Below are 111836 nucleotides of genomic sequence, written 5' to 3'. Positions count from 1 at the left end.
CGCCGTCGATAGCGTCATCGCATCTTCCGAGGATGGATGCCGATGCCCCGATCGACCCGACGCTCCACGGCACCTGCGGCACGGCCGACCCGGCCGGGCGCGTTCCGCCGCTTCGCACGCGACCGCGGCCGCATCGCCGTCACCGGAGCGCTCGCGCTCGCCGGCCTCCTCGTCGGCCTCCTGCCGGCGGGCTTCGGCTGGGTCCTGCACGGCTCCGACGCCGAACGCGGGCCGTACGACCTCATCGTCACGGCGGGCGCGGAGGCGTTCCCCGACGGCCTCGTCCCACCGGGCTTCGTCACCGAGGAGCGGATGAGCCTTGACGAACTCGACATCGTCCGCGGTATCGAGGGGGTGGGGGTCGCAGCGCCGTTCGGGCTGGTCGCCGCAGCGAACTGGCCGAACATCGACCCGCGGTATTCGGTCGAGCTCACCGACTCGACGACGCCGGATCCGCAGGCCTTCCGCACCAACCTCACCGTCACCACAGATGACGGAACAGGTGAACGGCTCGTCAGCGAGCAGGAGATCATCATCTCCGTCGACCGCTCGGACGCACCGCCGACGCCGGTCGAGCCGGTCCTGCAGGACGGCCAGTGGACCTGCGTGCGCCCGGACGGCGGCTGGACCATCACCTCGGAGAAGCCGGCACCCGGCGCCTGCGCCGAACCGCAGTACCACGTGGCGATCCAGCCCACGGCGAGCAACGCGTCGACATATGTGAACGGGATGGAGGAGGGCGAAGCCCTCTTCACGCTCACGATGACGCCGCAGACCGGGCAATGGGTCGCCCTCCTCGACCCGATCGCCGAGGCCGAACTCGCCGGGCCGGGCACGGCCCTCGACGAGCTGGCCGCCTACGAGCGTGCCTCCGCGGCCGGCGAACTGGCTTCGTGGCCGGAGGACCACGACGGCGACGCGGCCGAGGCGATCCGCTGGTACGTGGAGCACACCGAGGAGCCGCTCTCGAGGATCCGCCCGGCGATCGTGCTCGACACGCCGCGGGCCGTGCTCCGGCACACGCTCGACATCGCCGCGCTCGGACCGACCGCGATGCTGGGCGACGGCACGCCCCGCTACACCCTCCTCGACGAGCGCCCCAGCGAGCCGGTGGGGTCGATCGACCTCGATCTCGGCGACCGCACCGCGCCCTTCGCGACCCAGGACGTGCCGCGCGTGCGCTGGCCGGCGGGCCCGGTGCTCGACGGGGAGCCCGTGCCGTTCCGATCCTGGAGCTTCGCCGACGACGTGCTGCCGGCTCGACCGATGGCGTACGAGGGCGAGCGGATCGTGCCGCAGAAGCCGGCGGCGATGCGCTCGGCCTGGCTCGACGTCGACGCGCGGACGACCGCATACCAGGGGCTCGACCTCGGCGGAGGCACCGCCGGTTCGGTGCAACCGTCGACGGGCTTCGTGCCCGTCGCGGATGCCGACGCATCCGCCGTCGCGATCGACGGCGCCCTCGGCTCGGGCCCGCGCCGGCTCGTCGCCGATGCCGAGGGCACGCCCGTCGACGCCGTCGAGCTCCTCCCGAGTCTCAGCGGCCTCGGCATCGGCAGCGGCGCCCCCGGCGTCGTGACCTCCTTCGCCGCTTTCGGTGAGACCCTGCCGCCGAACCCGATCCACGCGATCCGCGTGCGCATCGACGGCGACCCGGCGACTCCCGCAGGTTTGCGGGCGCTGCAGGACACGGCCGAGCGCATCCGGGCGGCGGGCTTCGGCGTCTCGGTCGCCGCCGGCGCCCACGAGGTCGAGCGGGAGTTCGTCGTCGACGGATACGCGTACGGCACGGACGCCGCCGGGCTCGCGGGCGGCTCGGGCGCCGGCACGGGCGCTGCAGCGAGCAGCATCCGCTCAGTCGGGGTGGCCGCCGCCGGCGACGACCGGATCGGCGTGCTCGGCACGATCCGCGAGACGTGGACGAAGCTGCCCGCGGCAGACGCCGCCGCAGCGCGCCCGGATGCGCCGGCGAGCGCCGCCGCGCTCCTCGCGCTGACCGCCGCGCTCGGCCTGCTCGTGCTCGCCGAAGCACGACGCATCCGCCGCAACCGGGACGAGGCGCTCGTACTGCGGAGCCTCGGCCGCCCGACCGCGAACGTGTTCTGGTGGTTCGCCGGCCCCGCGACGATCACCTTCGGCATCGTGCTCGTCGTGACGCAGGCCGCGCTCGCCGTCGGCGGGGGTGCGTGGCACGCCGAAACGCTCCAGGCGTTCGCTGGCGCGGTGCTGCTCGTCGAGGCTGCCGCGGTGACGGCCGTGCTGCGGCTCGCGCGACCGGGCACGGCGCCGCACTGGCTGCCGCGCCGGATGCCTCGGTGGGCGCCGCACCTGGTCGTGGCTGCCGGCTGGACGCTGATCGCGGCATCCATCGCCGTCGTCGCCCTGCTCACGGTCGAGGAGGTCCGCGCGACCGGCGCGGCGTTCTTCGCCGAAGCCGCGGGCGACGCCTACTATCTCGTGCCGCTCGCCCTCGCCGTTCTCGCGGGCGCGGCCGGCCTGCTGCTGGCCGTGCGCGGCCGGAGACGGGCATGAGCCGAGCGGGCACGGTCGGACGACCCGGCGAGCCGGCACGGCCGGCCCCGCCGGGCGCGTTCCGTCGCTTCGCACGCGACCGCGGCCACATCGCCGTCACCGGAGCGCTCGCGCTCGCCGGCCTCCTCGTCGGCCTCCTGCCGGCGGGCTTCGGCTGGGCCCTGCACGGCGCCGACGCCGAACGCGGGCCGTACGACCTCATCGTCACGGCGGGCGCCGAGGAGGTGGAGGCCTCTGCTTCGGAGGACGCGCCCACCGGGGGTGCGGACGCGACGGACCCGTTTCCCGGCGGCCTCATTCCGCCCGGCTTCGTCACCGGGCATCGTCTGAGTCTCGAAGCGCTCGAGCAGATCCGCGGCGTCAAGGGGGTCGAGGTGGCCGCGCCGATCGGCACGCTGCTGGCGCCCGTGTCGAACTGGGTGCAGCCGCAGTTCGTGGCCGCCGCCGATGTCGGCAATACCGAGCCGAACCCGCAGGCGTTCCGCGCCGTCATCGAAACCTACGCCGATGACGGGACGGGCGAACGGATGGTCGACCGCGCGGTGGCGACGCTGTCTCTCGACCGCTCGGAGGTTCCGGGGCGGGTCCTGCCGCCGGAGGAAGCCGGTGAGGGCACCTGCACGGTGGACGGCGTGGTCGTCGACATTCAGAGCGCTGCCGCCGAGCCGTGCCGGACGATGCCGTACGACCACCTCATCATGAGCATCGAGAACTCCAGCGCGACCGCGACGTACACCACCAACGCCACCAGCGACGCCGGTACCCTGCAGTTCTCCCTTTCGATGCTCCCCGGGCGGGCGACATGGGCGGCGGTCATCGACCCGGTCGCCGAGGCGGCGCTGCTCGGCGAGCCGGGTCCGCTGCAGAGCCTCATCGACTTCGAGGCCGCGCGGGACGCCGGTGATCTCAGACCGTGGGTGCTCGCGATGGGCGGCGAACAGCGTGACGGCCTCATCGCCTATCTCGATGAGGCCGAAGAAGCCGGTGCAGCTTCCTGGCCGGGTTGGCTCGACAGTATGCTGCCCGTCCTCACCCTCGAGAGCGCCGCCCCGGGCACGCTGCGGCAGCGCATCGGCATCGAACCGCTCGGCCCTGCACCCGTCGATGCCGGCGGCAACATGCGCGTTTGGGACATGGGCGATGCACCGGCGACCGGCCCGATGCAGTGGACGGACATCCCGCTCGACGACCGCGTCAGCACCTTCAAGGCGACCGATCCCGTCGTCCGACCCTGGCCGGATGCCCCCGCGGAGCCCCCGGCGGACCGCGACGTGCCGGTGTGGATGACCGGCATCGACGGGCGACCGATGCCCGCGGCCCCGCCCGTGATCGACGACGCCGGGCATCGTGCGCCTGCGCAGTACTTCAGGTTGCCGGCGACCATAGCGAACTCGTCCGACCCCACCGAGACCGCCGACGCCGCCGATGACGCGGCGATCGCCGGATACCTCACGACCGATCCCCGGGCTTCCCGCCTCTCGTCCGGAAGCGAAATGCGCCTCCCCGTCGACGCCGGCAGCGTCGACCCCGAGACGCTCGCGATCGACGGGGCCCTCGCGGGCGGCCGCACGCTCGTCGCGGACGCCGACGGCGAACCGATCGATCCGGTGCGGTTGCGTTCGAGCCTCACGGGCGTCGGGGCGGGCGACGGCGAGCCGGGGCTCATCGTCTCGTTCGATGCGCTCGGGTCGATGCTGCCGCGCGATCCGATCCACGCGGTGCGGGTGCGGGTGGCGGGTGCGGATGCCGGCCGCCCCGCAGCCGTGCGGGCGATCGAGCAGACCGCGACCCGCCTCGAGCGCGCGGGCTTCGTCGTCACCCCGGCGGCCGGGATGCGTGAGATCGAACGCGAGTACGTGCTCGACGGGTACCGCGACGCCGACGGCATCCGCACCCTCGGCACGGTGCAGGAGAGGTGGACGGAACTGGCCGCGACCGATGCCGCCCCTGGCCCGCTCGTGCAGGGCACCGCGTGGCTCGCGGCCGCTGCGGCGCTCGTGGGGCTCGCGGCATTCGAGTTCGCCGGGCTCCGCCGCCGCCGCGACGAGGCGCTCGTGCTGCGAAGCCTCGGCCACCCGGCCGCGAACGTGTTCTGGTGGTTCGCCGGCCCCGCGGCGATCACCTTCGGCGCCGCCCTGCTGGTCTCGCAGGCGGCGCTGGCGATCGCGCGCGCAGCATGGGCGTCGACGATCGCCGAGACCCTCGCGGCAGGTGCGCTCGTCATCGGCGGTGCGTCGGCCGCGGCGAGCGTCGTCGGCCCCGAGTGGATGCCGGGTCGCACCGCGACCCGCGTGCTCGGCGCCCTCCGGCATCCACTCGCCGCCGTCGTCGCCGGCACCGTGCTGCTGCTGGCCGCCCTCGCCGCCGCGACCGCCCTCACCGTCGCCGAGGTGCGCGCCGCCGGTGCCGCGTTCTTCGCCGACGCCCCCGCCGACCCCTACTATCTGGTGCCGCTCGCCCTCGCGCTGCTCGCGGCCGCGGTCGGCGCGGCGCTCGCCCTCCGCGGCCGCGCGGCCGGGCGGCGGGAAGCACGCCGCCGGGCGGATCCTCGAGAACCCGGCCGGGCGGGAGACGTCACGGAGGCGGCCGGATCGTGAACACACCCATCGCATACGAGGACGTGACGGTCGTCTGCGCCGACGGCTACCCGCTCGCGGCCCGGGTGTTCCGGCCGGAGCCGGCGAACGACCGGAAGCGCACCGTCGTGATCACGGCGGCGACCGGGGCGAAGGCGTCGTATTACTGGCGGTATGCGGGCTTCCTCGCCGAGCAGGGATTCCGGGCGCTCGTGGCCGACTACCGGGGCGTCGGCCGGTCGGCGCCGGGCCGCGGCGCCGTGGATCTCCGCCGCCTGACGGCACGCTGGCACGAGTGGGGCACGCTCGACGCCGACGCCCTGATCGGCTTCGCTCTCGCGGAGGGCGCGGGCCGGGAGATCGTCGCGGTCGGGCACAGCTTCGGCGGTTTGGCGCTCTGCCTCGCCCCGCAGGCCGGAACGATCACGCGGCTGCTCACGGTCGGCGCGCAGCACGCGCACTGGCCCGACTACGCGCGCGGCGAGCGTGCCCTGATGGTGTGGCGGTGGCACCTGGTGATGCCAGCCGTTTCGGCCCTGTGCGGGTATTTTCCGGGGCGTCGGCTCGGGTGGATGGAGGACGTGCCCCGCGGCGTCGCCCTCGACTGGGCCCGCGGGCGGAAAGACTTCGCCCGCACTATCGGCCAGGGCGGAGAGGAGATCATGGCCCGGGTCGCCGAGCTCGAACCCGACGTGCTCGCCGTCGCCGCCGGCGACGACCCGTTCGCCACCGACGCGGCGACGGCTCGCCTGCTCGGCTACCTCCCGCGGGCGCGGGCCGAGCAGCGCCGCGTGGATCCGGCCGCGGTCGGCGTGACGAAGATCGGCCACCTCGGCCTGTTCCACGACCGCTTCCGCGAGACCCTGTGGCCGGCCTCGGCGGCGTGGCTCGGCGGCGGGGGAACGGCCGCCTGCCGCCCGACGGTCGAGTAGGCGCGCAGCGCCGTATCGAGACCCTGCGGAAAGGTCTCGATACGCTCGCTGACGCTCGCTACTCGACCGGCGGTCGGGTCGGGTCGGGTAGGCGCGCAGCGCCGTATCGAGACCCGGTGGAATGGTCTCGATACGCTCGCTGACGCTCGCTACTCGACCGGCGAACGGGTCGTCGGTCGAGTAGGCGCGCAGCGCCGTATCGAGACCCGGTGGGAAGGTCTCGATACGCTCGCTGACGCTCGCTACTCGACCGGCGGACGGGCCGACGGTCGAGTAGGCGCGCAGCGCCGTACCGAGACCCTGCGGAAAGGTCTCGATACGCTCGCTGACGCTCGCTACTCGACCGGCGGGTGGGCCTCGATACGCTGCTTCGTCGCTCCTCGACCGGCGGTCGGATGTCGATTTCGGGTTCCCCCGTTCGTCGTCAGTGCGTAGCGTGACCGAGAGAGAGGATTCCGACATGGAATACGCGCTGTTCTACACGCAGGGTGCCGACCCGCAGCCCTACGACCCCGCCCTCGACGACATCGCCGAATGGGATGCCGACGGCATCGCCCGCGGCGTCCTCGAGTACGGGGAGCGGTTGCGGCCCGAGCACGACGCGACGACCGTGCGGGTGCGCGGCGGCGAACTGCTCATCGCCGACGGGCCGTTCTCGGAGGCGAAGGAGGCGATCGGCGGTTTCGACGTGATCGACGTGCCGAGCCTCGACGAGGCCATCGAGATCGCCTCCCGGCATCCCGTCGCCCGCTTCGGGGAGGTCGAGATCCGGCCGTTCTGGCGCGGCGAAGGCGGGGTGGTCGCCGACGGCGACCGGCTCGTGCCGGACGGCTTCGACGCCGAACCGAAGCCCGGCCGCAGCCGGTACCTGCTGCTCGTCGTCGCCGACCCGAACGGGGAGGACGTCGACGAATCCCCCGAAGCCTGGGTGGCCGAAACCGGCGCGAACGGCGAGCGCCTGTTCGGCAACCGGCTCCAGGCGCCCGACGCGACGACGCGCGTGATGCTGCGGGGCGGCGAGCTCGTCGTCAGCGACGGGCCGCTGACCGAGGCCAAGGAATGGATCGCCGGACTCGACCTGCTCGACACCGCAGGCCTGGCCGACGCCGTCTCGATCGCGGCCCGGCACCCCATGGCACGCGCGGGCACGATCGAGCTGCGGCCGCTCTGGCCGCTCGACGTGCACGCCGACCACGCCGAGCGCACGCGCCGCGAAGCCGCCGAGTCCGCGCAGCGCACCGAACCGCGCCTGACAACGGGCCCGGGCGCATCCGCCCCGCGCGCGGAGGTCTGGCGCTGAGCCGGCAGGCGTCGACCCCGGACGCGTCGGCCCCGGATGCCGGGGCCGACGCCGGGGTCGACGCCGCGCTGCGGGCGGCGTTCACCGAGGAGTGGGCGCACGTCGTCGCCACGCTCATCCGCACCACCGGCGACTGGGACGTCGCCGAGGAAGCGAGCGCGGCCGCATTCGAACGCGCCGCCCGGACCTGGCCGCGCGACGGCATCCCGAGCCGGCCCGGCGCCTGGCTCACGACGACGGCCCGCCACCTCGCCCTCGACCGGCTGCGCCGCCGCAGCGTCGAGGTCGAGAAACTGCGCGAGTGGCGCGACGTCGAAGAACCCGGCGGCCCGCCCGACCCGGCCGACGCCGTCGCAGCCGACGCCGACGCCGAGTGGGTCGACGACCGGCTGCGACTGATCTTCACCTGCGCGCATCCGGCGCTCGCGATGGATGCCCGGGTCGCCCTCACCCTCCGCACGGTCGGCGGGCTCGCGACCGGCGAGATCGCCCGCGCATTCCTCGTGCCCGAAGCGACGATGGCGCAGCGCCTCGTGCGTGCCAAGCGCCGCATCCGCACCGCCGGCATCCCGTACCGGGTACCGCCGCCCGAGGCCCTGCCCGAACGCCTCGACTCGGTCCTCGCCGTGCTGTACCTCGTGCACAACGAGGGGTACCTCGCATCGAGCGGCGAACGGCTCATGCGGGTCGACCTGTCGACCGAGGCGATCCGGCTGACCCGGCTCGTCGCCGGGCTGCTGCCGCACGAGACCGAGGCCGAGGCCCTGCTCGCCCTCATGCTGCTGCAGCGGGCGCGGACGGCCGCGCGGGCGGCCCCCGACGGCGGGCTCATCCCCCTCGAACTCCAGGACCGCAGCCGCTGGGACCGCACCGACCTGACCGAAGGCCTCGCGATCCTCACCCGGCTCGGCTCCGGGCCGGTCGGCGCATACCGGCTGCAGGCCGAGATCCAGGGCGCCCACGCATCCGCCGCGACCGCCTCCGACACCGACTGGCACCGCATCCTCGCCTGCTACGACGGCCTCGCGGCCCGCTCCGATTCGCCGTTCATCGCCCTGAACCGGGCGATCGCCGTCGGCATGGCCGACGGCCCGGAGCGCGGCCTTGCAGAACTCGCCGCCCTCGAAGCCGGCGGCGGCCTGGGCGCCTACCACCTGCTGCCGGCCGCGCAGGCCGACTTCCACCGCCGCGCCGGCGACGCCACTGCCGCACGGCGCTGCTATCGCCGCGCGATCGGGCTCGCCCCGACCGCCGTCGAACGCCGCTACCTCGAAGGCCGCCTCGCGGCTCTCGGAGCCTAGAGCGACACGCCCACGAGCACCGGCTCGGGGTGCAGCACGACACCGAACTCGGCATGCACACGGTTCTGCACGAAGCGGGCGAGCTCGGCGATCTCGGCGGCCGTCGCCCCGCCGCGGTTCGTGATCGAGAGGGTGTGCTTCGAAGAGACGCCCGCGCGCGAGGCCGGCAGGGCGAAGCCGCGGTGGATGCCCGACTGCTCGATGAGCCAGGCCGCCGACAGTTTCACGAGCGTCTCGGCCGGCTCCTCACCAGCGGGCGGCGCGGCCGACTCCTCGGCGTCGCGTTGGAAGGCGAGGAACTCGTCGAGCGGGGATGCGTCGGCGGCATCGGCGGCATCGAGCGGCACGATCTCGTCCGGGGTCTCCTCGGCGAGCACCCAGCGGGGCGCATCGGCCGGCAGGGTGCGGGCGAAGCGCTCGGTGACGATCGGGTTCGTGAAGAACGAGCCGGCGCTGGCCGTGTCGGGGTCGGCCGCGTCCAGCACCATGCCCTTCGAACGACGCAGCCCCAGCACCGATTCGCGCACGCGCGCGAGCGGCACGCGGTCGCCGAGTTGCACGCCGAGGGCGTTGGCGAGCTGGGCGTAGGCGATGGGCTGCCCGAGGGCGTCACCGAGCACCTCGCGTTCGGCGGCCGTGTCGTGCAGCTCGAGTTCGATCGAGACGACGATGCCGGCCAGGCCCTGCTTCAGCACGGAGGTGCGGTAGCCGAGTTCGAGCTCGGCGGCGCTCATCCGCACGGGGGCGTCGGCCCCCTCGGCGAGGAAATCGATCGCGACGAGCGATTCCGACAGCTCCTGCCCGTAGGCGCCGATGTTCTGCACGGGCGCCCCGCCCGCCAGGCCCGGGATGCCCGAGAGCGCCTCGATGCCCGAGAGCCCCTGCTCCACCGCCCAGGCGACGAGCCCGTCCCACGACTCCCCCGCCTGCACCCGCACCCGCACCCGGCCCTCGGCGGCTCCGGTCGCCCGCTCGATGCCGCGGGTCGCGATCCGCAGCACGGTGCCGTCGAACCCGTCGTCGCCGACGAGCAGATTCGAGCCGCCGCCGACGACGAGCAACGGTTCGCCGTCGGCCCAGGCACGGCCGGCGAGGCGGGCGAGCTCGGCCGGGTCGGTTGCGGTCTCGAGGCGGGCGGCGGGGCCGCCGACCCGCAGGGTGGTCAGTTCGGAGAGGTTCGTCACGGCATCCACACCCGATCAGTCGAGCCGCACGCGGACCTGCGCCTTGCCGAGCACGGTCTCCTCGCCGACCTTCACGGTCAGGTCGATGCGGGCCTCGCCGGCCTCCTCGTCGAGCACGGCCACCTTCGCGAGCACCGACACGACGACGCCGATCTCGGGGTCGACGACGACCGGGCGGGTGAAGCGCACCCGGTAGTCGAGGATGCGGGCCGGGTCGCCGAGCCAGTCGACGACGGGCTGGACGGCCAGGCCCATCGTGAGCATGCCGTGGGCGATGACGCCGGGCAGGCCGACGGTCTTCGCGACGTCGTCGCGGTAGTGGATCGGGTTGAAGTCGCCGGATGCGCCGGCGTAGCGGACGAGGGCGTCGCGGGTGAGCGGCACCGAGTCCTCGGCGATGATGTCGCCGACCGAAAGGTCGGATCCGGGCGCGCGCATCAGGCCTCCCCCCGCACGACGAGCGTCGAGATCGCGGTCACGACGTGCTCCCCGTCCTGATCGGTGATCGTGGATTCGGCGGTGACCATCGCGTTGCCGCCGAGGGTCTTCACGCCCGTGACGGCGAGCCGGGCGATCAGTTCGTCGCCGGCGACGATGGGTCGCGTGTAGGCGAACTGCTGGTCGCCGTGCACGACGCGCGAGAAGTCGATGCCGCCGTCGGGTTCGGCGAGCAGCTGCGCGAGGGTCGCCTCCTGGATGACGACGGGGAACGTCGGCGGGGCGACGAGGTCGGCGTGCCCGGCTTCGCGGGCGGCGTCGACGTCGAAGTTGACGGGGCTGGTCGCGAAGACCGCGCGGGCGAACTCGCGCACCTTCTCACGACCCACGAGATACGGTTCGGTCGGCGGGAACTCACGGCCGACGAGCGCTGGGTTCACTGACACCCCGTCAGTCTACGGGCCCGGCCCGGGCACGTTCGGGGCGAGTGGATGCCGGGCGAGTGGATGCCGGGCGAGTGGATGCCGGGAGCGCCGCCCACCGGCATCCACTCGCCGCGATCACGACACGGGGACGAGCGTGTACTTCGTGTCGAGGTACTCGTGGATGCCCTCGAGGCCGCCCTCGCGACCGATGCCGGACTGCTTGATGCCGCCGAACGGGGCCGCCGCGTTCGAGACGAGGCCCGTGTTCAGGCCCATCATGCCGGTGGCGAGGCGGTCGATCATGCGGTGGCCGCGGCCGAGCGATTCGGTGAACACGTACGAGACGAGGCCGTACTCGGTGGAGTTGGCCAGCGCGACCGCCTCGTCCTCGGTCTCGAAGGTCGCGATGCCGAGCACCGGTCCGAAGATCTCCTCGCTGAGGATGCGACTGCCGGGCGCGACGCCCGAGAGCACCGTCGGCAGGTAGAAGGATCCCGCGCCGTCGGGCGCCTGCCCGCCGATGCGCACGGTCGCACCGCGCTCGACGGCGTCGGCGACGAGTTCGGCGGTGGTGTGCACGGCGTCGTCGTCGATGAGCGGGCCGATCGAGACGCCATCCTCGGTGCCGCGGCCGACCTTCATGGCCTCGACGCGCTCGGTGACGCGCGTGGCGAACTCCTCGGCGACCGCGGCGTGCACGATGAAGCGGTTCGCGGCGGTGCAGGCCTGGCCGATGTTTCGGAACTTCGCGAGCATCGCGCCTTCGACGGCCTTGTCGAGGTCGGCGTCGTCGAAGACGACGAACGGGGCGTTGCCGCCGAGCTCCATGCTGGTGCGGAGGATGCCCTGCGCGGACTGCTCCATGAGCTTGCGGCCGACCTCGGTCGAGCCGGTGAAGCTCAGCTTCCGCAGGCGCGGGTCGGCGATGATCGGTCCCGAGAGGGCGCCGGAGCTCTTGGAGGTGACGACGTTCACGACGCCCTTGGGCAAGCCGACCTCTTCGAGGAGGCGGACGAACGCGATCGTCGTGAGCGGGGTGAGCGAGGCCGGCTTGATGACGACGGTGCAGCCGGCGGCGAGCGCGGGGGCGATCTTGCGGGTCGCCATCGCGAGCGGGAAGTTCCACGGCGTGATGAAGAAGGAGGGGCCGACGGGCCGCTGCGAGACGATCATCCGCCCCGTGCCCTCGGGGTTCAGGCCGTAGCGGCCGGAGATGCGCGGCGCCTCCTCGCTGAACCAGCGGAGGAACTCGCCGCCGTAGGCGACCTCGCCGCGCGCCTCGGCGAGCGGCTTGCCCATCTCGAGCGTCATGAGGAGCGCGAACTCCTCCTTGCGCGCCATGAGCGCGTCGAAGGCGCGGCGCAGCAGTTCGCCGCGCTCGCGCGGGGCGGTCGCGGCCCACTCGTCCTGCACGGCGACGGCGGCGTCGAGGGCGCGGATGCCGTCGGCGGGGCTTGCGGACGCGATCGTCGCGATGACCTCGCCGGTGGCGGGGTCGGCGACCTCCATGGTGGCGCCGCCTTCGGCATCCACCCATTCGCCGCCGATGAAGAGACGGTTCGGGACGTTGGCGAGCACGTTCTGCTCGGTTTCGCTGAGGGCCATGCGGCCATGCTACGCGCGCGGGGTGGATGCCGCCTCGCCACGGTGTACAGTAGCTCGATCCTGATTCGACACTCTGTATAACCATGTTCCCCACGCTCCGCACCCTGCTCGCACGCCCCGAGCTCGCCCTCGCGCTCCTCACCCCCGAAGCCGAGCTGCCCGAGGGCGCCGTCGACGCCGCCGTCGGCTGGGCGCACCCCTCCGAACTCGGCGACCCCACCCCGTTCCTCGACGCCGGGCATCTGCTGCTGACCACCGGCACCGCGTTCCGCGAAGGCGGCGGCCCCGACCTCGACGCCGAGTTCGCCGACGACTACGTGCGGCGGTTGCGCGCCGCCGGCGTCGCCGCGCTCGGCTTCGGCTCGGGGGTCGTGCGACCCGTGCCGCCCGAGCTGGTGGATGCGTGCCTGCGGCACGGGCTGCCGCTCGTCGAAGTGCCCTACCGGGTGCCGTTCATCGCGATCGCGCGCACCGTCGCCGACCTCATCGACGACGCCCGGCACGAACGGCAGCGCTGGTCGCTGGCCGCCCAGCGCGCCATCTCGCGCGCCGCCCTGCGCCGCGACGGGCTCTCGGCCACGATCGACGAGCTCGCCCGACAGCTCGGCTCATGGGTCGGCCTCGTCGGCGTCGGCGGCGGCATCGACCGCGAAGCACCCGCCGGGCGCCTCTCGGCCGCACAGCTGACCGCCGTCACCGACGCCGCACGCGAGCTGCTCGCCCGCCGCCGCCGCGGCAGCCGCGTCATCGACGCCGACGGCGTCCGCGTCGAACTGCAGACCCTCGGCGCCGGCGACGCCCTCCGCGGCGTCCTCGCCGTCGGCGAGAGCCCCGAACTGGATGCCGCCGGCCGCGACCTCGTGGATGCCGTGATCGCCCTCGCCGGCTTCGCCCTCGAACAGCATCGCGACCTCGGCCGCGTCGAAACCCGGCTGCGCACCCGGCTGCTGCCCGGCATCCTCGCCGGCGACGCCGCAGCCGACGCCGTCGCCGCCGAACTCTGGGGCGCCCTGCCGCCCGGGCCGCTGCGGGTCGCCGTCGCCGCCGACCCCGGCGAATCGGAGCCGGCGCTCGAGCGGCTCGGCTCGGGCGAGGGCCGCTTCCATGCTCGGGATGCCGGGCGCATCGTCCTCGTCTGCGCCCCCGGCGACGATGCGCCCGCCCGCCTCGCCGCCGCACTCGACACCGCCGTCGGCGTCTCGGGCGCCGAACCCCGCGAACGGCTCGCGCTCGCCCGCGACGAGGCCGAGCGCGCCCTCGCGGCCGCCGGCGCCCCCGGCGTGCACGAGGCCGGCGGGGGGCTGCGCGCCCTGGCATCCACCCCCGAAGCCCGACGGCTCGCACGCGCCGAACTCGCCCCCCTCGCCCTGGCCGACCCCGACGGGGTGTTGCTGCGGACGCTCCGCACCTGGCTCGAGCACGGCGCGCAGTACGACGCCGCCGCGCGCGAGCTCGGGGTGCACCGCCACACCGTGCGCAACCGGGTCGCAGCCGCCGAGCGCGCCCTCGGGCGCGAGCTCTCGAGCTTCCCCGCCCGCGCCGAGCTCTGGGCGGCGCTCGTCGCCGCGGGCCCGCCGCCCCTGCCGCCGGTCGAGTAGCGACGAAGGAGCGTATCGAGACCCCCCAGGCACCGGGTCTCGATACGGCCGCAGGCGGCCTACTCGACCGCCGGGTGTCGCCGGTCGAGGAGCGACGAAGGAGCGTATCGAGACCCCTGGAACCAGGTCTCGATACGGCCGCAGGCGGCCTACTCGACCGCCGGGTGTCGCCGGTCGAGGAGCGAGGCACGAGGCACGAGGCACGAGCGTATCGAGACCCCCGGGGCACCGGGTCACGATACGGCCGCAGGCGGCCTACTCGACCGGCGGGGGCGGCGGCGCCCAGGCGAGCTCGCCCGAGACGAGGCGGTCGATGAGGCGGGCGACCCAGGCACGCTCGGCGCGGAGGCGGGCGCCCTCGAAGTCGGCTTCGACGAGGAGGATCTCGGGCAGCTCGGCCGCCTCCGCGAGGTCGGTCTTCAGTTGCGCGAGCGCGAGGTCGAGGGATGCGAGGCGGGCCCGCAGCGCGGTCACGGCGTCGCCCCGACCGAGCACGCCCATGTAGGAGAGCGCGGCGTACGTCAACGTCGCGTCGGGGTCCGGGGTGGCCAGCAGCAGCGCGACTCGCCGGCGGAGTTCTGCGCGGCCGGCGTCGGTGAGGGCGTAGACGGTGCGTTCGGGGCGGCTGCCGTGCTGCTCGGTGCCGGCGGGGGCGATGAGCCCGGCGTCGGCGAGTTTGCCGACCGCGTGGTAGAGGCTGCGCGGAAGCCCCGTGACGAAGTCCTTGCGGGTGTCGACGAGGAAACGGTGCAGGTCGTACGGATGCCGGGGGCCGGTCGTGAGCAGCGCGAGCACGCTGAGGGCGACGAGGTCGCGTTCGGTTCGGCTGAGCTGCTGCCGCGGCATGGCGTCAGTGTATCGTCGGTGCTAAAATTATGGCAGATTGCACTAATGCAGTACGCATGGAGGAGATCATGGACGACATGCAGACCGGCGCGAACAGCGCGCAGCAGTCCGGGGGTGCGGATGCCCTGGCGCGCCCCACGGCATCCACCGACGGCGTGCTCGCCGCCCTCGACGAGATCCGCGCAGCCTGGGACGCGGGCGACGCATCCGCCTACGCCGGGCGCTTCACCGAGGACGCGAGCTACGTCATCTTCGCGGGCCTCCACGACCTCGGGCGCGAGAGCATCCGCCGCACGCATGTGCCCGTGTTCGGCAAGTGGCAGAAGGAGTCACGGATGACGATGCGGGTGCTCGACCTGCGTTTCCTCTCGGCCGACGTCGCCGTCGTCCTCACCGAGGGGCACGTCGGCACGGGCCCCCGCCCGCCGCGTCGCTTCGACAAGGTGCAGACCTTCGTCATGGTGCGCCGGGGCGGCGAGTGGATGTGCGCGGCCTTCCAGAACACGAAACGCAACCGGCTCTTCGCCTGGGTCAACCGCCTCGCCGACCGGCGCTGACGCATCCGCCGGTCGAGGAGCGACGAAGGAGCGTATCGAGACCCCCGGGGCACCGGGTCTCGATACGGCGCTGGCGCGCCTACTCGACCGCCGGGTGTCGCCGGTCGAGGAGCGACGAAGGAGCGTATCGAGACCCCCCAGGCACCGGGTCTCGATACGGCCGCGAGCGGCCTACTCGACCGACGGGTGTCGCCGGTCGAGTAGCGAGGCACGAGCGTATCGAGACCCCCGGGGCACCAGGTCTCGATACGGCCGCGAGCGGCCTACTCGACCGACGGGTTCGCATCCGCCGGTCGAGGAGCGACGGAGGAGCGTATCGAGACCCCCCAGGCACCGGGTCTCGATACGGCGCTGCGCGCCTACTCGACCGACGGGCTAGCGTGGAGGGATGTTCGACTCGTACGTCGCCATCGGCGACAGTTTCACCGAGGGCGTCGGCGACGAGCTGCCCGACGGCAGTGTGCGCGGCTGGGCGGATCTCGTCGCGCTCGGCCTCGCGCAGGCCGCCGCCCCCGAGCCGGTGCGGTACGCGAACCTCGCGATCCGCGGCAAGAAGCTCGGCCCCATCATCGACGAACAGCTCGACGCGGCGATCGCCCTGAAGCCCGCGGTACTGAGCTTCAACGGCGGCGGCAACGACATCCTGCGCCCGCGCATGTCGGTCGAGACGGTCGCCGGGCGCTTCCGCGACGCGATCGAGCGCATCCGCGCCGCCGACATCCACGTGCTCATGCTCTCGGGAGCGAACCCGTCGGCGAACCTGCCGCTCGGCGGCGTCTTCGACGGGCGAGGAAACGAGCTCACCGCCGCGCTCCGCGACGTCGGGGAGCAGCCCGGCGTCACCTTCGTCGACAACTTCTCGGACCGCGGCCTCCGCGACATCCGCTACTGGTCGGCCGACAAGCTGCACCTGAACGCCGCCGGCCACGCCCGCGTCGCCTCGAACGTGCTCACCGCCCTCGGCGTGCCCGTGCCGCCCGAGTGGGGCGTCGCCGAGGTCGCCGCCGAACCGCCGGGGCCGAAAGCGCGCAACACCGCCGCCTACTACCGCGAATACGTTCTGCCGTGGATCGGCCGCCGCCTCACCGGCCGCTCCTCAGGCGACGGCCGCGCCGCCAAGCGCGCCGAGCTCGATCCGGTGGAGCTCGAAGCGGCCGGCTGAGCGCCCGCGCGCTCCCGCTCCACTTCTCCACCGCCCCTGGAAGCGGCACCAGCGGGGGCGGATGACCTCGTGTGACGCTGCGTTGAGCGGTGTGACGGGAGTGCTTCCGGTGCTTCCGGTGCGCGCGTAGCGTCGCCGCATGGGCAGCATCGGGATCGCGAGCGGGCAGGGACTCGGGGCGGAGGAGCGCCGCTGGATGCCCGCGTCGCCCGGCGGACCCGCGCGGAGCGCGCCGCCCGGCGGCGCCCCGGCGGGCCGGCCCGCAGTGCCGATCACGCCGCTCGCGGTGCTCGCCGATTCGGGGCTCGAGGTTCCGGTGCTCGGCGGCGGGGCGGCGCAGCACACGAACCTCGACCTCGCGGCATCCGCCCCCGCCCTGGCCGGCGTCGCCCGGCACGTCGCGAGCGTGCTGCCCTGGTACTCCAGCGTGCACCGGGGGTCGGGGTTCGCCTCGGAGACGGCAACGGCGCTCGTGGAGGGCGCACGGGCATCCATCGGCGAACGGCTCGGCGCCCGCCCCGACGACCTCGTCGTCTTCACCCGGAACACCACCGACGCCCTCGCCCTGCTCGCCGGCGCCGTGCCCGGCGAGACCGTGGTGCTCGACATCGAGCACCACGCGAACCTGCTGCCGTGGGAACGCTACGGTCGTCGCGTCGTGCGCGCCGCGCCGACGATCGCAGAGACCCTCGCCGCGGTGGATGCCGAACTCGCCCGCCGCCCCGCGGCGCTCGTGTCGGTGACCGGCGCCTCGAACGTCACCGGCGAGCTGCTGCCGCTCGAGCGCTTCGCCGCCGTCGCCCACGCGCACGGTGCACGCCTCGCGGTGGATGCCGCCCAGCTCGTCCCGCACCGTGCCGTCGACCTCGCCGCGGCCGGCATCGACTACCTCGCCGCCTCCGGCCACAAGGCGTACGCGCCCTACGGCGCCGGCGTGCTCGTCGGGCGCGCGGACTGGCTCGACGCCGCCCTGCCCTACCTCGCCGGCGGCGGCGCCGTCGAACGCGTCGACCTCGACCGCACGAGATGGAAGACCGGGCCGGAACGCCACGAGGCCGGCACCCCGAACGTGCTCGGCATCACCGCGTTCGCGCGCGCCCTCGACGAGCTCGCCGCCCTCGGCGACGCCCGCCTCGCGCACGAGGAAGCCCTCACGGCGCGGCTCCGCGACGGACTCGCCGCACTGCCCGGGGTGCGGCTGCTCCGCGGATTCGACGACGCCGAAGACGCCGTCGGCATCGCCGCCGTCGAACTGGAGCGCGGCCGCGTCGGCCTCATCGCCGGCGCCCTCGCCGCCGAGCACGGCGTCTCGGTGCGGGCCGGGCGCTTCTGCGCGCACCCCTTCTTCGACCGCATCGCCGCCCGCTCGAACGGGCTGCGGGCGAGCATCGGGGTCGGCACCTCTTCTGCCGACGTCGACCGCTTCCTCACCGCCCTCGGCGGGCTCCTCGCCGACGGCCCCCGGCACGCCTACGAACGCGGCCCGGACGGCTGGCGCCCCGCGCACGACGACCGCCCCCGCCCGGATTTCGCCGCCTGAACGCGCGTGCGGATGCCGCCGCGCACCCCGGGCGGGGGGCGCGCACCGCGTCCATCGCCCGGCGGGCGCGGGCGGGCGCCCGGCATCCACTCGGGGCCCTCGGTTACGATGACGGGGTGTCTCGCGCCCGTCGTTCCGCCCGCACACGTTCCGCCCTCGCCGCAGTCGCGGCGACCCTGCTGCTCGCCGGCTGCGCCGTCAACGAGCAGGGCGATCAGTGGAGCGAACTCGAAGGCACGCTCGACGGGGCCGGCTCCTCGGCGCAGGGCGCCGCGCAGGACGCGTGGATCGCCGGCTTCCAGCGGCAGAACGCCCGCGTCACCGTGAACTACGACCCCGCGGGTTCCGGCGCCGGCCGCGAGCAGTTCCTCGTCGGCGCCGTCGGCTACGCCGGCAGCGACTCCGCGCTCTCCGCGAAGGAGCAGGAGGGCGAGCTCGCCCGCTGCCGCGGCGGGGCGGGCGCCGTGAACCTGCCGCTGTACCTCTCCCCCATAGCGCTCGCGTACCACGTGCCCGGCGTCGACGAGCTGCGCCTCGACGCGGCCGCCGTCGCCGGCATCTTCACCGGCGACATCGAATACTGGAACGACCCGGCCCTGGCCGCCCTGAACCCCGACGCCGACCTGCCCGAGCTCCGCATCTCGGCCGTGCACCGCTCCGACGACTCCGGCACCACCCGCAACTTCACCGAATACCTCGCCGACGCCGCACCCGAGGCGTGGCCGCACGAGCCCGCCGACGCCTTCCCCGTCTCCAACGGCGAAGCCGCGCAGGGCAACTCCGGCATCGCCGCCGTCATCCGCGACGGGGTCGGCGTCATCGGCTACGTCGACGCATCCCGCGCCGTCGGCCTCGACGTCGCCTCGCTCGCCGTCGGCGACGGATTCGTCGCCCCGACCGCGGACTCGGCCGCCGCGATCATCGACGCCTCCCCCATGGAGGCGGGCCGCGCCGACGACGACCTCGTCGTCGACGTGCAGCGCGACGCCAGCGAGGGCGAGGTCTACCCGCTCGTGCTCGTCAGCTACGTCATCGCCTGCCGCGAGTACGCCGACCCCGACGAGGGCGAACTCGTGCGCGCCTACCTCGAGTGGGCTGCGTCCGCAGAGGGGCAGCAGCAGGCCGCGGCGGATGCCGGATCGGCACCCCTCTCGGAGGGCATGGCCGAGCGCGTGCGCGCCGTCGTCGACGCGATCCGCTGATCGGGAGCGCTGCGGAATCCACACCCGGGAAGCCGCTCGGCGTCGCTCGATAGACTCCCGCCGAGGGGGATCGGGTGGAGGAATCTGAACACCGGCGACGCATCCGCACCGTCGAACCGCTCGCCGTCGTGCGCCGCACCGTGCAGTCCGCGTCCCGCGTCGAAGCCGGGGCGCTCATCGCCGGCGCCGTCGCGGCCGCGCTCGGCTTCCTCGGCGGCCTCGCCGTCGCCTGGGGCCGGCGCCTGCCGCTCAGCGGCATCGATTCGCTCGGCGAGTACGTCGCGATCGGCGGCGCGCTGCTGTCGGCGGCCGGATTCGTCGCCGGCTATCTCGTGCAGGGCCGCTCGGGCGGCAGCCGATACGCGCAGCGCACGGGCCGGCCGGCGCGCATCCTCGACGTCACCGCGCTGACGCTCACGCACGCCGCCCTCGTCGTCATGCTCGCGACGGGTGTGTTCTTCGTGCTGCAGGAGGCGTTCATCGGAGCGACCCTGTACACGCTGCCGTCGGCCCTCATCGCCGGCGGCGTCGGCGCCGTGACCGCCTACTACGGGTACCTCTCAGCATCCGCCATCGACGCGGCGAGCGTGGCGAACCTGCTCGCCGTCTTCCTCGTCGGCGGCGTGCTCACGAGCATGCTGAACGCCGACGACCCGCACTGGTGGGAGGCGAACATCTCCGCGCTCGGCATCGCCCGCGGCTTCTCCGGGTACTCGTTCACGGTCACCGTGGTGCTCGGCGGCATCATCCTGACGACCCTCGCGCGCTTCATCGGCGGCGAACTCGACGAGTGGGGCCGCGGCCGCGGGCCCGCGACGGCACGCGGCATCCGCCTGACGACGTGGGCGCTGATCGCGATCGGCGTGTGCCTGATCGGGGTCGGCCTCGTGCCGGTGGATCTGTCGGAGCCGGTGCACAACACCTTCGCGACCGGCATGGTGCTCGTCTACGTCGCCCTCGTCGTCGGGCTCAGGTGGCTGCTGCCGGGCTTCCCGAACGCGTTCCTCATCGCCGGGTACGGGTTCCTCGTGATCATCGCGGTGTCGGCGCTGCTGTTCATCCCGTTCGGCTATTACAACCTGACCGCGGTGGAGCTCATCGCTTCGGCGCTGATCTTCACCTGGCTCATCGTGTTCATCCGCAACATCACGGCCTCGGCGAAGGATCGCGAGCACGCCGGGCCGTAGGCTCGCGCCATGACCGAGGAACCCGAAGTGCTCGTCGTCGCCGACCGTGCGGCGTGGCGGGCCTGGCTCGACGCGAACGAAGACGCCTCCGACGGGGTGTGGCTGCTGCTCGTGAAGAAGGGCAAGGAGGCGGCGACGAGCCTGGCGTACGTCGAAGCGGTCGAGGAGGCCCTCTGCAGCGGATGGATCGACGGGCAGATGAAGTCGATCGACGACGCGGTCGTGCGGCAGCGCTTCACGCCGAGGCGCCGCCGCAGCATCTGGTCCCTGCGGAACGTCGACCGCGTCGAACGCCTCATCGCGGAGGGGCGGATGCGCGAGCGCGGCCACGCCGAGATCGCCCTCGCCAAGGCCGACGGCCGCTGGGACCGCGCCTACGGCGCCTCGACGCTCTCAGAGGTGCCGCCCGACCTCGCCGCCGCCCTGGCCGCCTCCCCGGCGGCGACGGAGACCTTCGGGCGCCTGAGCGGCCAGAACCGCTACGCCGTGCTGCACCGCGTCACGACCGCCGCCACCGAGCCGACCCGCGCCCGCCGCATCGAGCGGCTCGTCGGCATGCTCGCCCGCGGCGAGACGCCGTACCCGCAGTAAGGCGCCGTCCGCCCGGGCGCCCGCCCGCCCCGCGCTCGCCCGCCCGGGCGCTCGCCCGCCCCGGTGAGTGGACAGGTATGCAGGGTGCGGGGGCATCCGCACCCTGCATACTTGTCCACTCACGGCTCTGCAGGGGCGGGCGCGGGCCGGGTCAGTCGGCGGCCGGGGCGACGGGCTCGCCGAGGGAGAGCATGAGGCGGTTGGCCCAGTTGAAGAAGGCCGACGAGTGGATGACGTCGGCGACCGCCTGCTCGTCGAAGCCCGCCGCGGTGAGCGCGGCGAGGTGGCCGGCGTTCAGGCGCGGCGGGGTCGCCGCGAGCGCGGCCGCGGCGTCGATCACGGCGCGCCAGCGGGCGTCCTGTTCGCCGCCGACGCCCGTGTCGAGCAGACGCTGCACATCGTCGGGCCGCTTCGAGCGGTGGCTTGCGAAGCGCGCGTGCACCGAGGCGCAGAAGATGCAGCCGTTGACGCGGCTGGTCGCCGCGGCCGCGAGTTCGCGCTCGGCGCGGGGCAGTCCGTCGCCGGCGTTGTAGAAGACGTCCTTGTCGGTGAGCGTGCGCGCCCGCAGGATCGCCGGGTCGCGCACGAGCAGCCGGAAATAGTCGCTCTTCGCGCGGGATCGGTCGACGAGGCCTTCCCACTGCTCCTCGGTGAGCGCGTCCTCATCGGCCGGTTCGAGCCACGGCCGCCAGCCGAGCTCGTCCTGCGTGAAGGCGCGCGGCACGTCGTCAGTGTCGTAACGGAGGACGCGGGCGGCGGCGTCCGGCGCGGACGGGTGGGCGGTGCCCGTGGTGATGGCGGTGTCGGTCATGCGGCCTCCTCGGCGGCGAGCAGTCGGAGCCCGGCGACGACGCGCAGCTGGAACGCGAGGAACGACACGAGCTGGGAGAGGGTGACGATGCCGTCGGTGCTCCATCCGGCGGCGGCGAGCGCGGCGAGCGCCTCGGGCGAGGACTCGCGGGGGCGGAACACGAGCAGATGCGCGTGTTCGAGGGCTGCGGCCAGGCGCGGCCCGAGGGCTTCGACGGCCGTCGCGTCGAGGGCGAAGCGGATGCCGGGTTCGCTCTCGGCGGCGAGCGGCCCGGCGGGGTGGTCGCCGTACGGCCCCGTGGTGCGCGCCTCGGCGGCGAGCGCCGCGATGCGGGCGGCGAGCGCGGCATCCAGCGGCTCCGCATAGTGCCGGGCGGCGGTCTCGTCGGTGTGCAGGGAGGCGACGAACGCGGCGACGGCGAACCGCTCGTCGCGGGTGACGGTGCCGTGTGCGCCCGGGCCGAACAGCGCCTCGTACGAGGCCTCGGCCTGTTCGCGGGTGACGGGGCGGTGCCGCCGGAGTGCGTCGAGCCGGTCGCCCGGGCGGATGCCGGCGAGGCGGTCGATGACGTCGGTCATAGCGAGGTCCTTTCGAGGGTTCGGGTGGATGCCGGGTCGGCGCCCGCGACCGCCCACCCGAGCGCCGGCGCGACCTCGCTCGCGATGAGCTCGATCGAGCGCAGCACGAGTTCGTGCGGCGGGTCGACCGAGTGCACCTGGAATGCGACCTCGGTTGCGGAGCTGGCGACGGTGTCGCGCGAGAGGGACTCGATGACGTCCTCGGGGGTGCCGACGTGGGTGTCGAAGGCGGCGATGAGGTCATCGAGCGAGTCGCCGGCGGGCAGCTGGCCCATGCGGGCGAAGGATGCGGCGGCGCGGCGCAGCCCGCGTTCGGCGAAGCGGCGCGCCTCGTCGCGGTCGTCGGCGACGAAGAGGGTGCGCGAGGCGAGCACCCGCGGCGGCACACCGCCGGGCAGGGCTTCGAGATAGGCGTCGACCACGGGTTGCTGCACCTCGGAGAGGGGCCGGCCCACGGCATCCGCACCCCGCGGCTGCGTGCGGGAGAGCATGAGACCGTGGCCGGCCTGCCCGGCGCGCGTGCCGCCGAACGGCGAGAACGTGGCCTGCCAGATGCGGCCGAGCAGGCCGCGGCCCGGCGGGTGCAGGCGGTTCGCGTCGTCGCCGAGGGTTCCGCCGGCGAGCGCGGCGACGAGTTCGTCGGTCTTCCGCCCGAAGACGGGGCCGCGGTCGGCGTGCTCCTGCCCGAAGGCGCGGAACGAGGCGGGGGTGGATCCGGACCCGAGCCCGAGCTCGACGCGTCCGCCCGAGAGGAGGTCGAGCACGACGGCGTCCTCGGCGACCCGCACCGGGTCTTCGAGGGGCAGCGTCACGACGCCGGTGCCGAGGCGGATCGCCGTGGTGCGGGCGGCGGCCGCGGCCAGCAGCACGAACGGCGACGGCAGCCCGCCCTCGGCCTCGTGGAAGTGGTGCTGCGCCACCCAGGCCGAGGCGAACCCGTGCCGTTCGGCGTGCACGATCTGCTCGAGGGCGATGCGGTAGCGCTCGGCGGGCGGGGCGTCGTCGAGCAGGCGGGTGAAGAATCCGATGCGGGTCATGCGGTGGCCTTCCTCCCGGGCACGGCGTCGAGCAGTTCCCGGGTGTAGTCGTGGTGCGGATCGGAGAAGACCTGCTCGGTCGTCCCCGATTCCACGATCGCACCGCGTCGCATGACCGACACCGTGTGGCTCAGGCGTCTGACGACGGCGAGATCGTGGGAGATGAAGAGGTAGCTGAGGCCGAGCTCGTCTTGCAGGCCCTCGAGGAGTTCGAGGATGCGGGCCTGCACGGTCACGTCGAGGGCCGAGACGGCTTCGTCGAGGACGACGATCTCGGGGTCGATCGCGAGCGCGCGGGCGATGGCGACGCGCTGACGCTGCCCGCCGGAGAGTTCCCGCGGATGCCGGCCGAGCAGCGCGGCCGGCAGGGCGACCCTGTCGACGAGGCGGGCCGCGGCATCCCGCCGCGAGGCCCGGTCTCCGACGGCGAAGTTCACGAGGGGTTCGGCGACGATCTGCGCGACCGTCTGCCGGGGGTCGAGCGAGGCGAACGGGTTCTGGTAAACGAGCTGCACGCGGCGGCGGAAGGCCCGCCTGGCGGCCCCGGCGAGGGCGGTCACGTCGTCGCCGGCGAGGAGGACGCGGCCGGCATCCGCCGCCTGGAAGCGGGTGATGATGCGCGCCGTCGTCGTCTTGCCCGACCCCGACTCGCCCACGAGGGCGTGCGTGGTGCCGCGGCGCAGCTCGAAGGAGACGTCGTCGACCGCGCGGAACGGCTCGCCGCGCCCGCGCCCGCCGAAGACCTTCACGAGCCCCTCGACGGCGAGCGCCGGCGGTTCCGGGGCCGCCGACGCATCCCGCAGGTACAGCGGCGCAGGCACCGGGCGGAACGGCACGTCGGCCAGGCCCGGAGCATCCGCGAGCAGCTGCCCGGTATACGGGTCGGCCGGCCCGTCGAGCACGAGACCCGCCGGCCCCTCCTCGACGATGCGGCCGGCGCGCATGACGGCGATGCGATCGGCGCGTTCGGCGGCGACCCCGAGGTCGTGGGTGACGAAGAGGACGGCGGTGCCGTGCTCGGCGCGCAGTTCGTCGACGAGGTCGAGGATGCGGCGCTGCACGGTCACATCGAGGGCGCTCGTCGGTTCGTCGGCGATGATGAGCTCGGGGGCGAGCGCGACCGCCCCGGCGATGAGGACCCGCTGCCGCATGCCCCCGGACAGCTCGTGCGGGTACTGGCGGGCGCGCAGGGCCGGGTCGTCGATGCCGACGCGCTCCAGCAGTTCGAGGACCCGACGTCGGGCGGCGGGCCGGTCGGCGGCGCGGTGGATGCGCAGCACGTCGGCCAGTTGCGCGCCGATCGGGCGCACGGGGTTCAGCGACGACACCGGATCCTGCGGGATGTAGCCGATGCGTCGGCCGCGCACGGCCCGCAGGCGCCGCTCCGACCAGCCGGCGAGGTCGGTGCCGTTCAGGCGGATCTGCCCGGCATCCACCCGCCCGCCCTCCGGCAGGAGGCCGATGACGGCCGAGGCCGTCGTCGTCTTGCCCGACCCCGATTCGCCGACGAGGGCGACGACCTCCCCGGCATCCACCGCGACCGACACCCCGTGCACGACGGGCAGCCGCCCGCCGCCCCGTGCCGCGTACGAGACGGCGAGGCCGTCGAGTTCCAGCAGCGCGCTCATCGCCATCCCCTCCCGATCGACTGGCTGATGCGGTTCGCCGCGAGCACGACCGCGACGACGACGAGCCCGGGCAAGAGCGTCAGCCACCAGCTCGTGGCGATGTAGTTGCGCCCCTCCGAGATGAGCAGGCCCCACTCGGGCGTCGGCGGCGGTGCCCCGTAGCCGAGGAAGCCGAGGGTCGAGATCGCGAGGATCGCGCTGCCGAACTGCAGGGCGGCGAGCCCGATGACGGCGGTCAGCGAGTTCGGCAGCACATGCCGGGCGAGCACGGTGAGCACCCGCCCGCCCGAGCCGAACGCGGCCTCGACGTAGTCGCTCCGCCGCACCCGCACGACCTCGGAGCGGGTGAGCCGGGCGAAGGAGGCGATGGATCCGATGCCGACGGCGATCGCCGCGTTCACGGTGCCGAAGCCGAGCAGGATGATGATCGACAGCGCCAGCAGCAGGCCGGGGATCGCCAGCAGCACGTCGACGAGGCGCATGAGCACGTCGTCCGCCCAGCCGCCGACGGCGCCGGCGACGACGCCGATGACGACCCCGCCGGCCAGGCCCACGGTGACGGCGACGAACGCGCCCGACAGGGAGTGCACGGCGCCGTGCACGACGCGCGCCCACAGGTCGCGGCCGAGCGCATCGGTGCCGAAGGGGTGGAACGTACCGAACGGGTGGTGGATGCCGGGGGCCTGCAGCTTCTCGGCCGGCACGCCCGCGATGGGGTTCTCTCCCGTGAAGAGACCGGGCGCCAGCGCCCACAGCAGGGCGAGGGCGATGACGAGCCAGGCCAGCAGCAGGCCGGGGCGGATGCCGCGGGCGGCGGCGCGAGCGCGGGCGCCGCGCCGGTCACCGCCCGGCCCGCCGGTTCGCCCGTGCGACGGGGCCGGCTCCCCCGATGCCTCGCCCGGCCGGGTCTCGACGCTCGTCGCGCCGTCGGTCAGGGTCGTCATGCCGCAACCGCCTTCCTCGTGAGCCTGGGGTCGATGAGCGGCGCGACGAGATCCACCGCGAGGCTCACGACGACGAACACGACCGCCGCGAGCACGACGACCGCCTGCAGCACCGGCACGTCCTGGTTCGACACCGCCTGTTCGGTGAGGCGGCCGATGCCGGCCCGGCCGAAGACGGTCTCGGTGACGACGGCGCCGCCGATGAGCTCGCCGACGAGCACGCCCGAGATCGTGAGCGCGGGCAGTGCCGCATTGCGGGCGACGTCTCGGACGAGCACCCGTGCGGGCCCGGCGCCCTTGGCGCGGGCGACGGCGACGAACGGCGACAGCGAGGCCTCGTCGATCGCCCGCACGAGCACCTGGGCGATGGGCGCCGCGATCGGCACGGCCAGCGTCAGCACGGGCAGCACGAGCGCCTCCGGCCCGCTCGCGCCGATGAGGGGCACGAGCTTCAGCTGGAACGAGAACACCTGGATGAGCACGATCCCGAGCCAGAACACCGGCACCGACACGAACAGCCCCGGCAGCGCCCGGATCGCCTGCCCGAGCCACGCGAACGGCGCGAGCGTCGACAGGAACGCGATGGCGACCGCGAGCACGACGGCGGCCGCGAAGCCGAGGCCTGCGAGCAGCGCGGTGCCGGGCAGGGCCTCGCCGATGAGCTCGTGCACGGCCGTGCCGTACTGGATCGAGTACCCGAAGTCGCCGGCGAGGAAGCCTGCGAGGGTGTGCAGGAACTGTTCGATCGGCGTGCTGTCGGCCCCGTATGCGGCGCGGATCTCGGCGATCTGCGCGGCCGACAGCCCGAGCTCGGGGTTCTCGAACTTGATGAGGATCGCATCCCCCGGCAGGGCCTGCATGAGCACGAACGCGCCGGTGAACGCGGCCGCGAGCACGACGACGGCCTGCAGGGCGCGCCTCACCAGGAACGGCACGGGCTCACTCCTTCCAGGTGTCGTAGAAGAGCGGGCGGGCGACGGCTTCGGTGCGGAAGCCGTGCACGGTCGGCGATGCACCGTAGACCTGCGGCTCCTCGAACAGCGGGATGACGTAGGCCTGGGCGACGAGATAGTCCTGCACGGCGGCGGATGCGGCGTCGCGGGCGGCGGGGTCGGCTTCGCTCGCGACGGCCTCGAGCAGCCCGTCGAGCTTCGCGTCCTCGGAGAGCAGCGTGTCGCGGTTCTCGGTGTGGTACTGGCTCTTGATGACGTCGTGGTCGGCGCGACCCACCATCGAGTGGTAGAGCGGCGTCTTCAGCGGGTCGAGGATGTCGGCGGCGTAGCTGCCGGCGTCGGCGGGCTTGACCTTCAGTTCGACGCCGACCTTCGCGAGCTGCTGGCTGACGAGTTCGAGGGTCTGCTTCGACAGCGGCTGCGGGGCGGCCTCGTAGACGGTGAGGGAGAGGCGCTGCCCGTCCTTCTCGCGCACCCCGTCGGCTCCGGGCGTCCAGCCGGCCTCGTCGAGGAGGGATTCGGCGTGCTCGGGGTCGAAGGCGAGCGCGTCGGACTCGTCGACGTAGCCGGCGGCGGTGGATGCCAGCGGCGAGGTCGCGACCGGGTAGTTCTCGGTGAAGATCGTGTCGACGACCTCCTGCGCGTCGACGGCGGCGACGAGCGCCTGTCGCACCTTCACATCCGCGAGCAGCGGGTTCGCAGCGCGCAGGCCGATGGAGTTGTTCACCCCTCGGGTGGGTTCGGCGATGACCTGGAACCCGGCATCCGCCACCTGCTGCTCGTCGAAGGCCTGCACGTAGCGGGCGACGTCGGCCTGCCCGGCCAGCAGGGATCCGATGCGCACGCTGTCCTCGGGGGTGACGACGAGGTCGATGCCGTCGAGGTAGGCCCGGCCCTGGTGCTCGAACGAGGGCGGCGCCCAGTCGTAGTCCTCGCGGGCTTCGAGGTGCAGGCGCTGCCCGATCTCCTCCTCGGTGATCGTGAACGGGCCCGAGCCGACGATCTCGGTCGCGTTGCCGGCGCCCCAGTCCTCGAGCTTGCGGTCCAGGGTCTCGGGCGAGACGAGGCCGGAGTTGATCGTCGCGGTCGCCTGCAGGAAGCCGGGCGCCGGCGCGTCGAAGCGGAACACGACCGTGTCGTCGTCGACGACCTCGCTGCCGGCGTAGTTGTTGATCGCCTCGGAGACGGTGAGGCCGAGCTCGGGGTTGCCGAGGCCGTAGGTGTCGAAGTTCTTCGCGACGGCGGCGGCGTCGAGCGGGGTGCCGTCGGCGAAGACGACGTCGTCGCGGAGGTCGAAGGTGTACTCGGTGGCGTCCTCGTTCACGGTCCATTCGGTGGCGACCCACGGCTGGATCTCGAGCGATTCCGGGTCCTGCCAGGTGAGGCGGGCGGTGATGTTGTTCACGATGCCGCCGTTCGGGTAGAAGCCGGCCTGCGGCGGGTAGAGCGTCGTGTGCGCCTGGTGCTCGAGGTAGACGAGGGTGCCGCCGGCGACGGGTTCGCCGTCGCTCGACGTTCCTGCGGCGTCGGCCGCGGCGCAGGAGGCGAGCAGGGCGGCGGCGGCCAGGGCTGCGGCCGCGGCGGCCGGGATTCGGATGGCGGTCATTTCACGTCGCTTTCGCTCAGGTGGGCGGGTTCGGGGGTGGATGCCGGGGCGCGCCCGGCCTCCGCGGCGCCGTGCGCGTGCACGTTCGCCGGCCGCGCGAGGCCGAGGTGGCCGCGCAGCGTGTCGGTCTCGTACGCGCGCGGGAACACCCCGCGGCGCTGCAGTTCGGGCACGACGCCGAGGGCGAAGGCCTCGAACTGCGCGGGCTGCACGGCCGAGAGCACGTTGAAGCCGTCGACGGCACCGGCATCCGCCCACGCCTCGAACTCGTCGGCGATGTCGGTCGCGGTGCCGACGATCATCGACGCGGGCACGGCCTGCTGCACGACGAGGTGGCGGATGCGCGGCGGGTTCGGCCCGCCGGGGCGGCGGCCGGTGCGTGCGGCGACGAGTTCGATGAGCGCCTGCCCGGCGGCGCCGAAGTCGGCGGCGAGGCGCGGGGAGATCTCGCGATCGGGGCCGAGGCCGTCGAGTTCGAGTTCGACGAGTTGCGAGAGGGTACGGATGCTTCGGGCCTCGGGGAAGCCGCGCGGCGGCCCGCCGGCCCAGTCCTCGGCGACCGGCAGCAGTTCGGCGAGCCGGTCGGCGATGCCCTGCGCCTCGGCGAGGGTGTCGCCGATGATGGGCAGCACGGGGGCGATGACCTTCAGCTCCCGGTCGTCGCGGCCCGATTCGAAGGCGAGCGAGCGCAGTTCTTCGCGCACGGCGAGGGCGTGGTCGAGTCCGCCGACGGCGACGAGCGCGAGGTCGGCCGACTGCGCGGCGAACAGCCGGGATCGCGGCGAGGTGCCGGCGTGCACGATCGGCAGGTGCCCCTGCGGCGGGCGGGCGACGTTCAGCGGCCCCGTCACCGAGACGTGCGCGCCGTGGAAGTCGGTCGTGTGCAGTTTCGCCTCGTCGAGGAACACGCCCGTTTCGGCGTCGGCGACGATCGCGTCGTCGTCGAAGGAGTCCCAGAGGCGCCGGAGGGCGATCTCGAACTCGACCGCCCGGTCGTAGCGGGACTCGTTGGCGGCATGGAAGTCGAGGCCGTGGTTGCCGGCCGCGCGCGGCTCCGCGCCGGTGACGAGGTTCAGGCCGGCCCGGCCGCCGGAGAGGATGTCGACGGATGCCGTGGCCCGCGCGAGCGTGTACGGGTCGGCGTAGGTGGTGTTCGCCGTCGCGATGAGGCCGATCCGCTCGGTGACCCCGGCGAGGAAGGTGATCGCGCTCAGCGGGTCGATCCGCGCCACGAGATACGGGTCGCGGTACTCGAGGTCCTTGCCCGTGGCGAGCCAGTCGCCGAAGAACAGGTAGTCGAGCCGGGCGGCCTCGGCGAGCGCTGCCGTCCGCTTCAGCAGCGCGGCATCCCCGAGCGGATGCCGGTGCGCGCCCGGGAACCGCCAGCCCGACGGGTAGGCGCCGACGGCGCGGACCATGGCGCCGAGGATGAGGCGGCTCATGCGAGGCTCCCGGCGGGGATGCCGCTGAGGCCGGCCCGCACGAGCGGGATGCCGCGTGCCACGGCCTGCGACACGCGCTCCTCCAGGGCCGGGTCGACGATGCGGCCGCCGTCGAAGTCGGTGTCGCGGGCGTACACCCCGAGCGGCAGCGTCACCGCCTGGAAGAAGGAGAACAGCGGGCGGAACTGGTGCTCGAGGCTCAGCGCGTGCCGTTCGCTGCCGCCGGTCGCGGCCAGCAGCACGGGCGTGTCGATGAGGGCGTACTGGCCGACGAAGTCGAAGAAGTGCTTGAACAGGCCCGTGAAGCTCGCCCGGTAGACGGGGCTCGCGGCGACGACCAGGTCGGCGCGTTCGACGCGTTGCAGCGCCTGCTCGACCTCGGGGGCCAGGCCCTCGCGGGTGAGCGCGCCGGCGAAGCCGCCGCCGATGCCCGACAGTTCGATGAGCTCGGTCTCGACGGCGAGGTCGGCCGTCTCGAGGGCGAGGGCGAATCGATCCAGGATGCCGGCGGCGAGCGCGCTCGTGCGGGACGGCGTATGCAGGCTGCCTGAGACGGCGACGATCGTGACGGGATTCGACATGTTCCGAAGCTGGCACGGCCTGCACCGGCGCGCCACGAGCCCGGACACAGAGGGCAACCGGCCGTAAGAGCGCGTAACGGCGCGTCACGCACGGGCGGTCGGCTAGGCTCGGGCCGGGGTCGGCCGGGTGCGCGGGGCCGCGGCATCCACCCGGATGCGCGGGCGTCCCGGCATCCACTCGCGGAAGGAGCCGAGATGCCGCTCGTGGACAACGGCGTGTACGTCGACGGCCGTCGCGTCGCCACCCCGACGAGCCTCGACGACACCTACGAGACCCTGCACGAGCACGAGGGCGGGCTCGCCTGGATCGGCCTGTACCGGCCGAGCGATGCCGAGATCGCCTCGGTCGCCGACGAGTTCGGGCTGCACGGCCTCGCCGTCGAGGACGCCCTGACCGGCCACCAGCGGGCGAAGCTCGAACGCTACGGCGACACCCTGTTCGCGGTGCTGCGCCCCGCCCGCTACCTCGACGAACCCGAGGAGGTCGAGTTCGGCGAACTGCATGTGTTCGTCGGCCCCGACTTCGTCGTCACCGTCCGGCATGCGGAGTCGCCGGACCTCTCGAAGGTGCGCCGCCGCATGGAGGGCAACCCCGAGCTCCTCGGCAAGGGCCCCGAGGCGGTGCTGTACGCCCTGCTCGACGAGGTCGTCGACGAGTACGCGCCCGTCGTCGCCGGCCTCGAGAACGACATCGACGAGATCGAGGATCAGCTCTTCGGCGACGCCGACGACGAGGCCCTCGCCCGCCGCATCTACGACCTCTCCCGCGAGGTCATCGAGTTCCAGCGGGCCGTGCACCCGCTGCGGGCGATGCTGGAGGCCCTGCAGCGGGGCTCGGCGAAGTACCGGGTCGACGTCGAGCTGCAGCGGGCCCTGCGCGACGTCCACGACCACGCGATCCGCATCGACGAGCGCGCCGACGCGTTCCGCACCCTGCTCGACAACGCCCTCACCGTGCACTCGGCGATCGTGACGCGACGGCAGACCGAGACGCAGCTGGTGCAGAACGAAGAGGTCAAGAAGATCTCCTCGTGGGCGGCGATCATCTTCGCGCCGGGCCTCGTCACGGGCATCTACGGCATGAATTTCGACCACATGCCCGAGCTGCACTGGCTGTGGGGCTACCCCTTCGCGCTCGTGCTCATGTTCGGCTTCGCCGGCGCCCTGTACCTCGTCTTCAAGTCCCGCAAATGGCTATGAGCGGGGTGGATGCCGGGGGCACACTGGAAGGGTGAGCGCCTGGGTGCTCGCCGTCGCCTCCGAGGCGGTCATGTCGACGCTGAAGGCGAGCCCGGGCGCCGTCGTGCAGGTGCTCGGCTGGGACGAGGCGTTCATCGGCGTCGACGCCGACGACCCGGAGGGCTGCGCCCGCCGCCTGCAACGGGCCGTGCTCGAGCGCACCGGGCTGCACGCGAGCGTCGGCATCGGCGACACCCTCGTGCGCGCGAAGGTCGCCACCGGCTTCGGCAAACCGCGCGGCGTGTTCCGGCTGACCGAGGCGAACTGGGCCGAGGAGATGGGGCCGCGGCCGGTGATCGAGCTGTGGGGTGTCGGCTCCCGCGTCTCGAAACGGCTCGCGGGCCTCGGCATCGCCTCCGTCGCGGAGCTCGCCGACGCGGACTCCGACGCGCTCGTCGCCGAACGCATCGAGCCGGGCCGGCCGATCCGCCTCCTCGGCCTCCGCGCCGAGATGCCCATGCCGGACGACGCCCGCGAGTCCCGCACCCCCACCCGCGGAGGGTGGTGAGCCCGGGCGTGCCGCAGCACTCCGGGCGCGGCGCGCCATAGCCGGGGCGGGTACATTGGTATGCCTCCCCGACCCGATTGGAACCCGCATGATGTCCCCCCACCATCAGCCGCCCGAATCCAGCCGATCCGAATCCGTGCGGGGGTGATGCGGTGGATACCGACGCGCTGAAGCGCACGTGGGCGGCCGCCGAACAGCTCGGCGACGAGGTCCCCCTCTTCTTCTACTCGCACCTGTTCTACACGCACCCCGAAGTGCGCTCGATGTTCCCCGTGTCGATGGCGACGCAGCGCGACCGTCTCGTCGGCGCCCTCGGCCGCATCGTCTCCAACGTCGACGACCTCGACAACGTGACCGAGTTCATCGCACAGCTCGGCCGCGACCACCGCCGCTTCAAAGTCGTCGCCGGCCACTACGACGCGGTGGGCATGTCGCTGCTGGCGACGCTCAAACACTTCCTCGGCGACGCTTGGACCGACGACCTCGCCGGCGACTGGGCGGCCGCCTACGGCGTCATCGCGACCGCGATGGTGCAGGCGGCCGAGGCATCCGAGATGGAGAGCCCGGCCTACTGGGACGGGCACGTGCTCTCGGTCGAACGCCGCAGCATGGACGTCGCCGTCGTGCAGCTGCGCCCCGAACCCGAACTGCCCTTCGAACCCGGCCAGTCCTTCGCCGTCGAGACCCCGCAGGTGCCGCGCCTGTGGCGCTACTTCAGCGCCGCCAACGCACCCCGGCCCGACGGCACCATCGAGCTGCACGTGCAGCTCGTGCCCGGCGGCCAGGTCTCCAGCGCCATCGTGCGGCTGCTGAAGGCCGGCGACGTGCTGCACCTCGGTGCCGCGGTCGGCCAGGAGCTGACCCTGAACGAAGAGGAACGCCGCCGCGACCTGCTCATGGTCTCGGGCGGCACCGGCCTCGCCCCGCTCCGCTCGCACCTCGAGCGCATCGACCAGCTCTGGCAGACGACGGGCGACGCCCCCCGCGTGCAGCTCTTCCACGGCGCCCGCGTGCCGTGGAACCTGTACGAGCGGCGCCTGCTGCAGAGCCTCGCCGGCCGGCCCTGGTTCACGTACACGCCCGTGATCTCGGACGACCGCACCTACCCCGGCCGCAAGGGATACGTCGGCGACGTCGCGGCGGCCGAGGGCATCCGCCCCGGCGTGCTCGCGATGGTCAGCGGCGGCCCCACCATGGTCGGCCACACCCTGACCCGGCTCCGCGAGGCCGGCATCGAAGACGCCGACCTCAAGTTCGAGCAGTTCGCCACGTTCGACGCCGGCGACCGCCCCGCCCCCGCCAACGACCCGCAGCCAGTCGCTGCAGAGCAGATGGGAAGTGCCCGATGACCCCGGACGATCTGCCCCCGTTCCCCGATTCGACCCAGGAGAAGAGCCTCGCCGGCGCAGTCTCGCGGCTGCCGCAGACCGGCACCTCGTTCAGCCTCCGCCATATGGGCGGCGGATACGACCGAAACGAGGTCGACGCCTTCCTCGCCGAGCTCACCCGCACGGTCGCCGACGTGCGCGCCGCCCTCGAGGAGGACCGCCGCGAACTGACCGCGCTGCGCGCCGAGAACACCCGCCTGCAGGCCGCCGCCGACGCCGGCGCCGACCTCGAGCAGGAGGTGACCCTCGGCGCCGTCGGCCTGCTCTCGCAGGCGCAGTCGATCGCCGACAAGGCCGTCGCCGACGCCGAGCAGTACGCCCGCGACCTCGTCATCGCCGCCCGCACCCAGTACCGCGAGGCGCAGGAGCAGGCCGCCGAGGAGGCGGCCGCGGCCGGTGTCGCAGCGCCCGCCCCCGTGACGCAGACCCCGCCTCCGGCGATGCCCGAGATCGACTACGTGCGCACCTACGCGCAGGTCGCGCAGATCCAGCTGCGTTCGGTGCTCGACGCCCTCACGGAGCAGGTCGACCGCCTCGGCACGCTGCCGCAGGCCGGCGATGCCGCCGGGGCGCCCGCCGACGACGGCGCCGCACCCGAGCCCTCCCCCGAGGACGCGTTCCCCGACGAGGAGCCGAACTGGCTGCCGGCCATCCCGCCGCAGCCGACCATCCAGCGTCAGAGCTACATCAGCCCCACGCGGTGAATCGCGACGGGGGGCGCCGGCCGCGGCCGGCGCCCCCCGTCGTTACTTCGTCTGGTTCGGGTGATGGGTATGCACCTGTTCGAGGTAGACGACGTTCCCATCGACGTAGAACCAGATCCGTGCATCACCGCGCAAGGTCGGCTTGTGCTGCCAGCGATCGAACTCCTTGCCGCCCCGCGACACCCGCTGCAGTGCACCCTTCAGCGGGTAGTTCGTCGGCGTACGTTCCAGCGGCGTTCGTGTCAGAAAGTCCCATGCATCGGCCAGCGGGCCGAGCACTGTTGCACGAAGATCCATCCAGCCTCGTTGCGCCGACACCGAGGCGAAACGGATCTCGTACTCGCTTTTCTTCGTCGGCCGATCGACCCGTGCCGCTTTCGCCATGGCTTACGGGCGCTCCACTCGCTCTGCGTCGTCGAGCCAATCAACCGGCGTGAATCCGAGGCCTGCCGCAACGGCGCTCGCCGTCTCCTGCCAGGCGATCAGCTCGGATGCCGCCAGGTGCGCTTGCCCCGTCGCGAACGACGCCCGTGCCGCATCGACGAGTTCGCGAGCGCAGTTCGCGCGATCCGCCGGGCTGAGCGCGAGCATCCACGGGAAGCGGTCGGCCATGCGGTCGGCGAGGCTGCCTCGGTCATCGGTCGTGACCGCGATGAGCTGGGCGGCGAGCTGGAGCAGTTGCTCTCGGGCATCGGCCTCCCGCTTGGACATCAATACGAGATCTTCTCCGTCGCGACGGGTCACAGCGACGGGGTGATCCTCGGCGGCCTCGAACACCCGTGGGGCATTGCGGCTGAGATCGGAAGAGTTGAACGATCTCGATGAGAGAGTTGCGGCGGACATGCCGCCAGTCTAATTCAGAACTACATCTGAAGTACAGGCTGCTGCGCGGCAGCGGCTCAGGCGCGGAGGCGCCCGGGCATCCACACCCGTACGACGAGCCAGACGCCGGCGATGATCGTGACGACCCCGAGGGGCACGTGCAGCGCGGTGATGCCGCGGAAGCCGGCGAACGGACCATTCACACCCGGCCGGAAGGGGCACGTGAGCGCCGCCTGCCGCCCGGCGCCGGTGGTCGCCGCGGCGCGGAGACGTCCGTGCGCGAAAAAGCCCGGATCCGATCCGGATCCGGGCTTCGTGTCTGTAGCGAGGGCGGGACTCGAACCCGCGACACCACGATTATGAGCCGTGTGCTCTAACCACCTGAGCTACCCCGCCGCGTGATTTCCGGTCGAACGCGAACGTTCGAACCGGGAATCAGAGCCCCGAGTCAGGATTGAACTGACGACCCCTTCCTTACCATGGAAGTGCTCTACCACTGAGCTATCGGGGCGTGCCGCCGTCTCCGGCAACCGTACGAGAATACCATCCCGCGAGGCTGCCGCCGAACCGAGGCCGGTATGCCTCGCGCGGCCCGCGCATCGGCACCGAACCCTCACGCCCCGCCGAACCGGATCCGCCCGCTCGCGACCGCGACCACCCACTCGAGCGGCCCGCGGCCGACATGGCGGCGCCACAGCCACGCGCCGATCAGCGTGCCGACCGTCAACCACCAGAACGTCGCCCACGAGTCGTCGGTGGGGATGCCGTCGGCCCCCACCCGCGTCGTCGCGCGGAGCACGACGAGCTGCACCGTGTACACCGTCAGCGGCATCGACCCGGCGGCGGCGAGCGGCGAGAGCATCCCGCCGGCGACACGCGCGACCGGCGCGGGCGTGCGCGCGGTGAGTGCGATGAGCGCGGCACTCGTCGCGAGCCCCACGCCGACGTTGCCGGCGGTGAAGCAGGCCGCACCCACGGCATCCGCACCCGGGGCACGTGTCGGCGCGAGCAGATCACCGCCGAGCGCGACCGACACGCCCAGCCCCGCGATCGCGACCGCGAGCCCGGCACTCCCGACCCAGGCGAGGACGCGCGGGCGGTCGATGCCGAGCCGCACGATGCCCACGCCGACCATCATGACGGGAACCCACACGAGCACCGGGTATGCGCCCGTCGCGAACCAGTCCGCGAGCAGGTGGTCAGGGCCGATGCCGAGCGCCGCCCGCAGCGGCCCCCACGCGGTGAGCCCGGCCATCAGCACGACGAGCGGTGCGCCCACCGCGAGCAGCACCCGTGCCGGCAGGAAGACGAGCGCGATCATGATCGCGAAGGCGATGCCGTACTCGTCGAGGATGACGTACACGAGCGGCCCCATCGCGGTCAGCAGGAGGCCGAGGGCGAGTAGCAGCAGCGCCCGCACGGCGATCTGCCTCCGCAGTCCGCGCCGCTCCCCCGGCGGGGCCGGGCGGGTGCCGCCGGTCAGCAGCCCCAGGCCGAAGCCGGCGGTGATCGCGAACAGCAGCCGCGAACGTTCCGTGGCGATCGCGAACAGCGCGTCGCCGGCCGCCCCGTCGCCGTCCGGCACGACGTGCGCGACGAACATCCCGAGCAGGGCGAGCCCGCGCGCGGCATCGATGCCGGTGATGCGCGCCCGCGGCGCCGCCTGCTGCATGGGCCCATGCTGCCTGCCGCGAGTGGATGCCGTGGCGCGACGCGCTGGCCGCGCCGCGCGCCACGCCCGCCCGCATCCGCACGGGTCGCGAACGCAGGCCGAATCGACCCCGCGCGCCGAAAGCAGGCCGAATCCGCAAGTTGGCGGCACTCGTGGCCTGCGTTCGCTACGGCTGCCCGCGTCAGGGGGTGCGGATGCCGGGCAGCGCCCACATCGCGAACGCGGGCCCGCCGGCGGTCAGCCGCAGCGCCCCGTCGGCGCGCGTGAGCGCGACCTCGCCGATCGCGGCAATCAGGTCGGGCGCCGTCGCGGCATCCGCACCCGGGCCGATGCCCGCGGCATCCACACCCCGCACGAGCGGGGACGTCGCGGCGCGCGAGGCGAACACGAGCACGCTCGCCTCGGCGGACTCGCGCACGAACACCACCGCATCGGCGCCGACGTGCAGCCACCGCATGCCGCCGCGCGCGAGCACGGGGTGGGCACGGCGGGCCGCGATGAGTTCGGGGTATGCGCCGAGCACGGGCAGCCCCCACGGCATCGGCGTGCGCGAGGCCTCGCCGTCGGCACCGGTGAGGCCGAACTCGTCGCCGGCGAAGACGACGGGCACGCCGGGCAGTGCGAGCGAGAGGCCGAGCGCGACGGGCACCGCGCCGGGCCGCGCGTGCGTCGCGAAGCGGGCGGTGTCGTGCGTGTCGAGGGCGTTCATGTTCCCGATGCGGATGCGCCACGGGTACGCGGCCGTGAAGCGCAGGTGCTGTTCGACGAAGTCGCGGCCGTCGAGGCTCGGGATGCCGCCGGGCATGCCGAAGAACCAGGGTTCGGGGGCGGCCGGGCCCGCCTCCTCCGACAGCCACCCCCACAGCGGCCGCGTGAACGACGGGTACGTCATCGCCCCGTGCCAGGCATCGCCCTGGAAGTCGGCGGCGGCGTCGTTCGTCGACTCGGCGAGCAGCACCGTGTCGGGGTTCGCCTCGAGCATCGTGCGGCGGATGCCCCGGCGCACCTCGGCGTTCAGGTCGACCGCGCCGTGGCGCCCCGTCATGTTCGCGACGTCGATGCGCCAGCCGTCGAGGGCGAACGGCGGGCCGAGCCATCGCCCGACGACGGAGTCGGGGCCCTCGATGAAGCGGCGCCGCAGCTCCGGCGAGCGCCAGTCGAGCTTCGGCAGGCTCGGCACGCCGAGCCAGGAGACGTAGTCGTCGGCGTCGTCGTCGAAGAGGTAGAAGGCGGCTTCGGCGGCTTCGGGATGCCCGTGGCCGGCGCGGAACCATTCGTGGCGGTCGCCGGTGTGGTTCGTCGTGAGGTCGCCGATCACGCGGATGCCGCGTTCGTGGGCGGCGGTGACGAGGCGGGCGAGCGCCTCGTCGCCGCCGAGCAGCGGATCGACGCGGTCGAAGCTCGTCGCGTCGTAGCGGTGGTTCGACGCCGCCGGGAACACCGGCGTCAGGTAGAGCAGGTCGACGCCGAGCGCGACGAGGTGGTCGAGGTGTTCGCGGATGCCGTCGAGGTCGCCGCCGTAGAACTGCTGCGAGCGGCCGGGCATGACGGCGTCGACGGGATCGCCCCAGGCGGCCGGGATCGCCCACTCGGGCGTCTCCTGGGCATCCGCCGCCGCAGATCTCGCGAAGCGGTCCGGGAACACCTGGTACATGACGGACTCGGCGAGCCAGGCCGGCGCCGCCGGGGTCGCGAGCAGCGCGTAGTCTTCGGCGTCGAGCGGTTCGAGGGTGCTGAGCCCGCCCTGGTTCAGCCACGCGCGGCCGCCGTGCCCGGCGGCGCCGGCCGCCCCGAGCAACAGCCACCGGTATCCGGTTCGCGGGTTCTCTGCGGTGAGCGTTGCCTCCCACCAGTCCCAGCCGTCGGCCTCGCCGAGGCGGCGCGCCTGGGCCCAGCGGGGTTCCCGGTCGGGTGTGGATCGCAGCCACACCGCATCCACCCCCGTGCCCGCGCCGCGCGCCCCGGCATCCGCCGCGCCGGCATCCATAGCCCCGCCGGGCGCCCAGCCGCGGGGCACGCGGACCCGCACCGTGACCGTCTCGCCGAGTCCGGGTCGCTCGTTCGAGACGTACAGGGCGGAGCCGTCGTGGTGCGGCCCGCCGACCGCGCCGGCCACCCTCGCGTGTGCGCCGTCGGGTGCTGCCCCGCCGCCGCGCTCCCCGGCATCCGTCCCCGCCGCGTTCATTTCACCGCACCGGCCGTGAGCCCGCCGACGATGTAGCGCTGCAGGAAGAGGAACAGCAGCATGACGGGTAGCGCCGCGATGACCGCTCCGGCGGCGAACACCCCCCAGTTCTGCGACTGGAAGCCGGAGATGAGCGAGTACAGCCCGACCGCGAGGGTCTGCGATTCGGGGTCGGTGAGCATGATGCTCGCGATGACGAATTCGCTGGTCGTGCCGATGAACGAGAGGAGCCCGACGACGGCGAGGATCGGGATGACGAGGGGCAGCACGATCGTGAAGAAGGTGCGCGCGTGGCCGGCGCCGTCGATCTTGGCGGCCTCGTCGATCGAGGTGGGGATCGTGTTGAAGAAGCCGTACATGAGGAAGGTGTTCACGCCGAGCGCGCCGCCGAGGTAGATCATGATGAGCCCGATGTGCGTGCCGAGGCCGATCGCGGGGAACACGTCGGAGATGCCGACCATGAGCAGGAAGATCGCGACGACCGCGAGGAACTGCGGGAACATCTGCACCAGCAGCAAGGTCATGAGCCCGAGCCGCCGGCCCGTGAATCGCATGCGCGAGAAGGCATATGCGGCGAGTGCACCGAGGAAGACGGTCGCGACGCTCGTGACGACGCCGATGACGAGGGTGTTCGCGAACCAGGCGAGGAACGGCTGGTTCGGGTTCGACAGCAGTTTCTCGTAGTTGGCGAGGTCGAAGGCGCGGAACAGCTGGTTCGAGCCGGTGAGCGTGCCGGTCGGGTTCACCGACACCGACACGATGTACAGCAGCGGGAAGAGCGCGAAGGCGACGGCGAGCACGCCGAGCAGGTGCCGCCAGCCGGTGTCGGCGAACCAGCGCGCGGGTGTGGTGCTGCTCATCAGTTCAGGTCCTCCAGGGCTCGGGTGCGGCGGAAGCTGATCACCGAGACGATCGCGACGATCACGAAGATAAGGATCGCGAAGGCGCTGGCGAGGCCGTAGTCGCGACCGCCGCCGCTGCCGAAGGCGATCTTGTAGACGAGGGTGATGAGGAGGTCCGTGGCGCCGATGTCGAGGGTCGTGTCGGTGAAGCGCGGCCAGCCGCGGGTGAGCATGTAGATGACGTTGAAGTTGTTGAAGTTGAACGCGAACGAGGCGATGAGCAGCGGTGCGACGCTCACGAACAGCAGCGGCAGTTTCACGGAGCGGAAGATGCGCCAGGCGCTGGCCCCGTCGACCTTCGCGGCCTCGATGATGTCCTCGGGCAGCGCCTGCAGCGCCCCCGTGCAGACGAGGAACATGTAGGGGTAGCCGAGCCAGAGGTTCACCAGCAGCACGCTGAAGCGTGCGAGCCAGGGGTCGGCGAGCCAGGGGATGTCGGCGCCCCCGAAGAAGACCTCGTTGATGAAGCCGAACTCCTGGTTCAGCATGCCGGCCCACACGAGCCCGGTGAGGAAGGCGGGGAACGCGTACGGCAGGATGATGAGCGCCCGGTAGAGCTTGCGCCCCCGCATCCGCGGATGGTTGAACATGAGCGCGAAGAACAGCCCGAGCGCGAAGGTCGTGAGCACCGAGAGGAACGCGAACGCGAAGGTCCAGGCGATGACCCGCAGCAGCGGATCCCGCAGCTGTTCGTTGGTGAAGGCATCCACGAAGTTGTCGACGCCGACCCACACCCGCCAACCGGGTGTGAGGGCTTCGCCGCTTTCGGATCTGAAGGTGCCGTCGCCGTCGTCGGCGTAGACGACGCCGGTGTCGGTGTTCGTGAAGGTGCCGGCCCGCTCGTCGTAGACGAGGGAGGAGGCGAAGGCGTACGCCTTGGTGCCGTCGGTGGTGCGGAGGGTGCCGTCGTTCGGGTCGTCGGAGATGGGCACCTGCACGGCGAGGATCTCGTTCTGGTGCTGCACGATCTCGGCGAGCTGCAGCTCGTCCCAGCCGTCGGGGGCGGCCTGCACGGTCTCGAGGGGCTGTTCGCTCGTACCGAAGCCGAGGCCGCCGCCGGGTTCGGCGACGAGGAGGCCGTACTCGTCGCCCTGCCGCAGCACCTGCACGGTGTACTGGGGCGAGTCGGGCACGCGGGCCTGCGAGGTGCGGATGATCTGCTCGACGGCGTCCTGCTTGTCGCTGTTGTGCTCGTCGCCGTAGTTCGTGAACGCGATGTAGCCGGTGTAGAGCACGACGAAGATCTGGAAGACGGCGAGGAAGGCGAGGCCGGGCGTCAGGTATTTCGCCGGAAGCATCCCGCGCTTCAGGTAGATGACGTTGACGAGGATGACGACGGCGGCCACGACCGCGGCCATGAACCAGTCGTCGGCGGCGATGAGGGCGAACACGGCGTAGACGGCTGCGGCGTCGATGATGCCGAGCAGCACGACTTTGACGGCGAGCGCGACGAGCCCGCCCGAGGTGAGCCGGCGGCCGCGGGCGTCGAATTCGGGAGCGGGCGTGCGCGGGGCGGTCCGGCGTGCCCGGGGTGCGGATGCCGGCGGCGCGGTCTTCGTCATGGGTCCTCTTCGCGAGTGCGGTGGATGCGCGCGGCCCGGCGCGCGTGCGTGCGCGTGCGGGTCCGGGTGCGGATGCCGGGGGCGGGCGGAACCGCGGCTCCGCCCGCCCGCGCTCATCCGGCGATCTTCGCCTCGATGTTCTTCGCGGCGGTCGTCCACACCTCGGCGGGGTCGCCCTCGCCCTTGATGAGCTGGAGCTCGGCGTTGCCCCAGTCCGACCACACGGCGCCCATCTCGGGGATCGCGGGCATGGGCGCACCGGTCTGCCCGATCGCGCCGAACGCCTCGACGTCGGGGTCTTCGGCGGCGGCCGTCTCGTAGGCGGCGGTGAGGGCCGGGGGCCGACCGCCGACCTCGTAGAGGGAGAGCTGCGCGTCTTCGGTGGAGAGGTAGTTGACGATGAAGTTCGTCGCGGCCAGGGCGTTGCCCGACTTGCTGGAGAGGAAGAAGCCGTTGACGCCGATGAACGGCTTGGCCTCCTGCCCGCCGGCGCTCGGCACGGGGTCGATGGCGTAGTCGATGCCGGCCTCGGCGATCGCGGGGATGTTCCAGGGGCCGGTGAGGTAGTACGGCGACTTGCCGTCGATGAAGAACTCGCGGGCCTTGTCGCCGTCGATGTTGGCGTTCAGCACGCCGTCGGCGCCCCACTGCTTGAGGGCGGTGGCGAAGGCGATGCCGGCCTCGTCGCCGATGACGAGCTTGGACGGGTCGTAGGATCCGTCGTCGTTCTGGGCGAAGACCTGCGACCCGAAGGAGGTCTGCAGCGGGTAGAGGTGGTAGGGGTCGCCCTGTTCCGGCGAGAGGCCGAGCAGGAAGGGGTACTCGGTTCCGGCGGCCTTGCCCGCGGCGATGAGCTCGTCGAAGGTGCCGGAGGGCTCGGGGGCGAGGGCGGTGTTGCGCACGAGGGCGACGTTCTCGATCGAGTACGGCACGCCGTAGACGGCGCCTTCGTAGGTCATGGCCTGGACGGCGGATTCGGCGAACCCGTCGGCGACGTCGCCGAGTTCGAGGGGTGCGACGACGCCGGCGGCGACGTAGGCGCCGAGCTTGTCGTGGGGGCTGACGATGATGTCGGGGCCCTTGCCGGTCGGCACCTGGCTGATGAAGTCCTGGTCGACGGTCGCGAAGTCCTTCGTGACGAGCTTGACGTCGATGCCGGTGTCTTCGGTGAAGCCGGCGGCGACGTCTTCGAGCGCGGGCTTGCGCTCGATGTCGACCCAGACGGTGATGGGGGTGCTCTCGCCCTTCGACTCGCCGGCGTCGTCGGAGGCGGCGCAGCTCGTGAACGCGAGCGCGCCCACGGTGGCGATCGCCGCTCCGGCGGCGATTCGGCGCGGGATCTGCTTCATCGGTTTCCCTCTCTGTACGGCTCCGGGCGGGCTGCCGATTCGGTCGGGAGCCCGTTCTCCGGTGCGGCCTGCGATTGCAAGCGGTTACAGATATACCCGTTCGACCGGATGACTGCCAAGTTGCGACCCGCCGTCGTAACGCATTCGTGACCCTCGGCCCATTCTGCAAGCGCTTGCTTTCTGGCGTAGGGTGGCGCTCATGACGACCGAATGGTGGCGGACCGCCGCGATCTACCAGATCTACCCGCGCTCGTTCGCCGACGGGAACGGCGACGGCATGGGCGACCTGCCCGGCATCGCCTCGCGCCTCGGCTCCCTGCAGGCGTTGGGGGTGGATGCCGTGTGGCTCTCCCCGTTCTTCACCTCGCCGCAGAAGGACGCCGGCTACGACGTCGCCGACTACTGCGACGTCGATCCGCGATTCGGCACCCTCGCCGACTTCGACGCCATGCTCGCCGAAGCGCACCGCCTCGGCCTCCGCGTCATCGTCGACCTCGTGCCGAACCACTCCTCCGACCGGCACGCCTGGTTCCAGGCCGCCCTCGCATCCGCACCCGGAAGCCCCGAGCGCGCCCGCTACCTCTTCCGCGACGGCCGCGGCCCGGCCGGCGACCAGCCCCCGAACAACTGGGAGTCCGTGTTCGGCGGCCCCGCATGGTCGCGCATCGCCGAGCCCGACGGCACGCCCGGCCAGTGGTACCTGCACCTCTTCGACGCTTCCCAGCCCGACTTCGACTGGACGAACGAGGAGGTGCGGGAGGAGTTCCGCCGCATCCTGCGCTTCTGGCTCGACCGCGGCGTCGACGGCTTCCGCGTGGATGTCGCGCACGGGCTCGCGAAGGCCGAGGGCCTGCCCGACTTCCGTCCCCCCGCCGACGCCGGCAGCATGGGCGGGGCCGGCGTCGACCTCGCCCTCGAACCCGAGATCAGCGACGAACCGGCCGATCACGCCCCCTACTGGGCGCAGCCGGGCGTGCATGAGATCTACCGCGACTGGCGGCGGGTCCTCGACGAGTACCCGGGCGAGCGGATCCTCACCGCCGAAGCCTGGGTCGACCCGATGAGCCGGCTCGCCGAATGGGTGCGACCCGACGAGATGCACCAGGCGTTCAACTTCGCCTACCTCGAGACGCCGTGGGATGCGACGCTTCTCCGCCGCGTCATCGACGCCTCGATCGCCGCGTTCGGCTCCGTCGGCGCACCCTCGACCTGGGTGCTGTCGAACCACGACGTCGTCCGGCACGCGACCCGCCTCGGCCTCACCGAGGACAACCCGCAGGGGCACGGCCTCGGCCCGGCCTCGACGGGCCTGCCCGATCCGGCCGCCGGCCTCCGCCGCGCCCGCGCCGCGACGCTGCTCATGCTCGCCCTGCCCGGCTCGGCCTACCTCTACCAGGGCGAAGAGCTCGGCCTGCCCGAGGTCGTCGACCTCCCCGACGCGGCCCGGCAGGATCCGACGTGGTTCCGCACGCACGGGCAGCGCTACGGCCGCGATGGATGCCGGGTGCCGATCCCCTGGTCCGGCGACGCCCCCTCGTACGGCTTCGGCCCGGGCGCGGCGTCATGGCTGCCGCAGCCGGCATCCTGGGCGGCGCTCGCCCGCGACCGGCAGGAGGGCGACCCGGCATCCACGCTCGAGATGTACCGGGCGGCGCTCCGCCTCCGCCGCGAGCACGGGCTCGCCGCAGGCGCCCTCGAGTGGGCCGACGCCCCCGAGGGAGTGCTCGACTTCCGCAACGGATCGGTGCGCGTCGTCACGAACGCCGGCACCGCGCCCGTCGAGCTGCCCGCCGGCGAGCTGCTCCTCGCAAGCGCCCCGCTCGACGGCACCCTGCCCCCCGACACCACGGTCTGGCTGCGCGCCTGACGCCCCTCGCGGGCGCCCGGTAGGTCGCCCGCTCGCTTCGGGCGCGCCCCGGTCCCCCGCCCACCCTCACACCGTTCCGGGGGTCATATCCCGCCACATTCCAGCGCGATACCGCGCAAACCTGGCAGGAAACGACCCCCGGAAGGGATGTGCAAGGGTACTTGGGGTGTGACACTTTCTGTTGACGGTTGTTACCAGGAAGTAGTTTCACGAGATGTCGTCGAGTCGTAGGAAGTTCACGGATGAGTTCAAGGCCGACGCGGTCCAGCTCGTCGTGCAGGGCAAGCGTGCGGTGGCGCAGGTCGCCAGGGAGTTGGGTATCAACGAGTCCTCGCTGGGGTACTGGGTCAAGGCATACCGGCAGCAGCATCCTGATCCGCAGACCGCGCCGATGCCGGTCGATGCAGCACGGATCGCTCGTCTGGAGGCTGAGAATCGCCGGTTGATCGAGGAGAACGCGTTCTTGAAAAAAGCCGCGGCCTTCTTCGCCCGGGAACAGCGGTGAGCGTGAAGTTCACGCTGATCCACGCGGAGAAGGCCAACCACACGGTCGAGTTCATGGCCTCGATGCTCGGCGTTACTCGCGCCGGCTACTACGCGTGGGCGCGGCGGCAGGGCACGGCCTCGCCGGCGGCGACGCGACGAGCGGCCCTGTCAGAACTGATCATGCAGATCCATCACGACTCGGCCCAGACCAGCGGGTTCCGGCGAGTAGTGGCCGAACTGGGCCGCCGCGGCATCCACGCGTCGGAAGGCCTGGTCCGGAAACTCATGCGTGAGGCGGGACTATTCGGCGTTCAGCCGCGTACGAGGAAGCGAACCACGATCCCCGCCGCTGACGCCGCCGAACGCCCCGATCTGCTCTGCCGCGACTTCACCGCCGATCACCCCGGGACCCGGTTGGTGGGCGATATCACCTACCTGCGTACCGGGCAGGGATGGCTGTACCTGGCCACCGTCATCGACTTGTTCAACCGTGAGGTCGTGGGTTGGTCGATGGCCGATCACATGCGCACCGAACTCGTCGCCGACGCCCTTCGCATGGCCCACGCGCACGGGCGTGTCGAGCACGGGGCGATCTTCCACAGCGACCGCGGCAGCGTCTACACCTCGCAGGCTTACGCCGACATCGCCGACAGTCTCGGAGTGCGCCTATCGGTCGGACGCACCGGGGTTTGCTGGGACAACGCCGTGGCCGAATCGTTCTTCAGCATGCTGAAGAACGAGATGTACCACCGGTACCACTTCACGACCCGAGCGCAGGCACGGTTCCACGTCATGCAGTACATCGAAGTGTTCTACAACCGTCGCAGATTGCACTCGAGCCTCGGATACCGCACCCCGGCCGAAGTCCGAGCCCAGCACGACCCTCAGACCGCGATCGCGGCCTGAACACCAAACAGACCGTCCACCGAACTTGACACAGCCCAACTACCGCGCACCGGCGCCAGTGCGCGCCCACATGCCCATCGCTGCGGGCGCGCGACCGGGCGCTCCCACCGCCCGCGGGGGCCCGTCGGACACCCCATCGTTTGCGGGGGCCATATCCCGCCACATTCCAGCGTGATTCCGCGAAAACATGGCAGGAAATGACCCCCGGAACGGTGTGAGGCCCAAGCACGGTACACCGTGCGCGTGTGCGCGTGCGCCGCGGTGCGCGGTGCGCGACTGCTGCCGCACACCGGCGCGAGTGCACCCCTACATGCGGGGCGCACCCACCGCCCGCGGGCGCGCTGTCGCCGACCCCACCGCCCGCAGGTGCGTGCGATCGAACATCCCACCCTCATCGTTTGCGGGGGCCATATCCCGCCACATTCCAGCGCGATCCCGCGAAAACATGGCAGGAAATGACCCCCGGAACGGGTATGCGAGGGTGTTCTCGGGCGCGGTGCGCGGGAGCGGGAGCGCGGGGCGCGGGAGCGGGGCGCGGGGCGCGGGAGCGCGGGGCGCGCACGCGCCTGCGCGTGGCGGGCGCGTGCGCGCCCGCGGGCGCCGGCTCAGTTCGTGTAGAGGTACAGCCAGTCGAGGGGGTCGACCTTGGTGCCCTCGACGCCGCCGACGCGGATCTCGAAGTGCAGGTGGGGGCCGGTCGACATGCCGGTCGAGCCGGTCAGGCCGAGGACGTCGCCGACGGAGACGTGGTCGCCGGCCTCGAAGCGCATCGAGTCGTACTGCATGTGCGCGTAGACGCTCGTGACGACCTCGCCGTCGATGACGTGGTCGATCATCATATGCACGCCGAGCGAGCCGCCGCCGTTCTCGGCGACGCTGACGACGCCGTCGGCGATCGCCTGGATCTCGGCGCCGTAGCCGGGGTTGAAGTCCTGCCCGCCGTGGTCGACCGAGCAGCCGGCGCAGTCGCGGTATCCGAAGCGGTCGCCGATGTGCACGCCGACGGCGAAGGGCCACTGGATGGTGCCGAGCGGGTTGTTCGTGAAGGTCGCCTCGGGGCGGATGCCGGCGGCCTCGGCGTATTCCATGATCGTCATCGACTCGTAGCCCTCGTGGCCGGTGCTGGCGATCTGGGTTCCGCCGTCGATCGTGACCGACTGCTGCGGGCCCTGGGTTTCGCGCAGCCCCGACATCGCCATCGCCTGCACGTCCTGCGTCGACATGAGCGACAGCGACGGGATCGTCGTGGCAACCGTCATGAGGGCGACGAACGACATCGCGGCCAGGCTCGCGACCTTCGCGGCCGTGCGGCGGGGCGTGCCGCGACCGGCGGGGCGCTGCTTGACGCGCACCCGTACGGGCTTGCGCCCGCCGGCGGCATCGCTGACGGGTGCGGGGCGGCCCTTGCGGCCCTTCTTGCCGGTGTCGCTCGGGGCCGCGGGACGCCGCGGCTGTTCGCCGGTCGATCGTGCGGGACCGGGTGCGGCGCGCGGCGCTGCGGGGGCGGGTGCCGGCTCGTCCGTGAACTCGCCGAGCAGCCAGTCGAAGGAGGTCGCGCCGGTGTCGGAGGAGGAAGAGGAGGCGGCGCCGGGAGCCCGGGTCTCGTCGACCTGGACGAAGGCGTCGCCGAACACCGCGGTGAACGGGTCGACCGCGCCGGGAACGGCGGCGGCCGAGGCGGTCGCCTCGCGGGAGGCGGTCGACTCGGCCGGGGTGGATGCGCGGGGGTGTTCGGGAAGGCCGGTGTTCGCAGGGCGGCGAGTGGATGCCGGTGCACCCTGCGCTCCGGTGGCGGGCCGCCCCTGCGGCAGGCCTTGGCGGGCCGTTGCGCCGGGCCGCGATGCGGGCGCGGCGGGCTGCGGTGGGTTCGAGGGCGACGGCGTCCGGCGCGGCGCCGCGGCGCCGTCCTGGCCGGGTTGCCGCGAGGGTGCGGCGACCGATCGTGCGTTCGCGGGGCGCTGGGGCGAGGCGGCTGGGGGTGCCGGCCGCCGCGGGGCAGCCCCGGAAGCCGGAGCCGGGCGCTGTGCCGGGCGGGATGCCGAGGGCCCGGGCAGGCGACCCTGGGGCGAGCCGTCGCCGTTCGCCTGCCACGTCGACGGCGCTGCGGCATCCGCTCGCCACGAAGGCCCGCCGGGCTGCTGGGCCGGCCCCCCGGCCGCCGGCCCGCTCGTGGGCTGGGCCGATGCGGCCTGCGCCGCCTCACGGGCGCGCTGGCGTTCGCGAAGCTCGCGACGGGTCAGCGGTCGATCCGCCGATGAGGCGGAATCGCTGCCCGGCAATCTGCCGTCGGGCACGAGAGGATACTCGGGCACGTGTGAGGCTCTCAGCTTCGGTTTCGGGTGTTTCGGGTCGCGCCACGCGGCCGAAGCCGGTAACGGATTGGTAAAGACTAACCCGTCGAGGCCCGTTCGTCCATGTGAAGCACTATTCGATGCCGGCGGCCCGCTCGGCGTCGGCGATCGCCGTTTGCAGGGTCTCGAAGAGCCCGGGGCCGGCGGCGACGAACATGCGATCGCTCTCGGGCATCCCGGGCAGCCCGCCGACGAAGCCGCCGGCCTCGCCGACGATGAGCCCGCCGGCGGCGTGATCCCACGGGTTCAGCCCGCGTTCGAAGAAGGCGTCGAGCCGCCCCGAGGCGACTGCGCAGAGGTCGAGCGCGGCCGAGCCGATGCGGCGGATGTCGCGCAGCTTCGGCAGCAGGTCGACGAGCGTCTTCGCCTGTTCGAGCCGGCGTTCGGCGGAGTACCCGAAGCCCGTCGCGACGAGCGCGCGGTCCAGCGCGATGCCGGCGTTCACGTGCAGTTCGCGGCCGTTCCCGCGGGCCCCGCCGCCGGCCGAGGCCTCGAACACCTCGCCCGTGACGGGGTTCACGACGACCCCGGCGAGGGCCGTCCATTCCCCCGGCACGGGCGGCCCGTCGACGACGGCGACGCTGATCGACCACGACGGGATGCCGTAGAGGAAGTTGACGGTGCCGTCGATGGGGTCGACGACCCAGTTCAGCCCGCTCGTGCCGTCGATGGTGTCGCCCTCTTCGCCGAGCACGCCGTCGCCCGGCCGGGCGTCGGCGATGAGCGAGCGGATGAGGGCCTCGGTGTCGCGGTCGACGGCGGTCACGATGTCGGTCGCCGTCGATTTCGTGGCCGCGACCTCGACGCCGCCGCGCCTGGCCTCGAGCGCGGACTCCCCGGCGTGGATGGCGATGTCGCGGGCGAGTTCGAGCAGCGTGTGACCCATACCGCCACGCTACCCGCGGGCGCGCCCGCGTGCCGCAGGCGAAGGCCGGCCGGGCCCGGTGCCGCGAGTGGATGCCGCGGGCCACGGCATCCCGAGCCGAAACCGCATTCGGCAGACCGTTCAGAGGATGCCGGTGAGGGTTCCGCCGTCTGCGCGAAGGGCGGCGCCGTTCGTCGCGGAGGAGAGCGGGCTCGCGAGGAAGCCCACGAGGCGGGCGATCTCGGCGGGCTCGATGAAGCGTTGGAGGAGCGAGGTCCGGTTCGAAACCCGCGGCTGGGTGCAGCGGATGCCGGACCCCTCCGACGGCCGATCCACCCTTGCGGTCCTCACCGCAACGGGCCGGGAGAAAGTCGACGACGCCACCCCCGGCCACGTCGAGACCGTCCACCGCCTCGTGCTCGATCGCCTGACGAAGGCGCAGACCAGGCAGCTGCGCGAGATCACCAAGCGCATCGCCGAAGCCATCGACGACGGCGATGCCTGGAAGCCGAGCACGCCCGGCGTCAGCGCATCGTGAGGGCGTCGACGGCCGCGTCGAACTCCCAGTACTCGCCGACGTTCGTCCAGCGCCTGGCGCGGGCGTCGATGACGCGCGCGAGGAAGCGCTCGCCGTCGCTCGCCGCGAACCGCTGGATGCAGCCGACGGGCGAGCCGCCCATCCGCACCCGCCAGAACCCGTCGTGCACGACGATCACTTCCACCACGGCATGCCACCCTACGCGGCAGCGTCCGACAATCCGCCCGGGCCGCTACTCCTCGACCGGGGCGATGAGCTGCGGGCCGTCGGCGCCGCGCTTGATGGGGGCGACCTGTCGCACCTCGAGGGCCTCGGCGACGGGCAGGGACGCCTCGACGGCGCGGTCGGCCATGTCCTGGTCGCCGGTGACGGTCGGGTCCATCCACCAGTCCCAGAGCTCGCGCGGCAGCGGCACGGGGTTGCGGTCGTGGATGCCGATGAGCGCGTCGACGGCGTCCGAGGTGAGGATCGCGACGCTCAGCAGCCAGCGCGAGGAGTCGTCGCGGTCCTTCGTCGGATCCGCCCACCACGAGTACAGCCCCGCCATGCCGATGAGCTCGTCACCGGGCAGGTGGATGTAGAAGGGGGTCTTCCTGCCGTCCTCGTCGGTGTGCCACTCGTAGTAGCCCGAGGCGGGCACGATCGCCCGCTTCGAGGCGAGCGGCCCCTTCCAGCTCGCCTTGGCGGCGAGATCCTCGGATCGCGCGTTGAAGGTGGGGAACTTCAGCTTCGGCTCCTTCGCCCAGCTCGGCACGAGCGACCACCGCGCGGGCTCCAGCCGCCGCACGGGCTCGCCGCGACGTACCCCGTCCTCGTCCTTCGGCACATCCTTCGGCACCGTCGACACGAGCACCGGAACCGTGTCGGTCGGGGCGATGTTCCACGACGGCTCCCAGTCGCGGAAGTCGCCGCCTTGCGCCACGAAATCCGTGATCAGCTCATTGATCTCGTTGCTGAGGGCGAACCGTCCGCACATGCCTTCAGCCTACGCGGCACCCCCGACACGGGTGCGGGCCGAGAAACGGTGGCGAGTGAGGGATTCGAACCCCCGAAGTCGTAGACAGCTGATTTACAGTCAGATCCCTTTGGCCGCTTGGGTAACTCGCCATTGCACCCAACCGCGTTCTTCACACGACCGGGGGCTGAACAAGGATACCCGGCGAAGCGGCGGCGCGGAAATCGGTGCGGGCCCCGGGCGCAGTGGATGCCGCGCTCGCTCAGACCGTGGGCGGGGTGCTCGGCGGCGGCTGCTCGTCGTCGCCGCCGTCGGCGGACGCGTCGCCGGCGTCCGGGGCACCGGAATCCGTACCGGCGGAGTCGCCCGAAGCATCGCCGGCATCGCTCCCACCGCTCGCGAACGGCCCGGTCGCCGACAGGTCGGGGGCGCCGCCGGCGGTGCCGGCCGCGGCGGAGCCCGCGGCATCCGCACCCGAAGCATCGGACGCGCCTGCGGAACGCCGGCGCACCGCCACGATCACCAGCACGATGACGGCGGCCGCGACGAGCACGAGCGCCGTGATGAGCCACGGCAGCACGTTCGCGCCGGTCTCTGCGAGCTGCACGGCCGAACGGGTTCCCGCGAAGTGGTCCATGGGCGCGATGCTAGTGCAGGGCGGGCGGCATCCACCGCCACGACGCGCGCGGCCACCGCCACGACGCGCGCGGCCCCCGCCCCGACGCCGCCGGCGCGCCCGCGCTCAGCCCTGCCGGAAGGGCCAGCCGTTCAGCTCGATCGGCTCGGTCGTCGGTGTGCGTTCGTCGACCGCGGTCGCCGGCCAGCGCGGCCTGCGCGGCGCCCGGCCGGCATCCAGTCCGGCTCCCGCGGCCGGCCCCGTCCACGGCGCCTGCGGGTCCCCGGGCGGCCTGGGCACCGAGCCGCGCAGCCCCGAACGCTGGATGACGCGCTGGATCGTCAGCCCCCGCTCGTCGGGGTCGCCGACGTAGCGGATCTCCTTCAGGCCCTGATCCTGCGCGGCCGATTCGAACACGAAATGCCCGTACCCGAAGATCCGCCCGCCGAGCGGTTTGCGCACCGAGATGTCGAGGATCCGCGAGATCGGCATGGTCGCGATGCGGCGGGTCAGGATGCCGTTCACGCGGAACACGCGGAGGTTCGTGATGACGAAGCGATCGAGGCGCACGTCCAGCAGCCGCCAGACGCCGTGCACGACGAGGAGCCCGGCGGCGATCCACGGCAGCCACGACAGCCACGGCCACGGAGTGGACCACACCCAGATCGACGCGATCAGCAGCGCGACGGCGAGCACGAGTTCGAGGATGGGGCGCACGCCGGCCATCCAATGCTTGACGACCTCGTCGACGATCACCTCGCCCTCGTCGGCGATCAGGTGGCGTTCGACGCGGGAGGCGAAGATGCTCATTCCACCGAGGCGAGCGAGCTGAAGAAGCGGCCGACGGAGTCGCCGACGCCGACGATGCCGCCGACGAGGCCCTGGATCGCGGAGGCCGCGTCCTCGGGGCGGGTGATGAGGAAGAAGAGGCCGAAGACGACGGCGAGCGTGACGGCGATGCGCAGGATCCACTTCACGGGGCGTGTTTCCCTTCGAGACGACGGACGGGGGTGGAGAGCCGCCCCCACAGCCCGGTCCTCATTCTGACGGCAACGGGCGGCCGTCGCGGGCAGCGGTACGGCGCGCCCCGGCATCCGCTCGCCGAATCGGGCGCGGCGATAGGATGCCGTGAACCCGGCCGTTCCGGGCGGAACGAGACCCGGGCGAGGGAGCATGGCCGGCATCGAAGAGGTCGCGAGGCTCGCGGGGGTCTCCACCGCGACCGTCTCGCGCGCCCTCAGCGGCCGCGGGCACGTCTCCCCAGCGGCGAAGGCGAAGGTCGAGGAGGCGGCCGCCCGGCTCGGCTACGTCGTCTCCTCGAACGCGTCGAGCCTCGCCACCGGCCGCACCCGCAACATCGGCGTCGTCGTGCCGTTCCTGAACCGCTGGTTCTTCACCTCGGTGCTCGAGGGCGCCCAGCAGGCCCTGCTCCGCCGCGGCTACGACCTCACCCTCTACAACCTCGCCGGCGACGGGGCCGAGCGGCGCAGCGTCTTCGAGCAGTTCCTCCTCCGCAAGCGAGTGGATGCCGTGATCGCCGTCTCCCTCGAACTCACCGAGGCCGAGGTGCGCCGCCTGCACGAACTCGACAAGCCGCTCGTCGGCGTCGGCGGGCCGATCCCCGGGGTCCGCACCCTCACCATCGACGACGTCGCCGTCGCCCGGCTCGCCACCGAGCACCTCATCGGCCTCGGGCATCGCCGCATCGCGCACATCGGCGGCGACCGCGAATCCGACGTCGACTTCCACCTGCCGACGAACCGCCGGCAGGGCTACGAGCAGGCCCTTGCGGATGCCGGCGTCGCCCCCGACCCGCGACTGTTCGCCGCCTCGGACTTCACCGTGCAGGGCGCCTACGATGCCGCAAAGCAGCTGCTCGGCGCCCCGCACGACCGCCCCACGGCGATCTTCGCCGCCTCGGACGAGATGGCGATCGGCGCGATCCTCGCCGCCCGCGACCTCGGCATCCGCGTGCCCGACGAGGTCTCGGTGATCGGCATCGACGACCACGACCTCGCGCCGTTCTTCGGACTGTCGACCGTGGCGCAGTTCCCGCGCGTGCAGGGCGAGACGGCGGTCTCCGTGCTCATGGAGCAGCTGGAGCCCGGGGCGGTGCGGGCGCCGGCCGTGACGCAGCTGCCGTACGAGCTGCGGGTGCGCTCCTCGACGGCGCGGGCGCAGGAGGCCTGAGCGGGGCGGGCGGGCGCGCGACCCGCTCGGCGCCCGGGTCGGGCGGGCGACCCGCTCGGCGCCCCGGCCGGTCGGGCGCGGTCCGGCATCCACTGCTGCGCGATGTATGGTGCACGAATGCGCGTGACCCGGCTCTTCGTCTACCCCGTCAAAGCGTTCGCCGGGGTGCCGGTCGATCGTGCCGAAGTGCTGCCCTGGGGGCTCGCCGGCGACCGCCGCTGGGGGGTGATCGACGCCGACGCGCGGCCCGTGCGCGCCGACCGCGTGAACGGCCTCATCGGCCTCGGCGCCCGCCTCACCGACGACGGGCTCGTGCTCTCCGACCGCGACGGCGCCGAGCTCGCCGTCCGCACGCCGGTGGATGCCTCCCCCATGCCCGTCGGCCACTCGCGCCAGGGCACGGCGCTGCCCGCCGGCTCCGAGGCCGACGCCTGGCTCACCGCCCGATTCGACCGGCCGTTGCGCCTCGTCTGGCAGCCCGACCCGCGGGCGCGGAGCATCGACCCGGACGACGGGGGCCTGCCCGGCGACACCCTCACCTTCGCCGACGCGGCACCCCTGCTGCTGACCAGCGAAGCCTCCCTCGCGCAGCTCGACGAATGGACCCCGGGCGACGTCGAGCCGCTGGACATGCGCCGCTTCCGCCCGAACGTCGTCATCGACGGCGAGGAGCCCTTCGCCGAGGAGGGCTGGTCGCATGTGCGCCTCGGCGGCCTCCGCTACCGGGTCACGATGGTCTGCGACCGCTGCGTCGTCACGACGATCGACCCCGACACCCTCGAACGCGGCAAGGACCCGATCCGCGTCCTCGCCCAGCACCGCCGCCGCGACGGCAAGACCTGGTTCGGCATCCGGCTCGTGCCCGAGCTGCCGGTCGGGACTGCGGGCCTCGCAGGCGGTGCGGATGCCTCGGGCGCGGATGCCGCCCCGCACCCCGCCCCGAGCGCCGAACTCGCCGTCGGCGACCCGGTGTCGGCCGAGGCCGGCGGCCACGCCGCCGCGTAGACTGGCGCGCATGGCAGATTCGACGTTCGACATCGTCAGCAAGGTCGACAAGATGGAGGCCGACAACGCGGTCAACCAGGCCCGCAAGGAGATCGAGCAACGCTACGACTTCAAGGGCGTGGGCGCATCGGTCGAGTGGTCGGGCGAGAAGATCCTGTTGAAGGCGTCTTCGGAGGAGCGGGTCACGGCCGTCCTCGACGTCGTGCAGTCGAAGTTCATCAAGCGCGGCATCTCGCTGAAGTCCCTCGATTCGGGCGAACCGTACGCCTCGGGCAAGGAGTTCCGCATCGAGGTCGGCCTGAAGAACGGCATCGATCAGGAGCACGCGAAGAAGATCGGCAAGATCATCCGCGACGAGGCGCCGAAGTCGGTCAAGTCGCAGATCCAGGGCGACGAACTGCGGGTCTCCTCGAAGAGCCGCGACGACCTGCAGGCCACGATCTCCCTGCTGAAGGGCGCCGACCTCGACGTCGACCTGCAGTTCGTCAACTTCCGCTGACGCCGCGTTCGCGCGTGCCCGCGCGGCTTCCCCGAGTGGATGCCGTGGCGCGCTGCCATCAGCCGAACCGGATGCCGAGCACCTCGAGGCCGAGGGCGACCCACGCATCCCGGGCGATGAGGAAACCGGCGATGCCGACGATCCACGCCGTGTTCTCGGCCGCATTGCGCTGCAACCAGTCCGCGAGGCGGCGCAGTGCGGGTTCGACGAGCGGGCGGGCGACGATGCGCAGCGCGAGCAGCACGAGCGCCGGCGCGATCATCACCGCGCAGTAGCCGGCGAGCACGAGCGCCGCCGTGGCCGCATCCGCACCCGACGCGGTGATGATGCCGACCGCCCCGAGGTAGGGCAGCATCGTCGCCGCTTCGATGAGGCCGGCGGCGAGCGCGAGCACGACCACGGTGGATGCCGGGCCGTCGCCCATCGCGCGGTCGCGCCAGCGCGCGAGCCGGCCGCCGCCGTTCGCGGGGGCGCCGCCGTTCGCGGGGTGCGGATGCCGGTGCACGCTCGCCCCGCGGCGCTCGCCGGCGCGCCCGGCTTCGCCGTGCGCCGCCGAGTCGGGGCGCGGCCCGGCATCCACTCGCGGCATCCACTCCGCGTCGACGCGCGGGCCCCACGGGCCGGCCTGCGCGCGCTCCACGGGCTCGGGCACGGCCGTCGGCGGGGCGCTCGCGGCATCCGCTCGCGGAAGCGTTTCCTGCTTCTTGCCGCCGATGAAGAAGCTCCACACGAGCAGCCCGGCGCCGATGACGAGCTGCGCCACACGCACCCCCGGCAGCTCGAACACCGCCGCCGCGTCCGTGAGCAGCACGCCGGCGCCGCCCGCGAGCGCCAGGCCCAGCAGGAAGTAGAAGACGGCGATCGTGCCGAGGTAGCCGAGCATGCGCACCGCCCGCACCCGCCCGGGCGCGATGAGGAAGAACACCGGGATGAGCAGCGTGCCGATGCTCAGGCTGTCGACGAGCGCGAGCACGCCGAGGGTCGCGAGCAGTTCAGGGGCCATGGAACGATCCTCCGCGGCGGGCCCGCACGGGGCATCCGGCGAACGACGGCACCGGTGTACATCCTTCGAAGGAGCCGCCGGGGGCACCCGTGTGCTGGGATGGAAGCATGGACGTCCGAGCCCACCCGGTCGCCCGGCGACTCCACGCGATCTACGCACGGCACCCCGTGATCGTCTCGGCAGCCGGAACGATCGCCGTCGGCGCGGCCCTCCTCGCGCTCGGCATCACCGGCCTCTGGCAGAACTACGCGATCTTCGGCCCCGACACCGCGCTCGCCTGGCATGTCCTCATCCTCGCCGCCGCGTTCCCCGTACTGCTCCTCCGACGGCGGCACCCGATCGTCGCCCTCGGCGCCGGCACGATCCTCTTCACCGCCGACATCCTCCTCGGCGGCACCCTCGGCATGCTCATCGTGCTCTTCGACCTCATCTACGCCGCCGCCTACTGGGCGGGCCCCCGGGCCAGGCGCATGCTGCTCGGCATCATCGCCGGCCTCGTCGCGATCAGTTTCGCCCTGCCCGTCGTGCTCGGCGAGCCCGTGCAGATCGTCGTGCTGTTCGGCCTGCAGAACTTCGCGATCCTCGCGACCCCGTACTGGTGGGCGGCGGCCGTGCGGCAGGGCCGCGAACTCGCCGCGAGCGAGGCGGCCCGCGCCGACGACGCCCAGCGGATCGCCGCCCTCGACCGGCAGCAGGCGATCCGCGACGAACGCTCCCGCATGGCGCAGGACCTGCACGACGCGATCGCCGGGGACCTGTCGGCCATCGCGATCCACTCCGAGGCGGCCCTGTCGCGCTCGCCCGACCCCGCGCGCGACCGTGCGGCCCTCGTCGCCGTGCGCGCCGCGAGCGTCGAGGGGCTCGAGCAGATGCGCTCGATGATCGCCCTGCTCCGCACCGGCGACGACTCACCGGGCGCACCGCTGCGGCTCGCCGACCTTCCCGCGATCGTCGCCGCCTCCGAGGCCCCCGTGTCGCTCGTCGGCGAGACGCCCGAGCTGCCCACCGCCGCCGACCAGGCGCTCGCACGCATCATCGCCGAGAGCCTGCGGAACGCGGCCCGGCATGCGCCCGGCTCGCAGGTCGTCATCTCCTTCGCAGTGGATGCCGAGGCGCACCGCGTGCAGGTGCGTTCGACGGGCGGGCGCCCCGCCGACCCGGCCGCGGCCGGAACCGGACACGGCATCCACCTGATGCGGGAACGCGCCGAACGCGTCGGCGGGCGCCTGGAAGCCGGCCCCGACGGCGACGGCTGGCTCGTGACCGTGCGGATGCCGGGGGGCGCCGGAGCCGCGCCGGCCGGGCGGACGCCGGAGTCGCGCGGCGAGCGGCCGGAGCCGCACGGCGGGCGGCCGGAGCCGCACGGCGGGCGGCCGGAGCCGCACGGCGGGCGGCCGGAGCCGCACGGCGACGCCGGGCAGACGCCGCGGTCGCACGGCGACGCCGGGATGCCGGAGGGCGCCGCATGAGCATCCGCATCCTCATCGCCGACGACCACGCCGCGATCCGGGCGGGCCTCCGCGCCATGCTCGACGGCGACGGCATCGAGGTCGTCGGCGAAGCGGCCGACGGCGCAGCGGCCGTACGGAACGCGCGGGCCCTGCGCCCCGACGTCGTCCTCATGGACGTGCGGATGCCCGGGCAAGACGGCATCGAGGCGACCCGCCTCATCGCCGCGGAATCCATCGCGCACGTCCTCGTGCTCACGACCTTCGACGTCGACGACTACGTGTTCGGGGCCGTGCGCGCCGGTGCCGCCGGATTCCTGCTGAAGTCGGCCACCGCCGATACGCTGCGCGACGCAGTGCGGGCCGTCGCCCGGGGCGAGGGCGCGCTCGCCACCGAGGTCACCCGGCGGGTGCTCGCGCGCCTGGCGAGTGCCCCCGAACCCACGCCCCCGGCCGGTTTCGACGAGCTCACTGGGCGCGAACGCGAGGTGCTCGCCGCCCTCGGCCGCGGGCTCTCGAACGCCGAACTGGCCGCCGAGCTCTCGATCTCGGAGACCACCGCGAAGACCCACGTCTCGCGCATCCTCGCCAAGCTCGGCGCCGCCAGCCGCATGCAGCTCGCCGTCATCGCTCGCGAGGCCGGCCTGCGCTGACCGCCGCCCGCCGCCAGCCGCCGGCCGCCGCCCGCGATGGCCGCACTCGGGCATCCGCACCCCGCCCCGCGCGCCGCCGCCCGCCCGCCGCCGGCCGCGATATGGCCGCACTCGGGCATCCGCACCCACCCCGCGCGCCGCCGCCCCACTGCCCTGCGCCACCCACCCCGCGCGCCGCCGCCCCGCGCTCCCGCGCCACCCACCCCACGCGCCGCTGCCCCGCGCTCCCGCGCCACCTCGGCCGCCCTCCGCCGCCGCAGAAGTGCCGATCTCCCGCTGGAGTGCTGACTTCCCGGCACTCCCACGGGAGATCGGCACTTCTACGACGCATTGTTTGGGAGATCGGCACTCCTACGACACCGCATCCTGGAGACCGGCACTCCTAGCGCTTCCGCGTCGCCACTCCCCGAACGGCCGGTGCCTTCGGATCCGGAACGAGCCGCACCCCTGAACGCCCCCGGATCCGCGGCACCCCCATCCGCACCAGCCTCGCCTCGAGCGGTCCGAGCGCGAGCGAGTCGCTCCAGTCCCACCGGTCGAAATCGTTCAAGCGGCGTCGGATCGCGTTCTCGCGATCCTTCTCGTCGATCACCGCGGCGGCGACGCTGTCGGCATCCACACCGGTCATGAAGTACTTGCCGCGCCCGTCCGCTTCGCCACCGACGTTCACCGAGCGCCAGTAGAAGTCCAGGAACGCGCTCATTCCGAACTCCGGGAGATACAGCTCGTGCTGCAGCTCTGGTTCCTCGAACCCGAGTTCCTCGAACGCCAGCCGGTCGACGGATTCCAGCACGCTGCCGGAGTGCTCCCGGGCACGCTGGAGCACCGCCTCGACACGGCGGCTGCCCGCATACGGCAGAAGCGCGGCGTGCATGTCGCGCAGCCGTGACAAGGTCGTCCGCGGGGGAACGCCACCGTGGCGATCGATATGCACGGCGGCGTCGACCGCGACCACGCCGGCTGCGAGGGTGCTGCGGCGGCACAGCTGGATCAGCGTGAACTCGATCGACGTGGTGCGGCATCCGTCGACGACATCGCCGCCGGGATCGACGACCTTCGGCAGGCCGATCCGAACGAGGTCTCCCCGGCGATGCCCCTGGGCGTCGTTCGCCAGGAGGTGGATCTCGCGCGGCCACGCCCCGAAGATCGGCAGCCCTTCGAGCGCCGCTGCCGAGAACCCGGTGAACACGGCATCCGGCATGACCAGCGACGCGGCCAGCACGCGGCAGCGGTACCGTTCCGCAGCGACGTGCCAACCGGGGCCGCTGATTCGCCGCACGTACACGCCGTGCCGCACACGCTCGATCGTGCCCCGCTCGAGTTCCGTGTACAGCTGATGGCGCTCCCCGAGGGCATCCACGTCGCGGAACCGGATGAGGTCGGAGGCGGTCTTCGCCGCGTAGTCGGTCATGACGGAAAGGCTGCCAGGCCGACGTCCGGGGCGGCGACGTCAACCCAGATCTGTGGATGCCCTCATTCACCGCCGCGCCTGTGGAGGACCGGTGTGTGCAGCGTGCGGATCTCCCGCGCGGGCCTCCGTAGGAGGGCCGACCTCCCGAATCCGGCGCCTTAGGAGGGCCGACCTCCCGCAGGAGTGCTGACTTCCCGGCACTCCGGCGGGAGATCGGCACTCCTGGGTGGTCACCGGGGCGGGGCCACGGCGCGATGGTCGCCGGGGCCGAGGCACGGCGCGATGGTCGCCGTAGAAGCGGTGCAGGCAGCCACGGCAGCGGTGCAGGCAGCCACGGCAGCGGTGCAGGCAGCCACGGCAGCGGTGCAGGCAGCCACGGCAGCGTTGCCAGCACGTGGCGGGTGGCGGGGCAGCCGGTGCGGCGGGTGGTGGGGCGGCCGGTGCGGCAGGCGCCGCGGCGGGCCGTGGTGCGGCAGCCGGGGCGGCGGGTGGCGGGGCGGCCGGTGCAGCAGGTGGCGGGGCACCCGGTGCAGCGGGTGGCGGGGCGGCCGGTGCGGCAGGCGCCGGCGCGGGCCGTGGTGCCGGGGCGGCGGCCGGAGGGTGGCGGGGCGGCCGGTGTAGCGGGCGCCCCGACATCGGTGCCACCCCGACATCGGTGCCACCCGACATCCGTGCCACCCGACATCGGTGCCGGCCCGACATCGGTGCCGGCACGTCTCGGGCGCGCTCGGGCATCCGCACCCGGCCGCTCGATACGCTGGCCGGGAGGAGGCCCACGATGGGGGAAGACTGGCGGCCGGACGTGCTCGGCGGCGGTTTCGAGCAGAAGACGCTGCCGCTCGGCGAGGACGCCGAGGGGCCGATCGTCGCGACCCTCGTGCGGTACCGGCCGGGCCCGCGCCTGCGGCTGCGTGCGGGCGCCGCGCAGGGCGCCGACGTGCTGTATGTGCACGGCTGGAACGACTACTTCTTCAATCCCGAGCTCGCGCGGTTCTGGGCGGATGCCGGGGCGCGCTTCCACGCCCTCGACCTCCGCAAGTACGGGCGCAGCCTGCGGCCCGGGCAGACGCCCGGGTTCATCGCCGACCTCAGCGACTACGACGCCGATATCGAGGCGGCGCTCGAGGAGATCGGCCACGGGCAGGGGGCGGCGCCGGCGCGGCCGCTGATCCTCCTCGGGCATTCGACGGGCGGGCTGACGCTGAGCCTCTGGGCGGCGCGGCATCACGGGCGGGCGGCCGCGCTCGTGCTGAACAGCCCGTGGCTGGAGTTCCAGACGAGCCGTATCGGCCGCGAGGCGCTGGCGCCGATGATCTCGCTCGGGGCGCGGGTGAACCCGCTCGGGCCGCTGCCGAACGTCGACCTCGGTTTCTACGCCCGTTCGATCGACCGCGCGCAGGGCGGCGAATGGGAGTACAACCACGAGTGGCGGATGGATCGCGGCTTCCCGACGCACGCCGCATGGCTGGCGGCGATCCTGAAGGGGCAGGCGGCGATCGCAGCGGGGGTGGATGTCGGAAGCCCGGTGCTCGCGCTCGTGTCGGCCCGGTCGACGATCCAGACCCGGTGGAGCGAGGCGATGCGCACGAGCGACATCGTGCTCGTCGTCGACGACATCGCCGAACGCGCCCTGGACCTCGGGCCGTCGGTCACCGTCGACCGCATCGACGGCGCCCTGCACGACATCTTCCTGTCGCGGAAGGCTGCGCGTGCGGCCGCCTATGCGGCGATCACCCGGTGGCTCACCGGGTACCGCCCGCGCGCGTAGGCTGCGCCCGGCCCGGACGCGCGGCCGCCTCGGGAGTGTTGCGGAACTCCGCCCGTCGTGCACCGCAGCGCGTGCGGAGTTCCGCAACACGACCTAGGAGTGCCGATCTCCCGTGGGAGTTCCGACTTCCCGGTACTCCGGCGGGAGATCGGCACTCCTACGGAGCTTTGTTCGGGAGATCGGCACTCCTACGGGGGAGCGGATGCCGGGCGCGGCGGGGCGGGCGCAGCGCGGCGGACGCGGCATGCGCAGCCAGCGCGCGGTGGATGCCGGGCGGGCAGCGCGCAGTGGTCGCAGCGGAACGGCGAGAGCGCCCGGCACGGCGGAACGGCGGGCGCGGCGGAACGGCGGGCGCGGCGGAACGGCGGGCGCGGCGGGCGCGGCGCGGCGGGCGCGGCCGACGCGAGCAGCGCGCGGTGGATGCCGGGCGTCAGCCCAGGGCGAGGGCGACGATCGCGCCGGCGACCATCGAGGGGCCGAAGGGGATGACCGAGGCGAGGGATGCGCGGCGCGAGACGAGGGCGGCGAGGGCGACGATGCCGCCGAGGATGAACGCAGCGACGAGGCCGACGAGCCACGGAGTGACGCCGAACGCCCCGAGGGTGAGGCCGATGAAGCCGGCGAGCTTGACATCGCCCATGCCCATCGAGCGCGGCGAGATCAGGGCGACCACCGCGTAGCTGGCGAGCATCGCCGCACCGCCGGCGAGCGAGCCGAACAGCAGCCCCCAGCCGTGCACCCAGGAGGCGACGACGATCGCGGCGAGCACCGTGACGGTTCCGGCGGCGAGGATCGCGTTCGGCAGGCGGTGCTCGACGAGGTCGACGGCGGCGGCAGCGACCCCTGCGGCGGTGAACAGCAGCGCGGCCGGCAGCAGCGGCGACCAGCCGACGCCCCACGCGACGAGGCCGAACGCGGCGGCGGCGGCCACGGCGATCGCCGTGCGCACACCGGGGCGGTGCAGCCGGGCGCCGTGCGCGTGCGCGTTGGCGACGGTGCGGATCGGCCACCATCCGGCGGCCCAGCCGAAGACCGTCGCGCCGCCGAGGAGGATGACCGTCATGGTCGGCGAGCCTAGTGCGTCGCGCGAAGGCTGCGGCGCGACCCGGCATCCACCTGTGGATAACCCGCAGCCGACCGCGGACGAAGGCGCCCCCGTTACTCCCCCGCGCGCTCCGAATCGGCCTGCGCTCCGGCGTCCGCACCACGGACCTCGTCGGGCAGCTCGTCGCGCGAGATGTGCACCATGTCGTCGCGCGGGACGACCTTGATGCGGGCGCGGCCGAAGGGCTGCCCGGCGGCGATCTCGTGCTCGTCGAGGCGGTGCCAGCCTTCGAGGTCGGTCCAGAGGATGCCGCGGGACTCGAGGAGTTCCACGATCGACTCCTCGGAGGGCGACTCGGGGGTCCACCAGTTGCCGAGGTCGTTGATGAGGTGGGCGACGGTCTCCATCGCGTCGGACTTCGTGTGTCCGATGAGGCCGACGGGGCCGCGCTTGATCCAGCCGGTGGCGTAGACGCCGTAGGCCTGGCGGGTCTCGCCGGTCTCCTTGTCGCGCAGCTGCACCTGTCCCTCGTGGTTCGGGATGATGCCGTAGCGCTTGTCGAACGGGATGCCGGGAAGGGGCGAGCCGAAGTAGCCGACGGCGCGGTAGACGGCCTGCACGGGCAGTTCGCGGATCTCGCCGGTGCCGACGACGCCGCCCTCGCCGTCGGGCTCGGTGCGCTCGTAGCGGATGGCCGAGACCTGCCCGACGTCGTCGCCGACGATCTCGATCGGCTTCGCGAAGAAGTGCAGGTGCAGGCGGCGGGAGGCCTGGCCGGTCTCGCGCCGACGCCACTGGTTCAGCACCTTGTCGATGACGAAGACCTGCTTGTTGCCGGCGACGGCGGCCTTCGCCTGCTCGTCGTAGTCGAAGTCCTCGTCGTAGACGATCATGTCGACATCGCGCAGTTCGCCGAGTTCGCGGAGCTCGAGCGGGGTGAACTTGACCGAGGTGGGGCCGCGGCGGCCGAAGACGTGCACGTCGGTGACGGCCGAGTCCTGCAGGCCCTCGTAGACGTTGTCGGGGATCTCGGTCGGCAGGAGGTCTTCGGCGTGCTTGGCGAGGATGCGCGACACGTCGAGGGCGACGTTGCCGTTGCCAATGACGGCGACCTGCTTCGCGTCGAGGGGCCACTCGCGCGGGTAGTCGGGGTGGCCGTCGTACCAGCTGACGAAGTCGCCGGCGCCGTAGGAGCCGCCCAGTTCGATGCCGGGGATGCCGAGCTCGGCGTCGCGCACGGCGCCGGTCGCGAAGATGACGGCGTGATAGTGGCGCTTGAGGTCGTCGACGGTGAGGTCGCTGCCGAACTCGACGTTGCCGAAGATGCGGATGTCGCCGCGGTCGAGCACCTCGCGGAGGGCGTTGATGATGCCCTTGATGCGCGGGTGGTCGGGGGCGACGCCGTAGCGGACGAGCCCGTAGGGGGCGGGCAGACGGTCGAAGAGGTCGATCGACACGTCGAAGTTGCGCTCGGCCTTCAGGAGGATGTCGGCTGCGTAGATGCCGGCGGGGCCGGCGCCGACGATGGCGAGGCGGAGCTTGTTGCGTTCGGTCACGTCAGTTGGTTCTTTCCACGATGGTCTCGGCGAATCGGGTGAGCGCCTTCTTCACGCCGCCGGCGGGAAGCGGGGCCAGGGCGGCGACGGCGTCGCGAGCCCAGCGGCGGGCTTCGGCCGTGGTCTCGGCGGTGGCCGGGTGCTCGCGGAGCTCTTCGACGAGCGCATCGACGGCGGCGGGCTCTGGCACGGCGAGGGCTGCGGCGGTGTTCGTGTCGACCGATTCGCCGGTGACGGGATCGGCGAAGGCGAGGATGCCGCGTTCGATGCGGGCGAGCAGGTTCGCGGATGCTGCGTCGGAGCGGGCGTGCTCGCGGAGGCGCAGCAGCGGCAGGGTGACGACGCCGGCGCGCAGGTCGGTGCCGGGCACCTTGCCGGTCTCGGCGGGTTTCGGCGAGAGGTCGATGACGTCGTCGACGAGCTGGAAGGCGACGCCGACGCGTTCGCCGAAGTCGACCATGGGCTGCCGGTAGGCGGGGTCGGCATTGGAGAACACGACGCCGGAATGCGCGGCGGCGGCGATCAGCGACCCGGTCTTGTCGGCGAGCACCTGCAGGTAGTGGGCGATGGCGTCGTCGCCGGGCTGGGCGCCGACGGTTTCGTGCAGCTGCCCGAGCACGAGGCGTTCGAAGGTGTCGGCCTGCATGCGGATGGCCCGCTCGCCGAGGTCGGCCATGAGCTGGCTCGCGCGTGCGAAGAGCAGGTCGCCGGTGAGGATCGCGACGGAGTTGCCCCAGACGGTCTGCGCGCTGGGCACGCCGCGGCGCCGCTCGGCCTCGTCCATGACGTCGTCGTGGTAGAGGCTCGCGAGGTGGGTGATCTCGATCGCCTCGGCGGCGGTGACGACCTCGTCGGTGACGCCGTCGCCGAGCTGGGCGGCGAGCAGGGTGAGCATGGGCCGCACGCGCTTGCCGCCGGCCTCGAGCAGGTATCGGGTGGATGCGTCGGCGATCGGGTCGGCGAAGCGCACCTGTTCGGCCAGGCCCGCCTCGACCCGGTCGAGGCCTGCGTCGATCGCCCTGGCCATCGCCTTGTCGGCCGCAGAGGCGAAGATCCGTTCGCTGAGGCCGAGATTGGCGACCAGCGAGGAGGCGCGACGCGCGACCGGAGGGCTGGGATTCACAGCATCCAGCCTACCCGGCGGCGCATGCGCCACGGCCCGGGCTACGAACCGTCGGCGGTGGATGCCGCGGGCTCGCCGCCGGCTGCGGGTTCCTCGGCCTTCGCGGGCTTCCACCCCCGGTGCAGCGCGACGATACCGCCGGTGAGGTTGCGCCAGGCGACCCGTCGGTAGCCGGCGCCCTGGATCATGCGGGCGAGCGCGGCCTGGTCGGGCCACGCGTCGATCGACTCGTTCAGGTAGTCGTAGGCCTGGTCGTTCGAGCTGACGAGCCGCGTGAGCACGGGCATCGCGTAGCGCTGCCAGAGGCCGTACCCGGTGCGGATGAGCGGGTGCGGCGGCTTCGAGAACTCGCAGACGACGAGGCGGCCGCCGGGCTTGGTGACGCGGAAGAACTCGGCGAGCGCCCTGGCGGGGTCGGCGACGTTCCGCAGCCCGAAGGAGATCGTGACGGCATCGAACGTGTCGTCGTCGAAGGGGAGGGCCATGGCATCCGCCTGCACGAACTCGATGTGCGCGCGGTGGGCCTGCCGGGCCCGGCCGACCTCGATCATGCCGGGCGAGAAGTCGGCGGCGACGACGTGGGCGCCGGTGGATGCCAGGCTCGCGCTCGAGGTGCCGGTGCCTGCGGCGACGTCGAGGATCCGTTCCCCCATCTTCGGCGCGACGGCGCGGGTCGTCGCCACACGCCAGAGCGGGGCGTTGCCGACCGAGAGGACGTTGTTGGTGAAGTCGTAGCGGGCCGCGACCTGGTCGAACATGGCCGACACCTGCTCGGGCTGCTTCTCGAGGTCTGCGCGGGTCACCCTCCGAGTGTAGGCGGCCCCGCCGACAGGGGTGCGGCGTACCCTTGAGCGGTGACCGCTGTACGACTCCGGGTGCGCACCGAGCCCATCGACGAGGCCGATCCGCTGCTCCGCCGGGCCGACCCTCGCACGCCGCTCGTGTGGCTGCGCCGCGGCGAGGGCATGATCGGCCTCGGGGAGACGCTCCGCATCGAATCGACGGGGCCGGGCCGCATCGACGACGCCGGCGCCGCATGGGCCGAGCTCGCCGAGCTCGCCGACGTCGACGACCGGGTGGGGCTGCCCGGTACCGGTCTCATCGCCTTCGGCGCGTTCGCCTTCGCCGACGATTCCGCGTCGACGAGCGTGCTCGTGGTGCCGGAGCTCGTGCTCGGCAAACGCGACGGCCGCTCGTGGCTGACGCGCATCGAACTCGTGCCTGGCGGGCGGGGGTCGGGTGCGGATGCCGGTGCGGCGCCCGAGCCGGCCGGGGCGCCCGGCGGCATCCACTCGCCGGACACGTACACCGACACCGACGCCCCCGGCATCCCGGAGCCGGCCCCGCGCCGACGGGCCCCGCGCATCGCCTTCGAGCCGGCTGCGCTGCCACCCGCCGCCTACGAGGCCGCCGTCGCCGAAGCGGTGCGGCGCATCGATGCCGGCGAGCTCGAGAAGGTCGTGCTCGCCCGCACCCAGCAGGGGGAACTGCACGAGGAGGACGGGCTGCGCGCCGTACTCGGCAGCCTCGCCGACGACTACCCCGACACGTGGGTGTTCGCCGTCGACGGCCTCATCGGTGCGAGCCCGGAGACGCTCGTCCGCGTCGACCACGGCACCGTATCGGCGCGCGTGCTCGCCGGAACCGCCCCCCGCGGCGGCGACGAGGAGGCCGACCGGGTGAGCGCAGCCGAGCTCGCGGCATCCGCCAAGAGCCGCTCCGAGCACGCGCTCGCCGTCGCCTCGGCGGTCAAGCGCCTGGAGCCGCACACCGCCCGGCTCGACGCGAGCCCGGAACCGTTCACCCTGCAGCTGCCGAACCTGTGGCACCTCGCGACCGATCTGAAGGGCACGCTCGGCGACGGATCCGACGCCCTCGACCTCGTCCGCGCGGTGCACCCGACGGCGGCCGTCGCCGGCACCCCGCGGAAGAAGGCGGTCGCCGCGATCGCCGAACTCGAAGGCTTCGACCGCGGCCGCTATGCGGGGCCGGTCGGCTGGATCGACGGCGGCGGCGACGGGGAATGGGCGATCGCCCTCCGCAGCGCGCAGGTCGGCGACGACGGCCGGGTGACGGCGTTCGCCGGCTGCGGCATCGTGCACGACTCGGTTCCGGCCGACGAGCTCGCCGAGACCGTCCTGAAGTTCCGCCCGATCGTGGACGCGTTCGGCGGCTGAAGCGGCTGAGGCGCCTCGCCGAGCGGATGCCGGGCCGCACCGCAGCGCGCCGCGGCATCCACCCCGGTGTCAGCTCGCCTCGAGCCTGGCCCGCTCGGCCGCGACGTCGAAGTCCGCCTTCGGCCAGTCGAGGTCCATCGCCTCCAGCGCCTCGATGAGCAGATGCTGCACGGCCAGCCGCGCGTACCACTTGCGGTCGGCGGGCACCGCGAACCACGGCGCCCGCTCGGTCGACGTGCGCTCGAACACCGTCTGGTAGGCGTCGCGGTAGTCGTCCCACAGCATCCGCTCGTCGACGTCGCCCGGCTGATACTTCCAGTGCTTGTCCGGCCGGTCGAGGCGTTCGCGGAGCCGCGCCTTCTGCTCGGCCTTCGACACGTGCAGCATGACCTTGACGACGGTGGTCCCGGCATCCACCAGCTCGTTCTCGAAGTCGACGATGGCGCCGTAGCGCCGCTCGATCTCCTCGGGCGGGGCGAGGTGCCGCACCCGACCGATCAGCACGTCCTCGTAGTGCGAACGGTCGAAGACGCCGATCATGCCGGCCTCGGGCGCGCGCGCGTGGATGCGCCACAAGAAGTCGTGGGCGAGTTCCGCCCGCGTCGGCTTCTTGAAGGCGGCCAGCTGCACGCCCTGCGGGTCGACGGCGCCCATGACGTGGCGCACGATGCCGCCCTTGCCGGCGGTGTCCATCGCCTGCAGCACGAGCAGGATGCGGCGTTCGTCGCCGCCCATGCGGCTGTTGGCGAAGAGCAGTTCCTGCTGGTCGGCGAGGATGCCGGCGCCCTCGGCGAGCGCGGCCTGCCCGGCGCGTTTGCCGCCGTCGAAGCCCGGGGTCGCATCGCTGGCGGCATCCACCAGCCGGAACCCCGGCCCGACCCGCAGCAACGGCGTCGGATCCTCTCCCCAGAATGCCTCGCGCCCCATCGCGTCCCCTTCCGCCATCCCCCTCGACCATGGCCATCCTGCCGTGCCGGGCCGGATCAGTCGAGGGGCACTTCGACGATGCTCACGCCCGGGGCCGGCGCGGTGAGCAGACCGTCGAGTTCGCCGCGCGTCGTCGCACGCGCATACGCCCAGCCGTATGCGGAGGCGAGGGCCGCGAGATCCACCGCCTGCGGCGTCGACTGCACGCGCCGGAACGCCGCAGGATCCGCCGACGCGGCCACCTCGAGGGAGTCGAAGATCGTGCCGCCGTGATCGTTGCCGACGACGAGCTGCAGCCGCGGCACCGCCTCGCCCTCGCCGAGCAGCAGCCCGCCGACGTCGTGCAGCAGGGTGAGGTCGCCGATGAGGGCGCGCGTGACGGCGCCGCTCGCGATCGCGACGCCGAGCGCGGTCGAGACCGTGCCGTCGATGCCGGAGAGGCCGCGGTTGGCGCGCACCTCGATGCGCTTGCCGACGGCGACGCGGTCGAGTTCGCGCACGAGCCGCGAAGCGCCGAGCACGAGACGGTCGTGCGGCCAGCTCGCCGCCCACACGGCGCGGGCGAGGCCGGCGCGGGTGATCGGGCGGCGGAGCTCGGCGAGGTTCCGGCGCATGTAGTCGCGGCGGGCGGCGTAGTCGTCGAAGGCGGCGGGGGTTTCGGGGGCAGTGGATGCCGCGGGGGCGGTGGATGCCGCGAGCTCCGCGTCCTCGGGTGCGGCGGCCTCGGTGTCGGCGCCCTCGGCGTCGGCGGTTTCGATGTCGGCGGTTTCGGCGGCGTCGCCCTCGGCCTCGGCGAGCTCGAGCATCCGCCGGCTCGTCATCACCCAGCGGCCGAGCCACGCGCGCGCCTCGGGCGTGCCGTCGGCCGGCCCGGCCACGACGCGGCGCTCGAAACGCGCGACCCGATGCGCCGGGTTGTACCACTCGATGCCGCTCGGGGCGACGACGATCGCCTCCACCTCGGGGCGGCCGATGAGGGCCGGCACCTCGCGCGACAGCGTCGGGATGCCGAACACCACGACCCGTCCGACCGCCCCGCCGAAGTCCGGATCCGCGAGCAGTTCGCGATAGGCGACGACGAGGTTCGGGCCGAAGTGCGCCCCCGAGACGACCTCCGCGATCAGCGGCCAGCCGCCGGCGCGGGCGAACTCCTCGGCGCCGGGGCCGGCGCCCGCCCCCGCGACGACGATCGTCGGCGTACCGGCCGGCACGACCGTGCCGCCCGCCGGCTCCGGAAGCGGAGTGAACGGTTCGGCCGCCGGCACCTGCTCGATCCGCACCGCCGCCGAGAGCGGCTCGCGCAACTGCAGATTCAGATGCACCGGGCCCGGGCCGGGGTGCGGCACCCGGGCGCCGTCGTCATCGCACCCGGACGCGGCGAGCACCGCGATGCGGGCGAGCTCCCGCATCCGCTCACCCTCGCCCGGGTCGCCCTCGGGGGCCGGCACGTCGCGCTCCAGCCGCACCGCGCCTGCGAACACGCCCGGCTGCACCGTCGTCTGGTTCGAGCGGATGCCGCGCAACTCCTCCGGCCGGTCGGCCGTGAGCGCGATGAGCGGCACACCGCTGTGGTGGGCCTCGAGCACCGCCGGGTGCAGGTTCGCGACCGCCGTGCCCGAGGTCGTCACAACGATCGCCGGGCGCCCCGACTCGAGCGCGAGACCCAGCGCGAGGAACGCGGCGCTGCGCTCGTCGATGCGCACATGCAGGCGCACGACGCCGTGCCGTTCGAGCTCGGCCGCCACGAGGGCCAGGGCCTGGGAGCGCGAACCGGGCGCGATCACGATGTCGCGGATGCCGAGGCGCACGAACTCCGTCAGGAGGGCGAGGCAGGCGTCGCCGGCCGGGCTCGCCTCAGCCATTCGCGCGAGGAGGCTCCGGCGAGTCGCCGCGCTTGCGGCGGGTCTCGTCGTCGAGATCGGCGAGCTCCTGCTCGAGCTTGCGGATGCGCTCATCGGCTGCGGCGTCCGTCTCGAGACGGCGCAGGAAGTCGAGGTCGTCGTCGGGGGCGACCGAGCGGGCCGGCCGCACCGTCGGTGCGCTGCGACGGCCGCGGCCGATGAAGAACCACAGCACCCCGCCGATCACCGGCAGCAGCAGGACGACGGCGATCCACCACCCCTTCGAAAGACCCCGCACACGTCGGCGGTCGAAGGTCGCGCAGTCCGCGATGGAATACACCCAGAACACTGCGGCGACGATGCCGAGGACGAACAGCAGCCGAGCCATGGCATCAGTCTACGGCGCACCGCCGCGCGGAGGCTGGGAGAGAGCGTACAGGCACGCTGCCTACACTGGCAGGGTGAAATCCGTTCCGGTCTGGGTCTGGTACTCCGTGCTGCGCGTGCTGCTGTTCGCGGTGCCCCTCGGCGTGCTGCTCGCGTTCGGCGTGAACGTGTGGGTCTCGACGATCATCGCGGCCGTGTTCGGCTTCAGCGCCTCCTTCCTCTTCCTGCGCCGCGCGCGGGAATCCATGAGCCGGGACCTCTACGACCTCCGCCACCCGACGGCCGAGCCGGTGCGCGACGACGACGCCGCCGAAGACGCCGCCATCGACGCCGCCGGCGACCGCTGAGCGGGCGCGCCGCCACCGGCGGTCGCCGAGGAGGGCGCCGGGGCATCCACTCGGGGAAGCGTCAGAGGGCGAAGACGAGGCCGAGTCCCGCGCCGTAGAGCACCGCGGTCAGGCTCGTCAGCTGCAGCGCGACGATCAGTTCGCGCGGCGTGCGGCCGAACACGACGATCGCGCACGCCGGCAGCGCCGCAAGCAGCACGAACAGCACCAGGAACGCCGTCGGGTAGAACAGCCCGAAGAAGACCACGATCGCGAACGGCGCGAGCATGAACACGCAGTACAACGCCCGTCCCCACGCGGCACCGACGAGCACCGCGAGCGTGCGCTTGCCGGCGACGCGGTCCTGATCGACATCGCGCAGATTGTTCGACATGAGCACGGCGCACGCCAACAGGCCCGCGCCGACGCCGCCGAGCCACGACTCGATCATGACGACCGGCTGCTGCACATAGGCCGATCCGACCGTGGCGACGAGGCCGAAGAAGACGAAGACGAAGACCTCGCCGAGGCCGGAGTACCCGTACGGATGCTTGCCGCCCGTGTAGAACCACGCCGCGACGATCGCGACCGCGCCGACCGCGAGGAACCACCAGTGCCCCGTGATGACCGTCAGCGCGAGCCCGGCGAGGGCCGCGAGCGCGAAGAACGCGAGCGCGACCGCGAGCACCTGCTTCGGCTTCGCGACGCCCGAACCGGTCAGGCGCGCCGGACCGACGCGGTGCTCGTCGGTGCCGCGGACGCCGTCGGAGTAGTCGTTCGAGTAGTTGACGCCGATCTGCAGCGCGAGCGCGACGACGAGGGCGAGCAGGGCGCGGGCCGGATGCCAGGGGCCGTCGGGGATCGCGAGCACACCGGCGCCGGTGCCGAGCGCGACCGGGGCGATCGCGAGCGGAAGCGTGCGGAGGCGGGCGCCGGCGATCCAGTCCGAAGCGGTCGGGCCGGTGCGGGTCGCGGCCGGCCGGCCGGCCGCGCGCGTGGCCGGGTTGCCCGAGGTGCCGCCGCCGCGGATGCGTTCGGCCGGGTTCATGCGCTGGGGTTTCGGTCGGGCCACGCCTCCAATGGTAGGCCGCGCCGCGCGGCGGCGCCTATGGGCGGCGCGGCGGATGCCGGGGGTGCGGTGGATGCCGGGGCGCGCGGTGGATGCCGGGGGTGCGGTGGATGCCGGGCGGCGCCCTGAGCGGATCCTGCGAGCGGCGAGTGGATCCCGACCCGGCGGGCGGTCAGGCGATGAGGAGGTCGCGCAGCGCGACTCTGGTCGCGGGCGAGACGCCGAGGGTGTCGAACACCGCCTCATGGTCGGCCGCGAAGGCCCGCACGAAGGGGGTGACCGCGCCGAGCCAGGCGTCGACTTCCGGGCCGGTCCAGCTCGCTTGCCGGTCGATCGTCGACCCGCCGTGGGCTGCCGTGCCGGCCATGGCGCGCACGGACAGTTCGTAGTCCCCGACGATGTCGTCGGCGGCGACGCCGGCGTTCGCCAGGAGGATCGTGCTCATCATCCCGGTGCGATCCCGACCCGCCGAACAGTGCACGAGGACCCCGGGGCCGGCCTCCGCAACCGCGATCAGCGCCGCTCGCACGAGCTCCGGCAGGATCCGGACGTTGTGCTGCCAGTACTCGGGCGAGTCGAGGATCGGCACGCAGACCGCGCGGAACTCCGGGTGGTCCTGGTCCTCCGTCGGCGCAGAGACGATGCGCACCTCCGCCGGCGGCACCGCATCCGGGTCCGTCGGTCGCCGGCCGATCTCGAATTCGCACCGAAGGTCGATGACGGACCTGAGTCCCCACCGCTTCGCGCTCTTCCACCCGGCGGCGGTGAGGAGCTCTCGTCGCGGACCCCGGGCGATCCGCCCCGGCACGGTCGCACCGCTCGCCGACAGCGGCGTCGGCAGCTCGCCGAGGTCCCGGACGTTCCGCAGCCCGTCCCAATCCAGGATTCGCATCCGTGGAGAGTACCAACGACGCCTCGCCCCCTACGAGCAGGCGGCGCCGCTCGAACGACTCCTCGCCGCCGGGCTCGTTTCGCGCCCCGAGCAGGCGGGGCCGCTGCCGGAGCCGATCCACGTGGACGTCACGATTTCAGATCTGCTCGACGAGCAGCGCGGATGATCCTCTCCCTCGACACCTCGGCACTCGTTCCCCTGCTCATCGAGGAGCCGGGAACGCCGGCGGCGCGACAACTGGTCGCCGCCGCCGAGACGACGGTCGCGTCGGTGCTCGCCTATGTCGAGTCCGCGGCGGCGATCGCGCAAGCCGAACGGATCGGCCGACTGAGCACGAAGCACGCCGCGGCCGTGCGCAAGCAGCTCGACGAGGTGTGGGAGCGCATCCACCGCATCGGCGCGTCGGTGAGCGGTCAGTCCGTGAAGAGCGCGGCCAGGGCGCGGCGGTCGGGTTTGCCGGAGGCGAGGCGGGGCAGCTCCGGGAGGGTGAGCAGGCGGACGGGGCGCGCCGCCGGGCCGAGACCGGCGCGGTCGGTGGCGGCGACGAGCTCGTCGAGGCGGGAGGCGGTGTCCGCGTCCGCGCCGGGAGCGGCGGGCGGGGCATCCGGTGCGGCGGGCGCGCCCGCGCTCGGAGCGGCGGGCGGCGCAGCGGGCGGGGCATTCGGTACGGCGGGCGCGCTCGGAGCGGCGGGCACCGCGACGGCGACGCCCGGGCGCTCCCCCCACTCAGCGTCGGCGACGGGGACGACGACGGCGTCGGCGAATCCGGGGACGGTGCGCACGGCCTGCTCGACCTCGCCGAGGACGACCTTGACGCCGCCGGAGATGATGACGTCGTCGGCGCGGCCGGTGACGGTGAGGACCCCGTCGGCGATCGTGCCGAGGTCGCCGGTGCGGTACCAGCGCGTGCCGGCATCCACTCGGAACGCTGCGGCCGTGCGCTCGGCGTCGCCGAGGTACCCGTCGGCCAGGTTCGGGCCGCCGAGCTCGATCTCTCCGCGGGCGATGCGCGCGCGGACGCCCTCGAGGGGCACGCCGTCGTAGACGCATCCGCCAGCGGTCTCGCTGGATCCGTAGGTGCGCACGACCCGCCAGCCGTGCGCGACGGCCGCGCCCAGCACCGACGGCGCGAGCGCCTGCCCACCGACGAGGATGCCGTTGAACGCGGCGACCGCCCGGGCGATGCCGGGGTCGAGGGCGGCCGCTTCGACGAGGCGGGCGAGCTGCACGGGCACGAGGGAGGTGAAGCGGAGGCCGGTCGCGTCGAGCCGGGAGGCGGCGTCCGCGAACCGTTCCGGGGTGAAGGATTCGGTGCCGAGGGCGACGGGGTCGGTTCCGGCGAGGATGGATCGGATGAGCACCTGCGCGCCGGCGATGTAGTGCGCCGGGAGCGCCAGCAACCACTGCCCGGGGCCGCCGAGGGCCGAGGCGGATGCGGCGCCGCTCGCGCGCAGCGCCTCGGCCGAGAGGGCGACGCGCTTCGGGCGGTTCGTGGATCCGCTGGTCTCGACGACGAGCGCGATACCGTCGTCGACGGTGCCCGCAGTGGATGCCGGGGCGCGCCCCTCCGGGTGCGGGAACACCGCCGGCCCGCCCTCGAGCGCCGCCCGCAGCGCCGCCGTCAGCGCCGGAACGTCCCCGTCGGAGACCGCCACGAGCGGTTTCATCGCGGACCCCCGAGCGCGCCGGGGCATCCACTCGCCCCACGTCCCACGCTCCACGCGGCGGCGACTCGCTCGCCGCCGAACCCGCGCGCCCCGCGAGCCGACCGCGGTCCGCCCGGCAGGGACGGGCGGACAAAACGACTCAGTACTGCCATGGGTACGGCGCCCAGTCGGGGTCGCGCTTCTCGAGGAAGGCGTCGCGGCCCTCGACGGCTTCGTCGGTTCCGTAGGCGAGGCGGGTGGCTTCGCCGGCGAACACCTGCTGGCCGACGAGGCCGTCGTCGACGGCGTTGAATGCGAATTTCAGCATGCGGATCGCGGTCGGAGACTTCGTGAGGATGGTCCGCGCCATCGCGATCGCCTCGCGTTCGAGCTCGGCGTGGGGCACGACGCGGTTCACGGCGCCCATCTCGTAGGCGCGGTCGGCGGAATACTCCTCGGCGAGGAAGAACACTTCGCGGGCGAACTTCTGGCCGACCTGGCGGGCGAAGCCCGCGGATCCATACCCGGCATCGAAGGAGCCCACATCGGCGTCGGTCTGCTTGAAACGGCCGTGCTCGCGGCTGGCGATCGTGAGGTCGCAGACGACGTGCAGGGAGTGGCCGCCGCCGGCCGCCCAGCCGGGAACGACGGCGATGACGACCTTCGGCATGAAGCGGATGAGGCGCTGCACTTCGAGGATGTGGAGGCGGCCGACGGCGGCGTGGCTGCCGGGGGCGTCGGCGGTGCCGCCGGATCCGTCGACGATCGCGGTCTCGGCGTCGGAGTACTTGTAGCCGTCGCGGCCGCGGATGCGCTGGTCGCCGCCGGAGCAGAACGCCCAGCCGCCGTCCTTCGCGCTCGGACCGTTGCCGGTGAGCAGCACGACGCCGACGCGCGGGTTCTGGCGGGCGTCGTCGAGGGCGCGGTAGAGCTCGTCGACCGTGTGCGGGCGGAACGCGTTGCGCACCTCCGGCCGGTCGAAGGCGATGCGGGCGATGCGCCCGTCGCGGTTCAGGTGATAGGTGAGGTCGGTGAAGCCGGCGGCCGCCGGGGCGACCTCCCACTCGTCCGCGTCGAACAGTTCCGAAACCTGGGTCGCCATGCGTTCAAGCCTATTCCGCGAGTGGATGCCGGGGCGCGGCGGGGGGTCTCGATACGGCGCCGGCGCCCGTCTCGTGGGTTGAGCAGCGACGAAGGAGCGTATCGAAACCCCGGGGGCGCGGCGGGTCTCGATGCGGCGCTGGCGCACCCGTCTCGTGGGTTGAGCAGCGACGAAGGAGCGTATCGAAACCCCGTGGGCGCGACGGGGGTCTCGATACGGCGCTGACGCGCCTACTCGACCGGCGGGTGGTGACTGCCCCGCGGGTTGAGTAGCCGGCGACGGAGTCGCCGGCGTATCGAAACCGCGTGAGACCGACGGGGTCTCGATACGGCGCCGGCGCGCCTACTCGACCGGCGGCGGCGCCGGGAACCCGGGGGCGAGCTCTGCCCCGTAGGAGGTGAGGGAGCGGCGGTACCGCTCGGCGAGCGAGCCGACCGCGCCGACGGCGACCCCGACGGCTTCGCGCACGCGCCCCTCGTCGGCGAGCGCGAGCGCCAGGAAGGCGCGCAGTTGCGCGTCGTACGGCGCATCGGCGCGATGCAGTTCGGCGGCGAGCAGTTCGACGGCGCGCGGGGCGTCGCCGAGGTTCCGGAGCGAGCTGGCGAGCTGGATGACGCACTGGCGGCGCCGATCCGGGTCGAGGCCGCCGGCGATCGCGGCGCGGTAGTGGCGGACGGCGGTCTCGGGGTCTCCGGTGGAGTCGTAGGAGCCGCCGAGCTCGAAGAGCGCGACGGGGTGGCCCTCCAGTAGTTCGCCGGCGAGCGCCGCGATGCGTTCGCGGAGTTCGGCGGCGGGCGGATCGGCCGCCCACACGGCATCCACTCGCGCCTGCCACTCCGCAGGCGGCTCGGGCCAGGGCTTCGACGCGTCGCTCATGCGTCCATTCTCGCGGTGGATGCCCCGGCGCCCGTGGAACCGGGGTGGATGCCGTCGGCCCGGGATGCAGGAGTGCCGATTTCCTGCTGGAGTGCCGACCTCCCGGCACTCCAGCAGGAAATCGGCACTCCTACGGGTCTTTCGGCGGGAGATCGGCACTCCGGCGGGAGATCCGCACTCCGAGCGACGCGGAACGGGCGCGCCGGTGCATCCACCCCCGGCACCGACCGTCCACAGCTCCGGGAATCCTGCGCCCACCACCCGCCGGTCGAGGAGGCGCGCCGGCGCCGCATCGAGACCCCAGTCGGTCTCGCGGGGTTTCGATACGGCGGCGACTTCGTCGCCGCCTACTCAATCGGCGGCGCGCCGCGGCATCCACCCCGCGTAGGCTCGCCGCATGACCCCCGACGCCGCACCGACCGACGAAGCCCCGCACCGTCCGCGCGCCGATCGCCGCGCCCGCATCGCGGTGCAGGTGAAGCCGCAGCACGCCGAGTATGCGGAGATCCGCCGCGCCGTCGCGGCCGCCGAGGAGGCCGGCGCCGACGTGGTGCTGAACTGGGACCACTTCTTCCCCCTCTCGGGCGACCCGGACGGCCGTCATTTCGAGGCGTGGTCGATGCTCGCCGCGTGGGCCGAAGCGACCGAGCGCGTCGAGATCGGCACGCTCGTGACGTGCACCGCGTACCGCAACCCGCAGCTGCTGGCCGATATGGCCCGCACGGTCGACCACATCAGCGCGCGCGGCGGCGCGGGCCGGCTGATCCTCGGGATCGGCTCGGGCTGGTTCGAGCGCGACTTCGAGGAGTACGGGTACGACTTCGGCACGGCCGGCGGGCGGCTCCGCAAGCTGGATGCGGATCTGCCGGTGATCCGCCGCCGCTGGGCGGAGCTGAACCCGGCGCCGACGCGCGACATCCCGGTGCTCATCGGCGGCGGCGGCGAGCAGGTGACGCTCCGGATCGTCGCCCGCGAGGCCGACATCTGGCACGGCTTCGGCACTGCGGAGCAGATCGCCCACAAACATGCCGTGCTCGACGAGTGGTGCCGGCGCCTCGGCCGCGACCCCGCCGACATCGAGCGCAGCGCGGGCGTCTCCCCGAAGCCCGGCCGCTACCCGGAGGATCTCGACGACTACGCCGGTCACGCCGAGGCCCTCCATGCCGTCGGCACGCGCCTCTTCACCGTCGGCCTCGAGGCCCCGAACTGGGATCTCGGGCCGATCCGCGAACTCATCGCCTGGCGCGACGAGCGCAACGCGGCGGCGGATGCCGGGGCGCAGACCGCAGACTCCGCGGTGGATGCCGGGGCGCACCCGGCCGCGGGCTGATCACGCTCCTGCGGGCACCTCTTCTCGAAGCTCGGACACCTTCGGGATGCGCCGGATGCTCCGGCTCGCGAGCATGAGCACCGCGGAGGCCACGGCGGCGGACGCCGATACGATGAGCGGTACGAGCACCCCCTGCGCGTCGAACAACACTCCTGCAAGCAGGGATCCGATCGGCATCAGGATCATCCCGGGCACACCGCTCGCCGCGACGACCCGCCCCATCGCTGCAGCCGGGGTGACGGCGGCCGTATACGCGCCGATGGCCGAGTTGAAGGCAGGCAGAGGGAGCGCCGAAACCGCGAGCACGACGACCGTCACCCAGAAATTCGCGTGGGTGAACACGACCACGACTTGGCCGATCGCGAAGGCCCCGATTCCGATGATGCCAAGGATGCCGAGCGGCATCCGCGACGCAAGCGGCCCCGCGAGAAACGCGCCGACGAGCATCCCGAGCACGAAGGCGCTCGACAGGATGCCGATCATTCCGGCAGGAACACCGTTGGCCTGGTAGTCCGCGAGCAGCGTGAGCGGCATCATGATGACCGGCAGATTCGCGACGCCGGCCACGAGGGCGAGGCCTCGAAGCCCTGGATGCCGGATGACCATGCCGAACCCGGCGCGCAACGAAGCGAGGAACGGTTCCGGTGCGGTGCGCTCCCGGTTCACCGACACCCGTGGCGTGCACACCGCTGCGACCACATGCAGGACGACCTGAACGCCGAGGGCAAGCTGGGCGGAGATGCCGAAGAGCAATCCGCCGACGGGCTTGCCGGCGAGGCCCGCCGCGGCTTCACGGCCCTGACTGACTGCCGTCGCACGCCCGAGGGCGGCCTGCGGCACCACATGCTTGATGAGGGTGTGTTCGCTCGGGCCGTCGACCCCGGAGGCTGCCGCCGCCAGGGCTGCGCCGAGCAAGATCAGCCAACCGCCGCCGAGCAGTGTGCCGGCAAGGACCGCCGCCCATCCGAGTGCCTGCAACGCCGACGACGCGCGCAAGGTCCGAGAGGCCGAGTATCTGTCGACCAAGGCCCCGCCGAACACCTGCGATGCGATGAGGACCGCCTGGGTGACGAAGAGCACAGCTCCCGCAAGTGTCGCCGAGCCGGTGCTGCCCAGCACGAGCAGCGGAAGCACGATCGCGCCGATCGCCGATGAGAACTCGTTCGACACCGTCGTCGCAACGAGTCGCCGAAACCCGGGATTGCGCCGCAGCGGTGCGTCGGTCCGCGTCATTGCCGTAGGTGTCACCCAGGCATCCTGACATGCCCTGCGTGCGTTTTTCGCGGCGGATGCCGACGCACCCGGCCGCGGGCGCCGCGCGCCTGCCAGACTGAAGCCATGGATGCAGTGCCCGAGCTCGGCGAGATCGCGCGGACGGCGCGGGTGGTCGCGCTGCCGATGGTGACGCGGTTCCGCGGCATCACGGTGCGCGAGGCGATGCTGTTCGAGGGGCCGGAGGGCTGGACCGAGTTCTCGCCCTTCGTCGAATACGACGACCGGGAGGCGACGGCGTGGCTCGCCGGCGCGATCGATTACGGGTGGCGGGCGGCGCCGGAGCCTGTGCGCGACACGGTGCCGGTGAACGCGACGGTGCCCGCGGTGGATGCCGACGAGGTCGCCGCCGTGCTCGAACGGTTCCCGGGCTGCCGCACGGCGAAGGTGAAGGTCGCCGACCCCGGGCAGACGCTCGCGCAGGATGTGGCGCGCGTCGCCGCCGTCCGCGAAGCGCTCGGGCCGGAGGGCCGAGTCCGGGTCGACGCGAATGCGGGGTGGGGGGTGGATGCCGCCGAGCGCGCCGTGCACGCCCTCGCACCGTTCGACCTGGAGTACGTCGAGCAGCCGTGCGCGAGCGTGCCGGAGCTCGCAGAACTGCGGGAGCGCATCGCCTACCTCGACGTGCCGGTCGCCGCCGACGAGTCGGTGCGCAAAGCCGACGACCCGCTCGCCGTCGCCGAAGCCGGTGCGGCCGATGTGATCGTCGTCAAGGCGCAGCCGCTCGGCGGCATCCACCGCGTGCTGGACCTGACCCGGCGCACGGGCCTGCCCGTCGTCGTCTCAAGCGCCCTCGACACGAGCATCGGGCTCGCGATGGGGGTCCGGCTGGCCGCGGCCATGCCGGAGCTGCCGTACGACTGCGGGCTCGGCACCGCTTCGTTGTTCACCGGCGACGTGGTGGATGCCCCGCTCCGGCCGGTCGCCGGCGCCCTGCCCGTGGGCCGCTGCCGGCCCGCGCCGACGCTGCTCGACCGCTACGCGGCGCCCCCCGCGCGCTTCGACTGGTGGATGGAGCGGCTGGGCCGCGTGCATGCGGTGCTCGCGGCATCCGCACCCGCATGATCGGCGCCCCGCAGGCACGCCCGGCTCATCCGAGCGGTTCGGCCCGCCGCAGGTAGTCGGCGACGGCGTCGCGGCTGCGCGAGAGACACGCGATGCGGCTCTCGAGCTGATCGCGATGCGCTTCGAGGGTGCGGGCGACGTCGGCGTCGATGCGGGGCGTGGCCGCGAGGCCGTTCAGCAGGCAAGGCAGCATGTCGTGGATGACCGCGGTCGGCACGCCCGCGTCGATGAGCCTGCGGACGCGTTCGACGCGTTCGACGGCGTCCTCGTCGTAGTCGCGGTAGCCGTTGCCGGTTCGCGTCGCATCGAGCAGGCCCTGCTCTTCGTAGTAGCGCAGCAGTCTCGTCGAGACTCCCGTTCGTGCGGCGAGCTCTCCGATGCGCATCTCGTCCTCCCCCGACGACTTGACCTTCACATTAGTGTCAGGGTTCCACACTGTCCACATGACCGCTCAGCGCACCGCACCCCGCGTGCCCGCACCCACCGGCCGCCTCCCCCTCGGCGGGCTGCTCGCCCTCGCCGCCGTCGCCTTCACTGCCGTCGTCACCGAGATCCTCCCGGCGGGCCTGCTGCCGGCGATGAGCACCGAACTCGGCGTCGGCGAGTCGCAGATCGGCGCCCTCGTCGCCGTCTACGCCGTCGCGACCGCCGTCACCGCGATCCCGCTCATCGCGCTCACCCGATCCATCCCCCGGCGGCCGCTGCTGCTCACGACCGTCATCGGACTGTCGGCCGCGAACCTCGTCACCGCCGTCGCCGACGACTACACCGTCATCCTCGTCGCCCGCACGATCGGCGGCGCCCTCGCCGGCCTGATCTGGGCCACCGCGCCCGGCTATGCGATGCGCCTCGTCACCCCTGACCGCGCCGGCCGCGCGCTCTCGGTCGCGATGATCGGCACCCCGCTCGCCTTCGCCTTCGGCTCGCCCATCGCGACCGCCATCGGCGCGGCCCTCGGGTGGCGCGCGGCCTTCGCGATCATGGCCGCGCTCGGCCTCGCCCTCGCCGCCTGGGCCGCGATCGCGCTGCCCGCCCGGCCGGGCGAAGCATCCGCCCGCCGGCCCTCGCTTTCGGCGGTGGTGCGGATGCCGGGGCTCGCCGCCGTGCTCGCGACGATCGCCGCATTCGTCCTCGCCCACAACGTCGCCTACACGTACATCGCGCCGCTCACGGTCGCCTCGGGCGTCGCCGCGCGGCTCGACCTCGGACTGCTCGTGTTCGGGATCTCGGCGGTCGCGGGCGTGCTCACGGCAGGCCGCCTCGCCGACCGGATGCCGCGGGGCGCCGTGATCGGTGCCGCCGCGCTCCTCGGAGCCGCGATGCTCGCCTTCGGCCTGCTCGGCGCCTGGCCGGTCGCGGTCTACGCGGCGCTCGTGGTGTGGGGAGCCGCCTACGGCTCGGCGCCGACCCTGCTGCAGTCCGCCCCCGCGCGCATCGCCGGTGACGCGGCCGACGTCGCCCAGTCGATGGTGGTCGCCGTCTGGAACGCATCGATCGCCGGCGGCGCCTTCCTCGGCGGCGCCGTGCTCGACGGTCTCGGGGCCGGCGCGCTGCCGTGGGCGGCGCTGGCGCTCATCGCCGTCGCCGCACTCACCGCCGGCACCGTCCGCGCTGCCTTCCGGCCGGTGCGTTGAGGGGGCGGCGCGCACCGGCATCCGCCCTGTTGCGGGGCGCACCGGCATCCGGTCTGGTGCGCGCGCACCGGCATCCGCCCTGTTGCGGCGCGCACCGGCATCCACCCGCTCCTTCGACCCGCCCTCCTTCTGCGCAATGCAGGAACGCACCCGGCGTTTCGCACCCCACCATGCGGCAAGAGCCCCCACGACACGTGCGCACTCCTGCATTGCGCAAAGAGCACGAGAGGGAGGCGGCGCGGTGAGCAGTGCGCACCGGCATCCACTCGCCCCCTCAGTTCTCGAAGAGGTGCCAGCCGCGGAGGAAGTCCTCGAGCGGGAGGGCGTCGAGCTCGGCCTCGACGGAGGCGAGCAGGCGCTGCGCCTCGCCCTCGCCGCCGGCGCGCGTGCGGTGGATCTCAGCACCGGAGTCTCGGCGGACGATGACGAGGTCGAAGCCGGGTAGCGCGTCGGAGCCGCCGAGGCCGACGGCCTCGATCGCGAATGCCCCGATGACCTTCGCAAGGCGGCGCAGACGCCCGGTGCGTTCCAGCTCGAGTCGGGCCTCGACGGCGTCGGCGGCTCTCATACGCCGCCCCCGCCGCCTCCGCCGCCACCCCCGCCGGCGGAGCCGCCGCCCGCGGAACCGCCGCTCGTCGACGAGGAGGAGCTCGCCGCCGACGACAGCGATGAGATGCTCGAGGAGAACGAGGCCGCATCGAAGGAGCCGGAGCCGTAGTACCAGACGGGGGTGATCGCGGCGGCCGTGTAGAGCAGCATGAGGCGCTTCGACCACTCCTTCTCCTGCCCGAAGACGACGGCGTACGGCAGCAGCGGCTCGTAGATCTTCAGCAGTTGGCGGGGGTCGTCGACGTCGACCGGGCGGCGTTCGGCGCCCGTGGGCGACTGCAGCATGCGGATGCGGTCGGCCTCGGCCCAGTCGATGAACTCCTCGAGGCCCTTCAGGTGATCGCGGACCTCGGCGCCCTTCGCGGTGAGCGGTTTGCGAGCGAGCATCGCGACGACGATGAAGAACACGACGCCGGCGCCGATCATGAAGGCGATCGGCACGAAGCCGCCGGCGTAGGAGCCGAGGGCCATGATGCCGAAGAAGGCCACGACGATCCCGAGCACGACGGCGGCGACGATCGGCCAGGCGCGAACGCCGCCCGGCACCCGGCGGCGGATGCCGCGCGTCTCCAGTTCGGTCGCGGCCGCCTTCTGGATGCGCTGGGCCGCCGAGGAGAGACGGCTGTCCTGTTTGCCGAAGGTGTATGTGGCGCCGGGCGGGCCCTCGCGGAAGAGTCCCGCGAGCAGCAGCTCGCCGTCGCCGTCGGCGAGGGAGCGGTCGACGAGCTCGGCCTGCAGCTTCGCCTTGCCGAGGCTCTTCTTCGGCAGTTCGACGATGCGGATCGAGCCGACGATGGCCTGCTCGAGCACCTCGGCCGGGATGGCTTTGTCGGTGCGGCCGAGCAGCACCGCCGACTCGAGGGCGTCGACCTCGCGGGGCGGTTCATACTCGGCGATGATCGTCGGCCGCCCGGGTTCGTCGCGCAGCTTTCGGCGCCGCACGACGGCCGCCCAGCCGACGACGCCGAGCATGCCGGCGCCGGCGACGCCCTGCGCCCAGCCCCATCCGCTGCCGAGATACGAGGTGTCGTAGACCTGGAAGGCGCCGTCGGAAAAGCCGATCGCGATCGAGACGGTCTCGTGGGGGCCGAGCGCATCGGTGCCGGCGGTGATCGTCGCCCCGCCGTCCCCGGCGGATTCGACCGCGATGTCGCACGTCTCGGTGGAGTCCTGCACCCCCTGGTAGCAGGCCTGCCGACCGCTCAGCTGCCCGGCCAGGCCGGCGTCGAGATGCACGGTCGCGGTGACGGAGCCGAAATGCTGCGGCCAGTCGACGCCGTTGACGTCCCAGTAGAACTCGAGCCCGGTGTCGGGGAAGTCCCAGGTGACGTTCTCGACGTCGTAGGTGAAGACGAAGGTCTGCGCGCCGTGCAGGAAGGCGTCGTCGCGGCTCGTGATCTGGAAGACGCCCTCGTCGTGCTCGACCTCCGCGGGCCGCGGGGTGCCGTGCTCGTCGGTGACCGAGACGAACTCGGGCCACAGCGGCTGCCCGTTGTACTCGTCGGGGATCGCCCGCCGCATCCCGTGGTTCTGGTCGGTGTCGGGGAAGACGGCGACGAAGGTCTCGACGACGCGCAGCCGGCTCGTGCCGTCGTCGGCGCGGGTGAGGGTGTAGTCGGCATCCATCGACGCGAACGAGAAGTCGTCGACGTCGGCGCGGACGGGGCCGAGCGCCTCGACTCCCCCGGTGGATGCCGGGTCGCGCCCGACGGTTCCCGCAGCGGATGCCGCGGCGCGCGCCTCACCGGACGCGGCGCCCTCCCCGAGCGAGGCGGGCGAGCCGAGCGAGGCGGCCGAGGCGGGCGAGGCGGCCGCTGCCGGCCCGGCCGCGAGCAGGCATGCCGCAACCGCGGCCCCGATCAGACATCCCCAACGCATGCCCCCACCCTACGGGGCCGGGGCGCGCCCCGGCATCCGCTCGGGGAGTCGGCTCAGAGCCCCGAGTAGGCGTGCAGGCCCTTGAAGAAGAGGTTCACCACGGTGAAGTTGAACAGCACCGTCGCGAAGCCGATCATCGACAGCCAGGCGGAGCGGTTGCCGCGCCAGCCGCGCGTGGCGCGGGCGTGGATGTAGCCGGCGTAGACCACCCAGATGATGAAGGTCCACACCTCCTTGGTGTCCCAGCCCCAATAGCGGCCCCAGGCCGATTCGGCCCAGATGGAGCCGGCCATGAGGGTGAAGGTCCAGAGGATGAAGCCGACGATATTGACCCGGTAGGCGAGGGTTTCGAGCTGCTCGGACGACGGCAGGGTCGCCAGGAACGTGAGCTTGGCGGCCTTGGAGGCGGCCAGCAGCTGCTCGCGGCGGAACTGCAGGAGCTGCACGAGCGAGAGCGCGAAGCCGAGGGCGAAGAAGCCGACCGAGGCGGTCGCGACGAAGACGTGGATGACGAGCCAGATCGACTGCAGCGCCGGCGGCAGCGGCACGACCGAGACGTAGAAGTTGACCGCGGCCATGCCGAGCAGCACGAGCACGAGTCCGGTGATGAAGGTGCCGAGGAAGCGCAGGTCGGTCTTGCGGGAGACGGCGATGACGACGAGGAAGACGGTCGTGACGATGAGGGTGCCGGTGAGGGCGAACTCGTACATGTTCGCCCACGGCACGCGGCCGGCGGCGACGCCGCGGAGCACGTCGGCGGCCAGGTGCACGAGCCAGGCGATGACGGTGAGGGCGACGCCGACGCGCAGCGGCGCCGAGCGGCCGTAGGCGGGCTTGGCGGCCGGGGCGGCGGTGGATGCCGTGCCGCCGGTGGATGCCGTGCCGCGCCCCCGTGCCCCGCCCGCGGCGACGAGCTCGCGGTCTGCGGTGCGTGCGGCATCCGCCGCAGCCGTCGCCGCAGCCGAGCGTTTCGCGAGGTCGATGGCGAAGGCGACGAACGCGAGGGCGTACACGGCCATCGCGGAGTAGACCGCGAGGATCGAGATCTCGTCGAGGGTGGCGTTCACGATTTCTACCTTACGTCGAAGATGTCTCGGGTCGGGCGTCGGGTTCGGCACCGGCGGCCGGGTCGATGCCGAGCCGTTCGGCGTGCTTGACCGCGATGGCGGCGACGGCCTCGTCGAGGCGGTGGTCCTCGCCGCGGGCGAGTCCCGCGTACTCGAGGACGAATCCGCCGTCGGCCTCGGTGCGGGCCTTCACCCACACGCGACGGCGGGGCACGAAGAGCGAGACCATGAGACCGCCGAGGATGAGGATCGCGAAGGTCAGCACCCATCCCTGCACCGGGTCGTGGTGGATGTCGAAGGACGCGAAGCGCTTGACGCTGTGCGAGAAGTCGCCGTCGACGGCATCGGGGTCGGCGTGCTCGAAGGTGATCGAGCCGAGGCCGTCCGGCAGTTCGGCCGTCTCGCCGGGCATCAGTTCGATCGAGGGGGCGTCGGCGTCGCCGCCCGCGATCGGCGTCATGCCCTCGGGATCGAGCTCGTACACCGACTTCGGGGTGCCCTCGTCGATGCCGAGGTCGCCCGACCAGCCGCGCAGCGTCAGCATCGGCAGGACGAGGTCGGGGTAGTTGGAGGTGTACGCGCCGGAGGACATGACCTCCTGCGTCGGGTAGAAGAAGCCGATGAAGCCGAGCTGCTCGGCCAAGCCGTCGGTGACCTTGATGACGCCCGTCGAGGTGAGGTTCGCATCCTGCGGCAGGAACGGGATCGAGTCGCTGAAGACGACCTCGCCGGCCGGGTCGCGCACCGTCACCGTGGGCGCGTAGCCGTTGCCGAGCAGGAACACGTCGGTGCCGTGCGTGCGCAGCGGCTCGTTCACCTTGACGGTGCCCGGGTCGACGGTTCCGTCGCGGCTTTCGACCTCGACCGTCGCCGTGAAGTCGATCGGCTGGCCGTAGGCGTCGAGGTTCTCGGTCTCGTACACGGCGTCGAGGTCGTCGAGGGTGAGGCGGTACGGATCCAGCGCCGCATCGTCGAAGAACCGCCCCGGGTTGAAGGAGTCGTAGGCCGAGAGGGTGTTCACGAACGACTGCCCCTCCACGAGCACCCGCTGCCCCGAGAACCCCCAGCCGCCGCCGACGGCGACCGCGACGAGGATGCCGACGAGCGCCGTGTGGAAGACGAGGTTGCCGGTCTCGCGCAGGTAGCCGCGCTCGGCCGACACCGAGGGCTGCCCGCGCAGCTCGTAGCGCTCGACACGGTAGCCCTGCTGCTTCAGCACGACCGCCGCCTCGTCGATCGCCCGGGCGGCATCCACGCCCGCGGCATCCGCACCCACCCGGAGTTCGCGATGGCCCGCGAGGCGCGACAGGCGCACCGGCGTCCGCGGCGGCCGGGCGCGCAACGCCTGCCAGTGATGCTTCGTGCGCGGGATGATGCAGCCGATGAGCGAGACGAACAGCAGCAGGTACACGGCCGAGAACCACGGCGAGGTGTACACGTCGAACATGCTGAACCAGTCGAGCACGGGCGCGAGGTCGGGGTTGTCGCGGTAGTACTGCGTGACGCCGTTCGGGTCGCTCGAACGCTGCGGCACGAGCGAACCCGGCACCGCGGCGACGGCGAGCAGCAGCAGCAGCAGGATCGCCGTGCGCATGCTCGTCAGCTGCCGCCAGAACCAGCGCAGCCAGCCGACGACGCCGAGCGCCGGCTGCTGCACCTCGCGCTCGTCGGAGTCGATGTGGTCGGCCGGGCGCTTCGGGTCCGAGGCGACGTGCGTGTCGTCGGGTCCGCCTTCGGGCTCAGATCGCTGTGACAAAACCGTCGATCACCGCCTGCAATTGATAGATCCAGATGTTCCAGAGCCCCGTGAGCATGAGCACCCCGATGACGATGAGGAGCGCACCGCCGACGATGTTGATCGCCCGGATGTGCCGCCGCACCCACGCCATCGACGAGGCGACCCAGCCGAAACCGAGCGCGACGATGAGGAACGGGATGCCGAGGCCGATGCAGTACGCGAGGCCGAGGATCACCGCCCGCCACACCGACTCGCCGTTGAACGAGAGCGACATGACGACCGCGAGCGTCGGTCCCATGCATGGGGTCCAGCCCAGGCCGAAGACGACCCCGAGCAGCGGCGCCCCCACGAGCCCCGTCGCCGGGCGCCAGCTCGGCTTGAAGGTGCGCTGCATGAAGGTGAACTGCCCGATGAAGACGAGACCGAGGCCGATCAGCACGATGCCGAGGAGGCGCGTGATGAGGTCGCCGTAGACCTTGAACCAGACGCCGGCCGCCCCGGCGAGCACGTTGAACGTCATGAACACGACCGTGAAGCCGGCGATGAACAGCAGCACCCCGAGCAGCAGGCGGCGCCGGCCGCGGCGGGCGGTCTCGGCATCCGCCGACGCCTCGGTGAAACCGCCGAGATACCCGAGGTAGCCGGGCACGAGCGGCAGCACGCACGGGGAGAGGAAGGACACGAGGCCCGCCGCGATCGCGATGGGCACCGCGGCCAGCAGCTGCCCGCTGTAGACGATCTCGCCCACGATCAGCCCTGCTCGCCGGCGCCGCCGGCTTCCTCGACGAGGTCGCCGACGATGGTCTGAAGCACCGAGCCCTCCGGCAGTTGCCCGAGGATGCGGGCCGCGACCCGGTGCTCGGCGTCGAGCACGATCGTCGTCGGCACCGCGTTCGGCCGCACCGAGCCGGCGAAGGCGAGCTGGGCCGATCCGCTGTCGATGTCGATGATCGACGGGTAGTCGAGGCCGTAGTCGCCCTCGAAGGATGCCGCCGTGGCCGCCTGGTCGCGCACGTTCACCCCGACCACGCTCGCGCCGGCACCGGCGAAGTCCTCCGACACCGACTGCAGGATCGGGGCCTCGGCGCGGCACGGCGCGCAGGACGCGTACCAGAAGTTCACGACGAGCACCTCGCCGTCAAGCGCCGTCGAGTCGAAGGCGTCGCCGTCGACCGTGACCCCCTCGAACACGACGGGCTCGTCGCGGTTGCCGGCGGCCCACTCCTGCACGGTTCCGTCGCCGGCGATGTAGTTCTTGCCGCTGCCCTCGCGATACTGCTCGGCGAGGCCGTCGTCGGGCGTGCAGCCGGCGAGCACGAGGACGGATGCCGCAGCCAGCGCGGCGAAGCCACGGCGCATCACACGGCCCCCAGGTCTCGGGCCTCGTCGCCGATGGATGCCGCGGGGTCGCGGTAGCCGACCTCGACGAGCAGATCGCCGCGGCGCTCGAACGTCGTGATGCTCGACAGGGCGCAGCGGCGGCGGCGCGGGTCGTGCGAGAGCGGCTCGCCGGCGACGCGGCGGTGCACCATCCAGATCGGCAGCTGGTGGCTCACCATGACGATGTCGCCGGCGTCGACGCCGCGTTCGGCATCCGCCATCGCCTGGAGCATGCGCTCGGCGATGAGGCGGAACGGTTCGCCCCAGCTCGGCCGCCAGGGGTTCACGAGGTGGCGCCAGTTGCGCGGGTCGCGCAGCGCCCCGCCGCGGCCGGCCATACGGGTGCCCTCGAAGCGGTTCTCGGGTTCGACGAGGCGCTCGTCGATCACCGGGTCGAGGCCGAAGGCGTCGGCGATCGGCGCAGCCGACTCGCGGGTGCGCTGCAGCGGGGAGGAATAGAGGGCCGCGATCGGGCGCTCGCGGCCGACGAGGTCGGCTGCGGCCGCGGCGGCCATGCGGTGCCCGAGTTCGGAGAGGCCGAAGCCCTCGAGGCGCCCGTAGAGCACACCGTGGGGGTTCTCGACCTCCCCGTGGCGCACGAGATGGATCTGGGCGGCGGGCACGGCTCCCAGTCTAGGCAGCGCGTTCCTCGGAAACCGCCGTGGGAGGTGCCGGTGGGCGACCGATTCCGGCGTGCTGCGGCATCCGCACCCGAACGCGGCCGTGTCGGCACCCCCGGGTAGGATGGATCCTCGTGAACACGCGCACCCTCGTCTCCGATCTCGCCGCCCTGCCGGACGGCCCCGTCACCGTCGCCGGATGGGTGGAAACGGTGCGCGATCAGAAGAAGGTGCAGTTCGTCATCCTCCGCGACGAATCCGGCGCCGTGCAGCTCGTGAACCCCGCCGTGCGCGAGGTCGACCCCGAGACCGCCGACGCCGCCTCGGCCGACCGCTTCGCCGTCACCGAGCAGATCTCCGCCCTCGGCCACGGCACCTTCGTCAAGGTCACCGGCGAGCTGAAGCACGACGAACGCGTCAAGCTCGGCGGGCTCGAGGTCAAGATCGCCTCCCTCGAGGTCGTCTCCGAAGCCCTCGAACCGCCGATCGCGGCCGACTCGAGCCTCGACAAGCGCCTCGACTACCGCTTCCTCGACCTGCGCAACCCCAAGCAGAACCTCATCTTCCGGGTGCAGACGACGCTGCTCGCCGCCTTCCGCGAGTACTGGATCGAGCACGGCTTCATCGAGATCCACACCCCGAAGCTCATGGCCTCGCCCTCCGAATCGCGCGCCGAGCTCTTCGAGGTCGAGTACTTCGACACCAAGGCCTACCTCGCCCAGAGCCCGCAGCACTTCAAGCAGATGGCGCAGGCCGCCGGCTTCGGCAAGGTCTTCGAGGTCGGCCCCGCCTTCCGCGCCGACCCCTCCTTCACGTCCCGGCACGCGACCGAGTTCGTCTCGGTGGATGCCGAGATGAGCTGGGTCGACTCGCACGACGACGTCATGCGCATGCACGAGGAGCTTCTCGCGGCCGGCTTCCGCGCCGTCGCCGACAAGCACGGCGACGAGATCCGCGAGCTCTTCGACGTCGAGGTCACCGTGCCGAGCCTGCCGTTCCCGCGCATCCCGCTCGCCGAGGCCCGACGCATCGTCGAAGAGGGCGGCTACACGATCCCCCGCACCGACGGCGACCTCGACCCCGAGGGCGAGCGCCGCATCTCCGCCTACGTCAAGGAGCAGCTCGGCCACGAGTTCGTCTTCGTCACCGACTACGACACCGGCATCCGCCCCTTCTACCACATGGTCCACGACGAGGACCCGACGATCACGAAGTCGTACGACCTCGTCTTCAACGGGGCGGAGATCTCGACCGGCGCCCAGCGCGAGCACCGCATCGAGGTGCTCGAGGCGCAGGCCCGCGAGAAGGGCCTCGACACGGCCGAGCTCGGCTCGTACCTCGACTTCTTCCGCTACGGGATGCCGCCGCACGGCGGATTCGGGATGGGCCTGGCCCGGGTGCTCATGCTCATGCTGCACGAGGCGTCGATCCGCGAGGTCATCTTCCTGTTCCGCGGGCCCACGCGCCTCGCGCCGTAAGGCGGGAACGGTGGCGCGCACGCGCGAGGTCCGGGTGACGCTCATCGGCAAGCCCGGCTGCCATCTGTGCGATGACGCGCGCGCCGTCGTCGGCGAGGTCGTCGAGGAAGTACGGGCGGGCCGGCGGGCACCGTCGATCACCGTCGAGGAGCGGTCGATCGAGGACGACGCCGGCCTCGCCGCGAAGTACGCCGAGGAGATCCCGGTCGTGCTCGTCGACGGGCGGATGCACGCCTATTGGCGGGTCGACCCCGAACGGTTGCGCAAGGCGCTCACGGGCCGCCCCACCTGGTAGCGCGAGCCGGCCGGCATCCGGGCCCGGCCGGTTTCGGGCACAGCGAAAGCGCCGAACCAGCGGCCCGGCGCTCGATGCTGCAGTCCGGAGACTACTTCTTGTTGCGACGCTGGTGGCGCGTCTTGCGAAGCAGCTTGCGGTGCTTCTTCTTCGCCATGCGCTTGCGACGCTTCTTGATGACGGAACCCATCAAAACCTCACAGAAAGATCAAGTCGATCGCGCGTGCCGCGACCGGAAGGCGGAAATGCCGAGGGGTAGTCTATCCGATCAGCCTGAGCGCCCCTTCCCCGGGCCTTGCGGCCCGTGCGGGCGACGGGTGCGCGCGGCGGGGCGGGCCCATAGGCTCGGACCATGGATGCCGCAACGACCGTGCTCACCGTCGTCGCCGCCATCGGCTCAGGGCTGGCCGGCGGCGTGTTCTTCGCGTTCTCGTCATTCGTGATGGCGGGCCTGGACCGCGCCGGAGACGGCGCCGCCACGCCCGTCATGCAGGGCATCAACGCGACCGCGGTGCGCCCGCCGCTCATGCTCCTGCTCTTCGGCACGATGCTCGTCGCGATCGTCGCGGGCGTGCTCGCGCTCATCGCGCCCGGCGCCGGCTCGCCGTGGATCATCGCCGCCGGCATCGCCTACCTCCTCGGGCCGGTGCTCACCACCGGGGCCGCCAACGTGCCGCTGAACAACGCCCTCGACCGCGACGAGATCGCCTGGCGGGCCTACCTGCCGCGGTGGATGCGCTGGAACCACGTGCGCACGCTCGGCGGCGCGGCCGCGGCCGCCGGGTACGCGATCGCGCTGGTCGTCGCGTGAGGGCGCCGCGGCCGTTCCGCATCCGCAGCGTCGCCGAAGCGGACTGGGAGGCGGTGCGCGAGCTCCGCCTCGAGATGCTCGCCGACACGCCGATCGCGTTCGGCGACACCCTCGAGCACGCCCGCCGTCGCGAAGAACGCTACTGGCGGCAGCGCGCCGCCCGCGGCGAGGACCCACGGCAGGCGCACCTCATCGCCGAGTCCGGCGACCGCTGGGTCGGCACCATGGGCGGCTATCTGCCCTCCGAGCATCCCGGCCCGATGCTCATCGGCGTCTACGTCTCCCCCGACTTCCGCGGCGAACGCGCCGGCGTCGCCGCTGCCCTGCTGGAGGGCATCGAGGGCTGGGCGGCCGGCTGGGGCGATGCGCTCACCCTCGAAGTGCACGAGCAGAACCCGCGGGCGATCCGCTTCTACGAACGGCACGGCTTCACCCTCACCGGGCGGCGCCGGCCGTACGAACTCCCGCCGGGCGGGCTGGAACTCGAGATGATCAAGCCGCTGCGACGGCCCGGAGGCTGAACGCCTACTCTTCAGCGGCGCCGCCGCGCCGCTCGGCGCCTACCCTTCAGCGGCGCTGCCGCGCCGCTCGGCGCCTACCCTTCAGCGGCGCTGCCGCGCCGCTTTTTCGGCGTGACGACGGTCGTGACCTGGTGGGCGGTTTCGGCGAAGGCCTTGCCGATGGCGGATGCCAGGGCGCGCTGCTCTTCGTTCAGGGCGGCCTCGGCGCGCTCGGCGTCGGCCAGGCGCGCGGCATCCACCGCGGCCGTCTGCGAGGTGAACGGGATCAGCCAGTCCTCGAGGGCGTCGAGCGGCTCGCGGACGAGATGGTAGAACCGGTGCTGCCCTTCCTCACGGACGCCGACGAGGCCGGCCTCCCGCAGCACCTTCAGATGCTTCGACACGGTCGGCTGGCTGAGCCCGAGCTCGGCGACGATCTCACCCACGCTGATCTCGCCCGCCTCCTCGCCGCGGCCGGCGTCGGCGTTCTCGCGATCGAGCAGCACGGCGAGGATATCGCGTCGGGTCGAGTCGGCTACCACGTCGAAGATGTCCGCCATGCGTCAAGGCTAGCCACTCGTGCAGCGGAGTACCATGACATGCGCGACGCAGCAGGAGCGAAGGGGAATCCATGCACGCAGCAGCGGCGCGCAGGCAGGATCGCAGGTCCGTGCCCGCGCGCATCCGCGATGAACTCGACGCCTTCGCGAAGAGCTCTCCGTCGCGCTTCGCGATCGTCGTCTTCGCCGGTCTCATCCTCGTGTTCACGCTGCTGTTCTCGCTGCCGATCGCCAGCGCCACCGGTCGCATGACGACCCTGCACGACGCCCTCTTCACCGCCGTGTCGGTCATCTGCGTCACCGGCCTGTCGACCGTCGACATGGCCACCCACTGGTCGCCGTTCGGCAACGCGCTCGTCTACATCGGCGTGAACATCGGCGGCATCGGCGTGCTGACCCTCGCCTCCCTCCTCGGCTTCGTCGTCTCGCGCCGGCTCGGCCTGCGCGCACGCCTCATCGCCGCAAGCGACACGAACCCCTCGCGCATCCACGTCGGCCCCGTCGCCGAACGCCAGGCCGTCAGGCTCGGCGAGGTCGGCGGGCTGCTCACGACGGTCGCGATCAGCGCCCTGACCATCGAGGGCGTCATCGCGCTCGGCATGATCCCGAGCCTGCTGGCCACCGGCGCGGGCTGGTGGACGTCGATCTGGGAGAGCTTCTACTACTCCGCGATGGCGTTCACCAACACGGGCTTCAGCCCGAACGCGACGGGCGTCACGGCCTTCGAGCACGACTACTGGTTCCAGTCGCTGCTCATGCTCGGGGTCTTCCTCGGCAGCCTCGGCTTCCCGGTGATCTACGCGCTCGCACGCGGCTGGCGGAACCCGCACCGCTGGTCGGTGCACGTGAAGCTCACGCTCACCACGACGGCGATCCTGCTCGTGCTCGGGGCCGGCGCGTTCATCCTCCTCGAGTACGCGAACCCGAGGACGTACGGGTCGCTGGATGCCGGCGACACGATCTTCCAGTCCTTCTTCATGTCGATGATGACGCGCTCCGGCGGCTTCGCGACGATCGCCATGGACGATCTGAACGGATCGAGCATGCTGGTCTCGAGCATGCTCATGTTCATCGGCGGCGGCTCGGCATCCACTGCGGGCGGCATCAAGGTGACCACCTTCGCGGTGCTCTTCCTCGCCGCCTTCGCCGAGGCGCGCGGCGCGCCCTCGATGGAGGCGTTCGGCCGGCGGATCCCGCGCGACATCCTGCGCCTGGCCGTCTCGGTCGTGCTGTGGGGGGCGACGATCGTGGCGATCGCGTCGATCGCGATCCTGCAGATCACGAAGCTGCCGTTCGAGTTCGTGCTCTTCGACGTGATCTCGGCGTTCGCGACATGCGGCCTGTCGACGGGGGTCACGGCCGACCTGCCGCCGTCGGGCGTGTACGTCATGGCCGCCACGATGTTCATGGGGCGCGTTGGTACAGTGACCCTTGCTGCGGCTCTGGCGGCCAGCCAGCGCCGGCAGCTCTTCAAACGCCCGGAAGAGAGGCCCATCGTTGGTTGAGCGGATCAAGCACGACACGCCCGTGCTCGTCATCGGACTCGGCCGCTTCGGCGCGGCGACCGCCGGCCAGCTCGACCGGCTCGGCCGCGAGGTGCTCGCCGTCGACGCCGACGAGCCGCTCGTGCAGAAGTGGGCGGAGCGGGTCACGCACGCCGTCGTCGCCGACGCGCGATCCATCGAATCGCTGAAGCAGATCGGCGCGCAGGACTTCTCGATCGCCGTGTGCGCGGTCGGCTCGTCGATCGAGGCGAGCGTGCTCATCACCGCGAACCTCGTGGACCTGAAGATCCCGCAGATCTGGGCGAAGGCGATCTCGGCCTCGCACGGCAAGATCCTCACCCGTATCGGCGCGAACCACGTCATCTACCCCGAGCGCGAGGCCGGCGAACGCACCGCGCACCTCGTCAGCGGCCGCATGCTCGACTTCATCGAATTCGACGACGACTTCGCGCTCGTGAAGATGTACCCGCCGAAGCCGATCCGCGGCAAGAACCTCGCCGAATCCGGGGTCCGCTCGAAGTACAACGTGACGGTCGTGGGCGTGAAGAGCCCGGGCCGCGAGTTCACCTATGCGACCGAGCAGACGGTGGTCTCGAATCACGACCTCATCATCGTCTCGGGCACCGAGGGCGATATCGAGCGGTTCGCGGCGCTCGGCTGACGCGGCGGTCGCGGCTTCGAGGTGCGTGGATGCCCCGGCGCGGCCGATGCTGCGGCGCGGTGGATGCTGCGACGCCGTGGATGCCCCGGCGCACCGGGGCCGGCCGTCAGTGCAGGAACAGCAGCACGAACGAGGCGATGAGGGCGAGCACGCCGACCCCGGTGAGCACGAACCCCAGCATGCCGGTGACCTTCAGGCCCGGGTGCACGCGCTCGAAGCGCATCCGCCCGGCATCCCCCCGCCGGAAGAACGCCCGGTGCTCCTCGGCATCGTCGACGCGTTCGCGTTCGGCCGGCTTGAGGGAGCGATCCCAGAACTCGTCCTCGGCGAACCAACGCGCACTCGCGCCGCCATCGCCGTCGACGACGACGAGATCCACCGGCTCCCAGCTGCCGTCGACGAGCCGGAAGACGCCCGCGCAGGCGAGGATGACGAGCCCCGTGCCGAGGGCGATCCACGAGATCACTTCGACGACGAGGGAGGCGATCTCGAGCGCGGTCATGCGCCAAACTTATCCCGCGTCCGGGGGCGCGCGGCGCCCGCGCGCGCCTACGCGCCGGGCGCGGGGTGGAGTGCGGCGCCCGCCTACGCGCCGCGCGCGCGGAGGTTCGCCGTGAGGGCGTCGAGCTCGGTGAGGCGGGCGGCGCGGCTCTTCGGCATGCCCGGCACCCCGGGGCGCTGCTGGTCGGGGCGGGGGCCGGCGGGCGGCCGGTAGTCGACGCCCTGCTCGCCGAGCCAGGCGAGGTAGTCGGGCAGGCGGTCGGCGAAGCCCTCTGCGGGTCGCCCGTTCCAGGCGACCTCGGCGAAGGCGCCGAGCCGCGGGAACACCGCGTAGTCGAGGCGCTCACGGGTGTCGAGGTGCTCGCACCAGACGTTCGCCTGCACGCCGGCGGCGTGCCGGGCGAGCTCGGGCGAGGCTCCGGCGAGCGGATCGAACGCGGCGACGTCGTCGAGGGAGAGCACCGTGCCGATCGGGATCGGTTCGTGCGGGTCGTCGGACTGCCGGTAGTCGAAGTAGCAGAACAGGTCGGGGCACAGCACGACCTCGTGGCCTCGGGATGCCGCGAGCTCGGCACCGACGGGGCCCCGCCACGAGGCGACGATCGCGTCGGCGGGGATGCCGCCGCCCTCGAGCATCTCGTCGAAGCCGAGCACGCGTCGGCCGCGGGATGCGAGGTGGGCGGCGACCCGGGCGAGGAAGAACGCCTGCAGGCCGTCCTCGTCGGCGATGCCGCGTTCGCGCATGATTTCCTGCGTGCGCGGGTCGGACCGCCACCGGATCTTCTGCGCTTCGTCGCCGCCGATGCCGACGACCTCGTCCTCGAACACCTCGCACAGTTCGTCGAAGACGGCGCAGACGAACCCGAGCGTCACATCCTCGGCGTTCAGCACCTCGTCGGAGATGCCGTAGCCGGTCCAGGGTTCCGGGTTGCGGCGCGCCACGGCATCCGCACCCCCCACCCCGTACTCGGGATATGCGGCCAGGACCGCCCGGGCATGCCCGGGCACGTCGATCTCGGGCACGAGGCGGATGCCGCGCTCGCGCGCGTAGGCGACGAGGTCGCGGAGTTCGGCCTGCGTGTAGAAGCCCGCGTGCGGCACCCCGTTCTGGGTGGCGTGCGGTCCGTGGCCGAGCTGCGAGGAGGAGCGGGCGGCGCCGACCTCGGTGAGGCGCGGGAAGGCGCGCACCTCGAAGCGCCAGCCCTGATCGTCGGTGAGGTGGAGTTGCAGGACGTTCAGTCCGTGTGCGGCGATGAGGTCGATGAAGCGTCGCAGTTCGGAGACGGGGCGGAAGCGGCGGGCGACGTCGAGCATGACGCTGCGCCAGGCGAAGCGGGGTTCGCCCTCGAGGCGCAGACCGCGGGCGACCGGGGCGGCGGGGGTCGGTGCCGTCATGCCCCGGCGGCGAGCTCGCGAGCTCGGGCGAGCGCGGCATCCGTCGCCGAGTCGAAGGTCTGCTTGAGGCCGGCCTCTTCGAGCACGGCGATCGCCCGCTCGGTGGTGCCCTTCGGGCTCGTGACACGGCGGCGGAGCTCGGCGGGCTCGTCGTCGCCGGCGGCGAGCAGTTCGCTCGCGCCGCGGAAGGTGCCCTGCACCATCGTCGCCGCCTGCTCGGGCGTGAACCCCTTGTCGATCGCCGTGGCCGTGAGCTGCTCGATGAGGTAGAAGACGTACGCCGGGCCCGACCCCGAGATCGTCGAAAGCGCATCCAGCTGCGATTCGGGCACGACGAGCACCTCGCCGACGGTCTCGAACATCGCCACCGCGAGCGCGAGATCCGCATCGCTCGAGCGGGTGCCCGGCGAAATGCCCGTGACGGCCCGGCCGACGACGGCGGGCGTGTTCGGCATGGAGCGGATGACGGGGATGCCGGCCGGCAGCGCCGCTTCGAATGCGGCGACGGTGATACCCGCGGCGACCGAGACGACGACGGTGCCGGGCTCGAGGGCGTCGGCGATCTCGCGGAGCAGGTCGTCGACCATGTGCGGTTTGACGGCGACGACGACGATGCCGGCGCCGGCGACGGCTGTGCGGTTCGCCTCGGGGTCGTCGGCGGTCGCGAGGGCGGTGACGCCGGGCGTGCCGGCGAGTTCGGCGGCGCGTTCGGCGCTGCGGTTCGTGGCGACGATGCCGCCGGTTTCGACGCCGGGTTGCAGCAGACCCGACATGACGGCCCGGGCCATGGATCCGGCTCCGAGGAAGGCGATGCGGGGCAGGCTGGGAGTGGCGTCGGCGCTCATAGAGCCATCCTAGGAGCGGGGGTGGATGGGCGACGCCCTCTCGTTATAAGCTTGAGTGAGATTCTTCGCCCAAATTTATGAGGGAACATGTCGGATCGTGATGCGCTCGCCTCGGCCGCGATCATGCTGCTCGCGGAGGCCGGGCTCGGCGTGCGTGTGCGTTCCTCGAACGCCCTCGACATCACCGACGGCGACCGGGTCGTCCGAGTGGATCTGAAGACCCGACGGAATGCGACCTATGAGTGGGACGCCCTGCAGATGCTCGGTTCCGCTCAAGAGGGTCTGCTTATCGTCGTGCCGCACGCGAGCGCATCCCTCATCGATGTCGCGAAGCAGCACCCTCGCCTCAGCGTGGCATCCATCGACGACGGGCTGCTGGTCTGGAACGGCCGCACGCACACGCAGCCGCAAAGCACTGCGACGGCGCTGGCCCTGCACCGGCGTTCGCCTTGGGGCAGATGGGCGGTTCTGCGCACGCTCATCCGCACCGATGAGCCGCGCACGCAAGCGCAACTCGCGCACGAAGCGGGCATCTCGCAGCCGGCCGTCTCCAACACCCTCTCGTCGCTCGGCGAAGACGTGCGGTCGGAGCGACGAGGATGGCGACCCGTCGATCGTGGGGCGCTCTGGGACCGCTTCGATGCCGAATACCGGGGTGCCGGCGGCATCACCGCGTCCTGGTACGGGCTGGATCCGGTCACCGAACAGACGACCACCGCACTCGACGCGGCACGGACGGCCGGCGTCACCGCCCTCGCTTCCGGCGATTCTGGCGCGGATGCCATGGCGCCGTGGCGTATCCCGTCGCGCGCGGTCGTCTACGCGATGGCCGGAGTGGACCTCGCCCCGGGCGGCCTTGCGGAGACCACGACCGATCGCGCAACGCTCGACCTCATCGTCCCGGCGGACCGCACCCTCTGGGCGACGGCGCAGGCGTGGGCCGGGTCCGAACCTGCGCAGACCGCCGACCCCGCCATCACAGGATGGGATGTCCGTCGGATCGGCGGCCCCGACGCAGACGAAGCCGCGCGGCATATCCGCGACGTCGCACTGCGCGGTGAGTGGAGATGACCCGTCATCGCATCGCCACGGTCGCCACCTCCCGGGCCGATGACTCCGCATTTCTGGCGCTGCACGATGTCGCTCGGGCGACTGCGGCGTTCGACGATGCTCGCGCTTTCGAACGATCCCATCCACCTCGAGATCGACGTCATGCTCACCGACGGGCCGACCCGAGCCTTCGACGCCCGCGTGCCGGCTGTCGGCATCGCCATCGTCCTGAAGGCATACGCGACTCGCACGCGATCGGCGGCGAAGAATTACACCCGCAGCCCGGCATCCGCCGCCCGCCGCACGGCCGTAGAATCGCTGCATGAGCGCATCCGGCGGCACCAAGGCGATCATCGCGGCATTCCTCGCGAACCTCGGCATCGCGATCACGAAGTTCATCGCGTGGGCCGTGTCGGGGTCGGCGTCGATGCTCGCGGAGGGCGTGCACTCGGTCGCGGATGCGGGCAACCAGCTGCTGCTGCTCCTCGGCGGCCGGCAGGCGAAGCGGGCGGCCGACCGCGAGCATCCGTTCGGCTACGGCCGCGAGCGCTACGTGTACGCGTTCGTCGTCGCGATCATCCTGTTCTCGGTCGGCGGTGTGTTCTCGATCTACGAGGGCATCGACAAGCTCACGCATCCGCATGCGCTCGAGAACTGGTGGCTGCCGGTGCTCGTGCTCGTCATCGCGATCGTGCTCGAGTCGTTCTCGCTGCGCACCGCGGTGAAGGAGTCGAACCAGGTGCGCGGGCGGCAGAGCTGGGTGCAGTTCGTGCGCCGGGCGAAGGCGCCCGAGCTGCCCGTGGTGCTGCTGGAGGACGTCGCGGCTCTCTGCGGTCTCGTGTTCGCCTTGTTCGGCGTCGGCCTCACGGTGCTCACGGGCGACGCGGTGTGGGATGCCGTCGGCACCCTCATGATCGGCACGCTGCTCATCATCGTCGCGATCGTGCTCGGCATCGAGACGAAGAGCCTGCTCGTCGGCGAGGGCGCGAACGAACGCGACGCCGTGGCGATCGAACGGGCCATCCTCGACGGCCCCGAGGTCGATCGCATCATCCACATCAAAACCCTCTACCTCGGCCCCGACGAGCTGCTCGTCGCCGCGAAGCTCTCCTTCCCCGCCGAACGCCGCCTCGCCGAGATCTCGGCCGACACGAATGCGATCGAGGGTCGCGTGCGCGCCGCCGTGCCGGCCGCGCGCGTCATCTACCTCGAGCCCGACATCTGGATCGACCCGAACCACCAGGCACCGCCGACCGACGCGATCGTCATCAAGGGCCTCGAGTAGGGGGTCTCGCCCGCGCCTCGCCGAGTGGATGCCGCGGGCGGGGCGGGTGGATGCCGCATCCACCGCGCCTGCGATGACGCTGGACAAATCCTCGGCGAACGCTAGCCTGTGAAGGGTTCGGGCGATCCATGGGGGTGGACATGCGAGCCAAGCGCGCGGCTGCGTTCCTCGGCGGGGCGGCACTCATCGGAGCACTGGTCGCCGTGCCGGCGACGCCGGCGATGGCGGCGACGATCCCGGTCTACAACTCGTATGAGCTGCAGCAGGCGTTCAACGAAGCCGCGGACGGCGATACCGTCGTGATCGCCGCCGAGTTCACCGACACCACGGGCGTCCTCGATCTGCCGGGAGGGAAAACGTTGATCCTCGACGTCGGTGAATCGTTCACCCTCTCGACCATCCGGCTCAGCCCGGGATCGGACTTGACGATCACCTCGGCCGCCGGGAGGGTGCTCACCGTGTCATCGGGCGGAGACTCCGCCGCCATCCGCACCACGGACGCGAAACTGACCATCGGCGGAAACGTCCAGGTCTCGGCGACCTCGACCGGGAACGGAGCGGCGATCGGCGGAGATGCGGGAGCGATCGGGGGCACGGTCACGATCGGCGGCACCTCGACCGTCAGCGCAACCGGCGGTGCGCAATCGGCCGGCATCGGCGGCGGGCGCTTCTCCGCCGGCGGCCGGATCTTCATCGCCGACCAAGCCGTCGTCACCGCGAGCGCGACGGACGGGAGCGCCATCGGCGGCGGCTTCGGCGGCGCTGCCGGCCAGATCGAGATCAGCGGCGACGCGTCGGTCTCGGCGACGGCGAGCGGCACGGGCTCCGCGATCGGCGGCGCGAGCGCCGGGGTCGGTGAAGAGGACGGATCGGTGGTGATCACCGACGGCGCCCAGGTCACGGCATCCGCGACGGGGACGGGCTCCGCGATCGGCGGGCAGGCATCCGAGGGCACGGCGGTCACCATCGCAGGCGACGCGAACGTGACGGCATCCGCGGCGAGCGGGCCGGCGATCGGCAACCCCGGTGACGAGTGGGCCCGAAAGCCCGTCATCATCGAGGGCACGCCCACGGTGCAGGCGACCAGCGTGAGCGGGCCCGGCATCGGCGGCACCGGCACGGAGGGGTCGGATCCGTTCGACGGCCTCACCATCGCCGGTGGCATGGTGACCGCGTCGAGCGACAGCGGGCCGGGTATCGGCGGCACCGGATCCGGCGGTGCGGGACCGGTCATCACCGGCGGAACGGTCACCGCGACCAGCGCCTCGGGGCCGGGCCTCGGCGGCGTGCCGGGCGGCAGCGGTCCGCTCATCAGCGGCGGGGACGTGACCGCGACCAGCACCAGCGGCCCGGGGATCGGCGGCGGGAGCACGTGGCCGGTCATCAGCGGCGGGGTCGTGACGGCCACCAGCACCAGCGGCCCGGGGATCGGAAACGTCGGAAACCTCACCGTCGACGGCGGATCCGTGACCGCGACCAGCAGCACCGGGCCCGGCATCGGCCCGGGGCCGACCGGGAGCTCCGACTTCTGGGTCTCCATCACCGATGGGGACGTGACGGCCGAGAGCGAAGGGGCGGGCGCGGGCATCGGCGGCGGCTTCGACCAGCCCGGGGTGAACGTGTCGGTCAGCGGCGGCACGGTGACCGCCGTCGCCGGGCCGGACGTGCATGATCGGATGGCGTCGGCGATCGGCTGGGGTGCCGGCGACGGCGAGGCACCGGCATGGGGATTCTTGGAGGTCACCGGCGATGGCACGGTGGTCGTCGGCGCCGGTTCGACCCTCACGGTCCCGGAGGGCGTCACCGTCTGGTCGGATGAGAACGGGGGCGGATCCATCCGCTCAGGCGGGGATGGTGCGAAGGTCGAGAACTTCGGGGCGATCCAGCAGGCCGCCGATAACGTCGATTGGCAGGCGGGGCTGCTCGACGTGCAGCCGAACAACTTCCTGATCACCCTCGACCCCAACGGCGGCGAGCCCGAGCAGGAGGTGCGGGTGTTCGCGCACACGTTCCTCGAGGGCGCCCGCGACGTTCCGGAGGATCCGACGCGTGACGGCTTCGTGTTCGAGCATTGGAACACGGAGGCCGACGGCAGCGGCGACTGGGTCTTCCCCGGTGAGTACGCGTATTGGGACCGCGACATCACGCTGTACGCGCAGTGGGCGTTGGCCACGGTGACGACGGCGACCCCGGTCGGCCGGCCGACGGCCGGTGTGCCGCTCGACTTCGACGTGACCGTCAGCCCGGCGGACCCCACGAATCCGGGCATTCCGAGCGGCGTGGCCGAACTGTTCATCGACGGCGAGTTCATCGGAATCGCCGAGCTCGACGCCGACGGCCGCGCAACGGTGACGTGGCCGAACCCGACCCTGGGCGAACACACGTACAACGTCTGGTACTTCCCCGATGGAGCCCCTTGGCTCTTCTCGGAGACGCCCGAGCTGCCGCTGACGGTGCTGGCGCCCACCCCGACGCCGACGCCGACTCCGCCGACGCCCGCACCGACCCCGCCGGGTCCGACCCCGCATCCGGGCGGCCTGGCGAGCACCGGAACCGACGGCGGCCTCCTGGGCGGCACGGCAGCCCTCGCCCTGGCCGCGATCCTCCTCGGAGCCGGGATGCTCCGACGCCGCCGGGCGTGAGGCGGGTGGATGCCGCGGGCGGGGCGAGCGGATGCCGCATCCACCGCGCCTGCGATGACGCTGGACAAATCCTCGGCGAACGCTAGCCTGTGAAGGGTTCGAGCGATCCATGGGGGTGGACATGCGAACCAAGCGCACGGCTGCGTTCCTCGGCGGGGCGGCACTCATCGGCGCACTCGTCGCCGTGCCGGCGACACCGGCGATGGCGGACACCATCACGGTCTCAACGTTCGCGGAACTGCAGAATGCGTTCACCGATGCCGCGAGCGACGACACGGTCGCGGTCGACTCCGAGTTCACAGAGACAGTCGAGGTCCTCGAGCTTCCGGCGTCGAAAACGCTGACGCTCGACGTCGGCGCGTCGTTCACCGTTCCTACGATCCAGCTCGGCGCGGGATCGAACCTCACCATCACATCCGCATCCGCGTCCACGCTCACCGTGCAGGGAGGCACGCCTGCACTGGCACGCATCCGCACGACGGGCGCGACCCTGAACGTCGACGGTGATGTCGTCCTCTCCGTAACGGCTTCGACCGACGCGGCCGCGATCGGCGGCGACCCTGGCTCACCCGGAGGGACCGTGACGCTCGGAGGGACGGCGGCCGTCACCGCGCGCAACAGCAGCGGAACGGCCATCGGCGGCGGCTCCGGCGCGGATGGGGGGGACCATCCGCATCACCGATGAGGCGACCGTGACCGCGACATCGTCTTCGGGTGCCGGGATCGGCGGCGGCGGATTCCTCAACGCCGAACAGGGAGGCGACGGCGGGGACATCACGATCGACGGTTCCGCAAGCGTCACCGCCACGACGAGTCTTGCAAGCGCTGCCATCGGCGGCGGAGGCGGCAGCGGCGACACCGGCGGCGACGGCGGCACGATCCGCATCGGCGGCGACGCCACGGTGACCGCCGACTCGGGAGTCGGCAACGGCGCCGCCATCGGCGGGGCGCAAGGCGGCGACGGAGGCAGTATCACCATCGATGGCAGTGCCGTCGTCAACGCCGACGGATCCATCGCCGGGGGAGCCGGTATCGGAGGAGGGCTGAATGGCAATGGCGGCACGACCACGATCGGCGGCGACGCGGAGGTGACCGCAACCGCTCGTAACGGGGCCGGGATCGGCGGCGGGACGCTGGGAGGCGGCGGGGTGATCACGATCCGCGATCGCGCCCTGGTCGACGCCGGCGCCGTCGACGGCAATGGAGCCGGCATCGGCGGCGGGCCTGGAGGACCAGCGGGAGTGATCACGATCACCGACGAGGCGCAGGTAACCGCTGTCTCTGCCGGCTCAGCCGCGATCGGCGGCGACACGAGGGAGACCGCACCGGCGGATTCGATATCGATCTCCGGGCGCTCGAGTGTTTCGGCATCGGGAACGAGCAATGCTTCAGGCATCGGCGGAAGCGCGACGATCACCGTGACAGGAGGCCCCACGGTCGTCGCGACCTCCGAGTACAGCGCGGGAATCGCGCGAAGCTGGCGGAACACCGATCAGAGCATGCGCGTCGAGATCGCCGGTGGGGACGTGACCGCCACCAGTCTGTATGCCGGCGCCGGGATCGGCGGCGGCGGGAACGGGGGGCCGGGCGTGGATGTCGTGATCACCGGGGGCACGGTGACGGTGAGGGAAGGCGCGGCGGACTCCGATCAAGCGTCGGCGATCGGGTACGGCGGCAACTGGTTATCGACCGAACCCGACTGGGGTTCCTTGTCGATCACCGCCCCCGGCACGGTGGTCATCGCGGACGGTGGAACGCTGCGGGTTCCCGACGGTGTAGTCGTCACCGGGGACGGGTACATCCGTTCCGGCGGTGCCGATGCGACCGTCGTGAACGACGGGGCGATCCAGCAGCCGACCGACAACGTCGACTGGAGCCTGCTCGGTGTGATGCCGCACAACTTCCTGATCGCCTTCGACCCGAACGGGGGCGAGCCCGAGCAGGAGGTGCGGGTGTTCGCGACGACGTTCGAACTCGGGGCGCGCGAGTTCCCGCCGAACCCGAGCCGTGACGGTTTCGTGTTCTCCGAGTGGAACAGCGAAGAGGACGGCACCGGCGACACCATCACCGCCGGCACCCTATGGTCCGATGACACGACCGTCTACGCCCAGTGGACCCCGGGGACCGTGACGACCGCGGCCCCCGCCGGCGATGCGATCGCGGGCGTCCCGCTCGACTTCGACGTGCACGTCGGCCCGGCCGGTCCGGGCCCCGGGGTACCGATGGGATCCGTGCAGCTCTTCATCGACGGGCAACCCATCGGCGACCCCGTCGCGCTCGACGCGAACGGCGACGCAACGCTGAGCTGGCCGAACCCGACCGTGGGCGAGCACACGTACCGGGTCGAGTTCATCACGGATGGCGAGTGGGCCGGATCGGCGACCGAGAACCTGCCGATCACCGTGCACCCCGCACCGACACCCACCCCGACGCCGCCCGCACCGACGCCGGGCCCCGGCCCGACCCCGCACCCCGGCGGGCTCGCAAGCACCGGCCTCGACGGCGGCCTCCTCGGCGGGGCGGCAGCGCTCGCCCTGGCCGCGATCCTCCTCGGGGCGGGCCTCATCCGTCGTCGCTCGTCGGTCGAGTAGGCGCGCAGCGCCGTATCGAGACCCGGTGCCCGCTTTATCGGAGGGTCTCGATACGCTCGCTCGCGCTCGCTACTCGACCGGCGGATGGGCGCGACGCTCGTCGGTCGAGTAGGCGCGCAGCGCCGTATCGAGACCCGGCACCCGCTTCATAGGGGGTCTCGATACGCTCGCTGACGCTCGCTACTCGACCGGCGGACGGGCGCGACGCTCGTCGGTCGAGTAGGCGCGCAGCGCCGTATCGAGACCCGGCACCCGCTTCATAGGGGGTCTCGATACGCTCGCTGGCGCTCGCTACTCGACCGGCGGACGGGCGCGACGCTCGTCGGTCGAGTAGGCGCGCAGCGCCGTATCGAGACCCGGCACCCGCTTCATAGGGGGTCTCGATACGCTCGTGCCTCGCTACTCGACCGGCGGATGCGCGCGACGCTCGTCGGTCGAGTAGGCGCGCAGCGCCGTATCGAGACCCGGTGCCCGCTTTATCGGAGGGTCTCGATACGCTCGTGCCTCGCTACTCGACCGGCGGATGGGCGCGACGCTCGTCGGTCGAGTAGGCGCGCAGCGCCGTATCGAGACCCGGTGCCCGCTTTATCGGAGGGTCTCGATACGCTCGTGCCTCGCTACTCGACCGGCGGATGCCGGCGCGCCTCGAAGAAGCGGAGCAGGCGGGCGGATGCCGCCTCGGCATCCACACCCGCGAACACCTCGACGCGGTGGTTCAGGCGGCGGTCGCGCAGCAGGTCGTAGAGGGAGCCGGCGGCGCCGGCCTGCTCGTCCCAGGCGCCGAAGACGACGGTCGGCACGTGGGCGGCGAGGATGGCGCCGGCGCACATGATGCACGGTTCCAGCGTGACGACGAGGGTGCAGCCGCCGAGGTAGCGGTCGCCGAGCGCCCGCGCGGCATCCCGGATCGCGAGGACCTCGGCGTGGGCGGTCGGGTCGTTCGTCGCCTCGCGCTCGTTGTGGCGGGCGGCGACGACGGCGCCGTCGGGGCCGATGACGACGGCCCCGACGGGCACGTCTCCGGTGGCTTCGGCGAGGGAAGCCTCGTCGAGTGCGAGGCGCATCCACTCACGGTGCTCGGGCAGCTCCCCCATCGCTCCTCCTCGCGCTCCTCCTCGTCGGCGGCATCGTAGCAGCCGGGCGCCGTAGAATCGTGCCATGCGCGTCCACGTTGCCGACCACCCGCTCATCACCCACAAGCTGACGGTGCTCCGCGACGCCGATACGCCTTCGCCGATCTTCCGGCAGCTCGTCGACGAACTGATGACGCTGCTCGCCTACGAGGGCACGCGCGGCGTGCGGGTCGAGCCGGTCGACATCGTGACGCCGGTCGCGCCGACGACGGGGGTGCGGATCGCCGATCCGAAGCCGCTCATCGTGCCGATCCTGCGCGCCGGTCTCGGCATGCTCGACGGCATGGTGAAGCTGCTGCCGACCGCCGAGGTCGGCTTCCTCGGCATGGCCCGCGACGAAGAGACGCTGCAGCCGACGACCTACGCCGAGCGGCTGCCCGAGGACCTCTCGGATCGGCAGTGCTTCGTGCTCGACCCGATGCTCGCCACGGGCGGCTCGCTGACGGCGGCCATCCAGTTCCTCCTCGACCGCGGCGCGACCGATGTCACGGCGATCTGCATCCTCGCGACGCCGGAGGGCCTCGCGGCCGTCGAGCAGGCCCTCGAGGGGCGCGAGGCGTCGATCGTGCTCGGCGCCGTCGACGAGCGGCTGAACGAGCAGGGCTTCATCGTGCCGGGCCTCGGCGACGCCGGCGACCGGCTGTACGGCACGGTCTGAGGCTGTACGGCATGGTCTGAGCCGCCCGGCCGGACCCTCCTCGTTCGGGCATGCTCCCGCGCATCCCAAGTGATGATGCAGGATCTGCGGCTCGAGCGGGCCCCGCGGTGAAAGTGTGCGGGAAGATTCGCTGAATCGCTCTATTCTCGCAGATGCTTCGCGTCGAGTGGATGCCGGGAGGCGGTGCCGAGGCGGCATCCACTCCCCGTCGCACGGGGTTCGCGTTCCATGACGTCATATGGACGTCATGAATTGACACATCGCGTCGCATCGGTTTGACTCGCACCCATGACCGAGAACACGCGCCCCCTGACCGCCTGCGAGGCGAACGGGACCGCCGGCATGATGATGGCCGGCCGGGCGATCGCGTGTTGTCGAATGCACAGCTGACGCTCCGCACCACCGCCGAGTTCGCCGCCCCCGTCGCGGGGCGCACTCCCCGGAGCAGCGCTCCGCTCACCGGCCCGATCAGCGGGCCGCCTCGACCCGCAGGGTCTTTTGCGCACCATCATCATTTCTGAGGACTTCTCATGACTCTCACGCTTCCCGCTCCCGTCCGCAGCCAGTCCGCGCTCCGCACGCAGAGCCCGCTTCGCACCCAGGCACCGGCCCGGCCGCACACGCCGGCCCGCACCACGGCGCCCGCCGCTCCCATCGACCTCGCCGGCCGCCGCACGGCCCCGCGCCCCTCCATCCAGGCCGCACCCACCGCCCCGGCCCCGCGCGTCCGCGCCGTGCCCGAAGGCACCGAGGCCCGCGGCTTCGTCCTCTACGTCGGCATCGACGAGCACAAGGCCCTCACCGACGGCACCACGCTGCACCGTGTCGTCGAAGCGCTCCGCGCCCTCGCCGCCGACATCGCGCCCTCCTCCGAGACCTACGCGGCCGTCGCCCTCGCCCCCGAGGGCGCCGGCGGGCGCGACGTCGACGTCGTCCGCCTCGCCCTACAGGACCCGTCGGCCCTCGCCAAGCACCGCGACGCCGAACGGCCCGCCGAAGACCGGCACCCCGCCGGGGTCATCGTCGACATCTCGCGCAAGCGCGTGCTGCTCGACGGCGAACCGGCCGGCCTCACCTTCAAGGAGTTCGAACTGCTGCAGTACCTCGTGCTGCGCGAAGGGCGCACCATCGACCGCCACGAGCTCATCGAGGGTCTCTGGAACGCGAACGACGACGACGTGCCCAACGAGCGCACCGTCGACGTGCACGTGCGCCGGCTCCGCTCGAAGCTCGGCGATTACCAGGACATCGTGCGCACCGTGCGCGGCGTCGGCTACCGTTTCGACCGCCACGCGGACGTGTCGATCCGGCAGGCCTCGACGCCGAGCCCCGACGTGTTCTGAGGCGCGCGCGGGATCGAGTCGCGCCCGCGTGGGATCGCGCACTCGCGCCGCGCCCGGCACGGAGTGAACGCCCCCGGGCATCCACCCCGCTACCGCAGCAGCGTCGCGACCTCGCCGCACCCGGCCGAGAACGCCGCGAGATCCTCCTCGTCGGCGACGGGCTGCAGCACGACGGCATCCGCTCCCGCCTCCAGGTACCGGCTCGCGACCGCCGCGACGTCGGCCGGCGTGCCGGCGCCGGCGACCCGACGCGACTCGTCGAAGCGCCAGCCATCCTGCTCGGCGGTGACGCGCTCGCGCGCATCGGCACCGAACGCGGCGAGCAGGTAGACGACGACGCGGTGCGGTTCCCCGTAGCGGTCGGCCGCCCGCATCCCCTCGCCGATGAGCTCGCACGCCCGCCGCACCCCGTCCGGCGAGGTGCCGGCGGTGAGCACGGTGCCGTCGGCGACCTCACCGGTCAGGCGCAGGGTCCGCTCGCCCTCACCCGCAGCGAGCACCGGCACGGGCAGCGTCGGCGGCCACTCGAGCTCGACGCCCTCGAGGTGCACGTAGCGGCCGTCGGCATCCACCCGCTCGCCCGCCAGCAGCGCCTGCAGCGCCGGCACGTACTCGCGCATCAGCCCGAGCGGCGATGCGGGCCGGGCGCCGACCTGCCCCATCCAGCTCTGCACGCCGTGGCCGACGCCGAGCACGAAGCGGCCGGGGAAGAGCCGGGCGAGCGTCGTCGCCTCCATCGCCGTGAGCGCCACGTTCCGCAACGGCATCGGCAGCACCCCGACACCGACGGAGATGCGGGAGGTCCACGCGAGCGCGGCGGCGGCCGTCGCGATGCCCGACTCGCGGAAGCAGTCCTCCCACAACCACAACTCGTCGACCCCCGCCTCCTCGGCGGTCGTCACCGCTTCGCGCAGGCGCTCGGGCGGGAAGGACGGCTGGAAGACGGCTCCGACGACGCTCATTCGGCCAGTCTGGCAGGCACCTCCGACACGTGCATGTCGTCCGCCCAGCGCAGGCGGTAGCCGACCCCGCGGATCGAGGCGATCTCGACGCCGTCGACTCCCGTGAGCCGACGGCGCAGGCGCTTCACCGCCGACATGATCGGCTCGGTGTCGCCGAGGTATTCGCTGTGCCAGACGCGCTCGGTGAGTTCTTCGAACGACCACACCCGGTCGGGCTCGGCCGCGAGCACGGCGAGCAGGTCGAACTCGCGGATGGAGGGGTGCAGCTCGCGGCCGTCGATCGTCACCTCGCGGGCGGCGAGATCGATGACGAGCGGGCCGCGCACGATCGTGCCCACCCCGGCGACGGGCCGCACCGTCGGCACCGGCCCGGTCGCCGGCCGCACCGGCTGGCGCACGGCGCCGACCGGCCCGCGGTGGCCGCCCGGCGGCCCGAGCAGCGCCCGGGCCCCATCCACATCCGCCGTCACGAGCACCGCGGCACGGTTCCGCATGATCGCCGCGATCTCGGCGACCTCGTGCAGCGGCAACCCCACGCACACCACGAACGCGTGCTCTGTCGCCAACACCGGTTCTCCGGGCATCAGCCCCCCTCGGGCTCGTCAGATCCGTCGCACAGGTCTCTTTCAGATGCAGCACAGTCAATCGCATTCCCGCACTTCCGGGCAGGGGGTGGCGCCGTGTCGCCTGTTCGCGGGCCCCCTGAACGGGGGTTCTGACGTAAACCCGCCCCGCACCCGCACCGCTGGCGCGATCGTGCCTCTCGCCGGATCGCCACCCCCCGTTCAGGGGGCGGCGTTCCGAGTCGACCGTGAACCGCCCGCGAACCGCCCGCGAGCGGCCCTTGTCGCCCCCGACTGCCGGCGGGAGCGTGGAGGCATCCCCCGACCGGGGGTCCGGGATCGGCCTGCCATCCGCAGACCGACAGAACAAGGAGAACACGTGCAGAGACAACATCCGCTCGCCAAGAGGGCGGTGGTCGCAGCATCTGCGATCGCCGCCCTCCTGGTGTCGGCGGTGACCGCGAGCCCCGCGCTCGCGGCTCCCGCCGTCCCCGAGGATCCGGCCGACAAGTTCACCGCCGAGGCCCAAGAGGCGCTCGCCGGCGGTGCGACGGCCGACTTCTGGGTCCGCTTCGCCGACCGCGCCGACCTGTCGGGTGCTTCGAGCATCTCCGACTGGGGCCAGCGCGGCGTCGCCGTCCACGACGCTCTGAAGTCGACCGCCGACGCCTCGCAGGCCGACGTCGTCAAGGCGCTCGACGCCGCCGGCGTCGACTACCAGGCCCACTGGATCTCGAACGCCGTGCTCGTGCGCGACGGCTCGCTCGACCTGGCGACGCAGCTCGCCGCCGACATGGGCGTCAGCGAGATCCGCCAGACCGAGTCGCTGCCGCTCGAGGAGCCGGTAGAGAAGTCGCCGGCCGACAGCGGTGCGGGCATGGGCCTGCACGCCGTCGAATGGGGCGTCCAGGCCATCAACGCCGACGACGTGTGGGCGCAGGGCATCACCGGTCAGGGCATCACCGTGTCGAACATCGACTCCGGTGTCGACGGCGACCACCCGGCGCTCGCGTCGAAGTACCGCGGCCTCCAGGCCGACGGCTCGATCGTCAACGACTACAACTGGTTCGACGTCAGCGGGGCCTGCGGCGACGCACCCTGCGACACCGACGACCACGGCTCGCACACCATGGGCACCATGCTGGGCGACGACGGGGCCGGCAACCAGATCGGCGTCGCGCCCGGTGCGAACTGGATCGCAGCGAACGGCTGCGACACCTGTTCCGACGCGGACCTCATCGCCAGCGGCGAGTGGATCCTCGCGCCGACGACGGTCGCCGGCACGAACGCCGACCCGACGAAGCGCCCCCACATCGTGAACAACTCGTGGGGCACCCGCACGCCGTCGACGTCGCCGTTCATGGAGGACGTGCTGATCGCCTGGGAGGCGGCCGGCATCTTCTCCAGCTGGTCGAACGGCAACAACGGCCCGTCCTGCACGACGTCGGGCTCGCCCGGCAGCCGTACCGTGAACTACTCGGTCGGTTCGTACAACCAGGCCGGCAACATCTCGTCCTACTCGTCGCGCGGCCCCGGCCAGGACGGCGAGATCAAGCCGAACATCTCGGCTCCGGGCGAGAACGTGCGCAGCGCCTACTCGGACGGCACCTACGGCAACATGTCGGGCACCTCGATGGCCGCCCCGCACCTCGCCGGAGCCGTCGCCCTGCTGTGGAGCGCCGCTCCGTCGCTCGTGGGCGACATCGAAGGCACCCGCGCGCTGCTGAACGAGACCGCGGTCGACGTCGATGACACCACCTGCGGCGGCACCGCCGAAGACAACAACGTCTGGGGCGAGGGCAAGCTCGACGTGGCGGCGCTCATCGCCGCCGCACCCGTCGGCGACGCCGGTGAGCTCACCGGCACCGTCGTGGACGCCGAAGGCGACGCCGTCTCCGGCGCCACCGTCGCCGTCGAGGGCCCGACCACCCGCACGCTCACGACGGATGCGGCCGGTGCCTTCACCGTCGGCGTCGTCGCGGGCGACTACTCGATCACCGTCAGCGCCTTCGGGTACGCCACCACGACCGTCAGTGCGACGGTCGATGCC

At 72.6% G+C, this 111836-nt stretch carries 104 protein-coding genes, 3 tRNA genes and 1 pseudogene (1 of these 108 only partly in view); 44 read left to right on the top strand and 64 right to left on the bottom strand.

The features are described from left to right. Nucleotides 1-42: 42 nt before the first annotated feature. The 5 genes from G127AT_RS10105 to G127AT_RS10085 all read left to right on the top strand — a co-directional run bounded on the left by G127AT_RS10105 (nt 43) and on the right by G127AT_RS10085 (nt 8641). Nucleotides 43-2532, top strand: a complete 2490-nt coding sequence (locus G127AT_RS10105) for a hypothetical protein (protein ID WP_210896526.1) — start codon at nt 43-45, stop codon at nt 2530-2532. Continuing rightward, entirely contained in the window at nt 2529-5129 is a 2601-nt protein-coding gene (locus tag G127AT_RS10100; RefSeq protein WP_210896524.1) for a hypothetical protein, read from the top strand. The genes G127AT_RS10105 and G127AT_RS10100 overlap by 4 nt, the downstream gene beginning before the upstream one ends. Then, nucleotides 5126-6040, top strand: coding sequence for an alpha/beta hydrolase family protein (locus tag G127AT_RS10095; RefSeq protein ID WP_210896522.1), 915 nt, complete (start codon nt 5126-5128; stop codon nt 6038-6040). Before G127AT_RS10100 ends, G127AT_RS10095 begins: the two co-directional genes overlap by 4 nt. 460 nt (nt 6041-6500) lie before the next feature. After that, nucleotides 6501-7340: a YciI family protein gene (locus tag G127AT_RS16325; RefSeq protein ID WP_342344036.1), complete on the top strand. Its 840-nt coding sequence runs from the start codon at nt 6501-6503 to the stop codon at nt 7338-7340. Beyond that, nucleotides 7310-8641 (top strand): RNA polymerase sigma factor, encoded by a 1332-nt coding sequence (locus G127AT_RS10085; RefSeq protein ID WP_244857966.1) that lies wholly within the window; start codon nt 7310-7312, stop codon nt 8639-8641. Before G127AT_RS16325 ends, G127AT_RS10085 begins: the two co-directional genes overlap by 31 nt. Here G127AT_RS10085 and G127AT_RS10080 read toward each other — a convergent pair. The 4 genes from G127AT_RS10080 to G127AT_RS10065 all read right to left on the bottom strand — a co-directional run bounded on the left by G127AT_RS10080 (nt 8638) and on the right by G127AT_RS10065 (nt 12293). Further along, a complete protein-coding gene (locus G127AT_RS10080) occupies nt 8638-9834 on the bottom strand; it encodes a UDP-N-acetylmuramate dehydrogenase (protein ID WP_425305854.1) in 1197 nt (398 codons plus the stop codon). The two genes, G127AT_RS10085 and G127AT_RS10080, sit on opposite strands and share 4 nt — an antisense overlap. Nucleotides 9835-9840: 6 nt before the next feature. Beyond that, nucleotides 9841-10263: a MaoC family dehydratase gene (locus G127AT_RS10075; protein ID WP_210896518.1), complete on the bottom strand. Its 423-nt coding sequence runs from the start codon at nt 10261-10263 to the stop codon at nt 9841-9843. Beyond that, nucleotides 10263-10709, bottom strand: a complete 447-nt coding sequence (locus G127AT_RS10070; RefSeq protein WP_210896516.1) for a MaoC family dehydratase N-terminal domain-containing protein — start codon at nt 10707-10709, stop codon at nt 10263-10265. Before G127AT_RS10070 ends, G127AT_RS10075 begins: the two co-directional genes overlap by 1 nt. A 114-nt stretch (nt 10710-10823) precedes the next feature. Then, nucleotides 10824-12293, bottom strand: coding sequence for an NAD-dependent succinate-semialdehyde dehydrogenase (locus G127AT_RS10065; protein ID WP_210896514.1), 1470 nt, complete (start codon nt 12291-12293; stop codon nt 10824-10826). A gap of 83 nt (nt 12294-12376) precedes the next feature. Between G127AT_RS10065 and G127AT_RS10060 the strand changes: the two genes are divergently transcribed. Further along, nucleotides 12377-13891 (top strand): PucR family transcriptional regulator, encoded by a 1515-nt coding sequence (locus G127AT_RS10060; protein WP_210896512.1) that lies wholly within the window; start codon nt 12377-12379, stop codon nt 13889-13891. Nucleotides 13892-14146: 255 nt separating this feature from the next. On the opposite strand, the gene G127AT_RS10055 is transcribed toward G127AT_RS10060, so the two are convergent. Continuing rightward, on the bottom strand, nt 14147-14737 hold the full coding sequence (locus G127AT_RS10055; RefSeq protein WP_210896510.1) for a PadR family transcriptional regulator: 591 nt from the start codon (nt 14735-14737) through the stop codon (nt 14147-14149). Nucleotides 14738-14805: 68 nt separating this feature from the next. Between G127AT_RS10055 and G127AT_RS10050 the strand changes: the two genes are divergently transcribed. The 6 genes from G127AT_RS10050 (at nt 14806) to G127AT_RS10025 (ending at nt 20976) form a co-directional block, all read left to right on the top strand. Next, entirely contained in the window at nt 14806-15294 is a 489-nt protein-coding gene (locus G127AT_RS10050; RefSeq protein WP_210896508.1) for an SgcJ/EcaC family oxidoreductase, read from the top strand. Between the two features lie 388 nt (nt 15295-15682). Continuing rightward, complete coding sequence (locus G127AT_RS10045) at nt 15683-16456, top strand: SGNH/GDSL hydrolase family protein (RefSeq protein ID WP_210896506.1); 774 nt, start codon at nt 15683-15685, stop codon at nt 16454-16456. A 139-nt stretch (nt 16457-16595) separates the two neighbouring features. Further along, nucleotides 16596-17996, top strand: a complete 1401-nt coding sequence (locus G127AT_RS10040; protein WP_210896504.1) for an aminotransferase class V-fold PLP-dependent enzyme — start codon at nt 16596-16598, stop codon at nt 17994-17996. A 116-nt stretch (nt 17997-18112) separates the two neighbouring features. Further along, entirely contained in the window at nt 18113-19198 is a 1086-nt protein-coding gene (pstS, locus tag G127AT_RS10035) for a phosphate ABC transporter substrate-binding protein PstS (RefSeq protein WP_210896502.1), read from the top strand. A 74-nt stretch (nt 19199-19272) separates the two neighbouring features. Then, nucleotides 19273-20385, top strand: coding sequence for a DUF998 domain-containing protein (locus G127AT_RS10030; protein ID WP_210896500.1), 1113 nt, complete (start codon nt 19273-19275; stop codon nt 20383-20385). A gap of 9 nt (nt 20386-20394) precedes the next feature. Next, nucleotides 20395-20976, top strand: a complete 582-nt coding sequence (locus tag G127AT_RS10025) for a YdeI/OmpD-associated family protein (RefSeq protein WP_210896499.1) — start codon at nt 20395-20397, stop codon at nt 20974-20976. A 151-nt stretch (nt 20977-21127) separates the two neighbouring features. On the opposite strand, the gene G127AT_RS10020 is transcribed toward G127AT_RS10025, so the two are convergent. The 9 genes from G127AT_RS10020 to msuE are packed head-to-tail and all read right to left on the bottom strand — an operon-like array spanning nt 21128 to nt 30556. Then, the gene (locus tag G127AT_RS10020; protein WP_210896497.1) at nt 21128-21787 is read right to left on the bottom strand and encodes an alkylhydroperoxidase domain protein; all 660 of its coding nucleotides are present in this window, start codon (nt 21785-21787) and stop codon (nt 21128-21130) included. Beyond that, complete coding sequence (locus tag G127AT_RS10015) at nt 21784-22365, bottom strand: CMD domain protein (protein ID WP_210896495.1); 582 nt, start codon at nt 22363-22365, stop codon at nt 21784-21786. Before G127AT_RS10015 ends, G127AT_RS10020 begins: the two co-directional genes overlap by 4 nt. Continuing rightward, a complete protein-coding gene (locus G127AT_RS10010) occupies nt 22362-23402 on the bottom strand; it encodes a putative FMN-dependent luciferase-like monooxygenase (protein ID WP_210896493.1) in 1041 nt (346 codons plus the stop codon). Before G127AT_RS10010 ends, G127AT_RS10015 begins: the two co-directional genes overlap by 4 nt. Next, complete coding sequence (locus G127AT_RS10005) at nt 23399-25036, bottom strand: dipeptide ABC transporter ATP-binding protein (RefSeq protein ID WP_210896491.1); 1638 nt, start codon at nt 25034-25036, stop codon at nt 23399-23401. The genes G127AT_RS10010 and G127AT_RS10005 overlap by 4 nt, the downstream gene beginning before the upstream one ends. Beyond that, on the bottom strand, nt 25027-25974 hold the full coding sequence (locus G127AT_RS10000; protein ID WP_210896489.1) for an ABC transporter permease: 948 nt from the start codon (nt 25972-25974) through the stop codon (nt 25027-25029). Before G127AT_RS10000 ends, G127AT_RS10005 begins: the two co-directional genes overlap by 10 nt. Beyond that, nucleotides 25971-26909 (bottom strand): ABC transporter permease, encoded by a 939-nt coding sequence (locus G127AT_RS09995; RefSeq protein WP_210896487.1) that lies wholly within the window; start codon nt 26907-26909, stop codon nt 25971-25973. Before G127AT_RS09995 ends, G127AT_RS10000 begins: the two co-directional genes overlap by 4 nt. A 4-nt stretch (nt 26910-26913) precedes the next feature. Next, nucleotides 26914-28533: a TIGR04028 family ABC transporter substrate-binding protein gene (locus G127AT_RS09990; RefSeq protein ID WP_210896485.1), complete on the bottom strand. Its 1620-nt coding sequence runs from the start codon at nt 28531-28533 to the stop codon at nt 26914-26916. After that, entirely contained in the window at nt 28530-29975 is a 1446-nt protein-coding gene (locus tag G127AT_RS09985) for an NtaA/DmoA family FMN-dependent monooxygenase (RefSeq protein ID WP_210896483.1), read from the bottom strand. Before G127AT_RS09985 ends, G127AT_RS09990 begins: the two co-directional genes overlap by 4 nt. Beyond that, the gene (gene msuE / locus G127AT_RS09980) at nt 29972-30556 is read right to left on the bottom strand and encodes an FMN reductase (RefSeq protein ID WP_210896481.1); all 585 of its coding nucleotides are present in this window, start codon (nt 30554-30556) and stop codon (nt 29972-29974) included. Before msuE ends, G127AT_RS09985 begins: the two co-directional genes overlap by 4 nt. Before the next feature lie 195 nt (nt 30557-30751). On the opposite strand from msuE, the gene G127AT_RS09975 reads away from it, so the two are divergent. The 4 genes and pseudogenes from G127AT_RS09975 to G127AT_RS09960 all read left to right on the top strand — a co-directional run bounded on the left by G127AT_RS09975 (nt 30752) and on the right by G127AT_RS09960 (nt 34395). Continuing rightward, nucleotides 30752-31756, top strand: coding sequence for a magnesium and cobalt transport protein CorA (locus tag G127AT_RS09975; protein WP_210896479.1), 1005 nt, complete (start codon nt 30752-30754; stop codon nt 31754-31756). Nucleotides 31757-31811: 55 nt separating this feature from the next. Then, a pseudogene (locus tag G127AT_RS09970) lies at nt 31812-32303 on the top strand (Y-family DNA polymerase); the annotation flags it as partial. 152 nt (nt 32304-32455) lie between these two features. Further along, entirely contained in the window at nt 32456-33652 is a 1197-nt protein-coding gene (locus G127AT_RS09965) for a globin domain-containing protein (protein WP_210896476.1), read from the top strand. After that, nucleotides 33649-34395 (top strand): DivIVA domain-containing protein, encoded by a 747-nt coding sequence (locus G127AT_RS09960; RefSeq protein ID WP_210896475.1) that lies wholly within the window; start codon nt 33649-33651, stop codon nt 34393-34395. Before G127AT_RS09965 ends, G127AT_RS09960 begins: the two co-directional genes overlap by 4 nt. 42 nt (nt 34396-34437) lie before the next feature. Here G127AT_RS09960 and G127AT_RS09955 read toward each other — a convergent pair whose 3' ends face one another. From G127AT_RS09955 to G127AT_RS09915, 10 genes are all read right to left on the bottom strand, one after another. After that, nucleotides 34438-34779: a hypothetical protein gene (locus tag G127AT_RS09955; RefSeq protein ID WP_210896473.1), complete on the bottom strand. Its 342-nt coding sequence runs from the start codon at nt 34777-34779 to the stop codon at nt 34438-34440. Nucleotides 34780-34782: 3 nt separating this feature from the next. Beyond that, entirely contained in the window at nt 34783-35238 is a 456-nt protein-coding gene (locus G127AT_RS09950; RefSeq protein ID WP_210896470.1) for a prevent-host-death protein, read from the bottom strand. 56 nt (nt 35239-35294) lie between these two features. Beyond that, nucleotides 35295-35420 (bottom strand): hypothetical protein, encoded by a 126-nt coding sequence (locus G127AT_RS16260; RefSeq protein WP_280527552.1) that lies wholly within the window; start codon nt 35418-35420, stop codon nt 35295-35297. 119 nt (nt 35421-35539) lie between these two features. Further along, nucleotides 35540-35613 (bottom strand) — tRNA-Met (locus G127AT_RS09945). 43 nt (nt 35614-35656) lie between these two features. Continuing rightward, a tRNA-Thr gene (locus G127AT_RS09940) sits at nt 35657-35728 on the bottom strand. 102 nt (nt 35729-35830) lie between these two features. Next, nucleotides 35831-36889, bottom strand: coding sequence for a heparan-alpha-glucosaminide N-acetyltransferase domain-containing protein (locus G127AT_RS09935; RefSeq protein WP_210896469.1), 1059 nt, complete (start codon nt 36887-36889; stop codon nt 35831-35833). A 181-nt stretch (nt 36890-37070) separates the two neighbouring features. Next, nucleotides 37071-39005: a glycoside hydrolase family 13 protein gene (locus tag G127AT_RS09930; protein ID WP_244857518.1), complete on the bottom strand. Its 1935-nt coding sequence runs from the start codon at nt 39003-39005 to the stop codon at nt 37071-37073. Nucleotides 39006-39070: 65 nt separating this feature from the next. After that, a complete protein-coding gene (locus G127AT_RS09925; RefSeq protein ID WP_210896465.1) occupies nt 39071-39934 on the bottom strand; it encodes a sugar ABC transporter permease in 864 nt (287 codons plus the stop codon). Continuing rightward, on the bottom strand, nt 39934-41538 hold the full coding sequence (locus G127AT_RS09920) for an ABC transporter permease subunit (RefSeq protein ID WP_210896463.1): 1605 nt from the start codon (nt 41536-41538) through the stop codon (nt 39934-39936). The genes G127AT_RS09925 and G127AT_RS09920 overlap by 1 nt, the downstream gene beginning before the upstream one ends. A gap of 113 nt (nt 41539-41651) precedes the next feature. Further along, nucleotides 41652-42887, bottom strand: a complete 1236-nt coding sequence (locus G127AT_RS09915) for a sugar ABC transporter substrate-binding protein (protein ID WP_210896462.1) — start codon at nt 42885-42887, stop codon at nt 41652-41654. 199 nt (nt 42888-43086) lie between these two features. On the opposite strand from G127AT_RS09915, the gene G127AT_RS09910 reads away from it, so the two are divergent. Both G127AT_RS09910 and G127AT_RS09905 read left to right on the top strand, forming a co-directional pair. Then, a complete protein-coding gene (locus tag G127AT_RS09910; protein WP_210896460.1) occupies nt 43087-44754 on the top strand; it encodes a glycoside hydrolase family 13 protein in 1668 nt (555 codons plus the stop codon). A gap of 214 nt (nt 44755-44968) precedes the next feature. Beyond that, nucleotides 44969-46146 (top strand): IS3 family transposase gene (locus G127AT_RS09905; protein WP_425305853.1). Its coding sequence is split into 2 segments (ribosomal slippage): nt 44969-45227 and nt 45227-46146, totalling 1179 coding nucleotides; the frame shifts between segments, so codons are not numbered across the junction. A 605-nt stretch (nt 46147-46751) separates the two neighbouring features. Here G127AT_RS09905 and G127AT_RS09900 read toward each other — a convergent pair. From G127AT_RS09900 to G127AT_RS09890, 3 genes are all read right to left on the bottom strand, one after another. Beyond that, entirely contained in the window at nt 46752-48458 is a 1707-nt protein-coding gene (locus G127AT_RS09900; protein ID WP_210896455.1) for a M23 family metallopeptidase, read from the bottom strand. A gap of 112 nt (nt 48459-48570) precedes the next feature. Then, nucleotides 48571-49383, bottom strand: coding sequence for an inositol monophosphatase family protein (locus tag G127AT_RS09895; RefSeq protein ID WP_210896453.1), 813 nt, complete (start codon nt 49381-49383; stop codon nt 48571-48573). A gap of 120 nt (nt 49384-49503) precedes the next feature. Continuing rightward, the gene (locus G127AT_RS09890; protein ID WP_425305852.1) at nt 49504-49698 is read right to left on the bottom strand and encodes an SDR family oxidoreductase; all 195 of its coding nucleotides are present in this window, start codon (nt 49696-49698) and stop codon (nt 49504-49506) included. Here G127AT_RS09890 and G127AT_RS09885 point away from each other — a divergent pair. After that, nucleotides 49670-49900: a MarR family winged helix-turn-helix transcriptional regulator gene (locus G127AT_RS09885; RefSeq protein ID WP_210896451.1), complete on the top strand. Its 231-nt coding sequence runs from the start codon at nt 49670-49672 to the stop codon at nt 49898-49900. The genes G127AT_RS09890 and G127AT_RS09885 overlap by 29 nt on opposite strands. Here G127AT_RS09885 and G127AT_RS09880 read toward each other — a convergent pair. The 6 genes from G127AT_RS09880 to G127AT_RS09855 form a co-directional block, all read right to left on the bottom strand. Continuing rightward, nucleotides 49887-50087, bottom strand: a complete 201-nt coding sequence (locus G127AT_RS09880; protein WP_210896449.1) for a hypothetical protein — start codon at nt 50085-50087, stop codon at nt 49887-49889. The two genes, G127AT_RS09885 and G127AT_RS09880, sit on opposite strands and share 14 nt — an antisense overlap. Before the next feature lie 45 nt (nt 50088-50132). Further along, the gene (locus tag G127AT_RS09875; protein ID WP_210896447.1) at nt 50133-50876 is read right to left on the bottom strand and encodes an SOS response-associated peptidase; all 744 of its coding nucleotides are present in this window, start codon (nt 50874-50876) and stop codon (nt 50133-50135) included. A 49-nt stretch (nt 50877-50925) separates the two neighbouring features. Further along, nucleotides 50926-51007, bottom strand: a tRNA-Tyr gene (locus G127AT_RS09870). 110 nt (nt 51008-51117) lie between these two features. Then, complete coding sequence (locus G127AT_RS09865; RefSeq protein WP_210896445.1) at nt 51118-51492, bottom strand: hypothetical protein; 375 nt, start codon at nt 51490-51492, stop codon at nt 51118-51120. Nucleotides 51493-51597: 105 nt separating this feature from the next. Further along, nucleotides 51598-52281, bottom strand: coding sequence for a PH domain-containing protein (locus G127AT_RS09860; RefSeq protein WP_210896443.1), 684 nt, complete (start codon nt 52279-52281; stop codon nt 51598-51600). Continuing rightward, nucleotides 52278-52448: a hypothetical protein gene (locus G127AT_RS09855; RefSeq protein ID WP_210896441.1), complete on the bottom strand. Its 171-nt coding sequence runs from the start codon at nt 52446-52448 to the stop codon at nt 52278-52280. The genes G127AT_RS09860 and G127AT_RS09855 overlap by 4 nt, the downstream gene beginning before the upstream one ends. A gap of 196 nt (nt 52449-52644) precedes the next feature. Here G127AT_RS09855 and G127AT_RS09850 point away from each other — a divergent pair, with 196 nt between their 5' ends. From G127AT_RS09850 to G127AT_RS09840, 3 genes are all read left to right on the top strand, one after another. After that, a complete protein-coding gene (locus G127AT_RS09850; RefSeq protein ID WP_210896439.1) occupies nt 52645-53661 on the top strand; it encodes a LacI family DNA-binding transcriptional regulator in 1017 nt (338 codons plus the stop codon). Nucleotides 53662-53778: 117 nt separating this feature from the next. Then, on the top strand, nt 53779-54666 hold the full coding sequence (locus tag G127AT_RS09845) for an MOSC domain-containing protein (RefSeq protein ID WP_210896437.1): 888 nt from the start codon (nt 53779-53781) through the stop codon (nt 54664-54666). A gap of 10 nt (nt 54667-54676) precedes the next feature. Beyond that, nucleotides 54677-55165: a YajQ family cyclic di-GMP-binding protein gene (locus tag G127AT_RS09840; protein ID WP_210896435.1), complete on the top strand. Its 489-nt coding sequence runs from the start codon at nt 54677-54679 to the stop codon at nt 55163-55165. A gap of 58 nt (nt 55166-55223) precedes the next feature. On the opposite strand, the gene G127AT_RS09835 is transcribed toward G127AT_RS09840, so the two are convergent. After that, nucleotides 55224-56168: a GAP family protein gene (locus G127AT_RS09835; protein WP_210896432.1), complete on the bottom strand. Its 945-nt coding sequence runs from the start codon at nt 56166-56168 to the stop codon at nt 55224-55226. Between the two features lie 107 nt (nt 56169-56275). Between G127AT_RS09835 and G127AT_RS09830 the strand changes: the two genes are divergently transcribed. Next, nucleotides 56276-57637: a sensor histidine kinase gene (locus G127AT_RS09830; RefSeq protein WP_210896430.1), complete on the top strand. Its 1362-nt coding sequence runs from the start codon at nt 56276-56278 to the stop codon at nt 57635-57637. Next, nucleotides 57634-58269: a response regulator transcription factor gene (locus tag G127AT_RS09825; protein ID WP_210896428.1), complete on the top strand. Its 636-nt coding sequence runs from the start codon at nt 57634-57636 to the stop codon at nt 58267-58269. The genes G127AT_RS09830 and G127AT_RS09825 overlap by 4 nt, the downstream gene beginning before the upstream one ends. Nucleotides 58270-58651: 382 nt before the next feature. Here the strand turns inward: G127AT_RS09825 and G127AT_RS09820 are convergent, their stop codons facing one another. Further along, nucleotides 58652-59680, bottom strand: a complete 1029-nt coding sequence (locus G127AT_RS09820; RefSeq protein ID WP_210896426.1) for a hypothetical protein — start codon at nt 59678-59680, stop codon at nt 58652-58654. 778 nt (nt 59681-60458) lie between these two features. On the opposite strand from G127AT_RS09820, the gene G127AT_RS09815 reads away from it, so the two are divergent. Continuing rightward, a complete protein-coding gene (locus tag G127AT_RS09815; protein ID WP_210896424.1) occupies nt 60459-61448 on the top strand; it encodes an alpha/beta hydrolase in 990 nt (329 codons plus the stop codon). 430 nt (nt 61449-61878) lie between these two features. On the opposite strand, the gene G127AT_RS09810 is transcribed toward G127AT_RS09815, so the two are convergent. The 4 genes from G127AT_RS09810 to G127AT_RS09795 form a co-directional block, all read right to left on the bottom strand. Continuing rightward, on the bottom strand, nt 61879-62511 hold the full coding sequence (locus tag G127AT_RS09810) for a prepilin peptidase (protein ID WP_210896423.1): 633 nt from the start codon (nt 62509-62511) through the stop codon (nt 61879-61881). 95 nt (nt 62512-62606) lie between these two features. Then, the gene (locus G127AT_RS09805) at nt 62607-64049 is read right to left on the bottom strand and encodes an FAD-dependent oxidoreductase (protein ID WP_210896421.1); all 1443 of its coding nucleotides are present in this window, start codon (nt 64047-64049) and stop codon (nt 62607-62609) included. Nucleotide 64050: 1 nt separating this feature from the next. Further along, the gene (locus G127AT_RS09800) at nt 64051-65172 is read right to left on the bottom strand and encodes a polyprenyl synthetase family protein (protein WP_244857517.1); all 1122 of its coding nucleotides are present in this window, start codon (nt 65170-65172) and stop codon (nt 64051-64053) included. 41 nt (nt 65173-65213) lie between these two features. Continuing rightward, a complete protein-coding gene (locus G127AT_RS09795; protein WP_210896419.1) occupies nt 65214-65975 on the bottom strand; it encodes a demethylmenaquinone methyltransferase in 762 nt (253 codons plus the stop codon). Between the two features lie 51 nt (nt 65976-66026). Between G127AT_RS09795 and G127AT_RS09790 the strand changes: the two genes are divergently transcribed. Beyond that, entirely contained in the window at nt 66027-67349 is a 1323-nt protein-coding gene (locus G127AT_RS09790; protein ID WP_210896417.1) for an isochorismate synthase, read from the top strand. 69 nt (nt 67350-67418) lie between these two features. Here the strand turns inward: G127AT_RS09790 and G127AT_RS09785 are convergent, their stop codons facing one another. The 3 genes from G127AT_RS09785 to G127AT_RS09775 are packed head-to-tail and all read right to left on the bottom strand — an operon-like array spanning nt 67419 to nt 70505. Continuing rightward, nucleotides 67419-68276: a polyphosphate kinase 2 family protein gene (locus tag G127AT_RS09785; protein ID WP_210896415.1), complete on the bottom strand. Its 858-nt coding sequence runs from the start codon at nt 68274-68276 to the stop codon at nt 67419-67421. 56 nt (nt 68277-68332) lie between these two features. After that, on the bottom strand, nt 68333-70138 hold the full coding sequence (gene menD / locus G127AT_RS09780; protein WP_210896413.1) for a 2-succinyl-5-enolpyruvyl-6-hydroxy-3-cyclohexene-1-carboxylic-acid synthase: 1806 nt from the start codon (nt 70136-70138) through the stop codon (nt 68333-68335). Continuing rightward, nucleotides 70131-70505 (bottom strand): PLD nuclease N-terminal domain-containing protein, encoded by a 375-nt coding sequence (locus G127AT_RS09775; RefSeq protein WP_210896411.1) that lies wholly within the window; start codon nt 70503-70505, stop codon nt 70131-70133. The genes menD and G127AT_RS09775 overlap by 8 nt, the downstream gene beginning before the upstream one ends. 73 nt (nt 70506-70578) lie before the next feature. Here G127AT_RS09775 and G127AT_RS09770 point away from each other — a divergent pair, with 73 nt between their 5' ends. Further along, nucleotides 70579-70851, top strand: coding sequence for a DUF4229 domain-containing protein (locus G127AT_RS09770; RefSeq protein ID WP_210896409.1), 273 nt, complete (start codon nt 70579-70581; stop codon nt 70849-70851). Between the two features lie 61 nt (nt 70852-70912). Here G127AT_RS09770 and G127AT_RS09765 read toward each other — a convergent pair whose 3' ends face one another. The 5 genes from G127AT_RS09765 to G127AT_RS09745 all read right to left on the bottom strand — a co-directional run bounded on the left by G127AT_RS09765 (nt 70913) and on the right by G127AT_RS09745 (nt 76415). Then, nucleotides 70913-71878 carry a 1,4-dihydroxy-2-naphthoate polyprenyltransferase gene (locus G127AT_RS09765; protein WP_210902030.1) on the bottom strand — a complete coding sequence of 322 codons (966 nt, stop codon included), beginning with the start codon at nt 71876-71878 and terminating at the stop codon, nt 70913-70915. 193 nt (nt 71879-72071) lie between these two features. Beyond that, entirely contained in the window at nt 72072-72791 is a 720-nt protein-coding gene (locus G127AT_RS09760; RefSeq protein WP_210896407.1) for a tyrosine-protein phosphatase, read from the bottom strand. 413 nt (nt 72792-73204) lie between these two features. After that, the gene (locus G127AT_RS09755; protein WP_210896405.1) at nt 73205-74458 is read right to left on the bottom strand and encodes an AMP-binding protein; all 1254 of its coding nucleotides are present in this window, start codon (nt 74456-74458) and stop codon (nt 73205-73207) included. 139 nt (nt 74459-74597) lie between these two features. Beyond that, nucleotides 74598-75539, bottom strand: coding sequence for a 1,4-dihydroxy-2-naphthoyl-CoA synthase (locus tag G127AT_RS09750; RefSeq protein ID WP_210896403.1), 942 nt, complete (start codon nt 75537-75539; stop codon nt 74598-74600). A 342-nt stretch (nt 75540-75881) separates the two neighbouring features. After that, nucleotides 75882-76415, bottom strand: a complete 534-nt coding sequence (locus tag G127AT_RS09745; RefSeq protein ID WP_210896401.1) for a tetratricopeptide repeat protein — start codon at nt 76413-76415, stop codon at nt 75882-75884. Between the two features lie 397 nt (nt 76416-76812). On the opposite strand from G127AT_RS09745, the gene G127AT_RS09740 reads away from it, so the two are divergent. Further along, nucleotides 76813-77745, top strand: coding sequence for an LLM class F420-dependent oxidoreductase (locus G127AT_RS09740; protein WP_210896399.1), 933 nt, complete (start codon nt 76813-76815; stop codon nt 77743-77745). Here G127AT_RS09740 and G127AT_RS09735 read toward each other — a convergent pair whose 3' ends face one another. Beyond that, on the bottom strand, nt 77746-78978 hold the full coding sequence (locus G127AT_RS09735) for an MFS transporter (protein ID WP_210896397.1): 1233 nt from the start codon (nt 78976-78978) through the stop codon (nt 77746-77748). It lies immediately after the preceding gene. Between the two features lie 105 nt (nt 78979-79083). On the opposite strand from G127AT_RS09735, the gene G127AT_RS09730 reads away from it, so the two are divergent. Continuing rightward, complete coding sequence (locus G127AT_RS09730; RefSeq protein WP_210896394.1) at nt 79084-80082, top strand: o-succinylbenzoate synthase; 999 nt, start codon at nt 79084-79086, stop codon at nt 80080-80082. Nucleotides 80083-80107: 25 nt separating this feature from the next. Here the strand turns inward: G127AT_RS09730 and G127AT_RS09725 are convergent, their stop codons facing one another. Further along, entirely contained in the window at nt 80108-80497 is a 390-nt protein-coding gene (locus G127AT_RS09725; RefSeq protein WP_244857515.1) for a MerR family transcriptional regulator, read from the bottom strand. A gap of 28 nt (nt 80498-80525) precedes the next feature. On the opposite strand from G127AT_RS09725, the gene G127AT_RS09720 reads away from it, so the two are divergent. Further along, on the top strand, nt 80526-81716 hold the full coding sequence (locus G127AT_RS09720; protein WP_210896392.1) for an MFS transporter: 1191 nt from the start codon (nt 80526-80528) through the stop codon (nt 81714-81716). Between the two features lie 274 nt (nt 81717-81990). On the opposite strand, the gene G127AT_RS09715 is transcribed toward G127AT_RS09720, so the two are convergent. The 7 genes from G127AT_RS09715 to G127AT_RS09685 are packed head-to-tail and all read right to left on the bottom strand — an operon-like array spanning nt 81991 to nt 89011. Continuing rightward, nucleotides 81991-82284: a hypothetical protein gene (locus G127AT_RS09715; RefSeq protein WP_210896391.1), complete on the bottom strand. Its 294-nt coding sequence runs from the start codon at nt 82282-82284 to the stop codon at nt 81991-81993. Further along, complete coding sequence (locus tag G127AT_RS09710; protein WP_210896389.1) at nt 82281-84203, bottom strand: DUF2207 domain-containing protein; 1923 nt, start codon at nt 84201-84203, stop codon at nt 82281-82283. The genes G127AT_RS09715 and G127AT_RS09710 overlap by 4 nt, the downstream gene beginning before the upstream one ends. Before the next feature lie 53 nt (nt 84204-84256). Further along, entirely contained in the window at nt 84257-85222 is a 966-nt protein-coding gene (gene ccsB / locus G127AT_RS09705) for a c-type cytochrome biogenesis protein CcsB (protein WP_210902026.1), read from the bottom strand. Nucleotides 85223-85280: 58 nt separating this feature from the next. Beyond that, a complete protein-coding gene (gene resB / locus G127AT_RS09700) occupies nt 85281-87026 on the bottom strand; it encodes a cytochrome c biogenesis protein ResB (protein WP_210896386.1) in 1746 nt (581 codons plus the stop codon). Then, on the bottom strand, nt 87010-87756 hold the full coding sequence (locus G127AT_RS09695; protein ID WP_210896384.1) for a cytochrome c biogenesis CcdA family protein: 747 nt from the start codon (nt 87754-87756) through the stop codon (nt 87010-87012). The genes resB and G127AT_RS09695 overlap by 17 nt, the downstream gene beginning before the upstream one ends. 2 nt (nt 87757-87758) lie before the next feature. Continuing rightward, nucleotides 87759-88367 carry a TlpA family protein disulfide reductase gene (locus tag G127AT_RS09690; protein ID WP_210896382.1) on the bottom strand — a complete coding sequence of 203 codons (609 nt, stop codon included), beginning with the start codon at nt 88365-88367 and terminating at the stop codon, nt 87759-87761. Beyond that, a complete protein-coding gene (locus tag G127AT_RS09685) occupies nt 88367-89011 on the bottom strand; it encodes a histidine phosphatase family protein (protein WP_210896380.1) in 645 nt (214 codons plus the stop codon). Before G127AT_RS09685 ends, G127AT_RS09690 begins: the two co-directional genes overlap by 1 nt. A gap of 131 nt (nt 89012-89142) precedes the next feature. On the opposite strand from G127AT_RS09685, the gene aspS reads away from it, so the two are divergent. Further along, nucleotides 89143-90486, top strand: coding sequence for an aspartate--tRNA(Asn) ligase (gene aspS / locus G127AT_RS09680; RefSeq protein ID WP_210896378.1), 1344 nt, complete (start codon nt 89143-89145; stop codon nt 90484-90486). Between the two features lie 10 nt (nt 90487-90496). After that, nucleotides 90497-90781: a glutaredoxin family protein gene (locus G127AT_RS09675; protein ID WP_210896376.1), complete on the top strand. Its 285-nt coding sequence runs from the start codon at nt 90497-90499 to the stop codon at nt 90779-90781. 91 nt (nt 90782-90872) lie between these two features. Here the strand turns inward: G127AT_RS09675 and G127AT_RS09670 are convergent, their stop codons facing one another. Beyond that, entirely contained in the window at nt 90873-90971 is a 99-nt protein-coding gene (locus G127AT_RS09670) for a 30S ribosomal protein bS22 (RefSeq protein WP_003792170.1), read from the bottom strand. Nucleotides 90972-91133: 162 nt separating this feature from the next. Here G127AT_RS09670 and G127AT_RS09665 point away from each other — a divergent pair, with 162 nt between their 5' ends. Further along, on the top strand, nt 91134-91592 hold the full coding sequence (locus tag G127AT_RS09665) for an anthrone oxygenase family protein (RefSeq protein ID WP_210896374.1): 459 nt from the start codon (nt 91134-91136) through the stop codon (nt 91590-91592). Next, entirely contained in the window at nt 91589-92113 is a 525-nt protein-coding gene (locus G127AT_RS09660; protein ID WP_244857514.1) for a GNAT family N-acetyltransferase, read from the top strand. The genes G127AT_RS09665 and G127AT_RS09660 overlap by 4 nt, the downstream gene beginning before the upstream one ends. Before the next feature lie 74 nt (nt 92114-92187). On the opposite strand, the gene G127AT_RS09655 is transcribed toward G127AT_RS09660, so the two are convergent. Continuing rightward, a complete protein-coding gene (locus tag G127AT_RS09655) occupies nt 92188-92652 on the bottom strand; it encodes an ArsR/SmtB family transcription factor (protein ID WP_210896372.1) in 465 nt (154 codons plus the stop codon). Between the two features lie 71 nt (nt 92653-92723). Between G127AT_RS09655 and G127AT_RS09650 the strand changes: the two genes are divergently transcribed. Further along, complete coding sequence (locus tag G127AT_RS09650) at nt 92724-94157, top strand: TrkH family potassium uptake protein (RefSeq protein ID WP_210896371.1); 1434 nt, start codon at nt 92724-92726, stop codon at nt 94155-94157. Continuing rightward, nucleotides 94150-94818: a potassium channel family protein gene (locus G127AT_RS09645; protein WP_210896369.1), complete on the top strand. Its 669-nt coding sequence runs from the start codon at nt 94150-94152 to the stop codon at nt 94816-94818. Before G127AT_RS09650 ends, G127AT_RS09645 begins: the two co-directional genes overlap by 8 nt. A gap of 106 nt (nt 94819-94924) precedes the next feature. Here G127AT_RS09645 and G127AT_RS09640 read toward each other — a convergent pair whose 3' ends face one another. The 3 genes from G127AT_RS09640 to proC form a co-directional block, all read right to left on the bottom strand. Beyond that, nucleotides 94925-95320: a hypothetical protein gene (locus G127AT_RS09640; protein WP_210896366.1), complete on the bottom strand. Its 396-nt coding sequence runs from the start codon at nt 95318-95320 to the stop codon at nt 94925-94927. 83 nt (nt 95321-95403) lie between these two features. After that, nucleotides 95404-96714 (bottom strand): beta-N-acetylhexosaminidase, encoded by a 1311-nt coding sequence (locus G127AT_RS09635; RefSeq protein WP_210896364.1) that lies wholly within the window; start codon nt 96712-96714, stop codon nt 95404-95406. Continuing rightward, nucleotides 96711-97559, bottom strand: a complete 849-nt coding sequence (proC, locus tag G127AT_RS09630; protein WP_210896362.1) for a pyrroline-5-carboxylate reductase — start codon at nt 97557-97559, stop codon at nt 96711-96713. Before proC ends, G127AT_RS09635 begins: the two co-directional genes overlap by 4 nt. A gap of 87 nt (nt 97560-97646) precedes the next feature. Here proC and G127AT_RS09625 point away from each other — a divergent pair, with 87 nt between their 5' ends. From G127AT_RS09625 to G127AT_RS09605, 5 genes are all read left to right on the top strand, one after another. Further along, complete coding sequence (locus G127AT_RS09625; RefSeq protein WP_210896360.1) at nt 97647-98630, top strand: helix-turn-helix domain-containing protein; 984 nt, start codon at nt 97647-97649, stop codon at nt 98628-98630. Nucleotides 98631-98931: 301 nt separating this feature from the next. Further along, nucleotides 98932-99894: a cation diffusion facilitator family transporter gene (locus G127AT_RS09620; RefSeq protein WP_210896358.1), complete on the top strand. Its 963-nt coding sequence runs from the start codon at nt 98932-98934 to the stop codon at nt 99892-99894. Nucleotides 99895-100022: 128 nt separating this feature from the next. Next, on the top strand, nt 100023-102536 hold the full coding sequence (locus G127AT_RS09615) for an InlB B-repeat-containing protein (protein ID WP_210896356.1): 2514 nt from the start codon (nt 100023-100025) through the stop codon (nt 102534-102536). A gap of 184 nt (nt 102537-102720) precedes the next feature. Continuing rightward, entirely contained in the window at nt 102721-103221 is a 501-nt protein-coding gene (locus G127AT_RS09610; protein ID WP_210896354.1) for a hypothetical protein, read from the top strand. A gap of 7 nt (nt 103222-103228) precedes the next feature. Then, a complete protein-coding gene (locus G127AT_RS09605) occupies nt 103229-105127 on the top strand; it encodes an Ig-like domain repeat protein (protein WP_210896352.1) in 1899 nt (632 codons plus the stop codon). Between the two features lie 617 nt (nt 105128-105744). Here the strand turns inward: G127AT_RS09605 and G127AT_RS09600 are convergent. Next, nucleotides 105745-106221, bottom strand: coding sequence for a nucleoside deaminase (locus tag G127AT_RS09600; RefSeq protein WP_244857513.1), 477 nt, complete (start codon nt 106219-106221; stop codon nt 105745-105747). 64 nt (nt 106222-106285) lie between these two features. On the opposite strand from G127AT_RS09600, the gene upp reads away from it, so the two are divergent. Continuing rightward, a complete protein-coding gene (gene upp, locus G127AT_RS09595) occupies nt 106286-106918 on the top strand; it encodes a uracil phosphoribosyltransferase (RefSeq protein ID WP_210896350.1) in 633 nt (210 codons plus the stop codon). 530 nt (nt 106919-107448) lie between these two features. Continuing rightward, on the top strand, nt 107449-108261 hold the full coding sequence (locus tag G127AT_RS09590; RefSeq protein WP_210896348.1) for a winged helix-turn-helix domain-containing protein: 813 nt from the start codon (nt 107449-107451) through the stop codon (nt 108259-108261). Between the two features lie 89 nt (nt 108262-108350). Here G127AT_RS09590 and G127AT_RS09585 read toward each other — a convergent pair whose 3' ends face one another. Beyond that, on the bottom strand, nt 108351-109223 hold the full coding sequence (locus tag G127AT_RS09585; RefSeq protein ID WP_210896346.1) for an LLM class flavin-dependent oxidoreductase: 873 nt from the start codon (nt 109221-109223) through the stop codon (nt 108351-108353). Continuing rightward, entirely contained in the window at nt 109220-109807 is a 588-nt protein-coding gene (locus G127AT_RS09580) for a winged helix family transcriptional regulator (protein WP_210896344.1), read from the bottom strand. Before G127AT_RS09580 ends, G127AT_RS09585 begins: the two co-directional genes overlap by 4 nt. Nucleotides 109808-110165: 358 nt before the next feature. Between G127AT_RS09580 and G127AT_RS09575 the strand changes: the two genes are divergently transcribed. Beyond that, nucleotides 110166-111836: the 5' portion of a carboxypeptidase regulatory-like domain-containing protein gene (locus tag G127AT_RS09575; RefSeq protein ID WP_210896342.1), read on the top strand. The gene runs 2826 nt beyond the window's last position; the window shows 1671 of its 4497 coding nt (coding positions 1-1671); its start codon is at nt 110166-110168; its stop codon lies beyond the right edge, outside the window.

Source organism: Agromyces archimandritae, assembly GCF_018024495.1.
GTDB lineage: Bacteria > Actinomycetota > Actinomycetes > Actinomycetales > Microbacteriaceae > Agromyces > Agromyces archimandritae.
This window is presented reverse-complemented; position numbering and strand designations above follow the sequence as displayed.

What these genes read in the sequence shown, in the direction of transcription:
- G127AT_RS10105 (WP_210896526.1), top strand. Translation starts at nt 43, where the DNA reads ATGCCCCGATCGACCCGACGCTCCACGGCACCTGCGGCACGGCCGACC.
- G127AT_RS10100 (WP_210896524.1), top strand. Translation starts at nt 2,529, where the DNA reads ATGAGCCGAGCGGGCACGGTCGGACGACCCGGCGAGCCGGCACGGCCG.
- G127AT_RS16325 (WP_342344036.1), top strand. Translation starts at nt 6,501, where the DNA reads ATGGAATACGCGCTGTTCTACACGCAGGGTGCCGACCCGCAGCCCTAC.
- G127AT_RS10075 (WP_210896518.1), bottom strand. Translation starts at nt 10,263, where the DNA reads ATGCGCGCGCCCGGATCCGACCTTTCGGTCGGCGACATCATCGCCGAG.
- G127AT_RS10065 (WP_210896514.1), bottom strand. Translation starts at nt 12,293, where the DNA reads ATGGCCCTCAGCGAAACCGAGCAGAACGTGCTCGCCAACGTCCCGAAC.
- G127AT_RS10060 (WP_210896512.1), top strand. Translation starts at nt 12,377, where the DNA reads ATGTTCCCCACGCTCCGCACCCTGCTCGCACGCCCCGAGCTCGCCCTC.
- G127AT_RS10055 (WP_210896510.1), bottom strand. Translation starts at nt 14,737, where the DNA reads ATGCCGCGGCAGCAGCTCAGCCGAACCGAACGCGACCTCGTCGCCCTC.
- G127AT_RS10050 (WP_210896508.1), top strand. Translation starts at nt 14,806, where the DNA reads ATGGACGACATGCAGACCGGCGCGAACAGCGCGCAGCAGTCCGGGGGT.
- G127AT_RS10045 (WP_210896506.1), top strand. Translation starts at nt 15,683, where the DNA reads ATGTTCGACTCGTACGTCGCCATCGGCGACAGTTTCACCGAGGGCGTC.
- G127AT_RS10040 (WP_210896504.1), top strand. Translation starts at nt 16,596, where the DNA reads ATGGGCAGCATCGGGATCGCGAGCGGGCAGGGACTCGGGGCGGAGGAG.
- G127AT_RS10025 (WP_210896499.1), top strand. Translation starts at nt 20,395, where the DNA reads ATGACCGAGGAACCCGAAGTGCTCGTCGTCGCCGACCGTGCGGCGTGG.
- G127AT_RS10020 (WP_210896497.1), bottom strand. Translation starts at nt 21,787, where the DNA reads ATGACCGACACCGCCATCACCACGGGCACCGCCCACCCGTCCGCGCCG.
- G127AT_RS10015 (WP_210896495.1), bottom strand. Translation starts at nt 22,365, where the DNA reads ATGACCGACGTCATCGACCGCCTCGCCGGCATCCGCCCGGGCGACCGG.
- G127AT_RS10010 (WP_210896493.1), bottom strand. Translation starts at nt 23,402, where the DNA reads ATGACCCGCATCGGATTCTTCACCCGCCTGCTCGACGACGCCCCGCCC.
- G127AT_RS10005 (WP_210896491.1), bottom strand. Translation starts at nt 25,036, where the DNA reads ATGGCGATGAGCGCGCTGCTGGAACTCGACGGCCTCGCCGTCTCGTAC.
- G127AT_RS10000 (WP_210896489.1), bottom strand. Translation starts at nt 25,974, where the DNA reads ATGACGACCCTGACCGACGGCGCGACGAGCGTCGAGACCCGGCCGGGC.
- G127AT_RS09990 (WP_210896485.1), bottom strand. Translation starts at nt 28,533, where the DNA reads ATGACCGCCATCCGAATCCCGGCCGCCGCGGCCGCAGCCCTGGCCGCC.
- G127AT_RS09985 (WP_210896483.1), bottom strand. Translation starts at nt 29,975, where the DNA reads ATGAGCCGCCTCATCCTCGGCGCCATGGTCCGCGCCGTCGGCGCCTAC.
- msuE (WP_210896481.1), bottom strand. Translation starts at nt 30,556, where the DNA reads ATGTCGAATCCCGTCACGATCGTCGCCGTCTCAGGCAGCCTGCATACG.
- G127AT_RS09975 (WP_210896479.1), top strand. Translation starts at nt 30,752, where the DNA reads ATGCCGCTCGTGGACAACGGCGTGTACGTCGACGGCCGTCGCGTCGCC.
- G127AT_RS09960 (WP_210896475.1), top strand. Translation starts at nt 33,649, where the DNA reads ATGACCCCGGACGATCTGCCCCCGTTCCCCGATTCGACCCAGGAGAAG.
- G127AT_RS09955 (WP_210896473.1), bottom strand. Translation starts at nt 34,779, where the DNA reads ATGGCGAAAGCGGCACGGGTCGATCGGCCGACGAAGAAAAGCGAGTAC.
- G127AT_RS09950 (WP_210896470.1), bottom strand. Translation starts at nt 35,238, where the DNA reads ATGTCCGCCGCAACTCTCTCATCGAGATCGTTCAACTCTTCCGATCTC.
- G127AT_RS09935 (WP_210896469.1), bottom strand. Translation starts at nt 36,889, where the DNA reads ATGCAGCAGGCGGCGCCGCGGGCGCGCATCACCGGCATCGATGCCGCG.
- G127AT_RS09925 (WP_210896465.1), bottom strand. Translation starts at nt 39,934, where the DNA reads ATGAGCAGCACCACACCCGCGCGCTGGTTCGCCGACACCGGCTGGCGG.
- G127AT_RS09920 (WP_210896463.1), bottom strand. Translation starts at nt 41,538, where the DNA reads ATGACGAAGACCGCGCCGCCGGCATCCGCACCCCGGGCACGCCGGACC.
- G127AT_RS09915 (WP_210896462.1), bottom strand. Translation starts at nt 42,887, where the DNA reads ATGAAGCAGATCCCGCGCCGAATCGCCGCCGGAGCGGCGATCGCCACC.
- G127AT_RS09910 (WP_210896460.1), top strand. Translation starts at nt 43,087, where the DNA reads ATGACGACCGAATGGTGGCGGACCGCCGCGATCTACCAGATCTACCCG.
- G127AT_RS09895 (WP_210896453.1), bottom strand. Translation starts at nt 49,383, where the DNA reads ATGGGTCACACGCTGCTCGAACTCGCCCGCGACATCGCCATCCACGCC.
- G127AT_RS09885 (WP_210896451.1), top strand. Translation starts at nt 49,670, where the DNA reads ATGCCGGACCCCTCCGACGGCCGATCCACCCTTGCGGTCCTCACCGCA.
- G127AT_RS09875 (WP_210896447.1), bottom strand. Translation starts at nt 50,876, where the DNA reads ATGTGCGGACGGTTCGCCCTCAGCAACGAGATCAATGAGCTGATCACG.
- G127AT_RS09865 (WP_210896445.1), bottom strand. Translation starts at nt 51,492, where the DNA reads ATGGACCACTTCGCGGGAACCCGTTCGGCCGTGCAGCTCGCAGAGACC.
- G127AT_RS09860 (WP_210896443.1), bottom strand. Translation starts at nt 52,281, where the DNA reads ATGAGCATCTTCGCCTCCCGCGTCGAACGCCACCTGATCGCCGACGAG.
- G127AT_RS09850 (WP_210896439.1), top strand. Translation starts at nt 52,645, where the DNA reads ATGGCCGGCATCGAAGAGGTCGCGAGGCTCGCGGGGGTCTCCACCGCG.
- G127AT_RS09845 (WP_210896437.1), top strand. Translation starts at nt 53,779, where the DNA reads ATGCGCGTGACCCGGCTCTTCGTCTACCCCGTCAAAGCGTTCGCCGGG.
- G127AT_RS09840 (WP_210896435.1), top strand. Translation starts at nt 54,677, where the DNA reads ATGGCAGATTCGACGTTCGACATCGTCAGCAAGGTCGACAAGATGGAG.
- G127AT_RS09835 (WP_210896432.1), bottom strand. Translation starts at nt 56,168, where the DNA reads ATGGCCCCTGAACTGCTCGCGACCCTCGGCGTGCTCGCGCTCGTCGAC.
- G127AT_RS09830 (WP_210896430.1), top strand. Translation starts at nt 56,276, where the DNA reads ATGGACGTCCGAGCCCACCCGGTCGCCCGGCGACTCCACGCGATCTAC.
- G127AT_RS09825 (WP_210896428.1), top strand. Translation starts at nt 57,634, where the DNA reads ATGAGCATCCGCATCCTCATCGCCGACGACCACGCCGCGATCCGGGCG.
- G127AT_RS09820 (WP_210896426.1), bottom strand. Translation starts at nt 59,680, where the DNA reads ATGACCGACTACGCGGCGAAGACCGCCTCCGACCTCATCCGGTTCCGC.
- G127AT_RS09815 (WP_210896424.1), top strand. Translation starts at nt 60,459, where the DNA reads ATGGGGGAAGACTGGCGGCCGGACGTGCTCGGCGGCGGTTTCGAGCAG.
- G127AT_RS09810 (WP_210896423.1), bottom strand. Translation starts at nt 62,511, where the DNA reads ATGACGGTCATCCTCCTCGGCGGCGCGACGGTCTTCGGCTGGGCCGCC.
- G127AT_RS09785 (WP_210896415.1), bottom strand. Translation starts at nt 68,276, where the DNA reads ATGGGGCGCGAGGCATTCTGGGGAGAGGATCCGACGCCGTTGCTGCGG.
- menD (WP_210896413.1), bottom strand. Translation starts at nt 70,138, where the DNA reads ATGGCTGAGGCGAGCCCGGCCGGCGACGCCTGCCTCGCCCTCCTGACG.
- G127AT_RS09775 (WP_210896411.1), bottom strand. Translation starts at nt 70,505, where the DNA reads ATGGCTCGGCTGCTGTTCGTCCTCGGCATCGTCGCCGCAGTGTTCTGG.
- G127AT_RS09765 (WP_210902030.1), bottom strand. Translation starts at nt 71,878, where the DNA reads ATGAACCCGGCCGAACGCATCCGCGGCGGCGGCACCTCGGGCAACCCG.
- G127AT_RS09760 (WP_210896407.1), bottom strand. Translation starts at nt 72,791, where the DNA reads ATGCGAATCCTGGATTGGGACGGGCTGCGGAACGTCCGGGACCTCGGC.
- G127AT_RS09755 (WP_210896405.1), bottom strand. Translation starts at nt 74,458, where the DNA reads ATGAAACCGCTCGTGGCGGTCTCCGACGGGGACGTTCCGGCGCTGACG.
- G127AT_RS09750 (WP_210896403.1), bottom strand. Translation starts at nt 75,539, where the DNA reads ATGGCGACCCAGGTTTCGGAACTGTTCGACGCGGACGAGTGGGAGGTC.
- G127AT_RS09745 (WP_210896401.1), bottom strand. Translation starts at nt 76,415, where the DNA reads ATGAGCGACGCGTCGAAGCCCTGGCCCGAGCCGCCTGCGGAGTGGCAG.
- G127AT_RS09740 (WP_210896399.1), top strand. Translation starts at nt 76,813, where the DNA reads ATGACCCCCGACGCCGCACCGACCGACGAAGCCCCGCACCGTCCGCGC.
- G127AT_RS09735 (WP_210896397.1), bottom strand. Translation starts at nt 78,978, where the DNA reads ATGACGCGGACCGACGCACCGCTGCGGCGCAATCCCGGGTTTCGGCGA.
- G127AT_RS09730 (WP_210896394.1), top strand. Translation starts at nt 79,084, where the DNA reads ATGGATGCAGTGCCCGAGCTCGGCGAGATCGCGCGGACGGCGCGGGTG.
- G127AT_RS09720 (WP_210896392.1), top strand. Translation starts at nt 80,526, where the DNA reads ATGACCGCTCAGCGCACCGCACCCCGCGTGCCCGCACCCACCGGCCGC.
- G127AT_RS09715 (WP_210896391.1), bottom strand. Translation starts at nt 82,284, where the DNA reads ATGAGAGCCGCCGACGCCGTCGAGGCCCGACTCGAGCTGGAACGCACC.
- G127AT_RS09710 (WP_210896389.1), bottom strand. Translation starts at nt 84,203, where the DNA reads ATGCGTTGGGGATGTCTGATCGGGGCCGCGGTTGCGGCATGCCTGCTC.
- ccsB (WP_210902026.1), bottom strand. Translation starts at nt 85,222, where the DNA reads ATGGCCGTGTACGCCCTCGCGTTCGTCGCCTTCGCCATCGACCTCGCG.
- G127AT_RS09690 (WP_210896382.1), bottom strand. Translation starts at nt 88,367, where the DNA reads ATGCGCCGTGGCTTCGCCGCGCTGGCTGCGGCATCCGTCCTCGTGCTC.
- G127AT_RS09670 (WP_003792170.1), bottom strand. Translation starts at nt 90,971, where the DNA reads ATGGGTTCCGTCATCAAGAAGCGTCGCAAGCGCATGGCGAAGAAGAAG.
- G127AT_RS09665 (WP_210896374.1), top strand. Translation starts at nt 91,134, where the DNA reads ATGGATGCCGCAACGACCGTGCTCACCGTCGTCGCCGCCATCGGCTCA.
- G127AT_RS09655 (WP_210896372.1), bottom strand. Translation starts at nt 92,652, where the DNA reads ATGGCGGACATCTTCGACGTGGTAGCCGACTCGACCCGACGCGATATC.
- G127AT_RS09650 (WP_210896371.1), top strand. Translation starts at nt 92,724, where the DNA reads ATGCACGCAGCAGCGGCGCGCAGGCAGGATCGCAGGTCCGTGCCCGCG.
- G127AT_RS09640 (WP_210896366.1), bottom strand. Translation starts at nt 95,320, where the DNA reads ATGACCGCGCTCGAGATCGCCTCCCTCGTCGTCGAAGTGATCTCGTGG.
- G127AT_RS09635 (WP_210896364.1), bottom strand. Translation starts at nt 96,714, where the DNA reads ATGACGGCACCGACCCCCGCCGCCCCGGTCGCCCGCGGTCTGCGCCTC.
- proC (WP_210896362.1), bottom strand. Translation starts at nt 97,559, where the DNA reads ATGAGCGCCGACGCCACTCCCAGCCTGCCCCGCATCGCCTTCCTCGGA.
- G127AT_RS09625 (WP_210896360.1), top strand. Translation starts at nt 97,647, where the DNA reads ATGTCGGATCGTGATGCGCTCGCCTCGGCCGCGATCATGCTGCTCGCG.
- G127AT_RS09620 (WP_210896358.1), top strand. Translation starts at nt 98,932, where the DNA reads ATGAGCGCATCCGGCGGCACCAAGGCGATCATCGCGGCATTCCTCGCG.
- G127AT_RS09615 (WP_210896356.1), top strand. Translation starts at nt 100,023, where the DNA reads ATGGGGGTGGACATGCGAGCCAAGCGCGCGGCTGCGTTCCTCGGCGGG.
- G127AT_RS09600 (WP_244857513.1), bottom strand. Translation starts at nt 106,221, where the DNA reads ATGGGGGAGCTGCCCGAGCACCGTGAGTGGATGCGCCTCGCACTCGAC.
- upp (WP_210896350.1), top strand. Translation starts at nt 106,286, where the DNA reads ATGCGCGTCCACGTTGCCGACCACCCGCTCATCACCCACAAGCTGACG.
- G127AT_RS09590 (WP_210896348.1), top strand. Translation starts at nt 107,449, where the DNA reads ATGACTCTCACGCTTCCCGCTCCCGTCCGCAGCCAGTCCGCGCTCCGC.
- G127AT_RS09585 (WP_210896346.1), bottom strand. Translation starts at nt 109,223, where the DNA reads ATGAGCGTCGTCGGAGCCGTCTTCCAGCCGTCCTTCCCGCCCGAGCGC.
- G127AT_RS09580 (WP_210896344.1), bottom strand. Translation starts at nt 109,807, where the DNA reads ATGCCCGGAGAACCGGTGTTGGCGACAGAGCACGCGTTCGTGGTGTGC.